Raw genomic sequence first — 111417 nt, forward strand, 5'->3', positions numbered from 1 at the left:
GACCCGGGTCGTCAGGATGTGCGGCTCGGTCTCCAGCCGCAGCCGCTCCTGCGGATACAGCGGGGTGAGCTTGTAGAACTCCGGCCGGCGCTTCGCCTCCTCCGGCTCCATCCCGTTGATGGTGTCCAGCCGGACCAGCGGGACGTGCCGGCTCCGACGGGGTACGGCGGCGACCGCGCCGGTGATGAGGTCGCCGCGGCGCAGGCCGTATCGGCGTACCTGGGCGGGCGTGACGTACGCGTCCGCGGCAGAGGGCAGGTAGCCGTCGACGCGGACCAGGGCGTGGTCGTCGACGGTGTCGACGACGCCGGTGAGCGGGACCGGCGCGATGGTGTCGGTGTTGTTCATCCGATGCCTTTCGGTGTCGCCGTCGCCGGTGGGGCGACGGGTGGTGGGAAACGGTGGAAGGACAGATCACGGCGCGCGGAGACGTCCGGGTCGCGCCGGGAGGGGCGCGTTGGTAGGGCCGCGCCGGGGCGTCCGGCCGGGCCGTGACGGCGCGAAGGCGGTGCTGACAAGACGGCCCGATCAGCCGCCGACGGTTCGGCGGCCGATCGGAATGTCGACCGGCGAGGAAGTCGAGGCGGCGGATCCGCACGACTGTCGGCGGTGATCAGTGACCGGGCGGACGATGCGCCGAGCGGTCGGGAGAGAGAAGACACCGGGTGGCGCCATGCGCCGGCATCCGGGTCCACTGGCAGGCTAACCCGAGAGCGTCGGGCGAGCAAGCACGCCGTGGCTGGGACTGCCTGCCGGTGCGCCGACGTTCACCGGGGTTGGCGGCTCGGCGGTACGGTTGGGCGGTGCCAAGATCGGATGCTCCGTTGTACGCGGCTGCGGATGTTCATGGCCACCGGTCCGAGCTGCGGGACGCGCTGCGTGAGGCGGGGCTGGTCGACCGCTCGGGGGGATGGTCCGGGGGCAACGCCCGGCTGTGGCTGCTCGGCGACTACGTCGATCGCGGCCCGGACGGCATTGGTGTCATCGATGATGTTCGGCAGCTTGCCGCTTCCGCCCCGGCCGCGGGCGGCACCGTGCGGGCCTTGCTGGGCAACCACGAGGTGCAGCTGCTCGCCGCGCACCGGTTCGGCGAGGCGCCGGTCGCCGGGTGGGACGAGCCAGGCGGCTTCCGAGGTGGTTGGGCGCGGTTCGGCGGGCGTGCGGACGATCTGCGCCGATTGACGCCGCAGCACGTCGCCTGGATCACGAGCCTGCCCGCGGTCGCGGTGGTCGACGGGTACCTGCTCGTCCACTCCGACACCGCGCGCTACCTGGAGTTGGGATCGAGTGTCGCCGCGATCAACGCGGCCGTGACGGCGGCCCTGACCTGCTCGGACAGCGCCAGGTGGCTGGCGTTCTGCGGGCGGATGAGCGATCGTGGTGCGTTTCGTGACGCCGACCCGGCGCGCCCGGACGACCCGGTGTCCACGATGCTGCGCACGCTCGGCGGCGAGCTGCTCGTACACGGGCACAGTACGCTCACCAAGCACTTCGGTGTGGCTCCGCCGGATGTCCGGGAGCCGCTCTGGTACGCCGGCGGCCGAGTGGTCGCCATCGATGGCGGGGTGTACGAGGGTGGCCGGATCCTGCTCACCCGGCTGTGCTGAACCGTTGCCGAGGTCGGCTCAGTGTCCCCGGGCTATCCACTCGTCGAGGTGGGGCGACTCGGCGCCGACAGTGGTGTCGTCGCCGTGTCCGGTGTGGACCACGGTCTCCGGCGGCAGGGTGAGCAGCCGGGTCCGGATCGACTCGATGATGGTGCCGAAGTCGCTGTAGGAGCGGCCGGTCGCGCCGGGCCCGCCGGCGAACAGGGTGTCGCCGGTGAAGACCGCGCGAAGGTCGGGGGCGTGCAGGCTGCACGCGCCCGGGCTGTGGCCGGGGGTGTGCAGCACCCGCAGCGTGGTCCCGCCGACCTGGACGGTCTGGCCGTCGGTCAGCTCCCCGTCCGGCGGGATGTCCGGGTGGACCAGATCCCAGAGCACCCGGTCGGCGGGATGCAGCAGCACCGGAGCGCCGGTGGCCCGGGCCAGCTCGGGTGCGACCCGTACGTGGTCGTCGTGGGCGTGGGTGGCCAGGATGGCGACCACCCGGCGATCGCCGACGACCCGACGGATCGCTGCCACGTCGTGCGGCGCGTCGACGACGACACACTCGGTGTCGTCGCCGATCACCCAGACGTTGTTGTCGACGTCGAAGGTCTGCCCGTCGAGGGAGAAGGTGCCGGAGGTGACGGTGTGGTCGACGCGGGCGGTCACGGGAAGACCACCACCGAGCGGAGCACGTCGCCGTGGTGCATCCGGGTGAACGCCTCTTCGACCTGGTCGAGGGCGATCTCCTCGGTGACGAACGCGTCCAGGTCGAGGCGGCCCTGCTTGTACAGCTCGGTGAGCATCGGGAAGTCGCGGCTGGGCAGGCAGTCGCCGTACCAGCTGGACTTGAGGGCGCCGCCGCGGCCGAAGACGTCCAGCAGCGGCAGCTCGACCTTCATCTCCGGGGTGGGTACGCCCACCAGCACCACCGTGCCGGCCAGGTCCCGCGCGTAGAAGGCCTGCTTCCAGGTCTCCGGGCGGCCCACCGCGTCGATCACCACGTCGGCGCCGAAGCCGCCCGTCGCGGCGCGGATCGCCTCGACCGGATCTTCCTCCGACGCGTTGACGGTGTGCGTGGCACCGAACCGGCGCGCCCAGTCGAGCTTGCGGGAGTCGGTGTCCACCGCGATGATCGTCGTCGCCCCGGCCAGGGCCGCACCGGCCACCGCGGCGTCGCCGACGCCGCCACAGCCGATCACCGCGACCGAATCGCCCCGGGTCACCTGGCCGGTGTTCATCGCCGCGCCGAGGCCAGCCATCACGCCGCAGCCGAGCAGGCCGACGGCGGCCGGCCGGGCCGCCGGGTCGACCTTGGTGCACTGACCGGCGTGGACCAGCGTCTTCTCCGCGAACGCGCCGATGCCCAGGGCGGGCGAGAGCACCGTGCCGTCGGTGAGGGTCATCTTCCGGGCGGCGTTGTGGGTGTTGAAGCAGTACCAGGGGCGGCCCCGCCGGCAGGCCCGACACGTGCCGCAGACGGCCCGCCAGTTGAGCACCACGAAGTCGCCGGGAGCCACGTCGGTGACCCCCTCCCCCACCTGCTCGACGACGCCGGCGGCCTCGTGGCCGAGCAGGAACGGGTAGTCGTCGGTGATGCCGCCCTCGCGGTAGTGCAGGTCGGTGTGGCACACCCCGCAGGACTGGACGCGGACCACCGCCTCGCCCGGCCCCGGGTCGGGCACCACGATGGTGGTGAGTTCCACCGGCGCACCCTTGCGCCGCGACACGACTCCCCGGACTTCCTGGCTCACGGTCCCTCCCGCCTGTGTCGGTCTCCGTTCCCTTCGCGAACCTACCGCCGATCACCACTGGTGGCCCACCGGTGCGCGGCGGGTTATCTCGCGCGTCGCGGGGTACGCGGGGTCCGATTCCGCATCCCGACGGGAGTGATCATGAAGCTGACGCATGCGCCGCTCCGGGTCAGCATCGGCGCGTTCATTCTGAATTCCGGGCTCAGCAAGCGCGGCTTGGAGGGCGAGGCCGCGCAGGCGGTGCACGGCATGGCGGTCGGCGCGGTCCCCCAGCTGGAACAGTTGGGGCCGGATCGGTTCGCCAAGGTGTTGTCCCGGGGCGAGATCGCGCTCGGCGCCGCGCTGCTCGTGCCGTTCGTGCCGTCGCTGCTGGTCGGTGCGGCGTTGACCGCGTTCGGTGCCGGGCTGGTGCAGCTCTACCTCAAGACGCCGGGGATGCGGGAGCCGAACAGCTTGAAGCCCACCCAGGCCGGCACCGGCCTCGCCAAGGACGTCTGGCTGGTCGGTGCCGGCATCACCCTGATGCTGGACGCGCTGACCCACCGTCGCCGGGCCCTCTGACCGCCACGGCGTGCGGCCGGATCACTCGCGGTGGTGGCCGGTCTGCCCGCGGTCAGGCGGCGGCCGGCGCGGGGACGGCGACGGCGGTCTGCTCGGCCGCGTGCCGGCGGCGGGCGGCGTTGCGGTAGCGCAGCACCTGGACCGCGCCGAGGGCCCAGAGCAGGTACTGCACGGCGAACGCCCAGCGGAACGCGTCCAGCGGCGGGGTGCTCCGCCCGGCCGGGGTGGCCAGGTCGAGGACCACGCCGACAGCCAGCACCAGCAGGATCGAGGCGACGAACCCGCCGACGTTGACGATGCCGGTGGCGCTGCCGATCCGGTGCACCGGGTTGAAGGTGCGCGCGTAGTCGAAGCCGATCATCGAGCCGGGGCCGTTGACGGCCAGCACGACGACGAGGGCCACCAGCAGCCCGTGCGGCGCGCGGCCCGGCCAGGCCAACACGACCGCCCAGACCGCGGCGGTGCCGGCGGTGATCGCGAAGACCAGCACCGAACGGCGGAACGGGTGCCGGGCGCACAGGTGCGCGATCACCGGGCCGCAGGCCAGGGTCACCACGGTCATCAGGGTGAGCAGGGCGGCTGCCGCGGTGGGCGAGAGCCCCTGCCCCTGCACCAGGAACGGGTAGCCCCAGAGCAGCGCGAACACCGAGCCGGAGAACTGGGTGACGAAATGGGCCCACAGGCCGAGCCGGGTGCCCGGCTGGGCCCAGGCCTCGGCGAGCTGCCGGCGCACGGCGCGCAGGTCGGGGGCGGCGGTGGTGTGCGCGGTGTGCGGGGTGTCGCGTACCGCGACGAGCACGAGCAGCAGCACGGTCGCGCCGAGCGCCGCCGCGGTGAGGAACGCGGGCGTCCAGCCGGCGTGGTGCAGCAGCGCCACCAGGGGTACCGCGGCGAGCACCGCCCCGAGCTGCCCGACGGTGCCGGTGAGCTGCACCAGCAGCGGGTTCCGCCGGCCGGGGAACCAGAACGCCACGATGCGCAGCACGCTGATGAAGGTCATCGCGTCGCCGAGGCCGACCAGCACGCGGGCGGCGACGGCGAGGCGGACGTCGGTGGCGACGGCGAAGCACAGCTGGCCGGCGACCATCAGCACGCCGCCGGCCAGCAGCAGCCGGCGGGAGCCGAACCGGTCGAGCAACACCCCGACGGGCACCTGCATGGCCGCGTACACGGCGAGCTGGGCGACGGAGAAGGTCGCGAGGGCGGCGGCGTTGATGTGGAAACGGTCCGCCGCGTCCACCCCGGTGACGCCGAGCGTGCTGCGGTGGAAGACGGCAGCCAGGTAGGCGGTCACCGCGACGACGTAGACCAGGGTGGCGGGGCGACGGGAGGCGACTGTACGGGCGGCGCCGCTCACCGCAGCGTCCGCAGCACGGTCGCGGCGTTGTCGACGTGCGCGCCGACCGCGTCGAGCCAGACCTGCGGGTCGTCGCCGTCGAGGGCGGCGAGCTGGCTGGCGTGCTCGGCGAGCACCACGTCGGCCCAGCCCGGCGAGAGGCGGAAGCTGGCCTCCCCCATCCGCAGCTGCCGGTCGCGCAGCCGGTGGTACAGCTCGGCGAGGATCTCGTTGCCGGCCGCCTCCACGACCGTCGCGTGGAAGGCCCGGTCGGCGGCCATCAGGGCGGTGACGTCGCCGACGGCGTGCGCCCGGCGCATCTCGTCGAGCCAGCGGGCCAGGTCGGCCTTGAGCTCGGCCCGGCGGGGCCAGATCCGCTCGGCGGCGTGCAGCTCGACCAGCCGCCGCGCCTCGATGACGTCGGTGATCTCCCGGGCGGACACCGGCCGGATCAGCGCGCCGCGCTTCGGGTAGAGGGCGACCAGGCCCTCCGCCTCCAGGCGCAGCAGCGCCTCCCGTACGGGGGTGCGGGAGACCCCGGCCGCCTCGGCGATCTCACCCTCGCTGATCAGCAGGCCGCCCGGGTAGACCTGCTCCAGGATGGCCCGCTTGAGGTGCTGGTACGCCCGCTCGGCGGCGGACGGCGCAGCGGCGCGCGCGGAGGCGGTGGGATGCGTCATGTATCTATGGTGCGTACCGGGTGCAGGAGAGGGTGCCGGTGGGCCCACGAAGGTGGCCCACGCCACGCGGCGACGCCGGGAGAGCGGGGGCGACGCTGCCACGGATCGCCTCAGTCGGGGCGCAGGGCGATCACCCCGTCGTCGCCGAGGCCGAACCGGGTCCGGTACGGCGCGCCGAGCCCGTCGAGCAGGTCCGCCAGCCAGCGAGCCTCCTGCGGGGCGGCCGGTTCCAGCCGCATCCGCCGCATCCGTACCGGCACCAGCCGCAGCCGGCCCAGCTCGCCGGTGGCCGCGTCGAGCGTCGCCAGGTGCAGCAACCGCAGCTCGGGCCGGTACGACTCCTGCCCGCCGATCCCCTCGTAGTCGTCGATCAGGTCGCCGCAGCCGTAGAGGACGAGCCGCCCCCGGTACCGCTCGACCGGGCGGGGGTGGTGGGACGAGTGACCGTGGACCACGTGCACCCCGGCGTCGACCAGCGCGTGGGCGAACTCGACGTGCTCGTCCGGAACCTCGTGGCCCCAGTTGGAGCCCCAGTGCACCGAAACCACCACCCGGTCCCCCGGCCCCGCCTCCCGCGCGATCCGGTCGGTGAGCGCCTCGGCCGACGCCGCCGAGACGTCCGGCAGGTACGCCACCCCCGGCCGCCCGGCCGCCGCGGCCCACGGCGGGTACACCCCGCTGGACGGGGCGCCCACCGACCAGACCAGCACCCGGCGGCCGTCGCCGAGCGGCACCACGGCCGGCCGCCACGCCTCGTCGGCGCCCCGGCCGGCGCCGGCCGTCCTGATGCCCGCCCCGTGCAGGGCGTCGAGGGTGTCGGCGAGCCCGGCGGGACCGAAGTCGAGGACGTGGTTGTTGGCCAGTGCGCACACGTCGAGGCGGGCGGCGGTCAGGCAGGCCAGGTTCGCCGGGTGCATCCGGTAGTGAATGCCCTTGGCGGGGGCGTACTCGCCCCGGCCGGTCACCGACGTCTCCAGGTTCACGATCCGGACGTCCGGACGCAGCGCGTCCAGCAGCCGCAGCGCCGCACCCCACGGCCACTCGGGCGGAGCCGGGCGCGGCACCGGCCCGTTGACCGACTCGGCCAGCTCGACGTAGCGGCGGGCGTCGGTGACCACCTGCTCGCGCAGCTCGGGCGGCCCCGGGTGGGGCAGGATCTGGTCCACGCCCCGGCCGGTCATCACGTCGCCGGCGAGGAAGAGGGTCACCTCGGCCATGGCGGCCGTCTTCCCGCCCCAGGCACTCCCGCACCTGCCGAACGACGGCAATCGGGCCGGCCCCCGTCCCAGGCGCCGCCGTTCTATCCTCGCCGCATGATGATCATGGACCGCGACGTGGCGATTGCCGCGGCGGGAGCCGGCGCCGCAGTCGTGCGCGCCCGGTACGGTGCACCACTGGCCCGCATCCAGAAGTCCGCGGGGGACTTCGCCACCGCTGCCGACATCGAGGCGGAGCAGGCGATCCTCGACGTTCTTCGGGCCGCCCGACCGGACGACGCGGTGCTCGGGGAGGAGAGTGGGCGCACCGGGGCCGACACCGCGGAACGCACCTGGCTGGTCGACCCGCTGTGCGGCACCCTGAACTACGCGGCGCGCATGCCCCTGGTCGCGGTCAACGTGGCGTTGCGGACCGGCTCCGGCACCGAGGTCGCCGCCGCGGCCGATCCCTTCGCCGGGGAGGTGTTCTGGACCGACGGCAATGCCGCCCACGTACGCCGCGACGGGGTGGACGAGCAGCTCACGCCGTCGGCCGAGTCACGCCTGGTCGACGTCAATCTCGACCCGCCGTTTCCGAACAGCCCCGCGTTCCGGGCCGTCCGGCTGCTCGCGAACCCGGAGTTCGTGGCGCGCTTCCGGCCGCGGGTGGTCTCCACGACCCTGGCGGTCACCTGGGTCGCCGCCGGTCGACGGGCGGCGTACGTGACCGACGGCCACCTGCGGGACAGCGTGCACTTCGCCGCCGGGATCGCCCTGTGCCGGGCCGCCGGATGCGTGGTGACCGGCATTCACGGGCAGCCGCTGCACACCGGCGCGGGCGGGCTGCTCGTCGCGGCGGACCACGACACGCACCGCGCCCTGCTGGCGCTCATCGCCGAGCAGCAGGAAGCGCCCAGAACTCGTTGACCAGCGTATAGAACTCCGCGGCCCGCTCGATCTGCGGCATGTGCCCGGTGTCGGCGAACAGGTGGGTGCGCGCCCTCGGCAGCCGGGCCCGGACGGCCGCCAGATGGTGCGCGGGCAGGATCAGGTCCCGGTCGCCCCAGACCACCAGGATGGGCAGGTCCAGCGCGGCCACCGCGGCGAGCAGCTCCTCGCGCCACTGCGGCCGTACGCCCCGCCAGGTGCCCAGGCTGCGGACCAGCTCCAGCATCACCCGCGCGGCGTGCGGCTGCCGGGCCGCGGCGAGAGCCGTGCCGATCCGCTCCTCGGTGACGTAGGCCGGGTCGTGGAAGATGGCCCGCTCGGCGCGGCGGGCGATCGCCGGGTGCGGGCGTAGCAGCAGCCGGCCCAGCGGACGCAGCGCGAGCAGCCGCAGCGCGACGGTGACCTCCCGGCCGAAGCCGGCGCTGTTGACCAGCACCAGGCTCGCCACCCGGGCCGGGTCGTCGGCGGCGAGCCGCATCGCCACCGCCCCACCGAGGGAGTTGCCGACCAGGTGCGCGGGGCCGGTGATCCCGGCGGTGGACAGGGCCTCGGCGACGGCCGCGGCCAGGGCCGGAAGGGTGTGCGGGGCGTCCAGCGGCGCGCTGCCGCCGTGGCCGGGAAGATCGAGACTGATCACGCGGTGGTCGGGTGCCAGCAGCTCGTGCTGGGCGGCGAAGTCGTCGAGGGTGCGCCCGATGCCGTGCAGCAGCACCACCGGCGGCCCGTCGCCGGTGATCCGGCGGCGAACCCGTCGGCCCACCACGGTCAGCCAGTCGGCGGGCGGCAGGGCGATCGTCACGCCGCCCGCTCCGGCTCGGACCCGGCGGGCTCCGGAGCCGGCCCGGGCGCCCGCACCCCGGCGACGCTCGCCCCCAGCGCCAGGATCCTGCCGTACGAGGCGGGGGCGAGCCGGGCCAGCAGGTCGGGCAGCTTCGCCGACCAGCCGATCAGCACCCGGCCCCGGCGGCGCTCGACGCCGCGCAGGATCACCTGGGCGGCCTTCGCCGGGTCGATGGAGAGCAGCTTCTCGAACCGCTGGCGGGCGACCTCGTACTCCTCGCGGGAGACGCCGGTGCCCACCCGGGCACTCTGCGCGATCCGGGTCCGGATGCCACCGGGGTGCACCGAGGTGACCCCGACGCCGTCGTCGACCAGCTCGTGCCGCAACACCTCGGTGAAGCCGCGAACGGCGAATTTGCTCGCCGAGTACGCCGCCTGCCCGGCCGGCCCGATCAGCCCGAACAGGCTGGAGATGTTCACGAGGTGGGCGCCCGGCTCGGCCTTGAGCGCGGGCAGCAACCCGTGGGTCAGCCGGACCACGGCCCGGAAGTTGATCTCAATGACCCAGAAGAACTCCTCCAGGCTGACCTGGTCGAACCGGCCGCCCAGCGCCACGCCGGCGTTGTTGACCAGCAGCCGGATCCGGGGATGCGCACGGTGGATCTCGGCGGCCGCCCGGTCGGTGGCGTCGGCGTCGGCGAGGTCGACGAGGTGGGCGTCGACGCGCCGGTCGGGGTGCGCGGCGCGGATCGCGGCGACCACCGCGTCGAGCCGCTCGGCGTCCCGGTCGAGCAGGACCAGGTCGGCGCCGCGCCGGGCCAGCCCATGGGCGAGGGCCTCGCCGATGCCGCTGGCCGCGCCGGTGACGACCGCGGTGCCGCCGGGAAAGACGAAGTCACGCATCGGTGCGCTCCTCTCAGGTCAGGCGACGGGCGCGGTGCGCTGGGCGGCGCCGTCGGGGGCGGGCGCGCCGGCCCGGGAGAAGCGGACGCCCTCGTCGGTGAGCCGGCCGCGCCGCATGAGCAGCACGTCCCGGGGATAATTCTGATGCAGCCGCCAGGGCGCCGCCGGGCCCTGTTTGGGCAGTTGGTCCACGGCGCGCAGCACGTACCCGGACTTCAGGTCGATGAGCGGCACCAGCTCGCCAGTGGCAGGGGCGAGCGGGGTGACGATCTGCTGGCCGGTGGCGTCGAGGTGACGCAGCAGCCGGCAGACGTACGTGGCGACCAGGTCTGCCTTGAGGGTCCAGGAGGCGTTGGTGTAGCCGATGGTCATGGCGAAGTTCGGCACGCCGGAGAGCATCATGCCCTTGTAGGCGACGGTCTGCGCCAGGTCGACCTCGGTGCCGTCCACGGCGAGGGTCATGCCGCCCAGGGCGAGCAGGTTGAGGCCGGTGGCGGTGACCACGACGTCGGCGGGCAGTTCCTCGCCGGAGCCGAGCCGGATGCCCTGCTCGGTGAAGGTGTCGATGGTGTCGGTGACCACCGACGCCCGCCCGGCGCTGACGGCGGCGAAGAGGTCGCCGTCGGGCACCACGCACAGCCGCTGGTCCCAGGGGTCGTAGCGGGGCGAGAAGTGGCGGTCGACGTCGTACCCGACCGGCAGGCTGCCCCTGGCGGCCCGGCGCAGGTACTTCTTCACCAGGCCGGGAGCGCGCCGGCTCAGCTGGTAGCTGGCCGTTCCGAGCAGCACGTTCTTCCAGCGCACCACGGAATACGCGGCCTTCGCGGGAAGCCAGCGCCGCAGCGCGTCGGCGAGCCGGTCGCGCGAGGGCAGCGCGATGACGTACGTGGGCGAGCGCTGAAGCATGGTGACGTGGCCGGCCCGCTCGGCCAGCGCCGGAACCAGCGTGACCGCAGTGGCGCCGCTGCCGATCACCACCACCCGCTTGCCGGTGTGGTCGAGGTCCTCGGGCCAGTGCTGCGGGTGCACGAGCCGGCCGGCGTACCGGTCGGCACCGGGAAACTCCGGGGTGTAACCGGAGTCGTAGCGGTAGTAGCCGGAGCAGGTGAACAGGAAAGAGCAGGTGAGCACGACCTCCTCGCCGGTGTCGTCGCGCCGGGCGCGCACGGTCCAGCGGGCCGCGGCGCTGTCCCACTCGGCGCGCACCACCCGGTGGTGGAAGCGGATGTGCTCCTGCACGCCGTGCTCCCGGGCGGTCTCGCGGACGTACTCGCGGATAAAGTCGCCGTCGGCGATCGCCTTCGGGTCGGTCCACGGCTTGAACGAGTAGCCGAGGGTGTACATGTCGGAGTCGGAGCGGATCCCCGGGTAGCGGAACAGGTCCCAGGTGCCGCCGACGGCGCCGCGGCCCTCGAGCACCGCGTAGGACTTGCCCGGACAGTTGCGTTGCAGGTGAACGGCGGCACCGACGCCGGAGAGCCCGGCACCGACGATGAGGACGTCGACGTGGTCGGGGGCCATCACATCTCCCGTTCGGGGCGGCATTGGTCGGGACACTATCCGCCACCGCTCGACACCATGTCGAGGGGGATCGACACGGTGTCGAGCGGAGCGGCGGCCGATCCGCCGCCGGCCTGATCGGTCATCCGGTGCGGATGAACTCCATGATCCAGTTCGTCTCCCAGGTCCGCTCCCCGTCGGTGGAGAACGCCTGTTCCCACCGGCACGAGGTGGGCGTAATCCCGGACCAGATGAACCGGCAGCGGACCGGCCGCCCCTCGTCGGTGTCGTCGGCGTAGAAGGTGCCGATGCCGTCGACGAACCGGCCCACCACCGGCGGCAGCTCGAGGACTCCCCGCCGACTGTTCATCCAGTAGATCGACCAGAGCCCGGTCGACGGGTCGAGGATCCGCACCGTCGACCCGGAGAAGCCACGGGCCGGGAAGCGGATCTCGTCGAAGCTGCCGGCGCCGTCGAAGAACGAGTGCGCGACCGTCGTTCCGGGGAACTCGTCCCAGTCGTCGCTGCCGACGTGTCGCTGTTTCAGCCGCCGGTTGGTCACGTTCCAGCTGCCGACGAAGAAGTCGAAGTCGCCCATCAGCGGCCCACCGGCCCTTCGGCGCGGGTGTCGGCCAGGTAGCCGGCCAGGTCGGGCCGGTCGGAGGCGAGCACATGGCGGATCCAGGCGGCGCGCTCGTGCTCCAGCACGCCCAGCTCCCACACGCAGCCCACCCCGGGGCGGTCCAGCGGGACGAAGTGTGCGGGGTTGTCGTCGGGGCAGTCCAGCGCGGGCTGGCCGGCGATAGCGATCCGGCACTCCACCACGTTGTCGAAGAACCAGCTGTACGCCAGCAGGTACGCCCCGGTGTCCGCGCCCCGGTGCAGCACCACCCAGCTCGCCGGCGGGGTGCCGCCGTCCGCCCCGGACAGCAGCTTCGGCAGGTACGCGTACGCGGCCTCGACCACGTGGGGTTCGAGGCGGCGGTCGGGCTGGTCGATGTGGTAGCGCTTGACGTGCCGGCCGGCGACCTCGACGGTTCCGGGCACGGTCAGTTCCTTGTCGTGGAAAGCCATGCCGGGACGGTATGACCGCTCCCCTGACAGGTACTGTCAGGGGAATGCGGGCCAGTCGTCTCCTGTCGATCCTGCTGCTGCTCCAGGCCCACGGCCGGCTGACCGCCGCCGAGCTGGCGCGCCGCCTGGAGGTCTCGGTCCGGACCGTCTACCGGGACGTCGAGTCGCTGCACGCCGCCGGCATCCCGCTGTACGGGGAGGCCGGCCACGCCGGCGGCTACCAGCTCGTCGACGGGTGGCGGACCCGGCTGACCGGGCTCACCGCCGAGGAGGCCGACCGGCTGCTCTTCGCCGGGCTGCCCGGACCGGCCGCCGAGCTCGGTTACCAGTCGGTCGTGGCCACCCTGCAACTCAAGCTACGGGCCGCGCTGCCGCCCCCGCTCGCCGACCGGGCCGCCCGACTCCAGGAACGTTTCCACCTGGACACCCCCGGCTGGTACTCCGACGGCGACCCGTCGCCGCATCTGGCGCCGGCCGCCGAGGCGGTGTGGGGCCAGCACCGGATCCGGGTCCGCTACCGCAGCTGGACCGGCGAGGTGACCCGGGTGCTGGAGCCGTACGGCCTGGTGCTCAAGGGCGGCCGCTGGTACTTGGTCGCGGCCCGGCCGGACCGGGCCGAGCCGGCCACCTACCGGGTCAACCAGATCCTCGACCTCACCCCGCTGGACGAGCCGTTCGACCGGCCCGAGTTCGACCTGCCCGCCTGGTGGCGGGAGCACGTGGTGGACTTTCGGGCCCGGCTGCACCGGGACGAGGCGACGATCCGGCTCTCCGCGCGCGGCCGGGAGCGACTGCGGGAGGTCGCCAGCGACGCGGTGGTCGCCGCGCTGGACGCCAGCGCCGGCCCGCCGGACGCGGCCGGCTGGATCCAGGCCGTCATCCCGATCGAGTCGCTCACCCACGCCCACGGCGACCTGCTCCGGCTCGGCGCCGAGGTGGAGGTCCTCTCCCCCGCGGCGCTGCGCGACCGCCTCGCCGACACGGCCGCCGCGCTCGCCGCGCTGTACCAGCGGCCACCGTCGCCGCCCGCTCGCTGACCGGGTCGCCGAAGCGCGCCGGGCGGCCACAGGCGAGTCCCGCCGGCTCCGAGTGGGAGTTGGCCGCGGCCGGGTCGTTGCCCGGGCAGCCGAAAGTGTGCCGGCCCGGCGGTCAGCGCAGCTCGCGCAGGATCGTACCCACGGTGGCAACGCCGCGCTCGATGTCGCCGGCGGTGTTCGCGGCGTAGCCGAGCACCAGGCCGGGCGGCTGCGGTCGCTGCCCGTGCCAGGACAGCGGCTGCACCTTGACGCCTCGGCGCAGCGTCGCGGCGGCCAACGCGACGTCGTCGACGTCACCGGGCAGGGTGACCAGCAGGTGCAGGCCGGCGGCGGCGCCGTGCACGACCGCCCCGGGCAGGTGGTCGCGGATCGCCCGGATCATCTCGTCCCGGCGGCGGACGTGCCGGCGGCGCAGCAGCCGCAGGTGCCGCTCCAGCGCCCCCGAGTCCATCAGCTCGGCCAGCACGAGCTGGGGCAGGGCCGCGTTGCCGAGGTCGGCCATCCGCTTGGCGGCCACCAGGGCGGCGTGATACCGGGTCGGCACCAGCACCCAGCCGATGCGCAGGGCCGGGGCGAGCAGCTTGGAGACGCTGCCGGTGTAGCAGACCCGCTCGGGCAGCATGCCCCGCAGCGCCGGCACCGGCGGCCGGTCGTAGCGGTGCTCGGCGTCGTAGTCGTCCTCGATGACCAGGCCGCCGCGCTGCGCCCACCGCAGCAGCCGGCGGCGCCGGTCGCCGTCGAGCACCACTCCGGTCGGGAACTGGTGCGCCGGGGTGAGCATCACCGCCGGGGCGCCGCTGGCCTCCAGCCGGTCGACGCGCAGCCCGTGCGCGTCGACCGGCACCGGCGGGGTGTCCAGCCGCCAGTTGCGCAGGTGCTGGCGTACGCCGAGGGAGCCGGGGTCCTCCACGGCGACGGTGTGCACGCCGTCGCCGTGCAGCACCTGGGCGAGCAGGCCGAGCGCCTGGGACACCCCGGCGACGATCACCACCTCGGCCGGGTCGACCCGGATGCCCCGGTTGCGGGCCAGCCAGGTGGCGACCGCGAGCCGCAGGGCGGGGGTGCCGGTCGGGTCGCCGTACCCGAAGTCGGCGGGCGCGAGGCGGTGCAGCACCGCGCGTTCCGCGCGCAGCCAGGCCGCGCGGGGGAACGCCGCCAGATCCGGTACGCCGGGCGTGAGGTCGAGCTCCGCCGGGGCGGTCCGCAGCGCGTCGAAGACGTCGGTGCCCGGCGGCGCGGCGAACACCTCGGCCGGGGCGGGTGGCTCCGGCGCGCGGGTGACCACCGCGGCGGGTGTGGCCACCACGACGGTGCCGGCGCGGCCGCGCCCCACCACGTGACCGTCCTCGGTGAGCCGCTGGTACGCCTCGGTCACCACGCCGCGGGAGACGCCCAGCTCGGCGGCGAGGACCCGGCTGGCCGGCAGACGGGTTCCCACCGGCATCCGGCCGTCGGCGATGGCGGCCCGCAGTCGGGCGGCCAGCCAGTCGGCACGCCCGCCGGGCGGGGCCTCGTCCACGTCGAGCTGGAGGAAGTCGGCGCCGGCCGTTATGGACCCCTCGGGTGCCGATGGTTTGGCCCTGTCCATCAGGCCATTATGGCCGCAGGGTGGACGGTGTGAGCATCGCCTTCCTGCTGACCACGCTGGTCGTGGTGGCCACCCCCGGGGCCGGGGTGGTGCTGCGGCGTGGTTTCGCCGGCAGCAGCTTCCTCGCCCTGGGCTGCGGCGGGCGCGGTCGCCAGGGCCTGGCGTACGGCCTGGTCGCGCTGGCCGGCGCGGTGATCGCCGTACCAGCCCGCGAGGGCCACGGCCGCCGCCAGGACGATCGCGACGACGAGCACGGGCACGGGTCGGATCCGCGCCGGGCGTCGACGCAGGACGGTCAGGACGCGCATCGGGTCTCCTCCCCGGTCAGCCGACGAACTGGAGCTTCGACACCAGCCAGTCGCCCGAGTCGCGGTCCCGGACCAGGTCGAGCTGGATCCGGTAGTGCGACGGGCGCCCGTCGGTTGCCTTCACGTTCTTCACTGTGGCGTCGACCGCCACCAGCACCACCGCGTGCCGGCGGTCCCCGGAGACCAGTCCGGCGCGCAGCACCGTGCCCTGCGACTGGACCTTGTTCTCCACGACGGCCGTACGGACCTGCGCCTGGCCGCGGGTGAACTCGTCCCTGAAGTCGCCGGTCGCCCCGGCCGTGATGCGTTGCAGGTCCCGGTCGACGCTGGCGGCGCTGACCGAGACGAAGTTGACGGCGGCCTGCCGGGCGGCGGCGACTGCCTCCCGCCGGGCCTGGTCGGTGGCCCGGTCGACGTACCAGCGGTGGCCGTAGACGCCGGCGCCGGCCAGGGCGGCGGAGAGCAGCACGACGAGCAGCGCGGTCACCGCCCGGCCTCGGCCGGGCGGCCCGGGCTCGGCCGGGGCGGACCGTCCCTTCTGCCCCGCGTCGGTGTCGGAGCCGGCGGCCGTGCCGACGGCCGCCGGGTCGGGCGAGTCCTCGGCCTCGGCGGGGCCGCCGACGGCAGTCAGGTCGCCGGCCTCCGCGAGGTTCTCCACCGGCTCCTGGTCGAGGCGTTCCAGCACCTCCTCGATCGGCTCGGCCGGTCGGGGCACGGCACGGGTGACCAGGCGGCGTCGCGGCGGGGGCGGGTCGCCGGCCTTGGCCCCCTTGATGACTTTCAGCGTGGTGTTCCTGCGGCTGGACACCGCCACCTCCTCCGGTACGCCGGTCACGGGGTGACCCCGGCGAGCAACAGCTGTTTCCAGGACTGGTCTCCGGCCGTGCGGTACTGGCCGCCGGACCCGCCGAACTGCAGCGGGCGGCCGTCGGAGCCCAGCACCAGGCCGGTCGCCGGGTCGTAGCCGGCGTTCGCACCCTCGTCGGACGGGGGCGGCGCGGGTTCCCGGCCGGACGGTCGGGGCGCGTTCTGCGCCCCGCGTACGCTCGCGCCCGCGGCGCGTTCGGTGCCGCCGCACCGGGTGCCGCCGCCCTGGTAGACGCAGGCCGGCGGGTCTCCGGCGTTGACCACGAGGCCGAGGTGGGCGGTGCCGTCGCCCGGGGTGACCGTGAACCCACCGGCCACCGCGATCGGGTAGACCACCAGGATCTGCTCGATGCCGGGCAGTCGTCGCGCGGCGATCCCGTTGACGGTGACCAGGTTGCCGAGCAAAGTCCCGATGTCCGGTTCCAGGCCGCGCAGCAGCGCCCGCAGCTCGACGCCGGCCGGCGGCCCGGTGGCCAGCAGCCGCCGCAGGTCCGGGTCGGCGGCGCGGACGGTGGCGGCGAGCTGCGCCAGGCCGGCCGACCAGCGCCGCAGCGCCTCGGCGGACTCCGCCTGGGTGGTGAGCACGGTCCGCGCGTCGCGGATCAGCGTGAGCGTCTCGGGCAGCCGGGCGTCCGCCTCGGTGAGCAGGGCGTCGCCGGCGTCGAGGATCCGGGCGAGGGCCTGCTCGTTGCCCTCGAAGGCGGTGCCCAGCTCGGTGATCAGCACGGTCAGGTTGTCCGGGTCGACCGAGCGGACCAGGGCGTCGAGGTTGGTCAGCAGGGCCTCCGGGGCGAGCGGGAGCCCGGTCCGGTCGGCCGGGATGACGGCGCCGTCGGCGAGGTAGGGCCCGCCGTCACGGTCGGGGCGCAAGTCGAGGTACTGCTCCCCGACGGCCGACCGTTGGGTGACCACGGCGCGCAGCGCGTCGGGCACCCGTATGCCCCGGTCGATGCGCAGGTCGGCGCGGACCCCGTCGCCGTGCAGGCAGACGGCGGTGACCCGGCCGACGGGCACGCCGCGGTAGGTGACCGGGGCGTTGGCGAACAGGCCGCCGGCGCGGGCGAGATCGACGTGGACCACATAGCCGGCGTTGAGGAGCCGGTCGCCAAGGCCGACGTAGCGGATCCCGACGTAGCCGATGCCGAGAACGCTCACCAGCACGAAGGCGATGACCTGGAGTTTCGCGGTACGCCCGATCATTTGATCAGCCCTCCACCCAGCACGTCGGTCAGGCCGCCCAGCTGGCCGACGACAGCCCCGGTCACCGGGAGCACGCAGTCGGCGGTGAGCACGGTGCCGGCGGGCAGTTCGGTGCCGGCGGGGAACGCCGTGCCGGGCGGCACGAGGCCCTTGGGCAGCAGCAACCCGCCGAGGGGCACGGCCGAGCCGGGCTTGAGCAGCCGACAGCCCTCCGGCAGCCCGCACTCCTCCGGCGGGGTCCAGGTGGCCGGGAAGTTCTTCAGGTCCGGCAGGCACTTGGTCAGCGGCAACTCGGGGAGGACGCCGCCACCGGGCTTACCGCCGGGCCGGGCCGGGCCGGTGGCGGGTGGCCGGGGCGTAGCCGGGGCCTTGGCCCGGGGGGCCTGCGATGCCGGGGCAGGCGCGGCGGCCACCAGGTTGGCCAGGATGCTGGCGGCGTCCAGGTCGGCGGTGACGGAGAGGTTGACGAAGTCGCCCACGATCGCGCCGGTGACGTTCGGCGGGAACGGATACGACAGCATGAAGTCCAGTGACTTCGGCAGGTCGTCGCCGGCCCGGGCGAGCTGTTCCAGGATCGGTTGCAGCGCCCGTACGGCGGCCACGGTGTCTGCCCGGCTGCGCTCGACCACCCGGGTGCCGACTGCGCCGAGCTGCCCGAGTGCGGTCAGCGCCTTGGTGAGCTGGGCGCGTTGCCGCGCCAGGACGGTCACGCCGGGCGCGAGGGAGTCGAGCGCATCGCCGAGGACCTGCCGTTGCCGGGCCAGGCGATCGGTGAGCCGGTCGAGGGCGTCGATGGCGCGGACGATGTCCGCCTTCTGCCGGTCGAGGCCGCCGATGAACGTGTCGAGCTGGGTCAGGGTGTCCCGGAGGGCGGATTCGCGGCCGGCGAGGGCCGTGCCGAGTTCGGCGTTGATGGTCCTGATCTGGGCCAGGCCACCGCCGTTGAGCAGCAGGCCGAGGGCGGCGAGGACCTCCTCGACCTCGGCGCCCCGGGTGGTGCGGGACAGCGGGATGAGGTCGCCGTCGGCGAGCCGGCCGCGGGCCGGCTCGGCAGGTGGCGGGGCCACCGCCACGTACTTCTCGCCGAGCAGGCTGCTCTGGCGTACGGCGGCGGTGGCGTTCGCGGGCAGCCGCACCGCGCGGTCGATACGCAGCCGGACCCGGGCGTGCCAACCGGACAGGGAGATCTTCTCCACGCTGCCGACGGTGACGTCGTCGACCTTGACGGCCGCCTGTGGCACCAGGTCGAGCACGTCGGCGAACTCGGCGGTGACGGTGTAGCCGGTGCCGGTCGGCCTGCCGCCGGGCAGCGGCAGGTCCGCGACCTCGGGCAGGCCGCAGCCGGCGGGCAGCAGGGCCACCACCAGTGCGCCAGCAACCAGGCGGAGCAGGCGGGCGGTCACGCCGGCCGCCGCAGGATGCCGCCGAGGGTGGGGTCACTCGTGGTGGTGGGGGGGCCGCCCGGCGCCTCGGCGGGGATCGGCGCACCGGGGGAGCTGATGGAGCCCGGTGGGGACCCGCCGGCCGCCGGGGCGCCGGGCGGCAGCTTGAGCAGCTTGCGTAGCTGGTCGGTCAGGGGTAGACCGCGCCCGCGCAGGGTCTGCGCGAGCGCGGTGCACTTCGCCGGCACCTCGGCGACCGGAAGCTGGTCCACCATCAGCGAGCAGACGAAGGTGGCCGGGTCGTACGGGCCGAGCGGGTTGTCACGGGTGTCCAGGGTGCCCGAGCGCGGGTTGTAAGCGAGGTTGAGGTTGCCCAGGGCCAGCGGGGCCACGTCGAGGATCTGGATGACGGCCTGCTGCTGGCGGACCAGGACCCGGGTGATGTCGGCCAGCGCGGTGACGTTGGAGGTGAGCGCGGTCCGGTTCTGCCGGACGAAGGCGGTGACGTCGGCCAGTGCCGCGGCCAGGTTGCGCAGGGCGGCGGCCAGTTCCTCCTTCTCCCCCGCGAGCTGCTCGGCGACGTCGGCCAGCTGCTGGTTGAAGCGGTGTACCTGCTGGTCGCTGGCGGCCAGGGTGGTGGTGAAGCGTTGCAGGTTGGTCACCGTCCCGAACAGGTCGCCGCGCCCGTCGGAGAGGGTGGTCAGCGCGCGGGAGAGCGCGTCGAGGGTGTCGTGCAGGTTGGCGCCGTTGCCTTCCAGGTTGGCCCGGCCGGTCGCGACCAGATCGGACAGGGCGCCGTCGGCGTTGGCGCCCTGCGGGCCGAGGGTCCGGTTGAACTCGTCGAGCGCCTGGTAGATGTCGTCGATCTCCATCGGGGCGGCGGTCCGCCCGACGGGGATCTCGGCGCCGTCGGCGAGCGCGGTCCCGCCGGTGAACGCCGGGGTGAGCTGCACGTACCGGTCGCTGACCACGCTGGGCGGGACGATCAGCGCCTGGGCGTCGGCGGGGACCCGTAACGTCGGGTCGTAGCGCATCTCGACGCGGACGGTGCGCCCCTGCGGGATGACCTTCTCGACCTGGCCGACGCGCACCCCGAGCACCCGCACGTCGGAGCCGGCGTAGACCCCGACCGCCCGGGTGAAGTACGCGACGACCCGCCGTTGCGGTGTCTCGTGCCGCCACACCACCGTCCCGGCGGCGACGGCGGTGAGCAGGACGGTGGCCGCGGCGAGGGGACGCCGCCAACGCTGGATGAGCCCGGGCATCAGCGCCCTCCCGGGGTGGGCAGGTACGGCTGGAGCAGGCCGTCGACGTACGAGTCGAACCAGCGGCCGTTGCCGACCACGTTGGCGAAGGCGGTGACGAACGGTCCCATCCGCCGGATGGTCTGCTCCAGGTCGTCGCGGTTGCGTTGTAGGACGGCGACCACGTCGCGCAGCTTGCGCAGCGCCGGTTCGAGCTGGGTGCGGTTGTCGGCGACCAGACCGGACAGCTGGGTGGCGAGCTGGTCGGTGCCGACGAGGAGTTGGTGGATGGCGTCCCGGCGGCGGCTGACCTCGGTGAGCAGCTTCTCCCCGTCGGTGACCAGCTTGCGGAACTCCTCGTCGCGTTGGGCGAGCACGCCGGTGACGTCCCGGGCCCGGGCGAGCAGGCTACGCAGCTCGGCGTCGCGGCTGGCGACGGTACGGGACAGCCGGGACAGCCCGGTCAGCGAGGTGGTGACGCTGGCGGGGGTGTCGGCGAAGGTCTCGGACAGGGTGGTGAACGCCTGCGCGAGCTGGTCGGTGTCGACCTTGTCGAGGGTGTCGGCGAGCCCGGTGACCGCCTGCACCACGTCGAACGGGGCGGCGGTGCGGTCGAGCGGGATCTGCCCGTGCTCGGGCAGCTTGCCCGGGCCGGCCGGGGACAGGGCGAGGTATTTCTGGCCGAGCACGGTCTTGATGCGGATGGTGGCGCCGGTGTCGCCGCCGAGGCGTACGCCGTCGTCGTCGACCCGGAAGCGGACCCGCACGTACGGCTGGGGGTCGTGGGCGAGTTCCACCGCGGTGACCACGCCGACCCGGACCCCGGCCACCCGGACCTCGTTGCCGGTGGCGAGGCCGCTGGCGTCGTGGAACGCCGCCTGGTAGGCGCGGCCGGTGAGCGCGGCCAGCCGGTCGAGCTGGAAGGCGCCGAGCAGGGCGGCGATGATGACGGCCAGCCCGACCGCGCCGACGACGACGGGGTTGCGTTCGCGGAAGGGTTTCACTGGCTGCCTCCGGTGGCGCAGCGGGCGGCGGTGGCGCTGACGCCGGGCGTGGTCAGCGGCGGCTGGCCGGCGACGGCCACCCGGCCGTCGAAGTCGCAGAGGTAGAAGTTGAACCAGGAGCCGTACGACGCGACCCGGGTCAGCGACTCGTAGCGCTGCGGCAGCCGGCCCAGCGTGGCGTCGATGACGGCGGAGTTGCGGTCGAGGGTGCCGGCCAGGTCGTCGAGGGCGCGGACGTCGGCGGCCAGCGGCGGCCGGGTCTGGCGCAGCAGCCCGGCGGTGGTGTCGGTGAGGTCGGCGAGGTTGACCAGCGCCTCGCCGATGGCGGCGCGGTCGGCGGACAGCCCGGAGACGAACTGCTGGAGCTGGGTGACGCTCTGATCCAGCTCGCGGTCGCGGGTGGCCACCGTGGCCAGGACGTTGTTGAGGTTGGTGACGACCCGGCCGATCACGGCGTCCCGGTCGGCGAGGGTGGTGGTCAGCGAGGCGGTCCGGCGCAGCAGGCTGGCCACCGTGCCGCCCTCGCCCTGCAGCACCTGGATGATCTCGTACGCGAGCTTGTTGACGTCGTCCGGGTTGAGCGCGGTGAACAGCGGCCGGAAGCCGTTGAACAGCACGGTCAGGTCCAGCGCCGGCTTCGTCTTGGTGAGCGGGATCAGCCCGTCGGCCGGCAGCGGCCGGCCGTCCCCGGGTCCCTCGGCCAGCGCCAGGTAGCGCTGCCCGACCAGGTTGCGGTAGCGGATCGCGGCGCGGGCGCTGGTGGCCACCGGCACGTCCCGGTCGACGGTGAAGGCGACCTCGGCGACGGTGTCGTCGACCACGGCGATGTCGCTGACCTTGCCGACGCGCACCCCGGCGATGCGCACGTCGTCGCCGGGGAGCAGCCCGGTGACGTCGGTGAACCGGGCCCGGTAGGTGACCCCGTCGGGCGGGAACGCGCCGAGGGTCTGGGCGAGCAGCCCGGTGGCCAGCAGCGTCACCGCGGCGAAGACCAGCAGCTTGACCAGCGCGGACGTCGTCTTCCCGGTCATCGGGCGTTCACCACCGCACCGCGCAGCAAGGGTCCCCACAGCAGCACCGCGATGTCGGGCACCTCGGCCGGGGGTGTGCCGGTGAGCCCACCCACGAGGGGTTTGACCAGGGCCTGTTCCTCGGTGGTGCCGGCTCGGCCCATCGTCGGCGACGATCCGGTGGGCGCGCCCGCCGGCCCGGTCGGCAGGCCGACCGGCAGGAGTGGGCGGGTGCGGGTACCGCCGTGGTCGTAGCCGTCGGCGACGGGCACCTCCGAAGCGGGCACCGGGGGGTCCGGCAGGTGCCGGCAGTTCGGACCGTCGTGGGCGGCGTAGGCCGGCTCGTCGCGGCCCCGCTCATACGGGCCGCCGTCGCGGGTGACCTCCAGGGTGATGTGCATCCGGCCGCCGGCGAAGACCTCCTCGACGCGGGGTTGCAGGGCGACCAGCCCGCGGACCAGGCACGGGTACTCGGGGGCGTAGGTGGCGAGCAGTTCCAGCACCGGACGGCTGACCTGGCCGAGCTGGATGAGCTGGTCGCCGTGCCGGTCGAGGAAGCCGCGGGTGGTGTCGGCAGTGTCGGTGGTGTCGGCGAGGAACGCGGCGAGCTGGCCGCGCTGGTCGCTGATCGTGCCGGCGGTGACGGTGACGTCGCGCAGCAGCGCCAGCAGGTCGGGCAGCGCGGCGTGGTAGCTGTCCAGCACGAGGACGAGCTGGCGGACGTCCTCGGCGACGGCCGGCAGCTGCGGGTTGAGCTGGCGCAGATACGCGTCGAGTCGGGTGAGGTTCGCCCCGAGCTGGTCGCCGCGTCCCTCCAGGACGGTGGAGATTGCGCCGAGGGTGGCGGCCAGCTGGTCGGGTCGGATGGCCTGCAGCAATGGCAGGGCCTGGTCGAGCACCCGTTCCAGCTCGATGGCGGTACGGCTGCGGTCCTGGCTGATGACCGCGCCGTCGCGGATCGGTCCGGCGGTGCTGGTGGGCGGCGGGAGCAGCTCCACGTACCGCTCCCCGAAGAGGGTCTTGGGCAGCAGCCGCGCGGTCACGTCGGCGGGAATCCGGTCGGTGGTGGCCGGATCGAGTGCGAGGCGGATGACGGCTCCGCCACCGTCGCTACGGACCGACCGGACGTCGCCGACCACGACGCCGCGGACCTTGACGTCGGCGCCTTCGAGGAGTTGCAGGCCGGCCCGGTCGGCGTGCAGGGTGACCCGGTCGACCGGGGTGAACGCCTTGCGGTAGTGCAGGACGGAGGCGGTCAGCGCCGCGGCCAGCAGGGCGATGAAGACGATGCCGAGCAGCCGGTGTCTCATGGTCACCCCGCGATCCGGACGGTGGTGGTGGCGCCCCAGATGGCCAGGGACAGGAAGAAGTCGACGACGTTGACCGCGACGATGGCGGTACGCACGGCCCGCCCGACGGCGACGCCGACGGCGGCCGGTCCACCCTGGGCGGTGTAGCCGTACCAGCAGTGCACCAGCACCACGATGACGCTGAACACCAGCACCTTGCCGAAGGACCAGAGCACGTCCCCGGGCGGCAGGAACAGGTGGAAGTAGTAGTCGTAGGTGCCGGCGGACTGCCCGAAGTAGCCGACGGCGATGGTGCGGGTGGCCAGGTAGCTGGCGAGCAGGCCGATCACGTACAGCGGGACGACCGCGATGAACCCGGCGATCATCCGGGTGGTGACCAGGAACGGCAGTGACGGCACGCCCATCACCTCGAGCGCGTCGACCTCCTCGGAGATCCGCATGGCGCCGAGCTGGGCGGTGAACCCGCAACCGACGGTGGCCGACAGGGCCAGCGCGGCCACCAGCGGCGAGATCTCCCGGGTGTTGAAGTACGCCGAGACGAAGCCGGTGAAGGCGCTGCTGCCGATCTGGTCGAGTGCCTGGTAGCCCTGCAGTCCGACCTCGGTGCCGGTGAAGAAGGTGAGGAAGCAGATCACGCCGACCGTGCCGCCGAACACGGCGAGTGCGCCGGTGCCGAAGCTGACCTCGGCCAGCAGGCGGATCACCTCGCGCTTGTAGCGGCGCAGGGTGCGCGGCGCCCAGGCGAGGGCACGCAGGTGGAAGGCGAGCTGGCCGCCGAGGTCGTCGAGGTGGCGCAGTGGGGCCATGTCAGCTTCCCTTCTGCGGGACGACCTGGAAGTACCCGGCCGTGACGACGAAGTTCAGCGCGAACAGCAGCATGAAGGTGATGACGACGCTCTGGTTGACGGCGTCGCCGACGCCTTTCGGTCCGCCCTTGGCGGTCATCCCCTTGTAGCAGGCGACCAGCGCGGCGGTGGCCCCGAACAGCAACGCCTTCACCTCGCCCACGAGCAGGTCGGGTAGCTGCCCGAGGGCTTGGAAGCTGGCCACGTATGCGCCGGGCGTGCCGCCCTGCAGGACGACGTTGAAGGCGTAGCCGCCGGTCACGCCGACGACGCTCACCAGACCGTTGAGCAGGACGGCGACCAGCATCGAGGCGAGCACCCGCGGCACGACCAGGCGGTGGATCGGGTCGATGCCGAGGACCTGCATCGCGTCCAGTTCCTCGCGGATCTTCCGGGCACCGAGGTCGGCGCAGATCGCCGAACCGCCGGCCCCGGCGATGATCAGGGCGGTGACGATCGGGCCGGCCTCGCGGACCACGGCGAGCACCGATGCGGCGCCGGTGAACGACTGCGCGCCGAGCTGGCGGACCAGCGAGCCGAGCTGGAGGGCGATGACCGCGCCGAACGGGATCGACACCAGGGCGGCGGGCAGGATGGACACCGAGCTGATGAACCAGGCCTGCTGCACGAACTCGCGGACCTGCACCGGCCGCCGGCCCAGGCCGCGCAGCGTGTCCAGGCAGAAGGCGAAGAACTCGCCGGAGCCGCGTATCGCGCTCACGGGGCCACTCATCCGGTCACCTCCCGATCGCGGTGGCGGCCGTCGGCGGAGAGGTGCGGTCCCAGGTCGACGGTGGGTCGTTCCTCGTCCCAGCGGCCTTCGAAGGATCCCGGGGGCGGGCTGACGCCGTGCTCGCGGCACCACTTTCCGGGAGGGCGCTCGGCCCGGCGGGGCAGTCCGTCGGACGGGGGCAGTTGCAGCGGGATGGGCGGCAGTGGCGGCAACTCCACCCCGGCCTGCGCCTCGGCTTCGAGTTCCTCGGCGTCCTTCTCCTCCGCCATGCCGATCGGGCCGATCCGCTGGGCGTTGAGGAACTGCCGGACCACCGGCTCGGTGCTGGACAGCAGCATCTCCCGCGGGCCGAACATGGCCAGGTGGCCGTGGTAGATCAGGCCGATGTTGTCGGGTACGGTCCGGGCGGTGTTGATGTCGTGGGTGACGATCAGGAAGGTCGCCTCGGTGCGCTGGTTGAGGTCGATGATGAGCTGGTTGAGGTAGGCGGTGCGCACCGGGTCCAAGCCGGAGTCCGGCTCGTCGAAGAGGATGATCTGCGGGTCGAGCACCAACGCCCGCGCCAGGCCGGCCCGCTTGCGCATGCCGCCGGAGATCTCGCCGGGCAGCTTCTTCTCGGCGCCGGCCAGGCCCACCATGTCGAGCTTCTCGTTGACCACGGCGCGGATCTGCGACTCGGTCTTGCGGGTGTGCTCGCGCAGTGGGAAGGCCACGTTGTCGTAGATGTTCATGGAGCCGAACAGGGCGCCGTCCTGGAACAGCACGCCGAACAGCTTGCGCACCTCGTACAGCGCCCGCTCCGACAGCCGGGGCAGGTTCTGTCCCTCGATCCAGATGTCGCCCCGGTCCGGGCGGAGCAGGCCGACCAGGGTCTTGAGGAACACCGACTTCCCCGTGCCGGAGGGTCCCAGCAGGACGGATATCTCCCCCGCCGGCAGGGTCAGGGTGACGTCCGACCAGACAGGCTGGCCACCGAAGGACTTCGTCAGTCCCTGAACGGCCACCTCGACGCCCATCGACCCCTCCCGTCGCCCCTTCTGAGAGAGACATCGCGGAAATGGCTCACGCCGCAACAGGTTTCGCGGTGAATTCGTTTCGCCGTCGCACCGCTACCCAAAGTGAGAGGTGCGGAAACCAGCCGGCTTCAGTACGGTGCGGTTAACCCGTCGGTAATGAAGGTGCCGCGCAACCCCATGATCCGAGCAGTTGATGCAGAGCTGGTCCGTCGGGCCGTCCACGGTGACCGGGCCGCGATGGCGGAGCTGCTCACCGATATACGCCCCGGCCTCGTCCGATACTGCCGAGGGCGGCTCGGCCGCGTCGGTGGCGCGTACACCACGGCCGACGACGTCGCCCAGGAGGTGTGCCTGGCGGTCCTGCGGGTGCTGCCCCGCTACCAGGAGCAGGGCGTCCCCTTCGCGGCGTTCGTGTACCGCATCGCCGCGCACAAGGTGGCGGACGCCCAGCGCGCCGCCGTCAGGGATTCCGCAGTCACCCCCACCGATTCGCCGCTGGAGGAACCGGACGCCGCTCCGGGTCCCGAAGCGCAGGCCGTCGCGACCGACCTCGCGCGCCGGCTGTCGGCGCTGCTGAATCAGCTGCCCGACGCACAGCGGGAGATCGTCCTGCTACGGGTCGCGGTGGGCCTGTCCGCCGAAGAAGTGGGGGCGATCGTCGGGATGTCCCCGGCGGCCGTGCGGATGGCCCAGTCCCGTGCCCTGGCCCGGCTCCGTAGCCTTGCCGGAGACGCATTGGACGAGGTGGCGGCATGAGCGAGCGCCAGCGAGCGAATCATCAGCACAGCGCCGGTGAGTCTCGTGGCGACGCCGAGCGAAGCGAGGCGGCGGCATGAGCGAGCGTACGCCGGGCAACGGCGAGGAGGCGATGGACCTGGAGGTCCTCGCCCGCGACGACATGCTGCTCGACGCGCTCGGCCGGGGCGACGCGGCGCCGGCCGACGACGAGCTGGCGACGATGCTCGCCGCCTGGCACGCCGACCTCGCCGACGACGCCTCCGGGCCGGCCCACCTCCGCCCTTCGGCCCCGGACGGGGACGCTCCGGATTCCGCACCGGCGGTGCCGCTGCGCCCGGCCACCCGCTCCCGCCGGCCCCGACCCTGGGCGCTGCGCCTCGCCGCGGCCGCTGTCGCACTGCTCGCGCTGGTCTCCGGCCTGAGCGTCGGGAGTCGTCACGCGGAGCCGGGCAGCCCACTGTGGTCGCTGACCAAACTGCTGCACCCGCAGCAGGCCGAGGTGCGGCTCGTCGAACGGGCCATCGCCGAGGCGCGGGCCGCGCTGGCCGCCGGTCGACTCGACGAGGCCCAGCGGCTGCTCGACCGGGCCCGTGGCCAACTGACCAAGGTCGTTGACCCGCCCACCGCCGACCGGCTGCGCGCCGAGCTCGACGCCCTGTCGGCGGAGCTCGCGGCGGCCCGGGCGGCGGTCACGCCGACGGCCGTTCCGGCCACCTCCGCGCCGACCACGCGCCCGACCGACCCCGCCCCCCGGCCGAGCACCGCTACCACGGCCCCCGGGACGAAGCCGGCACAGCCGGAGACGCCGCCCGACCCGAGCGGCTCCCCAGGTACGGAACGGAGCCCGCTGCTGCCGTTGCCGCAGCTTCCCCTGCCCGAGCCCATTCCGTCGCTGCTCTCCCCGTTGCCGAAGCTGCCCCTGCCCACCGGCGACCTGCTTCGCTGAACCCCCACCAGGAAGGCGGACGCCGGTGGCCCCGGCCAGGGCGCGGGACCACCGGCGACGGACTCATCCGGCGGGCTGCTCCCGGTCGGCGGTCCGGCCGAGGGCCACCATGCGCAGCGTCTCCTCCCGACGGCGGACCAGCACCACCCCGGCGAGGAAGGCCACCACGGGCGCGAGCACCAGCGCCGCCCACTGCCCCCACACCAGCGGGATCGGGTGCCCCATGTGGATGTTGGACACCGCCCAGCCGGCGAACGCGGTGTCGATCAGCAGGGCCAGCGCGGCGACCGGCGCCAGCATGACGACGATGCGCCGGCGTACCGCCGGGGAGAGCGTGGCCAGGCTGACCAGGACGGCCACGCTGACGGCGGCGAGCCCGGCGACGTAGAGCCAGAGCACCGCCTCGCTCTGCGCCTCCAGCCCGTAGAGCACCTGCACGGACACCGGGGCCGTCGTGAAGGGCGGGCGGGTCACCCGGTTGAGTTCCAGGAGGGCCACCGCCGCCAGCGGCGCGAGCACCACCACCGCCAGGCGGCGTACGCCGAGCACGGCGAGCGCCCGACGCCGCGGGGCGGGCACGGTGAGCGCGGCGGCCGCCACCAGGGCGAGCGCGAACTCGGGCACGGTGTGGATCACGTAGACGGGCTGGCCGGCGATGCCCGGCCCCACCAGCGCCAGCCAGCCCACCACGCCGGCCCAGGCGAGCCCGGCGCCGACCCACCGCAGTCCGGTCAGAGCGGCGAGGCCGACCGCGGCCCAACCGGCCGCCCTCAGCCAGTCGACCAGGTCGGGCCCGCCGTGACCCATCGGCGGCGGCAGCGACGGGTCCGCCACCACCTGGTCGATGAGGCTCTTGCCGGCGGCGGCGAACAGCAGCAACGCCACCAGAACACCGGTCACCGCGGCGGCGTCGGTCCAGGCGGGCTCAGTGAACCCCCGTGCGCCCACCCGCAGCCGAGCCCGCAGGCCACCGACGATCAGGTTGACCGCGTCTCCGACGCTCGGGCGGGTCTGGCCCGGCCGTGCGCCGTCGAGGAGAACGGCGAGCATCTCCTCCTCGTACGCCCGGCGGTGTTCCCATGGATAGACGGCGAGCAGCCGACGGAAGCGGCGTGCCAGCTGGTCGGTGCTCACGCCGCACCTCCCTCGGCGAGCAGACCGGCGCGGCGCAGTCGCCGCCCTGCGGCGTCGGCGTTGCGGCGCAGTCGGGCGACCTCGTCGGCGAGGCGGGCCGCGCCCAGCGCGGTGAGCCGGTAGTAGCGGCGCAACCTGGACTGCACCACCTCCTCGCGGTCGACCTCGATGAGGCCGTCGGCGCGCAGCCGGTCGAGGACGGCGTAGAGGGTGCCGGCGCGCAGCCGGACCCGGCCGTCGGAGATGCGCAGCACGTCCTCGATGACGGCGTATCCGTGCTGGGGTGTCTCGGCCAGCGCGGTGAGGACCAGGAACGTGGGCTCCCGAAGTGGACTGTCGGTCATGGCGACCAGTATATACCGATGATCGGTATATACTGGTCGCCGAATCTTGAGATCTCGTCAGCGCGGTCGTTCGCCCTGGCCGCGGTGGCCGTCGCCGCCCTCGGCGGCGGCCGCGACGCTCTCGGTGACCGGGCCGAGCACCGGCCCGACCGGCCTCGCCGGCTCCTGCGGGCCCCGTCCGTCCGGGGCCGCCCCCTCGCGGCGGGCGTACTCGGCGAAGAAGCTCAGCAGTTCGACCGGGAAGGGCATCACCAGGGTGCTGTTCTTCTCGGCCGCCACGTCCACCACCGTCTGCAGCAGCCGCAGCTGGTACGCCCCCGGCGTGTCCGCCATCGTCCGTGACGCGTCGGCGAGCCGGCGGGAGGCCTGGTACTCGGCGTCGGCGACGATGACCCGGGCCCGCCGTTCCCGCTCGGCCTCGGCCTGGCGGGACATCGAGCGCTTCATGCCCTCGGGCAGCGCCACGTCCTTGACCTCGACCCGCTCGATCAGCAGGCCCCACGGCTTCTCGGTAGGCGCGTCGATCACGGATTTCAGCTCGGCGTTGATCTGGTCCCGATTGCTCAACAGGGTGTCGAGGTCGGCCTTGCCGATCACCGAGCGCATCGCGGTCTGCGCCACCTGCAGCACCGCCGCCGGGTAGTCCCGCACGTTGACCAGTGCCTTCACAGGATCGACCACTCGGTAGTAGACGACCGCGTCGACGGTCAGCGTGACGTTGTCCCGGGTGATCGCGCCCTGTGCCGGCACCCCGATCACCGTGGTCTGCATGCTGACCCGGACCATCCGGTCGACGACCGGGATGATCAGGTGGAGACCGGGCTGGCGGATGCCCTCCAGCACCCGGCCGAAGCGGAACACGATGCCCCGCTGGTACTGCTGCACCAACCGGACGCTCAGTGACAGCACGAGCAGCACGAGCACGACGATGATCACCAGCGCGATGATTGCTGCGGCTGCCATGGTCCCCCCGATCCCGGAGGCACCCGCCTCCCGGCGCCGCGCCTACCCGTTTCGCCGCCCTCCATTCCCGCGCGGGCCACCACGGTCCGGCCGAGGTGAGGCACGCCCGGCATCGCCGGGGCCGATCGCCGGCGTCACCCGTCGCTCTGGGCGGCGCCTCGACCCACGGCGTCCGGCACGAGCCGCCCGGAGTGCAGATTCAGCACGATGTCGGCCACCTCGATCAACCGGGGGTCGTGGGTGGCCACCAGGACGGTCGTCCCCCGTCGGACAGACTCCCGCAGCGCCCCGACGACCTGCTCGACATGCCCGTCGTCCTGATGGGCGGTCGGTTCGTCGAGCACCGCGAGCGCGGGGGCGAGGACGAGCGCCCGGGCCAGGGCGGTCCGCTGCTGCTCGCCGAGCGACGTCTCCCGCGCCGGCCGCCGCGCGATGCGTTCGAGGCCCATCCGGGCCAGCAGGCCCGGATCGACCGGCGCTCGCCGCAACAGCGCCGGCAGGTGGACGTTCTCGGCGACGGTCAGCTCACCGACCAGGGCCAGCCGCTGGGGCGCCAGCGCGACACTGGCCCAGTCCCGCACGGCGGTCGCCGGCTCACCCTTGACGCACACGCGACCGGCGCTCGGGGCCATCACGCCGGCCACCAGGTGGCAGAGGGTGGACTTGCCCGATCCGGACCGGCCGGCGAGGGCCACCAGGACTCCCCCGCCGATCTCCACCGTGACCCCATGCAGCACGGTGACCGCCGCGGCGCCTCGGCCGTGGGTGTGGGTGACCGCCTGGACATCGACGAGAACCGGAGGCGAGCCGCTAGTCATCTGCCGTCCTCCCGTCCGACGCCGGACGATCCGGGGAAACCAGGCGCACATGATCGGTGTGCACCTCGACCAGCGCGCGACCGTCCGGAAACAGCGCCAGCGCCGGCTCCGGAAGCTGCACCCGCCCGAACCCGTCGATGGCCGCGGTCCGGGCCGCCGCACCGTGCTGCTCGGCCGACAGCACGCCGTGCCGCAGGTGCAGCACGGCGTCCGCCACGGCCACCGCCCGCGCGTCATGGGTGGCGAGCACGACGGCTGCGCCCTGCTCCGCGCACCAGCGGAGCCGGGCGAGAACGAGGTCCGCGGTGGCGTCGTCGAGCTCGGCGGTCGGCTCGTCGGCGATCACCAGATCCGGTGGCCCGAGGCACGCCGCGGCCACGGCGAGCCGCTGCTGTTCCCCTCCCGACAGCGCGGCGGGCAGCGCGTCCGCCCGGTCCGCGAGGTCCACCTCGCCCAGCACCACGGCCGGGTCGATCGGCACTCCGCGCAGCCACGCGGCCTGCTCGACCTGCCGGCGGGCGGACATCTGCGGGAAGAGACCGTGCGCCGGCCGCTGGGCGATGTACCCGACGTGGCGTCGGCGCAGCCGCTGCAGCTGCCGCCGGGTCAGCGCGGCGACCGGGGCGCCGCGATGGCGCAGCGTCCCACCGGCCGGCCGCTCCCGCAGGGCGAGGATCGCCAACAGGGTGGACTTCCCACTGCCGGACGGGCCCGTGATCGCGGTCAGTGTGCCGGTGCGGATGCGCACGTCGACGCCGCGCAACGCCTGGGTGGGGCCGGTGGGCGTCGGGTAGAGCTGGAGCAGTTCCGCGCCGTCGAGCAGCGGCCGGGTGACATGGTCAGGCATCGGTTCGGTACGCCTCCTCCTCGCCACGGCCGGAGCGCTGCCCGCTGACCGCCGTCGCCGCCCCGGCCGCGACCAACGCGGCCAGGGCCGCCGCCACGACCGCCGTCGGCGGGACGACCAGCCGGAACGCGGGAGCGTCGTCGGGTGCGACATCGAGCAGCCGGCCGGCCAGGGGCGTGAGCAGCAGCAGCCCCAGCAGGGCGCACAGCAGCGCCATGGCCGCGACGGCGGCCTGCTCGACCGCCCGGGACAGCAGGACCCGGGAACGCCCGAAGCCGAGCCGGGCGAGCATGAGGTCGGTGGGCCGGTCGGCGGCCGCGCGGCGCTGGGCGTGCACGCAGAGGGCCAGCACCGCGAGCAGCGCCAGGTAGGTGCCGACCGCCACCTGGTAGCCACCCGCCTGCTCGGCGGCGACGAAGATGTCCCGGCGACGCAGCTGCCCCGCGGTGTCGAGCTGCCGCGGCTGCACGCCGTGGGCGCTCAGCACCGCGTCCACGGCCCGGTCCGACGTCCCCCACAGCTCAGTACGAACGGCGAGACCGTTGCTCAGCCTGTCGCGTGGCTTGAGCCGGGGGTCCACCGGGCCGAACGTCGGGAACGCCGGTCCGGCGGGCACCACGTACATTGGCTCGCCGGCGTACCGCGGGAACACGTCGACGGCGGCCACGACCCGCAGGCGTTCCCGCCACGGTCCGCCCTCGACCTGGACGAGGTCACCCACGTCGACATCGGCCACGCCGACGGCGATCGCCGGCAGCCCGACGATCGGGTCGTAGTTTTCGGCGGCGAGTCGACTCAGCGCGCGGCGGGCCTGTGCGAGTTCCGGCCCGTGGCCCCAGGAGGCGGTGCCGTCGATGGTGGCCGGGTCGACGATGAGGAGGTGGTGCGTGCCGAAGGTCGCCGCGTTCGTGACGTCGATCCGCCAGACCAGCGTGGTACGGGCTGGCAGCGGCGGCGTGCGCACCCCGGGCACCGGCCCTTCGGGCGGCAACTCGTCGGCCTTCGGGCGCGGTGGCGCCAGCACCGGATCGTCGTCCAGCTGCCAGGCGCTCTCGATGGTGGCGACCGCCTCGGCCCCGGACCGCGCGGCGACCCGGTCCTCGATGCTCGTCCGGGTGGCGGCCACCCCCGAGAGGGCGAACAGCACCATGCCGAGGCCGGCGGTCACCGCGGCAGCGACCGGAGCACGCCCGGGCACGGCCGCCACGAGGCGACGACGGGCGAGCCACAGCGCGGTCGGACGCGGCGGACGGGACGGCTGCCTGGTGCTGCGCCAGCTGGCGCGTGTCAGCCACGGCAGCAGCCGCATGCCGAGGGCACCGGCCGCGATGAAGACGAGCAACGGCACGAACAGATCGATGCTCCGGGCATCGCCGCCGGACCGGTCCGCGGCCGCCAGACCCGCCGTCGCGGTGGCCGCCGCGGCGACCACGAGGACCAGCCACGGTACGGGACGACGGCTGGTGCTCGGGGCGGCCGGGCGGACCCGTCGGGCGGCGACGGCGCCGGCGAAGGCTCCCACCAGGAGGGCGCCCGCCACCGCCGCTGTCATCGCGAGCGTCAGCCCCGGCCCGACCGACAGGGCGGTCACGGCGCCGGTGGGACCGACCTGCCCGACGATCGCCCAGGCGCAGAGCCAGCCCAGGACGCCGCCCACCACGGCCGGCAGCAGGTGTTCGAGCGACCAGAGCAGGCCGACGAGGGCGGTGGGCGTGCCGGTGCCCACCGCGTGGCGCACCTCGATGTCCCGCCTGCGCAGCGCGGCGGCCACCACGGCGACCAGGGCGGTCAGCGCGACCAGCACGGCGGCCCACTCCAGGGGCGAGGTCCGTTGCCGCACGCCCTCCGCCACGTCGCCGGCCTGTTCGGTCAGGTCACCGATACCGCTGGCCACCCGGCGGGCGAGGACCTCACCGTCGCTCCGGCCCTGGACATACCGCTTGCGCAGCAGGCCGATCCGGTCCGCCACCACCCGCGCCTCGGCGATGGTCAGGCCGGGGGCGAGCGCGGCGTCCACCGACCAGAGCATCTGGTCACCGACCTCGTTCGCCAGTCGTTCGCCGGTCGCGATGTCGCCGATGACGAGATACGCCGGCAGGGTTTCGAAGCCGCTGTCGGGTGGCAGCTCACCTCTGCGCAGGGACCAGTCCCGGCGGCCCGGGCGGTCCAGCGGCCGGCGGCCGTCCTCGGCGACCTGGTAGGTCCCAGCGACGGTGGTGTCGACGCGCCGCTCGTCGCCCCGCCGGGTACGGGCGGAGAACGTCACCGGGTCGCCGGCCTTGACACCGAGTTCCCGAGCCAGCGGCACGGGCAGCCAGACCCCGGCCTGCGCCGCGGCGCCGTCCTCCGCCGGAACGAGGTGCTCGGCCGGGTCGGGGAGCGCGAAGAGACGGGCACGCTCGCTGCGGGCCCCGTGCGCCAGGAACGACTCCCACCGGGACGATCGGCCCAGCTCGACGCCCACCGACTTCCCGTTCAGGGTGGGCGCGGACAGCCCGGCGATGGCGCGGATCTCGTCGAGGACGGCGCGCTGGTCGGCGCTGGACGGCGACGCCGACGCGGTCAGCCGCACGACGTCGGCATCGCTCTGCCGGGCGCCGACGGGCACGCCGGCCCGGGCGCTCTCGAACGCCGCGTTCTCCGACGCCTCGGCGAACATCGGCGGCGCCGCGCTGGCCGTGGCGAGGACCGTGAACACGAGCAGCACCAGCAGGGACCACGGCCCCTGTCGGACGCCCCACCACGCGGCCGACCATGGCAACGGAAAACGGCGTCGACCTGCCCGACGCGGGTGGAACGTGCTGCTCCCCGCCGACGGGCGCGCTGCGTGGCCGTCTCGTCGAGCCGGTGCGGCATGGGATCCCCCGTCGTAAATGGACCATCCGATCCTGCCCGCCCACGCCCCCGGGAGGAAAGCCCCGACAGGTCAGAAGCGGCGGGCCGGGTTCGGCAGTTACGCCCTTCCGGATCGCCGAGACGCGGCAGAGTCAGCACGGAGCCCCGCCTGCCGAAGGAGAATCCGTGCCGAGCCGAGCTCGCCTGCTGGCACTGCTTGTGGTCGCCGCCGCGGTCCCGCTGGCCGAGTCTCTCGTCCTCGTGTCGTTCAGGTTTCGGCAGGCGGAGGGGTTGATCGGGCAGGCTTCGGCGGTCTGGCCGTACGACTCCTACCACGACCTGCGCTGGCTGCTGGTCTACCACAATTCCTGGTTGACGTTCGCGCTCGGCCTGGTGGGTGCGCTCGTGGTGCGCGGGATGCTGTCCGCGACCCTGGTCGGCTTGGCCTGGCCGGCGAGGGTGCCCCGGCCGTCGGCGCGTAGCCTGCTGCTGCGCAACCTGGGGGTGGCCGCTTTCTCGGCGGCGGTGGTGGCGCCCTTCGCGGCGCTCGCGGTGGCCGCGTCGGTGGTCTCGCTGTCGTGGGTCCTGTTCACCTCGCTGGTGCCCATGCTGATCCTCGCCCCGTTCCTGCAGCGAATGGCGGTGGGTGCCGGCTGGTGGCATGGATTGCCGTCAGCCGAGCTCGTTGCCTGGTCGCTGCTCGACTTCGTGGTCATCACGGTCGCCGGCGGCCTGGTCTGGACCGCGCCCGAGGGGTGGACGCCGGTCGTCGCTGCGGCCGTCGGGGCGATCAACGGCCTGCTGTGGAACCGGATGGTGCGGGTGGCTGTGCGGCCGTCCCACGTCCGGTTGCGGTGGATGCCGGTGGTACCGATCGTGGTGGTGCTGGCCCTGGCCCTCCCGCTCGCGGCGCAGGTGCTCTCGCACCCCGGCAACGAGAAGAACACCTTCACGCCACCGATCTTCAACAACCCGCTGGCCGCCGACGTCCCCTACGCGGTCGTTCTGCTGGCCGGGCACAATTCCGCGTACGACGGCCGGCCGGCGGCGGATCCCAGGGTGGAGCGATTCTCCTACGCCGGCCTCGACGCGCAGGGCCGCCCGCTTCCGTACCCCCCGACCCGCACCCATCAGTCGCTCGCGTCGAGCGCGGACCTGCTCGCCGTGCAGGTCCAGGCGCTGCACCGGCGGACCGGGCGGCCGATCGCCCTGGTCGGGGAGAGCGAGGGCGCCATGGTGGCCCGCACCTACTTCCGACATCGGTCCGACACCCCGGTGACGGCGCTGCTGATGTTCAGCCCACTGGTCCGCACCGGTCGGGCCTACTATCCCCCGCCGGACGCCAGCAGTGGTTGGGGGATAGCCACCGGCTGGCTGCTGCGGGGCATGTTCGACCTGGCGAACCTCGGCTCCTCCGCCGGTAGTCACCCGGATGAGCCATTCGTCCGCTCGCTGCTTGAAGACGCGCCGTTCTACCGCCTCGAGACGATGTGTCCCATTCCCGGCGTACGGGTGATCGCCTTCCTGCCGACCGTCACTGCGGCGGAGACGACGCCGGGTCCGTTCACCAAGATTCCGGTGGTCGAGGTGCCGTCCTTCCACGGAGGGTTCCTCAGCCGGAAGGTGGTCGAGAGCCAGGTGATCGACTTTCTCGCCGGCGAGAACATCAGCCAGGTCCGAAGAGAGTACGGCCTGCTCCAAGGCCTGGCGGCGGCCTGGCAGGCCCCCCTTCTGGCGGTGGACGCGAACCCGGTGTGGCGGCCCACGGCGCCACCCGGCCGGCCGTTCTCGTCCGCCAAAATCTGCGCACCGCTGAAGAACCCCTGACGGCTGGCGCCGTCACACGCGGTCGACGCTCCCACGGCGCGACGCACGCAGCTGCCCGGCGAGCAACCAGACGGCCATGGCGGCGAGCACCGCCGTGATCGCGGCCGGCAGCGGGTGGTACGGAAAGATCAGGATGCTGCCCAGGATGCTCACCGAGCCGATGACGATGGCCAGCACGGTGGTGCCCCGCCGATCGACGGCCAGCGCCACGCCGGAGAGGGTGGTCGCCACCCCGACGATCAGCCGGAACCAGCCCCAGCCGGTGATGTCGAGGTGGTGATAACGGTCGCTGCCGATGTCGACGTACGGGTCGATCGGGATGATCGCGGCGCCGGTCAGGATGCCGAGCAGCCCCGCCGCGACCAGCAGGAGTCCGGCAACGAGCCGCTGACTCTTCCGGGCGTCGCCCGGGTGTGCGTCCATCGGATCTGATGCGCCCCCCGTCATACCGCCGCCAGCGCCTCGTCACTCGGCGTTGCCAGGCTATCTGGTGAGGCGTGCCCCGCCGATGGAAAGCAGTGGACTCGGCAAGCGTCAGAAGCGGCGGGCCGCCGGAACGCCTCGTGGCGGGGCCTGCCGCAGCAGCCAGGTCGGGTTGCTGGCGCCGACGAGGTCACCGTCCCGCCCCCGGACCTGGGTGCGCACGTACGCGCCGACGCCGGGTGTGACCCGCAGGTCGTGCCAGCCCTGCCGGAGTTCGCGGGCGGGAACCCGCACCGTGTCGGTGGACGGCGTGGGGTCGGCGACGCCGGCCAGGTCGACAGTTCCGGTGACGACCTCCAGCGACGCGCCGGCCGGCAGGTCGGTGGCGTGCAGGCGTACGGCCAGCTCGGCCGCGTCGGTGAGCACGACCGCGCCCATCGCGGTGCGGCCGGCGATCTCGAGGTCGAGGGCGCCGCGGTAGTGAACCAGGTCGGTGAACCAGGCCTGCCCGGCGCGCAGGGCCGCCACGAGGTCGTCGCGGCCGGTGGAGGGCGCCCAGACGTACGTGAGGTGGCGCTCCTTTCCGGCCCGCCAGTCGGTGCCGTCATGGTCGTCGGTGACCCCGACGGCGGTGACGAGGACCGCGTTGCGGGCGGCGACGTCGTACGCCCAGAGGTGGTCGTCCAGCGGCGCGCGACCGATCTCGATCAGGTCGACGCCGAGGGCGTGCCGGTCCACCATGAGGCGGGCCAGTGAGTCCCGCTTCTCGACGTCGAGCGGGTGGTTCCAGCAGACCACGCCGCCGTGCGCGTGCAGGAACCCGACCATCCGCTCGGTCTTCGCGGCGTCGTTGTCCCGGTACGGCGGCGACGGGAACTCCGGCAGCGTCTGGTCACCGCCGAACCAGTTGAGGTGCCGGACCATGGACACCTCGTACGCCCGGTGGTGGGTGACACCCGAATAGGCTCCGTCGTACGCCCGCAGCACCTCGGCGCGCATCTCCTCGCCGGCCTGGCCGACGCGACGGGCGCGGTCGATGACCAGCCGGTCGACGACGAGGCTGCCGCGGGCGCCGGCGCGTACGCCGACGCCGAGGCGCAGACCGCGCAGGGAGTTGTCCCCGGCGACCAGGTCGGGCCAGAGACGTCGAACGTCCGCTAGCAGCGGCAGGGTGTGCCGCCGCCACTGTCCGGTAGGGGCGGGCAGGTCGACGGTGCCGCGCAGCCCCTCGGTGGTGTGGGCGGGCTGCGCTGCCGCGCCGAGGCGGTAGCGCAGGACGTACTGGCCGGCGGGCCGGCCGCCGCTGGCCGGGTGGTGGGAGAGGGCGATCTCGACGATCAGGGCGGCGTCCGGCCCGGCGGTCTCCGGGAGCACGTCGAGGTGCAGGAGGGTGTCGGAGATGTTGCCGGTGTGCGTCCAGTTCCAGGCGCTTCCCGCGTACCAGAAGATGCCGTCGCCGGTGGCGGTGAGGCGCAGCGCCCGGGGCGGGTCGTCGCCCGCGTGCGGGCGGTCGACGAAGTCGGCGGCGGACGCGGTGAGCCGGCCCTCGGTGGACGCCTGCCAGGTCCAGGCGAGCGGGCCCTCCAGTTCCTGCGGGCCGTCGAAGTGGACGGTGCGGCGATGGTCGTGGGCGGCGACACGGAAGTCGTGGTCGGTCCACCAGATGACGTCGACGTCGTTGCGGCGGGCCTGGTCAAGATGGGCGGCGTAGCTGGCGATGCCCTCGCTGAACGAGGCGTGGATGTGCATGGCCATGCTGATCGGACGCCGTCCCCGGGCCGGGCTGAGCGGTGCCGGCGCGGAGGTGGCGGCGAGGCCGACGGGAACGCCCAGCCCCGCGGCGGCGAGGCCACCCGCGACGAGGAGCACGCTCCGCCGGTCGAGCCGTGGCCGATCGCCCATTCCACTCCCCTGTCCGATGCCGATCGAGCCAGCCTACGGTCGCCCGTCCGGGGTCGGGATCCGGCGACCGGGTCCGGCCGCCGACGCGGCGTTACGGCAGGATCATGCGCATGATGACGGTGGCGACCACTCCCGCGCGGCGCGGCACCGTCGTCCCTCGCGGCGACCGGGGCGAACCGTGAACGACGACGCGCTCGCCGCCTCGCTCGCGGGGCACCTGGACGCACTCACCTTTGCGGACCGGTCGACCGACGAGGTCACCGCGCTACTCGTCGACGCGGTCGCTGCCTGGGGGGCCACCCAGGGCTTCCGGGTGTACCGGCGAGCCACGAGTGTCGTCCCGCTGCCCGCCCCGTACCAGACCCGGCACTCGATCGTGGACGTCGCCTGCGCCCGCCCGACCGGCCGGCCCATTGTGATCGAGGTGGACCGCACCGACCGCCGGCGTACCGTGGAGAAGCTGCTCGCCGAGGCCGAGGCCGGGCGGGTCGCGCTCTGGGTGCGCTGGGGGCCGGGACCGTTCGCCGCACCGCCCGCACCGATCCGCCTCGTCACCTGCGAGGTCGCCGTGCGCAACCACCGACACTCGCGACTGCCGGCCCGCCCCGCACCGCAGCACTCCGCGCCGGCCGGCGCGACGGCCGAACCGGTCGAGCTGCCGCTCACCGCAGACTGATTCGACCGCCCCCAGCCGGCATCGGGTGCACGCAGATCGATTCTTCTCGCCGTTACCCCTAGCGCTCCGCGCATGGTTGGCAATATCCTCCGTCCCACGCGCTGCTCTTGAAGTTCCTTTTCATGCCCTGGTCCGTGCCCGGCCACAGAGGAGATGACATGCACTTCGACCACCCCGAGCTGGACCGTCGTACCCTGCTGCGGGCCGGCCTCGGCGCCGCCACGGTCGCGGTCGTCGGGAGTGAACTCGCCTTCCCGGCCGCCGCGCAGGCCGCGCCGGGCGCGGACCTCGACTGGATCATCAGCTGCGACGAGTGGAGCGCCCGGCCGCCGGCGGACCCGCTGTCGATCAGCGCCATCCCCAGCAACAAGATCATGGTGCACCACATGGCGTTCCCGAACAGCACCGACTACTCGGAGGAGCACGCCAAGCAGCTGGCGCGCGACTGCCAGGACCTGCACATGGACGGCAACGGCTGGTCGGACACCGGCCAGCACTTCACGGTGAGCCGGGGCGGCCACGTCCTGGAGGGCCGGCACGGCAGCCTGGAGCGGCTCCAGGCCGGTGACCGGCAGATCATCTCGGCGCACTGCCCGGGCGAGAACGGTCGGGCCATCGGCATCGAGAACGAGGGCACCTACGTCACCGACACCCCGCCGCACGAGCTGCTCGACGCCCTGGTCAAGCTCTGCACCACCATCTGCCAGCAGTACGGGCTGCACGCGCACGACATCTTCGGCCACTGGGACTTCCGGGCCACGCTGTGCCCGGGGGCGATGTTCTACCGGGAGTTCCCCGCGCTGCGGCGGCGGGTCTTCGCCAAGCTCGGCACCGACCTCGCCGACGTGCCGGCCCGCCGCTGGCCGGACATCTGGCGGTTCGTGGGCGGCCCCGTCGTCAAGGTCGCGCAGTACCTGCTCACGTTCCGCGGCTACACCGTCCCGATCACCGGCGTCTTCGACACCGCCACCGTCGCGGCCGTGCAGGACTGGCAGGCCCGCAACGGCATCCCGGTCGACATCGACGCCACCCTCACCGCGCCGACCTGGGAGACCCTGGCGCCCGAGCTGGAGAAGGATGCGGCCGGCATCCCGGTCAGCGCGGTGCAGTTCATGCTCAACTCCAAGGGCTACGCCGACGTCGCGATCACCGGCGAGTACGACTACCCGACCAAGAAGGCTCTCAAGGACCTGCAGCACCTGCACGGCCTGGAGCCGAACGGAAAGGTCAGCACCACCACCTGGTGCGCCCTGGTGGGGGGCGTGGTGCGTCAGTCGTTCCAGAAGAACTGACCGACGTACCGGCGGGGAGAGCGGTGGAGGTGGCAACGGCGCCACCTCCACCGCACCGTCCGTCATCACTCCGTCGCGCCTCGTTGGTTCCGGCTCGTCACTCTGCGACGATGCGCGGGTCACAATCGAGGAGGCAACATGAGCATTCGACTCAATCCGTACCTCAGCTTCCGCGACACCGCGCGCGAGGCGATGGAGCACTACCACCGGGTGTTCGGCGGCACCCTGACGGTGAACACCTTCGGCGAGTTCGGCAACCCGGAGCCCACGCTCGCCAACCTGGTCATGCACTCGATGCTCGAGACCGATCGCGGCTTCACGCTGATGGCCTCGGACACCCCGCCGGAGATGGACCTCACCATCGGCAACAACGTCGCGGTGAGCCTGAGCGGCGACGAGCCGGACGAGATGCGGGGCTACTGGGACAGGCTCATCGAGGGCGGCACCGTGACCGTCCCGCTGGAGAAGCAGATGTGGGGCGACGAGTTCGGCATGTGCCTGGACCGGTTCGGCATCGGCTGGATGGTGAACATCAGCCCGCAGGCGGCCTGAGGCGGCCGAGCCCCGCCCACGGCCAGGCCGGCGGGCCACGCCCGCCGGCCTGGCCGCCCCAATACGATCATCCGGTGACCGGCGCTGACGACATCACCCCCGACGAGCGGCCGCACCGGCGCGCGGCGGGACGATGAGCGGCGCGGTACCGATCGGACCGGCGCTGGTCGTCGCCCTGCTCGGGCTGACCGTGGCGGCCGGCGTCGTGCTGCGGCTGACCGGGCTCGGCCGGGGCCGGGCCGTCCTGGGCGCAGCCGCCCGGGCCACGATCCAACTCGGCGTCGTGTCGCTGGTCATCGTCGCCGTGCTGCGCGCCTGGTGGAGCACCGGCGCGTTCATCCTGCTCATGTACGGCGTCGCCGCCCTCACCGCCCGCCGACGGATCGGGCCGCAATGCCCGGCCCGGGTCACCCCGCTGGCCATCGCCGCCGGGGTGGTGCCGAGTCTCGCCGTACTGCTGACCAGCCGGGCGCTGCCGGCGACGCCGCTGGTGGTGCTGCCGACGGCAGGCATCCTGATCGGCGGGGCGATGACCGCGGCGAGCCTCGCCGGCCGGCGTACCCTCGACGAGCTGCGGACCCGGCACGGCGAGTACGAGGCCGGCCTGGCCCTCGGGCTGCTCCCCCGCGACGCCGCACTGGAGATCTGCCGCCCGGCCGCCGGGCAGGCGCTCATCCCCGCGCTGGACCAGACCCGGACGGTCGGCCTGGTCACCCTGCCGGGCGCGTTCGTGGGTGTGCTGCTGGGCGGGGCGGGACCGCTGGAGGCCGGGGCGACCCAACTGCTGATCCTGCTCACCCTGCTGGCGGTCGAGGCGGCGGCGATCGCGCTGGTCGTCGAGCTGCTCGTCCGAGACCGGGCCCGGATCTCGCCGTGACCCGGGCGACGCGGTGACGCTCCCCGGCCGCGGCGGGTGTACCAGCGACGCCACGGGGTACTGGCCGCCCGATGACCAGGGTCCGCAACCTGCGTGTCCGGCCCGACCTGCTCTATGTCGCGAGCGGGTGGAGCACGCTGGTCACCGACGTGCGGGGTCGGATCAGCGGCACCGACCCGCAGGGCTTCTTCGCCCGCAACACCCGGGTGCTCGCCCGGGAACGGATCACGGTCGACGGCCGGGAGCCGGTCCCGTTCGCCACCGCGAACGTGCGGGGGCACGCCCAGCTCTCCTACGCCGAGCTGGGTGACGGGGAGACACTGCCGTCGCAGGCCGCGTACCTGCTGATCGAGCGGTTCGTCGGTCCGGGGCTGCGTACCCGGCTCACCGTGGTCAGCTACGCCCAGCAGCCGCTGCGGTTCCCGGTCCGGATCCGCGTCGAGGCGGACTTCGCCGACACCAGCGAGGCGGAGACGGGCCGCCGCTTACAGGTCGGCGACGTCGGCGACGCATGGGATCCGGCGGCGGAGGAACTGCGCCTGACCTACCTGCGCGACGACCTCGACCGCGCCGTGGCGGTCCAGGTCCGCGGCGACGCCCCCGTCGGATACACCGACGGCGTGGTCACCGTCGACCTCGCGGTGCCGCCGCGCGGCAGCGCCCGGATCGAGCTGCTGGTCGAGCCGGTCTTCGACGGGGTCCGGCTGCCCGCTCCCCCGGCGACGTTCACCGACCCCGACGACTCCGCCGCCCGGGCCCGCTCCCGGCTGATCGGCGAGCTGGCCGACTTGAGCAGCAGCAACTTCGACGTGACGGCGGCGTGGCGGTGCGCCACCCACGACCTGGCGGTGCTGCCCCTCGGCGAACCGGCCGGGCCGGCGGCACCGATCGCGGGGCTCCCCATCTACCAGGAGATCTTCGGCCGGGACACGATGACGGCGTCCTGGCAGGCGCTGCTGGCGGGGCCGACCATGCTGGCCGACAGCCTGCGGCTCAACGCTCAGCACCTCGGACGGCGGCTGGACGACTGGCGTGACGAGGAGCCGGGCAAGCCGCTGCACGAGGCCCGCCAGGGCCCGGTGTCCGCGCTCGGGCTGAACCCGTTCACCAGCTACTACGGAGACTGGTCGACCGCGCCGGACTTCCTGGTCTTCCTCGGGCAGTTCCTGGCCTGGACCGGCGACCTGGACACCGTACGGGAGCTGCTGCCCACGGCCCGGCGGGCGCTGCGCTGGATCGAGCGGTACGGCGACCCCGACGGCGACGGCTTCCTGGAATACCACTGCCGCTCCCGGGCGGGGCTGAAGAACCAGGGCTGGAAGGACTCCGACACCGCGATCGTCGACGAGGACGGGCAGGTGGTGCCCAACCCGATCGCCACCAGCGAGCTGCAGGGCTACTGGTACGCCGCGCTGCGGCACGCCGCCGTGGTGTTCACCCTGACCGGCCATCCGGCGCGGGGCGCCGCGCTGGCGGCCCGGGCCCGGCGGCTGCGCCGTCGCTTCCATCGCGCGTACTGGCTGCCCGAGCGGGGCTGCTACGCGATGGCGCTCGGGCCGGACCGGCAGCCGGTGCGCTCGACCAACTCCAACGACGGGCACCTGCTGGCCACCGGCATCGTGCCGGCCCGGGCCGCCGCGCTGGTGGCCGACCGGCTGTTCGCGCCGGACATGTTCAGCGGTTGGGGGGTGCGGACGCTGTCGGCCGACCACCCGGCCTACAACCCGTTCAGCTACCACCGGGGCAGTGTCTGGCCGGTGGAGGCGGGCACCATCGGCCTGGGATTGGCCCGGTACGGCCGCTGGACGCACCTGCACCGGCTGGCCGAGGGGATGTTCGCCGCGGCGGCGCTCTTCGAGGAGCATCGGCTGCCCGAAGTGCTCAGCGGGCTGCCCCGCGACCCGGCCCACCCGCACCCCGGCGTCTACCCGAACTCCTGCTCCCCGCAGGCCTGGTCGGCCAGCTCGATCGTCGCCCTGGTCCAGGCGCTGCTGGCGCTGCGGCCGGCCGCGCCGCTGCGCACGATCTTCGTGGATCCGCACCTGCCCGAGTGGCTGCCGGATCTGCGGCTGGAGGGCGTACGGGTCGGGAGCGCCACGGTCGACCTGACCGTGCGGCGCCGGCGCAGCGGGCGGACCTCGGTGACCGCGCGCGGCGACCGGCTGGCGGTGGTCCGCCGGGCCCCCCGCCAGGCGATTTCCGCCCGAAGGGGCGGGTGAGGGGTGCTGGGTGTAGTCGGAGCCCGGCGGGGAATCCGGTGCCGACCTGGGGCGTAGACGAAAGGAGTGGCATGGAGAGTCGCGCGAAGGCGATGGGCCACGGGATCCATCCCATCCTGATCGTGTTCCCGCTGGGGTTGCTGGCCACTGCGGTGATCTTCGACATCCTCTACCTGTTCACCTACCGGACGGGATTCCAGATCTCCTCCGCGTACACGATGGGCATCGGCATCATCGGTGGCCTGCTCGCCGGGGTCTTCGGTTTCATCGACTGGATGGGCATCCCGGCCCGTACGCGTGCCAAGCGGATCGGCGCCGTGCACGGCCTCGGCAACGTGGTGGTGCTGGCGCTGTTCGCGGCGAGCTGGTTCCAGCGGCTGGCTGCCACCAACTGGGACCCGAGCACCGGAGCCCTGATCTGCAGCTTCGTCGGCATCGTGCTCGCCGGGGTGACCGGCTGGCTCGGTGGCGAGCTGGTCGAGCGGCTCGGGATCGGCGTGAGCGACGAGGCGGGCGTGAACGCGCCGAGTTCGCTGCGCCGGTCCGCCGGCCGGCCCCGGACCCGGGGCGCCTGACCAGGCTGAGCCGGCGCACGGCGGCTGAGCCGCCCGTGCGCCGGCTCAGCCCAGGCCGATCTGCTTCATGAAGGTGGTCAGGTCGTAGAAGAGGTTCTCTTCGACGATCTTGCCGTCGACCCAGCGGGCGATCGTGCAGAAGTCCACGTCGAAGGACTTGCCGGTGGGCGGGATCTGGCTGCCGTCGGGGCCCGTCATCGGGCCGGTCATGGTGCCCGTGAAGCGGGCGATGGAGCAGGTCCACTCACCCGAGGCGAACAGCACCTTGTACGGCCGGTTGCCGAGCCGCTGGTCGGGGAACGCGGTGAAGAAGTCCCTCGCCTCGGCCTCGTGGTTGGCCTGGCCGTGGGTCTCGGGCCTACCGGGCCACCGGACCACCACGTCGTCGGTGTGGCGGCTGTTGAACGTCTCGAGGTCCTGGGCGTTCCAGGCATCGTCGAGTGTCTGCATGAGTTCCATGTTTCGCTGCTCGGCACCCATGCCGGTCCCCGCATCCGTCGACGTCATCCATGACGCCGTCACGTTATCGGGTTGTTCGGCCCGTTTCAGGAGGTTTGTCAAGATCCGATGGGCCTCCACCCACCCTCCTTCGAACAGGTGTGCGAACATGGGTGTGTGTCGAGCGACGCCACGATCCTGCATGCCGACCTGGACGCGTTCTACGCGTCGGTCGAGCAACGCGACGATCCCCGGCTACGCGGCCGGCCCGTGATCGTCGGCGGCGGGGTGGTGCTGGCGGCCAGCTACGAGGCGAAGGCGCGCGGGGTGCACAGCGCGATGGGCGGGCGGCAGGCCCGACGGCTCTGCCCGGAGGCGATCGTGGTGCCGCCGCGGATGGCCGCGTACACGGCGGCGAGCCGGGCCGTGTTCGAGATCTTCCGGCGGACCACTCCGCTGGTCGAGGGGCTCTCCATCGACGAGGCGTTCCTGGACGTGGGTGGGCTGCGCCGGCTGGTCGGCCCACCCGCCGACATCGCGGCGCAGCTGCGTCAGGAGGTACGCGAGCAGGTCGGCCTGCCGATCACCGTGGGAGTGGCCCGCACGAAGTTCCTGGCCAAGGTGGCCAGCGGGGTGGCCAAGCCGGACGGGCTGCTGGTCGTCGCGCCGGAGCGGGAGCTGGCGTTCCTGCACCCGCTGCCGGTGGAGCGGCTGTGGGGCGTCGGGCCGGTGACGGCGGGGAAGCTGCGCGACCGGGGCATCCGTACGGTGGGGCAGGTGGCCCGGCTCGACGAGGCGACCCTGGTGTCGCTGCTCGGCGCGGGCGCCGGCCGGCACCTGCACGCCCTCGCCCACAACCGCGACCCCCGCCCGGTGCAGGTCGGGCGGCGGCGGTCCTCGATGGGCGCCCAGCACGCGCTCGGCCGCGAGCCGCACTCCCCGTCCGAGCTCGACGCCGTGCTGGCCGGGCTGGTCGATCGGGTGACCGGGCGGATGCGCGCGGCGCGGCGCACCGGGCGCACGGTGACCCTGCGACTGCGCTTCGCCGACTACACCCGGGCGACCCGCTCACACACGCTCGACAAGGCGACGGCACAGACCGGGCCGCTGCGCGACGCGGCGCGGGCCCTGCTGCGCACGGCGCTGCCGGTGATCGAGACCCGGGGCATCACCCTGCTCGGGGTGTCCGTCGGCAACCTCGACGACGGGCACGTGCAGCTCACTCTTCCGTTCACCCGCGACCCGGGCGTCGAGCTCGACGCCGCGGTGGACGCGGTCCGGGACCGGTTCGGGTCGACCGCGCTGACCCGGGCGGTGCTGCTCGGCCGCGACCCCGGTCTGGAGATGCCCCGCCTGCCGGACTGACCGGCGCGATACGGTCCACCGATGCCGATGTTCCATGCGCCCCAGGTGATCCTGTTCAGCGAGGACGTCACCCGGGCAGCCGCCTTCTACGCCGGGCTCGGCTTCACCGAGGCCTTCCGGGTGCCCACCGAGGGCGAGCCGATCCACGTCGACCTCACCCTCGACGGCTACCGGATCGGCATCGCGTCGGTGGCGTCCACCCGCGACGACCACGGCCTCGACCCGGTGCCGTCGGGCCAGCGCGCGGCGGTCGTCCTCTGGACCGACGACACCGCCGCCGCGTACGCCAAGCTGACCACGGACGGGGCGCCGGCCCTCGCGGCCCCGCACGTCTGGCTCGACCGGCTGCTCATCGCCTGGACGGCCGACCCGGACGGCAACCCGATCCAGCTTGTCCAGCACCTGCCGGGTCGATAACCGTCCGGTACGCGGGATCGCCGGGCCCAGGAGGGACCGGCGATCACCGCTGGTGCGGCTACGCGATGCGACGGATCCTTCGGATGGCGAAATAGATCAGGAGCAGGGCGAGCACGACGAAGATGCCGGTCTCGATGCCCTGGAAGAGCCAGAACCGGCTCCCCGGTTGGTAGAGCTGCCAGTTGTAGGCGCCCGGCCCGAGGCCCAGCTCAGCACCGCAGGCCTCGCCGGTCGGCCCTTTACCGCCCGGCGGGCAGGCGATATGGGTGTCGGCCGCCACCATTCGGCCGTCGGCGTTGCGGACCCCGCTGGAGAGGATCCAATCGCCCCGGGACATGAGCGGTTGGTCCGTTCCTTCGATGGGAGAGGTGAGGGTGCGGGCGGGTTGGTAGTGCGGCCTGGCCAGGATGGCCACCGCTGCCCGTACGCCGACGAATCCGACGAGGGTGATGCCCATGGCGGGCAGCATCCGGCGCCAGACGGTGCCGGCGAAGATGCCGAGCGCCACGGCGAAGAGGGTGTAGCCGATCGGGGCGACGCCCTGCAGGTCAAAGACAATGACGCCCATCCGGCCCTCGTGTGCGGCCTGGGTGAGCGGGCTGACCCACCAGGACATGCCCAGCCCGTAGCAGACGGCGAGGGCGAGCACGGCCGCGCCGACGAGCCCGAACTTCGCCAGCGCCCAGCGGGTGCGGCCGACGCCCTGGGTCCAGACGAATCGGTGCGTGCCGTGTTCCACCTCCCGGGCGACCAGCGGGGCGCCCCAGAACAGGCCGACCAGGATCGGCAGGACGAGCAGCAGGACGGCCACCAGATTCAGGCTGCCGTACCGGGTCGTGAACTGGCGGAACGCCCCGTCACAGCTGCCTACGGTTTCCCTGGCCGCGTCGGGGTCGGCCAGCTGGCGCACGCAGTCGGGCAGGCCGAGGTCGGTGAACGTGTGCCGCATCGACAGGCCGATGGGGATCATCAGCGCGGCGAGCGCCGCGAACGCGATGAGGGTGAACAGGGCTTGCTTGCGGTGTTGCCGCCAGGTCAGCCAGATCATGCCGGCACCCCCCACTCGGTGTGACTCGCCGCCGTTTCGCCGTCGGCCAGGTAGGCCAGGATGATGTCCTCCAGGCCGACCTCGCGGGCGGTCCAGGCGGGATCGTTGATCGCACCGCTGGTGCGGACCAGCAGCGTGGACTGTCGGTCGGTGTGGCTGGCCCGGACCACCGCGGCGACCCCGTCGAGCGGGCTGCCGTCGTGCCGGGGGCCCACCAACTGCCGGTGCTCGGCGACGAGGTCGTCGACCGGGCCGGCGAGTTGCACCTGGGCGGATTGCAGCACGATCAGGTAGTCGCAGACCCGCTCCAGGTCCGCCAGCAGGTGCGACGAGAGCAGGACGGTGGTGCCGGCGTCGGCCACGCTGCCCATCAGCGACTGCAGGAACTCCCGCCGGGCCAGCGGATCCAGGCTGGCGACCGGCTCGTCGAGCAGCAGCAGCCGTGGTCGTTTGGCCAGCGCGAGCGCGAGCGCCACCTGGGCGCGCTGCCCGCCGGACAGCTTGCCGACCGGCCGGTTGGGTGGGATGCCGAGCTGGGCCAGCCGATGACGGGCCAGGGCGGCGTCCCACCGCCGGTTCAACTTCGCGCCGACGGTGACCAGTTCCGCGGCACTGAAGTCCCGGTAGAGCGGGGTGTCCTGGGCGACGAACCCGATGTCGGCCAGGGTGCTCGTGTTGTTGTAGGGCGACTCGCCGAACACCCGCACGGCCCCCGCGTCCGGGCGGAGCAGGCCGACGGCCAGGTGCAGCAGGGTGCTCTTGCCCGCGCCGTTCGGCCCGACCAGGGCGGCGACCTTCCCGGCCGGCAGGTGCAGCGAGCAGTCTCGCAGCGCCCAGGTGCTGCCGTAACGCTTGCCTAGCTGGTCGGCCTCCAGGACCACGTCCATCCTCTGTCCTCTCTTCCGCTCACGCGGGCTCCTTCTGCGGTGCTTCGTCGGCGAGTGCGGCCCGCATGGTGGTCTCCACGAGGGCGACGACATCCTCGGGGGTGAGCCCCGCGGCCCGCGCCCGGTGCAGCCAGGCCACCAGGTCTTCGCGCAGCTCGGCCTGATTGGGCAGGGACGCGCCCGCCAGGGTCCGCTCGACGAACGTGCCGACCCCGGGTCGGCCGCCGACCAGGCCCTCGATCTCCAATTCGCGGTACGCCTTGAGCACCGTGTTCGGGTTGATCGCCAACGACTGCGCGACGTCGCGAACCTTGGGCAACTGGTCACCCGGCGCCAACAGGCCGACCCTCAGCGCCTGTTTCACCTGCTGCACCAACTGCATGTAGGTGTTCACCTTCGACCGGCTGTCCAGCACAAACTCGATCACCCAGGACGATCCTCTCTATTGTCCTACGGCAGTAGGACTATGAGACAGCGTTGCCGCGAATCTCGTCGCTGTCAAGCACTGCAATGGCGCGTCACCCGGATGACACCCCTGGCGACCCGACGGCGGACCGTCGACATGCATGGCCACCAGCAGGTCGTACGCTGAGATCCGTGGTGGCTTCGATCGACCGCGTCCAGGTGCTCGGTTTCCGCGCGCGCGCCCAGCAGTTGGACCGTCCAGAAGGCACGTTGGCCGGCACCGCCGTTCTCGACATCGGCGTACAGGACACCGGGCCGGACGGCGGGCTGTGGGCGCTGCGCAACCGCGGACTGGACGGCCCAGCCCTCTCCGACCGTGGCCTGGCCACGCTGTGGACCGTGCGCGGCGCTCCACACCTCTACCGCCGCCGGGATCTGCCGCAGGTCGCCGCTGCCGTCGCACCGTTCTCCGACCCCGACGCCGGCAAGCGCATCTACGACGCGGCCAAGCCGTTGAAGGCCGCCGGCATCGGCAACCTCGCCGCGCTGGACGCCGTCGCCGCCGCGATGCGATCGGTGGTGACCGAGCCGCTGGTCAAAGGCGAGGTGTCCGCCCGGGTGGCCGCTTTGATGGATGCTCCCTACCTGCGGTTCTGCCGGCCGTGCAACGCCACCCACCTCTACGAGATGCCGTTCCGGCTCGCGGCATTGCGCGCCGGACTGGAACTGCGGGCCGGCACCTCCCCGCCGGTGCTGCAACCCATCGCCGGCTTCCGGCCCGCGGACCACGTCCCGGAACGGTTCGACCTGATCCGCGCCTACCTGCGGCTGCTCGGCCCGGCCACCCCCAAGCAGGTCGCCGACTACCTCGACGCGCCGGTCAAGGACGTCAAGGCCCGCTGGCCGGACGAGGCCGTCGAGGTGTCCGTCGCCGGCGAGACCCGGTGGGTGCTGCCCGCCGACGCCGACCGGTTCGACGCGCCACGAGTCCAGATCGTCCGGCTGCTCGGCCCGTTCGACCTGTTCCTGCAGGCCAAGGACCGCCCGACGCTGGTCGACGACCCGGCCCGAGCAAAGGTCCTCTGGCCGGTGCTCGGCCGGCCCGGCGCGGTGATCGCCGACGGCGAGGTCGCCGGCACCTGGCGCCCGCGCCAGTCCGGCAGGAAGCTGACCGTGCAGGTGCAGTTGTGGTCGAAGGCCTCCACCCGCACCCGGGCCGCCATCGCCGAGCAGGCCGAGCGGCTGGCCGCGCACCGGCAGGTCCAGCTGGCCAGGGCGGACTTCACCGAGTGACCCTCGCGCAGCGAGCGCGCCCGGACGCCGAAGGCGCCTACCGGGCCTGAGCACCCTCGGCATCCGCCTCGACCTCGGCTCGCTCCGCCACGCGGAATTCGCCTGCGTAGGAAATCTACCCCACCAGACATTGACTTCGGTGATTTTCAACACAACAATCGCCATCTATATCGACATCCATCGTTGTCGATCAATGACCTGGGAGGAGGTACCCATGGCAGCTCTAACAGGCGAGATGTCCTGGTTCTGCTGCGGCAGCGCCTGGGGTCCCTGCGGTACCGCGGGCGGCGGCGCCTGCGGCACCTGCAAATCCGGCAACTACCAGCACGCCTGGCCCAACGCCTCGGACGCATGCTTCTCCATCACCCGCCCGGACCGCTGCGGTGTCAGCATGAGCCGCCGCACCTGCGGCTTCCGGCAGTACACCACCAACCCCTGCAGCGGGAAGCGGGTCGGCACCACGATCGCCGACTGCGGCCCGCAGACCGACCTGTGGTGCGGCGAGCGCACCTGCTGCGGCGCATCCTGCGGCACCAACCGGATCATCGACCTGACGCCCGCGGCGTACAGCGCGATCGCCAGTCTCTCCACCGGGCTGCGGCCCTGCTCGGTCGACATCGTCTGAACGGGAGGGCATCACGATGAAGCAGATCCTGGACCGCCGCCGCCTGCTCGCCACCGCCGCGCTCGGTGGCCTGGTCGGCGCCACCGGCCTCGGCTCGCTCGCCCCCGAGGCGGCCTTCGCCGCCGAGGCCGTGACCGTCGAGCCCGGCGCTCCGGACCCGAACTTCGCCGAGGGCCGGATCAGCAAGATCTCCGGCAACACGCTGCTGGTCACCGGCTCGGACATGGTGCTGCACTCGATCCGGGTCACCGACGGCACCAGCATCTGGAAGCTGCACCCGACCACCTTCGACCAGGTGGCCGTCGGCGACGGCCTCTACGCCCGCGGTCTCCGCCTCCCCGACGGCACGCTCGCCGCGGACTCCGTCTGGGTCAACATCGTCAATTTGCACGCGCACATCGCGGCGGTCGGCCGCAACATGCTGCACCTCGACCACCAGGGACGCCGGATCGTCGCGCACGTCGTACCGGGACGTTCCGCCGCGGTCTACAACAGCACCCCGGCGGTCAGCGACATGTCGCTGCTTCGGGTCGGCCGGCACGTCCAGGTGCTCGGCGCCTGGCACCCGGACACCAACGAGATCAGTATCGCCACCGTCTACGCCGCCGCCTGATCGGCGGTACTCGGGCGGTGCGCGGCCGCGTGCCGCCCGGGGCACCCCCGGCTGGACAACCCGATGGGAGAACCCATGATCGAACTGATCGCGGCGCTGCAACCACTGGTGGTCGGTGCGGTGCTGGTCTGGTCCGCGCGCGTCAAGCTGTTCAGCCGGCACGCCGCCGCGGCCGCCAACCGGTCGGCACTCACCCGGCTGCTCGGCCAACGCCGGGCGCTGCCCGCGTACCGGCTGCTCGGTGGTGTCGAGCTGAGCCTCGGCGCGCTGCTCCTGCTGCCGCCCGCGCCGCGGCTGGAGGCGGTCGCCGCGACCGCGCTGGCCGTCGGCTTCCTCGCCTACCTGACGTACGCCCGTCGGGTCGCGCCCACGTCGTCGTGCGGCTGCCTGAGCGCCCGGCCGACGCCCGTCACCGGCCGCAGCCTGGGCCGGGCCGGGCTGCTGGTGGTGGCGGGCGGGCTGGCCGTGCTGTCCCCCGGCGGCTGGCCGACCGCGCTCGTCGGGCGCCCGCTGGCCGGCACCGCCGTGCTGCTCGCCGAGCTGGCGTCGGTGGTGGCGTTGTCGCCGGAACTGGACACGGCCTGGCTGCTGCCGCTGCGCCGGTTGCGGGCCCGGCTGACCCACCCCCTGCGCGGCGGCTCCGGCGTGCCGCTGCTCGCCACCGTGCACCAGCTCCAGCTCAGTGACGCCTACCGGCGGGTGTCGCCGCTGCTCCGCTCCGATGTGCGGGAACACTGGGACGACGGCGACTGGCGCTTCGTCGGGCACGCCGCGCACTACCAGGGCCGCCCGGTGACCGCGGTGTTCGCCGTGCCGCTGGCCGACCGGGAGCCGGACGCGGTACGCGTCGCCGTGGTGGATGACGCGACCGGGCACACCCTGCTGAGCCTGGCCGGCACGCCACCGCCCGCCGGCCCCCGGCTCGCCGTCGCCCCGGCGTAGCAACGACGGATGCCTCGACGCCGACGGGAAGTCCGGTCGCGTTCGGACCGGGCAGGACCACCAGGCTCCCGTGGTCCCGCCCGGTCCGGATCCACTCGACGCGCGAGGGCGCCGAGAGCCGGGTCTGCCACCACCCGCAGCGGTACGGTCCCGAAGTGACCACGGAGACCGCCCTACGGCACGCGAGCACCACCACGCTCGACTACTACCTCCTGCACGGCGCGGACGAGATCCAGGCGACCGGGCTGCTGATCGAGGAGTTCGTCCTGGCTGACGATCTTTCCGCGGCACGGCTGCGCAGCGCCGGCTGGACGCCGGCCGACGGCGGCTGGTGGAGCTCAGCCACCTTCGCCCGGGCGATCCGGTCGGACCGGCACGTCCGCGCCCGCCTGACGGCCGTCGACCGCCTCGACGCCGAGACGACCTACCGCGGGCTCGGCGGCGGTACGCTGCCCGACGAGGAAACGCTGCGTGGCCACTTCCACGACGACGCCGAGCTGGCATCCGGAGCGCCGCTGCGGCTGGGCACCGGCCCGGACGTCCACCGGGTGCTCTTCGCCGGCGAGCTGGACAGCCGACAGACCGCCCACCTGTGCGCGCTGCTACGGCTGGACGACGCCCCGGGTCCGGAAGGGACGCGGCCCGGCGTGGTCGGCAGTGGGCGGCTGCGGGTCGACGAGACGAACTTCCGCTGGGACCTGCGACGCGTCGGCGGCGACATCGCATGGTGCATCGACGTGACGTCCGAGCCGGCCGGGGGCGACGCGCTGCGCTGGCTGCTACGCCAGTTCGTCGGCGTCGCGCGTCGCCACGGTCTCGTCCCCGCCACGATCGATCGCCTCTCCTGATCAACGGGGGCAGCCGCGGCCTCACTCCTCGATCGCGCCACCCACCCTGCGCAGGTGCTCCCGGAAGGTCAACGACGGATCGTCCACCCGCCCGGCCAGATACGCCCCGAACCCGACCTGCGCCCGCAGCGACTCGCCGGCCCGGATCCGGTCGGCCTGCCGCCGCTCGACGTCCCGGATGGACTCGGCGAGGTCGAACAGGTCGCCTGTCCGGGCGGCCGGCACGAAGAGCACGCCGTCCTCGTCGGCCAGCGCGACGTCGTCGGGGCCGACCGTCCACTCCCCCACCCGCGCCGAGGTCAACGCGTCCACCGGCAGAGGGTCGAGCCGGCGGGGCCCGGTCGGCGTCGCGCCGAGACTGAACACCGGCAGGCCGACCGCCCGGATATCTGCGGTGTCGCGGTGCAGGCCCCAGACCACCACACCGGCCAGCCCGGCCGTCTGCGCCTCCAGCACCACCAGGTCACCGACGCACGCCTCGTCGACGCGCCCGGCGTTGTCCGCCACCAGCACGTCGCCGGGTGCCGCCCGCTCGATCGCCGCCAGGAAGATGTCGACGCTGCCGACGTGCCGGGCCGGCCGCACCCGCCCGGCCACCTGCCCACCGGGCACCACCGGCCCGATGCCGGCGGGGGCGCAGCGCACCGGGACGCCGGCCCGTAGGCACGCGTCGGCGACGTGGGCAGTGGTCAGCGCGGCGAACCGTTGGCGCAGCCTGTCCGGGTCCATGCTCATGGCCTGACGGTAGTCAGCGAGGACGGCCGCGGGAGAGTCCAGTTGCCGCTCGGTGGCCTGCCCGTCGTACACAGGCGTTTAGTCTCTCGGCGCGTCCCGCCGCGAGGATGTTGATTGCCGCGTTGACGTCCCGGTCGTGGGCAGCCCCGCACGGGCAGGCCCACGACCGGACGGACAGCGATTTGGGTCCGTCGATGCGTCCGCACGCCGAGCACGTCTGGGACGTGGGCGCGAATCGGTTGATCTTCGCGAAGGTGCGCCCGTGCCGGGCGGCCTTGTACTCCAGCATTGCGGTGAACGAAGCCCAACCGGCATCATGCACGGACTTGGCTAGCCGGGTCCGTCCGAGACCAGCCACGCACAGGTCCTCGACGTACACCGCTTGGTTGTCGCGGATGATCGCCGTGGAGAGCTTGTGCTGCCAGTCCCGCCGGGTGTCGGCCACCTTGGCGTGCGCTCGGGCCACCTTGACGACGGCCCTCTTGCGGTTGTTGCTACCCCGCTGCTTACGGGACAGGTCCTGCTGCAACCGCTTGAGCTTGCGAGCAGCGCGGCGCAGGAACTTCGGCCCGGCGATCTTCGTGCCGTCGGACAGGACCGCGAAGTGGGTCAGCCCCAGATCGATGCCCACCTCGGCATTCAAAGGCGGCAGGGGCTCGTCGGTGGTGATCACGACGAACGAGGCGAAGTACCTTCCGGAGGCGTCCTTGACGATCGTGACCGAGCTGGGCGTGACGGGCAGTGTCCGTGACCACCGCACCGCCAGGTCCCCGACCTTCGGCAACCGCAGCCGGCCGTTGTCCAGGACCTTGAATCGGGCGTTGGTGGTGAACCGGATGGCCTGCCGGTTGTCCTTGCGCGATCGGAACCGCGGCGCAGCCGCCTTGCGGCCCTTTCGCTTGCCTGACAGGGAGTTGAAGAAGTTGCGGTACGCGGTGTTCAAGTCCGCCAGGGCCTGCTGGAGTACCACGGCCGACACCTCGCCCAGCCACGCCCGGGACTCAGCCTTCTTCGCCTCCGTGATCACCCGCTTTGACAACTCCCGGTCGGACAGGCGCGGCAGTCCGTGCTCCCGGGCTGCCTGCCGTGCGCGCAGCCCGTCGTTGAACACCACCCGCGCGCACCCGAACGCCCGCGCCAGCGCCTCGCGCTGAACGGCGTCTGGGTAGACGCGAAAGTTGTAACGGAGCTGCACATCGGACAGTTTAGCGTTGGCCTATGACTGACGCCCTGGACGTTCGCACCGGCAGCCATTGCGTTGGCGTGGCTCCACGGCCGGTTTGCTGAGCGCTCGGGGCCTTCCCGGCAACGCGTCGCTGGGGCATGCTGGGTAGATGGGAGAGGTGCGGCCGATACCCAGCTTCGGTGACCTGTTCACCGACCTGCGCGGTGCGGACCGGACGATGCGGGTGAGCTACCACCCTGACCGCGGTGCGGTGGTGCTGTCCCTGTGGAGCGGCACGGTCTGCCGCGGCTCGTTCCGGATGCCCGGCGCCGACGTCCACCGATTGCTCGCCCTGCTCACCGAGATCCAGGAGTCGGTCGCCCCGCCGGAGCCGGCCGCTCCACCACCCGGCGAGGGCCCGGCCGTTGTTGCCGACGAGGCCGCGACCAGCGGCCCGTCTCTCGAGAAGACCGGCGAGATCTCGGGTACGACCCACCGGAGCGTACCGATCCTGCCGGCGCCACGGGTGGCCTGACCGGCTCGCCGCGGCTGTCCCGCGTCGGTTGGCGGTGACTCATCGAAATGTTTCAAACAGTTACCGAACCGGGGCAGCCGCCCTCGCTTCCGCGGGCTACCGTCGTGCTCAGGAATCCGGAAGGGAGGGACGATGCTTCCCGTCTCACCACACAACACCCACCTCCGCCGCTCCGCCACGCATGCAGCGCTCGGGACGGCTCTCCTCGTGGCCGGCCTGGCCGTCCCGGCCTCCCCGGCGTCGGCGGCCGGTCCGACCACCAGCGCCACCACCGTGACGGTCGCCGCCACCAGCAGCCGGCCGGTCCTGCGGCAGGGTTCCAAGGGAACCGCGGTGACCACCCTGCAACGCCGGCTCACCGCGTTGCACTACGACGTCGGCGGGGTCGACGGCATCTTCGGACCGTCGACGTACCACGCGGTCGTCGCCTTCCAGAAGGTGAACAAGCTGTCCCGGGACGGCATCGTCGGGCCGCTCACCTGGGCGGCACTCGACCGTCCGGTCGTCCCCAAGCCGAAGTACACCCACTCCGGCTACTCCGTGGAGGCCAACCTGACCACGCAGGTGGTGTATCTGGCGCGCGGCGGGTCGGTGGTGCGCATCCTGGACGCCTCCAGTGGCAAGGCCAGCACGCCGACCCCGACGGGCAACTACACGGTCCAGCGGCGCATCGACGGCTGGCGGCAGAGCGACCTCGGCCTGCTGTGGCGGCCGAACTACTTCTACCGCGGCTACGCGGTGCACGGGGCCAAGTCGGTGCCGACGTACCCGGCCAGTCACGGGTGCGTGCGGGTGCCCATCCCGGCCATGAACCGGCTCTGGTCGATCATCGGGGTCGGCACACCCGTGCACATCTATCGCTGACGGTCGTCCGGCCGGCGGCTCTCGGGGCATCCCGGGAGCCGCCGTCGCCCGTAGCATCACCATGATGTCGATCCGGCCGATCATGGTCCGCCTGCTCATGCTGGTGGCGGCGGGCCTGTTCCTCGCGGTGGCGTTGACCATCCGCGCCCTGTCCGACGGCCGCCTCGAGCAGTACTCCGGCACGGCCCTCTACGCGTCCATGGTGTACGCCGGGGTGCTGTTCCTGTGGCCGCGCCTGCGCCCGGTGCCGACCGGGGCAGCGGCCATTGCCTTCTGCTGGGCGATGGAGTGCTTCCAGCTCACCGGCGTGCCGGCGGTGTTGTCGGCGCGTAGCCTGCTGGCCCGGCTGGTCCTGGGTGTGCAGTTCGACCCGGTCGACCTGCTCTGGTATCCGGTCGGCGTGGTGCCGCTGGTCGCGCTGCACCACCTGCTGCGCCCACGCGCCGCGCCCGGCGTGCCGTTTGAGGTGGCGGTGGCGGGGAAACCGCGGGCATCCAGCGAGAGAAGGGCCCTGAAGGTGGACGACAACCAGTTCATCGGCCTGGTGGCGAAGCGTACGGGGACGTCGTCGGAGCAGGCGACGGCCCTGATCCGGGCCACACTGACCACCCTGGCGGAACGGATCGACGGCGGCGAGGCGCGTCATCTGGCCGGTCAGCTGCCGCCGGGTCTGCGGCCGTACGCTTTCGCCTCCGGTGAGACCGCCGAGCGGTTCGGGCTCGACGTCTTCGTGGAGCGGGTCAGCGGACGCGCCGACGTCGACGTGACGAAGGCCAAGGACGGGGTGACGGCGGTGCTAGACGTCCTCCGCGAGGCCATCTCGCCCGACGGGTACGAGGACGTCGTCTCGCAGCTCCCGGCGGAGTACGGCGAGGTCGCCGACCTGACCGCGCCCTTCGTCGAGCGAACGCGCTGAACGGGCTCGGGGAGATCGCGGTGACCGCAAACGGGGACGAGCAGGCTGATCCGCTGCGGCGGCCGCCGGACGCCGACGCGCAGGAGCAGCGGCAGGACGAGACCGTGGTCGGCCCGCCGGACACGGTCTCGGACGCCGTGCCGGAGGCGTCCGAGGCGGACCTGGCGGAGCAGGGTGTCCTACGCTCGCCAAGTGACCAGGCCGGTCTGGCCGCCGCTGTGCCGGGCGACGACACCAACCCCGCCGACGCACTGGAGCAGAACCAGGAGATTCCGGTGCCCGACGAGGATCGCCGAGGCTGAGCGCACCCGTCAGCGGTCGGGGCTGTCGGCGGGCGCCATGATGCGCAGCGCGTTCGGGTCCAGGCCGATGCGGATGGGGGTCTCGCCGTACAGCTCGCCGTCGACCTCGACGGGGGCGGGCCGGTCGGTCTCCAGCCAGAGTTGGCGCACGGCGAGGAACGGGGCGTCGCCGAGCGTGCGGCGGTGCCCGGTCGCGGCGTTGCGGGCCGTTTCCCGCAGCAGGCCGCGGCGCGCCGGGCCGCCGACGGGATACGCGACCAGCAGCCGGTCGTCGGCGTTGGCGTCCGCGGTGATGGGCCGGCCGGCGTGGAAGCCGCCGTTGGCCACGTACAGCTGGTGGCTGACGAACTCGTGCTCGCGCCCCTCGGCGCGGACGGTGGCGCGCAATGGCCGGTGCCGGGTGAGCAGCGCCAGGGCGGTCATCGGGTACGCGAGCCGCCCGGTGACCCGCTTGAGTCTCGGCGGCGTCCGGAGCATCACGTCGGCGGAGAGGCCGATCCCGACGTGGTTGGTGAATCGCATGGCGCCCACCAGGCCGAGGTCGACGTCGATCACCTTCCCGGTGGTGAGGACCCCGACGGCGGCGTCAAGGTCGAGCGGGATGGCGACGGTGCGGGCGAAGTTGTTGGTGGTGCCCAGCGGCAGCAGGCCGAGCGCGATGTCGCGGTGGGCGAGCAGCCGGGCGGCGGTGCCGATGGTGCCGTCACCGCCGCCGGCGACCAGGAGGTCCGGCCCGAGGTCGGCGGCCTCGGCGAGGCGCTGTTCGAGCTCGCCGGGCCGGTCGACCGGATACGCGCCGAGCAGCGTGTAGCCCGCCGCCACCAGCCGCGACCGGGCGCCCTCGTAGAGCTGGCGGCCCCGGCGGGAGTGGGCGTTGACGACCAGCGCCGCTTGCCGCTCCCCCCGGATCGCCGCCCCCAGCTGCTGCTTGGTCCGCATGACGCTCGACCCTATCCGTCGAGCGCCGGTCAGGTGGTGAACGGCGGGCCGGCCGGCTCCGGTCAGTGCACGGCCACCGCCACGGCGGCCAGCTCGAGCTCGGCCAGCCGCGCGGGTCGTACGACCGTGAGCAGGACGACCGTCGCTGCGACCATGCCGCCGGCCACCACCGCGGCCATCGCCACGCTGCCGGTGCCGAGCGCGCCGAGCACCGGCGCGGCCACCGCTCCGACGCCGAACTGCACCGCGCCGAGCAGTGCGGCCGCGGTGCCGGCCGCCTCCCCGTGGCGGGACAGTGCCAGGGCGGGTGCGTTCGGCAGGGCGAGCCCCGCCGCGGCGAGCACCACCCACAGCGCGGCCAGAATGCCGGCGAGGCCGCCGAAGCCGGTGGCGGCGACGACGAGCAGCACGACGCCGGCCGCGGTGCCGACGCCCAGCGCGGTGACGAGGATCCGCTGCGGCGTGTACCGGCGCAGCAGCCGCACGTTGAGTTGGGTGGCCGTGATCAGGCCGACGGCGCCGGCGCCGAAAGCGAGCCCGAACTGCTGCTCGTCGAGCCCGTACTGCTGCTGGAAGACGAACGACGACCCGGCCACGTACGCGAATAGGGCCGCCATGGCGAGTCCGGCGACCAGCACGAGGCCGACGAACGTCCGGTCGCGCAGCAGTGTGCCGTAGTCCCGCACGGTGGCGCTCACCCCGCCGTGGCGGCGCCGCTCGGGCGGCAGGGTCTCCTCGAGCCCGAAGGCCGCGACGGTGATCAGCAGTACGCCGAAGACGGCGAGGGCCACGAACACACCCCGCCAGTCCGACCAGCGCAGCAGCGCGCTGCCGAGGGTGGGGGCCAGGATCGGGGCCGCTCCCATCACCAGCATCAGGCGGGAGAAGAGCTTGGCGAAGGCGGCGCCGCTGAACAGGTCGCGGACGACCGCCATCGCCACCACGGAACTGGCGGCCACGCCCAGCCCCTGCAGTACGCGCAGCGTGCCGACCATCCCGATGTTCGGTGCGATCGCGCACAGCAGCGACGCCACGATGTGCAGCCCGATGCCGGCGAGCAGCGGCGCCCGCCGCCCCACCGCGTCGGACAGCGGGCCGATCAGCAACTGGCCGAGGGCGAGGCCCGCGAGGGTGCCGGTCAGGGTCAGTTGGACGGCCGCCGACGTCGTGTGCAGGTCGGTGGTGATGGCCGGGAGGGCGGGCAGGTACATGTCGATGGTCAGCGGCCCGATGGCGATCAGCGAGCCGAGGACGAGGACGAGCCGCAGCCGTTGCCGGGTGCTCATCAGGTCACCGGCCAGCTGGGGCGTGGATGTCTCGATCATTTCGACGGTCGCGGTCATGAGACCAGGCCCGTCCGGACCCGGGCGGAGATCAGTGCAGCGGTCACACCTGCCACCAAATCGCTGACGGGTGATCTCATTCCCGGTTGGCCGGAAGGTGCCTCAGCTCACACCGCCCGGCGAACGCTTGGCCGCCTCGTTCGTTGAACCGGTACCCGCCCCGAGACAGTCGCAGAACTGGAGGACACGGTGCCGGACTATCCGAAGGCGATCACGCCGGTCGACCGCATCGAACCGGTGCCGCGCCGGATCCGCGCTTTCCTGGCCGGCGAGCCGGTGCTGGACACCACGCGGGCGCGATATGTGTGGGAAATGCCGTTCTACCCGCAGTACTACGTCCCGGCGGCCGACGTGAACCGCGCTCTCCTGATCGACGAGCAGCGGACCGAGGATTCGCGGCGCGGTGCCGCGCGGGTGTTCGGGCTGCTCGCGGCCGGGACCTCCCGTGACTCGTGCGCACGATGGTTCGGCGACGACGCGCTGCCCGGGCTGGCGGACACGATCCGGTTCGACTGGGCGGCCATGGACGGCTGGTTCGAGGAGGACGAGGAGGTCTTCGTCCATCCCCGCAACCCGTACGCCCGGGTGGACGCGCTGCGGTCCACCCGCAGCGTACGGGTGGAACTGGACGGGGCGGTGCTGGCCGAGTCGACGTCGCCGGTGCTGGTCTTCGAGACCGGCCTGCCGACCCGCTACTACCTCAACCGCACCGACGTGAACTTCGGCCATCTCGTACCGTCGGAGACCAGGACGTCCTGCCCGTACAAGGGCCGGACCAGCGACTACTGGTCGGTACGCGTCGACGGCACGGTGCACCCGGACCTGGCCTGGTCCTACGCCTTCCCCACCGGAGCGCTGCTGCCGATCGCCGGCCTGGTCGCGTTCTACAACGAGAAGGTCGACCTGATCGTGGACGGGGAGCGGCTGAGCCGACCGAAGACGCACTTCTCCTGAGCGACACCGCCGGCGGCATCTTCGGGACGACTGGCAATATCCTTCATCTCTCACCTATGTGATGGAAACCGTTGACAGCGGTCGGTGCCCCCTTGATACTCGCGGCTGGCCTGAGGAGGCCCCACTGCGGGAAGCACAGGAGGCGAGCGCGTGAAGGTCCTGGGCATGATCTCCGGTACGTCCCACGACGGCATCGACGTGGCGGCGGTCGACTTCACGCTGCACGACGGAGTCCTGCACGGCACCATCGGGTACGCCGGCAGCTCGCCCTATCCGGAGGAGCTGCGGGTCCGGCTGATGCGGGCCCTGCCCCCGTCGGCGTTGACCTTCGCCGAGGCGTGTGAGCTGGACACGCTGATCGGTCAGGCGTTCGCCGAGGTGGCGGCCGACGCGGCCCGACGGGCCGGTGGGGTCGAGCTGATCTGCTCGCACGGCCAGACCGTCTACCACTGGGTGCAGGGGCGCCAGGTGCTGGGCACCCTGCAGATCGGGCAGCCGGCCTGGATCGCCGAGCGCACCGGCGTCCCGGTCGTCGCCGACGTACGGGTGCGCGACGTGGTCGCCGGAGGCCAGGGCGCGCCGCTGGTGTCGATGACGGACGTCCTGCTGCTCTCCGGCGTGCCAGGCCGGCCGGCCGCCCTCAACCTGGGCGGCATCGCCAACATGACCGTGCTGCGGCCGGTCGACGGCGGCGACCCGGTGGCCTACGACACCGGGCCGGCGAACGCGCTGATCGACGCCGCGGTCGTGCGGGCCAGCCGCGGCCGACTGCGCTACGACGAGGACGGCCGCCTCGCCGCCGGCGGCCGGGTGGACGAGGCCCTGCTCACCGAACTGCTCGACGAGCCGTACTACCGGCTCGACCCGCCGAAGACCACCGGCAAGGAACTGTTCCACGCCGAATACCTGGCGGCGGCGCTGCGGGTGCACCCTGACCTGCCGGACGCGGACGTCGCCGCCACGCTGACCGCGCTCACCGCGCAGACAGTGGCCGACCAGGTACGCCGGCACCGGATCGACACCCTCGTCGCCTCAGGCGGGGGCTGCGCCAATCCGACGCTGATGGCGATGCTGCGAAAGCGGCTGACCGGGGTACGGGTCACCACCACCGACGAGTTCGGCGCGCCGACCGACACCAAGGAGGCGATCGCCTTCGCGCTGATCGGCTGGCACACCGCGCACGGTCTGCCCGCCACCGTGGCGTCGTGTACCGGTGCCACCGGGGCCAGGGTGCTCGGCGCCATCGTGCCCGGCGCCCTCCCGCTGCGCCTGCCCCCGCCCCTGGCCACCTCCCCCACCGGGTTGCGCCTGGCCGGAGCCGTCCGATGAGCGCCCTTCTCGACCTCGCGAGCCTCCGCGTGTCGGCCGGTCCGGCGGCATCGACCGGGAGATCGTGCACGGGGTCGACCTGACCGTCGAGGCCGGGGAGACCGTGGCCGTCGTGGGCGGGAGCGACGCGTCCACGCGTCCTCGTCCTGCGTCTCTCAGATGGTGCCCGGATCGCTGGGCGCGATCTGCGCAAGATGCGTGGCGACGACGGCCCTGCCGGCCTCGCCCGACATCCGGCCGGGCCGCAGGACGGCGTGCAGGATCACCCCGTCGACGAGCGCGTACAACCGCTCAGCCTCGACCTGCTGATCCAGCTCGGGTCGTAGCGCGTCGGTGTCCGCCAGCCGTCCGATCATCATCTGGAACGCCTCGGCCAGGCGCGTGTCGATCTCCTCACGGAGGCTGGCGAGGGCCGGTTCCACGACCGCGCGAGCGGTGAACGCCAACCACACCTCGCACTCGCCGCGCCGCTGCCGGTCCAGCGGCAGCATTTCGTCGATCATCGCGAGCACCACGCGTCGCTGGTCGCCCAGGGTGTCCACGGCCCGCATCCGTGCCTCGATCCGCTCCCCCACGAGGCGCAGCGCGAAGCCGAGCAGCTCGGACTGGGTGGCGAAGTAGTGCCGTAGCGAGCCCATGGAGAGGCCGGCCTCGCGCGCCACGTTACGCACCGACGCCTCTTCCAGCCCGTCGCGCATGACGACCCGCCACACCGCTTCCGCGAGTTCGGTACGACGGGCCTCCGCATCCACCAGCTTCGGCATCTCGCCTTTATAGCACAGTCGTGCTACGTTCCGGTTCTAACACAGCTGTGCCAGAAAGTGGAGGGAACAGATGCCGCCTCGAGAACGAGTTTGGCTGGCCGCCGCGGTCATCGGCTGGGTCGCAGTCAACGCAGCCGTCCTCCTCCTCGCGCCCGGCCACGCGCCCTTCGACTGGCCGGCGCAGCATGACCCGCCCTCCGGGCCCGGCCAGGTGATCGCCGCGCAGCTCGCCCTCGGCGAACTGCTGTTGCTGGCCGTCGTGGCGTACGTACTGACCCGCCGGCGGCCGAATCCGGCGATCGCCGAACGTGTTCCCCCGCGCCCCACCGCCCACCGCGAACTCTGGCTGCTCGTGGCGTACGGCGTCCTCGCCCAACTCGGCGGTCTGTTCCTCGGCCGGGCACTCGGCTGGCATCCGATCGGCTTCCACCTTGCCGGCACGCTGGTCGGCACAGCCGATCCGGTCCGTCCGGCCGAGGCGATCGGCTGGGCCGGGTACAACGGCCTCTGCTACGCGCTGCTGCCGTACCTGTGGTTCCGCCGGCGGTACACCGCACGCCAGCTCTGCCTCCGCTCGGCGGATCGCCGTGGCGACACGGTGCTCATCCTGGTCGTGCTGGCGCTCGAATCGCTCGCCCAGTGGGCGGCGCTCGGCCACGCGTTCGCCGGGCTGACGGCCGGGCAGATCGCGCTCGGCGCGCCGGTGACGTTCGTCCTCTACCTGGCCGGCACGGTCCTGCCCACCGTCATATTCGTGCAGGGCCTGCTCGTGCCCCGGTACGCGCGGCTCACCGGCTCCACGACCGGGACGCTGGTCCTCGGCGGTCTGACCTACGCGGCACTGCACGTGTTCGAGGGTTGGGGACGACTCGGATCACCACGCGAGTTCGTGCTCACGATCCTGTTCGTGCTGCTCATCTACGTCCTGCCCGGCGCGTTCAAGACGTGGCTGACGGTACGGACCGGCAACGCGTGGGTGCACGCCTGGGCGTACCACGCCGTCGCGCCGCACACCATGCACGACACCGGGCTGGTGGTTCGGATCTTCCGCCTGTGACGCGGCGGCACACTCCGCAGATGTGGATGACCCCGAACCCGCCCTCGTCGTCATGGACCTGCACGTGGTGGTGAATTGTGCGCGGTGCACGGTCACCTGTCCTCGGTGCTGGGCTGCATTGTCATCCGGGGAGTCGAACCCCCGCGCTGCCCATCGCGCGCCGGAGAAAGGGTGCCGGGTTCCAGCCGGCTCTGTCTGTGCACGCTTCCACGACGACTACCTGCTCCACATAGCCTTGCCGCAGCTACTCCAGGAGATCGGCCTCCCAGTTCGTACGCTGGACCAACACATCCAGCTCACGAAGCTCCTGAGCGATGGCGTCGGCCTGGTTGCGCAGATCCCCGACGGGAAGCGCCGCGAGCATCTTCAGCTCCGAGCGGAGCTGCCGGACCATGTGGCCGCGTCCGCTGCCCGCCGCCGCATCCGCCGCTGCGGTGAGCGCCGCATGGCGCAGCCGGAGTACGTCCCGGCGGGCGAGCGCATCGGTCAGGGTGCCGATGTGGCCCACCGCCACGGCCGCGTTCGTGCGGTTGATCCGCCGGATCAGCGTCTCGAGGTGGTCGAGTGCGCCCTGCAACTCGGCCAGCAGCTGCTGGGCGTCCTCAGCGGGCAGCTCGCCCTCCTGATACCGCGCACTGCCGATGATGCGTGTCCGTAGTTGTTCCACGCGACGGGTCGTCTCCGCACGGTCTGCCAACGCCTCGCCAAGCTTCACCGCATGAACCTCCCGATGAGATGAGTGCCAGGAGAATAGATCATCTCGGTCCGCCCGGCCGACTCGTTTTCGGCGCGGCGAGCCCATGCGCGTCGGCAATTTCGACAAGATCTGTTGGTGATAAACTTTCGGCATGGCGACAGCCCCCTGGCAGGCGGTGACCGCCCTCGTCGACCAGGTACGACGGGCGCTTTACGACTATGTCCGCGGCCAGGACCACCCGGTGACCCGGGACGAGGCCGCCGAGGCGCAGCGGATCTCGCGCAACCTGGCGGCGTTCCACCTCGACAAGCTGGTCGGCGCCGGGCTGCTGCAGGCCCGGTACCAGGCTCCGACGGACCAGCCGCGCGGACGTGGCCGCACGCCGAAGGTCTACGAGGCGACTCCGGGCTGCATCGCGCTGACCATTCCGGAGCGTCGCTACGACCTGGTCGGCGAGATCCTGGCCCAGGCCGTCGCGGAAAATCCCACGGATGCCCGGTCGGCTGCTCTCCGCCTGGCAGCGCAGCGGGGCGAGGCCATCGGCCGTCAGATCGGCGGTGGCCGGCCGGTCGCGGCCGTCCTCGCCGAGCTCGGTTTCGAACCGGCCGGCGATGAGGAGCTGATCCGGCTGCGGAACTGCCCGTTCCACGAGCTCGCCGCGCAGCAGACCGAGCTGGTGTGCGGCCTGAACGAGGCATTCATCGCCGGTCTGCTCAGCGGGCTCGGCCGGGCGGACCTGGACGCGCGGCTGGCCCCCGGTCCCGGCGCCTGCTGCGTGCAGATCCGGCCGGCCTGACCTTCCGCCTCACCCTGGAGCGCGCGCGCACTCAGGACAGCAGGTCGGACAGGGGCACCTGCGGGTCGGCCAGTTTGTCCAGGTCGACCACCCTGCCACGGTGCCCCGCACGGACCAACGCCTGGATCTGGTCGGTGACGTCCCAGACGTTGGCGTTCATCCCGGCCAGCACCCGGCCGTCCCTGACCCAGAACGCCAGGAACTCCGGTGCCCTGCCATCGACCACGGTCGGATCGCCGCGGAACACCACCCGGTCGTAGCCGTGCGGGGCCACCCAACCCGAGTACTCCATGCCCAGGTCGTACTGGTCCGAGAAGAAGTACGGCAACCGTGCGTACTCGACCTGCTGGCCAAGCATGGACCGCGCCGCGGCCGGGCCGCCGTTGAGCGCGTTGGCCCAGTGCTCCACCCGGATGTGCCGGTCGAGCAGCGGGTGGTGGACGTTGGCCACATCGCCCGCGGCGTAGATGTGCGGGTCGGAGCTACGCAGGCGAGCGTCGGTGACGATCCCGTCGTCCACCTTCAGGCCTGCCGCCTCGGCCAGCGCCGCGTCGGGTCGGACGCCCACACCGACGACGACGGTGCCGGCGGCCAGCTCGGTGCCGTCGGTCAGCAGCACCGAGGAGACCCGCCCGGCGCCGCGCAGCTGCCGGACCCCGACGCCGAAGTGGAAGGTGACGTCGTGGCCGCGGTGCAGATCGGCGAAGACCCGGGCGACCTCGTTGCCGAGGACCCGCTGCAACGGCAGGTCGGCGGTCTCCACGACGGTGACGGCCGCACCGAGCTGGCGGGCGGCGGCGGCGATCTCCAGGCCGATCCAGCCGGCCCCGATCACGACGACGTGGGCGCCGGCGGTGAGGGCCTCGGCGATCCGGTCGGCGTCCGCCACCGTACGTAGGTACCGCACGCCGTCGAGGTCGGTGCCGGGAACGTCCAGGTGGCGGGGCGTGGAGCCGGTGGCCAGCAGCAGCTTGTCGTATCCGAGCCGCTCGCCGTCGTGCAGGATGACCTGGCGGAGGTCGCGGTCGATGCCGGTGACCCGGGTCGCGATCCGCAGTTCGACGCCGTTCGCGGCGTACCAGCCGGCGTCGTGCACGTACACCTCGGGTCGCGGGGTGGTCCCGAGGAGCAGGCCCTTGGACAGTGGTGGCCGCTCGTAGGGCCGTTCGGGCTCGGCACCGAGCAGGATCACGCGGCCGTCGAAGCCTTCTTCGCGGAGCGTCTGGGCGGCCTTGGCACCGGCGAGGCCGGCGCCGACGATGACGAAGGTGGGGCTGCTTTCCATGCCGCTCTCCAGGTCGGGTCAGTGGGCTCCCGTGAGGGAGAAGAACTCGGCTCTGGAGCGGGGGTCGTCCCGCAGGGCGCCGAGCATGGTGGACGTCACGGTGGTGGCGCCGTCGGCCCGCACGCCCCGCAACGTCATGCAGAGATGCTCGGCCTCGATGACGACGCCCACGCCCTTGGGGGCCAGTTCGAGGGCCAGCCAGTCGGCGACCTGCTTGGTCAACCGCTCCTGCACCTGGGGACGGTGGGCGAAGAGTTCCACCACGCGGGCGAGTTTGGACAGTCCGAGGATCCGCTCGCCGGGCAGGTAGCCGACATGGGCGACCCCGACAAAGGGCAACAGGTGGTGTTCGCACACCGACCGGATCGGGATGGCGCGGGCCAGCACCAGTTCGTCGTAGCCCTCGTCGTTAGGGAAGGTGGTCAGGTCGAACGGGCGGGCGGTCAGCAGTTCGGCGTACGCCTTGGCCATCCGGCGTGGTGTGTCGCGCAGGCTCTCCGAGTCCAGATCGATGTCGAGTGCGGTCAGGAACTGGGCTGCAGCCTGTTCGGCGGCGACCAGGTCGAGCACTGGTCGCTGATCGACGCGACGTTGGGTCGGTGCGATGCTCACGTCAGCCACCTTCGAACGCGGTCTACAGGTGTCACGCCACAACCTCTGTGGTCACCAGTGGTTGCGGGCTCAATCGCCATCCTGGACCGCCGGAGCCGGATTTTCAATAGCGTCCGCTAGTGAAATCCCGCCGCCAGGACCGATCCGCCCATCTCCCGGCACGCTGGGAATGACCTGAACATTCGGCATTTGATCGCTCAAACTGGTATCGGCTATCCCAAATGCAAGGTGCACATCGGGCGTTGCCCATTACATCGAAGTCCATTACTATACCAACCGCGCCTTGATCGAGATGAGGCGCGACAAGGAGCCCGAAGAGAGCCGTCACAAGCACCCGGAGAGACAGGTCTGCAGCTCAGGAGACCGATCCAGCGTTTATCACGGTCGCGTTTCCCGTTGTTGTCCACAATCAACTACTGATTTGCCAACGCTGCAGCTGCTTTTCACCGAATCGCCCGCCATCAGGGTAAGAACGACCGATTGATCGGCGTTCAGGGGGAAACGCCCCAGAGCGAGTGGGCACCGGAAGGGGTGGGGGGATGAGGGGGATCCCGACCGCGTCCATGGTCATCGGCATCGCGTCCTCGCCTGCCGAACGCAGGCAACTGGCGCAACTGCTCGGCGGGACCGAGGCATTCCTGATCGTCTCGACCGCCGAGCAGGCGCGGAAGTTTCTCGACGCGGCCGGGACATCCCGCGCTGCGGGGACGGCACCGTCCGCCCAGGCCGCCACCGGCGACGCCGCGGAGGACAGTGGTACGCCGCCACCCGGCCTGGCCGTCGACTCCGATCGGCGAATGCTGCGGTGGCGGGACCGCGAGGTGGAACTCACGCGGCTGGAGCACGACTTCCTGCTGTGCCTGGTCGGCACGCCCGGACAGGTGTGGACCTACGAGCGGCTGCACCTGGAGGTCTGGGGCAACGAGCACCTGGGCCGCGGTTCCGACATGCACTCGGTGGTACGGCGGGTACGGCACAAGCTCGCCCGCCTGGACGCACGGGCGGCGATCCACGCCGTTCGCGGGGTCGGCTTCCGCCTCGCCCTGGCCTGACCGCCACGCTCCCCCGGCGCCCCTGCCGGCTGGCAACTCTGAAAACTGATCCGGCCCGCCTGGTCGCAACCAGGCGGGCCGGATCAGTCACTGTTCAGTTGTCAGCAACGGGTCGGGGACAGAGCGAAGTCCTCCACCCTCGGGGTGCTGCTGATCGTCGTCTGACGGTTCTGGGGCTTCCAGCCGTCCTTGGCAACGATGATCTTCAACGGGTTGTGCTTGCGGTCCAGCCAGTAGGCGTACTTGCCCTGGGCATCGGTGGTGAGTGTCCAGGAGATCCCCTTCGAGTCGACCTGGACGGTCGCACCCTTGAGCGGTGAGCTGACGCCCTGGCAGTTCGTCCCGGTGACCGTGCCCATCAGCTTGCCCCAGGTGTTCGGAGGAGTCACGTTCATCGTCACCGGCACCGGCTGCACCGTGTACGGCGTGTTCTCCTTGATCCCGACCGAAGCGGAGTAGGTACCCGGCTGGTCGACGTTCGCCGTCATCCCGACGGTGACCGTGACCTTCTCGCCCGGCGCCAGCGTGGCCGATGTCTTGTCGATCGTCATCCAGCTGACGTCCGCCGCGGCCGCGGCACACTCCTCGAACCCGGGCAGCGCCTCGCTCTCCGGCATGGCGGTGAAGCTGCCCGAGGAGCCGCCGATCTTGTAGAAGCCGCACGCCGCGCCACCGCGGTAGCGGGCCGTGTTGGCGTTCGGCAGGTTGGACCAGGCGTTGGTGCCCGGGTCGAAGGCGAAGCCGGCGTTGGTGATGGCTCCGCCCTGCACGCCGCCGACGACCATGAGCTTGCCGTTGGCGACGGCGAAGGAGCTGGCCCAGGTGTCGGTCGGCGCGTCGGCGATGGCGGTCCAGGTGTTGGCACCCGGGTCGAAGGCGTAGCCGGCCTTCTGAGCGACGGACCCGTCGTTACCACCGGTGCAGTAGACGACGCCGTCGATGCCGCCGCAGGAGGCGAACGCCACCGACTTCGGGTAGTTGGCCATGGTCTCCCAGGTGTCGCTGCTCGGGTCGTACCGGACGACCGAGTTGGACATCGGGGTGCAGGACGAGGTGGTGCAGCCGCCGATGGCGTACAGCTTGCCGTCGGCAACCGCCTGCCCGGCCGCAGCGCGCGGCGCCGGGTTGTTGGCCACCTTCGTCCAGGTGTTGGCCGCCGGGTCGTAAGACCAGGTGGTGCCGTCGGGGCCGGCCGCCGCCCAGCCGCCCGTCACGATGATCTTCCCGTCCACGACGCCCACCGTCACGGCGTTACGCGCACCGGGAAGGTCGGCGATCGGTGCCCAGTTCTGCCCGATCGGGTCGTAGACGTAGTTCTTCGCGGTGGACGCCGTCCCGTCGCCGCCGGCGATCGAGTACACCTTGCCGTCGAGGTTCACCACCCGGTTGTCCATCACGTTGGCCGGGTAGCCCGCGATGTCCGTCCACGGCGCGGCCTGCGGGCCGTCCGCGGCGGTGGTCGCCTTGGTGTCCTTGCCGGACGCCGCCCGCGCGGCGAACGACGTCGGGACGTCGAGCCGCTGCAGGGGTGCACCGCTGGAGGCGAGCATCTCCTGCTTGCTCACCCGGGACCCGTCGGCCCGGAGGAGCTCGAAGCCGCCGTCCCGCTCACTGAACTGGACGTCGACCGGCGCGGCGCCGGTGTTGGTCACGGTGAAGGTCTTGTTGACCTTACCGCTGGGCATCTGCACCGTCCCGCTCACGTCGGTCGGCTGGATGGACAGCCGGCCGGCGCCGAGTTGGAAGGTCGCGGCCGTCGCCCCGTTCTTCTGGACGTCGACATCCTTGCTCTGGCTGACATAGCTGCCGGCCTTCGCGGTGAACTTGTGCGACCCGGTCAACGACGAGAACATCCAGAAGAAGCCGTCCGGCAGCTTGGTGTCGTCCGGAGTCGCGGCGGTGGTGGCCTTCTCGGCCGTCCGGTCGTCGCTGGTGACGGTGGCGCCGTTGATGTAGCTGTCGTCGTTCTTGTCCTGCACGTGGCCGAGCACCAGGCCACCGTCGATCGGCTGGCAGAGGACCTGGCTGCCGATCAGCACGTTGTCGACCTGCCACCACCAGGCCCACGAGGCGTCGTAGTAGCGGAACCGGACCCGGGTCTGCGCGTTGCCGGCCGCCTGCGGGATCTTGACCTCGGTGGCCAGCGGTCCCCGGGCGCTGGTCGACTGCCGGAGCACGTTGGTCCAGGTGGTGCCGCCGTCGAGGCTGAGGTCGACATCCGCCTTGTTGGAGCCCAGCTGCCGGAAGTCCTGGTTGAACCGGATCACCGGCGCCGAGACGTTGGTCAGGTCGACGACCGGGCTGACGAGCGAGCTGTCCTGCCGATTGCCGCTGCCGTACTTGTCGCTGTCGACGATCGCGGAGTTGCCGGTGCCGCCGGTCAGGTTGCCCCGGTTGCCCGGGTCGTTGAACTGCCAGACCTGCCCGTTACCGAGACCGTCCACCACCGACCAGCCGGACGGCACGGTGGTGCCGTCGAAGGTCTCGTACACGCCGTCGGAGCCGTTGCGGTATCCGGGCGCCGTGGTGCAGGCCTTCGAGTCCACCGGCACAGCGACGTCATGGGTGACGTTGCTCGAGCCGACCACGACCTCCTTGGTCACCGTCTGATAGCCCGGGTACTGCGGCTCGACCTTCACGCTGTAGGTCGCCCCGCTCGGGAGCTTGAAGCTGTAATGACCGTCGGCGGGCGTGGTGTAGTCCGAGACACCCGACGGGCCCTCGACGCTCACCTTGGCGTAGAGCGGCCAGCCTTGTCCGGAGCCGTCCTTGACCGTCCCGCTGACGGTGACGCTCGGTACCGCCGCCAGCGCGATGTTGGTCGTCGTGGTCGTGTCCTTGGTGATCGTCGCCGTCACCGTCTTGCTCTCGTAGCCGAACGCCGACACGACGGCCTGGTACTCGCCGGCCGGAAGGAGCGACGAGTACTTGCCGTCGCTCCCGGTGGTCAGCTGGCGAGACGCCGGGCCGGTCAGGGCCACCACGGCACCGCCGATCGCCTTACCGGTGCTCGCGTCCGTGATCGTGCCGGCCAGGGTGCCGGTGTCGCCGATCGGGGCGGCGTTGAGCAGCGCGAGGGCGTCCAGGCGGCCCTCGCCGTAGACGTTGTTGTTCGCCGCGGTGCCGCCGCACTGGCTGTCGGCCTTGTCGACCGCCGTGGTGTTCAGCAGCGCACGGGTGGCATTGATGTCACCGACCAGCGCCGGCGCCGCCGACCACAACAGCGCGACCGCGCCCGCGAGGTGCGGAGAGGCCATCGAGGTGCCGTTCATGCTGGCGTAGCCGCTGCCCGGAACGCTCGACCGGACGTTCACGCCGGGGGCCGAGATGTTCGGCTTGATCGACCCGTCCTGCCCGGCGCCGCGGGAGGAGAAGCTGGCGATGTTGTTGTTGATGTCGTAGGCACCGGTGGAGTAGTTGTTGATCCGGCTGCCCGGCGAGCCGCTGGTCTGGCAGCCCGGACCGTTGTTGCCGTTGGACCACGCCCCGAAGATGCCCGACGCGGCCCACGCGTCGGTCACGTCCTCCATGAACGGGTCGTTGGAGGGCAGCTGGGTTCCCCAGGAGTTGTTGATGATGTTCGGCCGCTTGCTGGCGTCCGGGTTCTGACCGTTGAGGTCCCGGGGCTGGAGCATCCACTGGCCGGAGGAGATCAGCGCGGCGTCGCTGGGGCAGCAGCCGTTCGCCGCGATCCACTTGACCGCGGGTGCGACACCGATCTGGTTCGCGCCGTCGGCGCCGGCCATGGTGCCCATGGTGTGCGTACCGTGGCCGTTGTTGTCGCAGGGGGCGGCGGCGCAGGTCCCGGCGGCGTTGAACCAGTTGTAGTTGTGGTCGAAGGTGCCGTCGCCGTTGTTGCCGCGGTAGGAGTTCACCAGCGCCGGGTGGTCGAACTGGACCCCGGTGTCGATGTTCGCGACCGTGATGCCGGCACCCTTGACGCCGTACTGGGACCAGACGTCGTCGGCGTTGATGTTGGCGATGCCCCACTCGAGGGCGTTGACCGTCTTCTCGTCGTTGCCCTTGGTGACCTCGGGAACCTTGTACTCGATCGGGGCGTACAGGCCGTCGACCTCGGCGTGGGCGGCGAAGTTCTGCGCCATCTCCGACGAGCCGGCGCTGACCTTGATGGCGTTGGTCGCCCAGAAGGTCTGGTACTTCACGCCTGAGCTGTCGAGCTCAGCCCGGATCTTGGACTGGCTGTCGGCGGCGGTCTTCTGCAACGCCTCCGCGACGGCGGTGCCCCGCTTGTTCCAGTCCTTGATCGCACTGGCCTTGCTCAGGTCCGCCTTGTCCTTGAAGTGGACCCAGAAGTCGCCCCCGCTCTTCGCCTGCAGCTGCTTCGCGAGCTCCGGACGGATCTTGTCCGAGGGGGATGCTCCTGCCGCAGCCTGTGCGCCTGAGCCGATGGTGGCCAGTGCTGTCGCGGCGAGGACCAGAGCCCCGCCGGCGCTCACCAGAGATCTGGCAATGCGCCTCGATTGTGGACGTCTCAGCATCGGTGCTGCCTCCTCCAGAACGACCCGCGGTTGATCGAGCCATGGCGAAGGGTGCGGGAGGTCATCTCCCGTTTGGTCACATCGGAACGACCGAACCCCGTACCCGTGGGAGCCGAGCGGGCCACGTCGGCTGCCCGTTTGGACACTAGGATCAAGGAGAACGGACGATCAAGAACGCTACGTGAGCAACTTGTCACTAGCGGTTGCCTGGTTACTGGCGGGCCTGACAATTATTGTCACGACCATGACGAAGTTGGGCAGAAAATGCCCGCCGGTTCGGAATGGGGGGCTGTGGCCGACGACGACGAGACCACTGTGCCGGGCGGATCCGATCCGGCCGAAAACCTGTTTCCACTGTTGATCGCGGTGACCCCGTCGCCGGCGGAACGGATCCGGCTCGCCGAACTCCTCGACGGCGTCGCACCACTGCTGCTGGTGGCCGACCTCGACGAGCTGCGCAAGCTGATCGCGGCCCCACAGCACCTTCCGGAGGCGTCGCCCGCGCCGGCACCCGTCACCGCGCCCCCGGGACCCGACGACACCCTGCTGATCGACTCGGCCCGGTCCACCGCCCGCTGCCGGGACCGCGAGGTCACGCTCACCCGACTCGAGCACGACCTGCTGGCCTGCCTGACCACCGAGCCGGTCCGAGTCTGGAGCTACGCCGAGCTGCATCGGTCGGTCTGGCGCGACGAGCGGCTGCGGCGCAACGCGGACGTGCAGTCCCTGGTGAAGCGACTGCGGCGCAAGCTCGCCGAGCTCGGCACCCCCGTCACCATCGACGCCGTACGGGGTGTCGGATTCCGGCTGACCGACCACCAGCGACCCCGGGTCAGTGGCACCTGACACGAACCGAACGCGGGCAACCTGCGTCCCGACGAAGGATCGAGCGAACGGCACGACACGCGTGCGGACGAGGGCGGACACCCGAGGCCGTACGTCGTAACTTGCAGGGTGGGCCGTCTCAGGCGACAGCGACAGCGGCACCGGCCAGCAGCGAGGACGAGAGGGGCATCACCATGACCGCCACCGATTGGACAACCGACGCCAAGGGCACCGGCCAGTACGCCGAAGTCAACGGCATCAACCTGTACTTCGAGACGCACGGGACCGGAGAGCCGCTGATCCTGCTGCACGGCGGACTCGGATCGGGTGAGATGTTCGGTCCGGTCCTGCCCGCGCTGGCCGCACGCCACCAGGTCATCGCCGTCGACCTGCAAGGGCACGGCCGCACCGCCGACAATCACCGACCGATCGACCTGCGGTTCATGGCCGATGACATCGCGGCCCTCATCGACCACCTCGACCTCGCCAAGCCGGACCTCGTGGGCTACTCGCTCGGCGGCGGGGTGGCACTGCGCACGGCAGTCAGGCACCCGGCCAAGATCGGCCGGCTCGTCGCAGCGTCGGCCCACGTCCGCTCCGACGCGATCTACCCGGAGATGCGCGCGCAGCAGGGCCAGGTGAGCGGGGCCGCCGCGGAGTTCATGAAGGACACCCCGATGTACGAGCTCTACCAGCGGGTGGCGCCGCGCCCCGAGGACTTTCCCCGACTGCTGGACAAGATCGGCGCGCTCATGGCGGAGGACTTCGACCTCACCGAGGAGGTCCGGGGCCTCAAGGTGCCGACGCTGATCGTCGCCGCCGACGCCGACATGGCGCCGCCCAGCCACTACGTCGAGGTCTTCAACCTGCTCGACGGCGGTCTGCGCGACGGCGGTTGGATGAGCGAGGGTCGGCCGAAGGGTGGTCACGCACTCGCGATCCTGCCCGGGCTGACCCACTACAACATCTTCAGCTCGCCCCTGTTCACCGCCGCCACCCTCGCCTTCCTCGACGAACAGGCGAACTGAAGCCCGCCACAGCTGTGGCTGGTCATGCCCAGTTGAGGCGTTGACGCAGCAGGGATCGTTCTGCCGGGTTGGTGGTCAGGGCGAGGGCTCGCTCGTCGGCTGCTCTCGCGTGGCCGTTGTCGCCGAGGCCGCGGAGCAGCTCTGCGCGGGTGGCGTGGAAGAGGTGGTAGTCGGCCAGAACACCGCCGAGGGCGTCGACTTCGGCGAGCGCGGCTGCTGGCCCGGTGACGTACCGCAGGGCGACCGCCCGGTGCAGCCGGGTGACCGGCGAGGGGGCCAGGTGCAGGAGCATGTCGTACAGCACCAGGATCTGGGCCCAGTCGGTGTCCTTCCAGTGCGGGGCTTCGGCATGGCAGGCGACGATCGCGGCTTGGAGTTGGTACGGTCCCGGGCGCTTGTGCACGGCGGCACGGGCAATCAGCCGGCTGGCGTGGGCGATGGCTTTCCGGTCCCACAGCGAGCGGTCCTGGGACTCGAGCTGGATGATGTCGTCGTTGTCGTCGAAGCGGGCGGCGGCTCTGGCCCGGTGAAGCCGGATCAGCGCGAGAAGGCCGGCCACTTCCGGTTCGGTCGGCATGAGCTGGTGCAGCAGCGCGGCGAGGAACTCGGCGTCGTCGGCGAGGTCTCGCGACTGGGCGTGAGGTCCGTGGCTGCACAGGTAGCCCTCGTTGAACAGCAGGTAGATCACGGCGAGGACTTCGGCGAGGCGGTCGCCGAGTTCGTCGGCGGAGGGGATTCGGTACGGGATGCCGGCGTCGTTGATCTTCCGCTTGGCCCTGGTGATGCGTTGCCCCACCGTGCTTTCCGGGACAAGGAATGCTCTGGCAATCTGCGCGGTGGTCAGCCCGCACACCACCCGAAGGGTGAGCGCGACCTGGGCGGCGCGGGGCAGGGCGGGGTGGCAGCAGGTGAAGACCAGCCGAAGCCGATCGTCAGGTTGCGGCTCGGCCGGCCACGGCACCAGGGCGAGTTTCTGTCGGTAGCGGTGCTCCCGGCGGAGCTGGTCGAGACCGCGGCGGCGAGCCACGGTGTACAGCCACGCGTCTGGCCGGTCGGGGATGCCCTCGACCGGCCAGTGGGCCAGGGCGGCCTCGATGGCGTCCTGCACGAGGTCTTCGGCGGCGGTGAAGTCGCCGACCAGATGGACGAGGGACGCGGCGAGGGCGCCCGCGTGGTCACGGACCACGCGGGCGAGCTCGTCGTGTGTCGGCGGGATCATGCGGCGATGGGCCGGATCTCCACCACCGGGCAGGCCGGCCAGGACTTCGCGAGGCGTAGCGCCTCGTCGAGATCAGCCACCTCGATCTCGGCGTAGCCGCTGACGATCTCCTTGCCTTCCACGAACGGCCCGTCGGAGATCAGCGGTTCACCACCGTCCAGCCGCACCGTGGTGGCGGTGCCCGGCGGCATGAGGTGGGCGCTGTGGGTGATCTTGTCATGGTGGTCGGCGAACCACTGTCGCACGCGGGCGTAGGCGCGCTCCCGTTCGGGTTCGTCCATGGCGGCCAGGTCGGCGGCGAACTGCTCAGTGTCGGCGAACATCAGCACGTACTTCATCGGTTCCTCCGCTACGGTTCTATGCGAACAGGGCGGCCATCCGCCGGGTCATCTCGTCGGGGGTGACGTCCTCCACGTGGGTGGCGATGGTCCAACCGTGCCCGAACGGGTCGATGATGAAGGCATCCCGGTCGCCGTAGAACTGGTTCTCGGGGGCACGCCGCATCGTCGCACCGAGTTCGACGGCCCGCGCCACCACGGTGTCGACGTCCTCGACGTAGATGAACTGGAACACCGGGGTACCGGGCAGCCCACCGGCTGGCGGCGCCTGCGTTCCACGCTGCGGATCGGCGTCTTCGACAATGACCACCGCGTCCCCGATCTGGATCTCCGCGTGGGCGACGGTCCCGTCCGGGCCGGGGAACCGCATCCGCTCGGTCGCCCCGAACACCTCGGCGTAGAAGTCCAGGGCTTTCGTGGCGCCCTGCACGACCAGGCACGGTGTGACCCGGCGGTAGGTTCCGGGAATCGGGTTGGGTTTGACGGCGCCTGTCATGGCTGTGCTCCTCTGTCGTGGTAGTGCCTCTACTTGCCAGACGACCGGCGGGTGGTCGGATCCGACAACGAGCCGAAGCTTTTGTCAACGTCCACGTCACTGTGCGCGCCGGGGACATTGACCGGCCCCGCACCGGTCCTGCTGCAGCGCCATGGGCCGGCGGTGGATACCAGCCGGACCGCGCCCGGTGGCATGCGCCGAATTCAACGCCTGGCCGACGCAACGCTGTGGCCGAAACTCTTCGCAACCCGAGATGAGCCCGAGCGGCACGGATCAGGTGCCCGTGACCGGCTGGCATCGCCGGGTTCCTCGTGGCCTGGGATGACGCCGCCCGGCTGTGGTTCCCGCAACTCTTGGGCAGCGCTTGATCCGGTCCTGGCACCCGGTATACGCACGCGCGCCAAGGCGCTACCGTGTGTGCATCGTGGTCGTCCCTGATGCTCGGCTGTCTCCTGACGAACCTGCTGGTGGAGCCGCCCGCCACCGGCCTGGACCGGAGGATCCGCTATGAGTGACCCGAGTGCCGCGTCGTTGGTCAGCACCCCGCGCCCTGAACAGCTGAGCGGGATGGGGGCGCCGACCGCCGGCCTGCCGGAGTCGACGCGACAGCAGCAGAAGCCGCGCGGCCTGCTCGGCGACGCGTGGCTCGACCTGCGCCGAAAGCCGCTGTTCTGGATCTCCGCGGTCTTCATCGCACTGTTCGTGGTGATGGCCGCCTTCCCATGGCTGTTCACCTCCGGCGACCCGGTCAACGGCACCCTGTCCAACAGCCGGGTCGAGCCGTCGTCGTCCGCCTGGTTCGGCTACGACGTGCAGGGCCGGGATGTCTTCGCCCGCACCATCTACGGCGCCCGCGCCTCGATCGTGGTGGCCCTGCTGTCCACCATCGGCACGCTGCTGATCGGCGGCGCCATGGGCATGATCGCCGGCTACCGCGGCGGCTGGGTCGACGGCCTGCTCTCCCGCATCGCGGACATCTTCTTCGGCCTGCCCTTCATCCTCGGCGCGATCGTCATCCTGACCACCTTCAACGGCGCGGGCACCGACAACGGCGAATGGACGATCATGGGCCTGGTCATCCTCTCGCTCGTCACCCTGATGTGGCCGGTCGTGATGCGGCTGATGCGCTCCTCGGTGCTGGCGACCAAGGAGGCCGACTACATCCTCGCCGCGCGGGCGCTGGGTGCCGGCAGCGGCCGGATCGTCCTCAAGCACCTGCTGCCCAACTGCCTCGCACCGCTGCTGGTCTACGGCACGATCATGGTGGGCTCGTTCATCGGCGCCGAGGCCACGCTGTCGTTCCTGGGCATCGGTCTGAAGACGCCGGTGGTGTCCTGGGGCATCATGATCAGTGAGGCGCAGAGCTACATCCGGGTCTCGCCGTACCTGCTGTTCTTCCCCGCCGCGTTCCTCGTCACCGCCGTGCTGAGCTTCGTCATGCTCGGCGAGGCGGTTCGCGAAGCCCTCGACCCGAAACTGCGCTGACCTCGATCTACGATCCGCGCAGGCCACGGCCGGGGATCCGGAGCTGGTCGAGGCACGGACGAATCATGCCGCCGCCCGGTTCGAGCGCGGCGGCGTGGCCGCCGCCTTACGTACAGTCGGGCGATGGGCAGGCAACGAGTGGTGATCGTCATTGGCTATCCCGAGGCCGAGCTGCTCGATATCGCCTGCCTTACCACCGCCTTCGACTACGCGAACCGGGCCGGCGCGTCGCCGGCGTACGAACGCGGGTCGTGTCGCCCGGCGGCCGGCCGATCGCGTGCCAGTCCGGGCTGACGCTGAACGCCCAGGGCGCGTGCTCGACGCTGATCTCGGCATCGCCGCGCTCGCTGCCCGCGCCGCAGTGAGCGAGCGTCATCTCACCCGACTCTTCACCGCCCACCTCGGGCAGACTCCGGCCCGCTACGTGCGCGCGGTACGGACTGAGGCGGCTGCGCAACTGCTCGTTTCGAGCAGGCTGCCGCTGCCGCGCATCGCCGCCCGATGCGGATTCACCTCGGCCGAGGCACTTCGGCGGGCCTTCCTCGACCGCTACGGCATCACGCCATCGCACTACCGGGCCACCAACGCGACCACGACGGTCAGCCGATGACGGCGAGGACGACGAGCCCGACACCCAGTGGGGCGTCCAGCAGCATGCAGAACTCCGCCAGCGAACGGGGCACCACCTGATCCCGCCGGTAGTGGATGACCTCCCACACGGCGTGGCATGCCAGGACGGCACCATACCTATGCGCGGCGCGAGGAACAGCGCGGCCACGGCGAGCCCGCCGTACCCGACCAGGGCAGCGGCCTGGGCGGTGAGTGGGCGGCGCGGCACCCGCCCGAGCACCGCCGCGAGAGCCAGGCCGGCTCCGGCGATGCCGACGCCTGCCCACCAGGCCAGACCGGCCAGCTCGCTGGCGGTCACCACCAGGCTGCCGCCGATGATCCCGACCCACGCGGCCCACGGGCGGTTCGACCGTACCGGTGGTCCGAATTCCCGGGATGCCTGTCCGTTGACGCAGTTCAAGCCCGCCGGAATCGGGATCAGTCGCGGTTGCTGTACACCCACTCCCGACCTGCCGTGAACGCCGCGACGGGATCGCCGCAGTAAGTCCACGGCCAGTTGCTGACCTGGTCGCCGATCAGGTCGAAGACCCTCGCGGCGGCCTCGAACTCGCCGGCTTTCTCCAGGCCCATCGCGAAGGTGTTCGCCCGCGGGATCCAGCCAAAGCTGGGCGTGAAGGCCGGGTGGAACAGCGACTTCTCCACGGCGGTCAGCATGTCCGCGCGGACTTCCGGCGAGCTGATGTATTCGTCGTCCTCGCCGCGCGGCAGCGACAGCCACTTCTCGATGTGCGCGACGGCCAGCAGTTCCGGCAGCAGGCTGCCGTCCGGTGCGGCCGCGGTGGCCGCTCGGGCGAACGCGAACATCTGCTCGTCGCTGCCGAACCACTTGGCGCACAGGTACTGCAGTTGCTGCTCGTGCGCGACGACGTGAGTCGGGTGCCGCTTGACCACCTCGTCGAAGCGGGCGCGGGCCTCGTCGCCGCCGACCTGGCGGCCCCGAGCCGCCGTGACCAGCCAGGTCCGGGCGGTCACGTCGTCCGGGTCGCGGGCGACGATCTCGTCGAGCATGTTCTCGGCGATCCGGAGTCGGCGGCGGAACTCGCGGAACTGGTCCTGGCTGGTGTATTCGGCGCGCTTCGCGCCCCGGGCCTCCCAGGCCCAGTACACCGCGTGGCAGCCTTGGACGAGCAGCGGAAGCGTCGAATGCGGTTCGGCGTCAACCCATTCACCGATCCAGTCCTGTACGCCGTTGACGCCCGCCGCGACCTCCATCAGAAAGGCACGCGCATCCGGATCGGTCGTGGCGGTGAGGATGTCCCGGACCGTACGCCAGTCCTGCGTACCCAGCGCCTCGATGAGGGCCCGCGCCTGCGGGTCACCCTGCGCTGGGTCGATGACGAGGCCGGCCGGCTGCCGACGCTTCTTGAACGGCCACATGTGGATCTCCCTCCCCGCACTGGCGGGAGATTCTAGAGGATCGCCCGGTGCAGGGACGGGCCTTCCGGTCTACTCGGGGATCTGTGTTGACGAGCAGAACGGGTGCCATATGCCGGGTCCCACCCTCACCGAGTGCGTACCGTCGGAGGGTGGACGTGCTGCTACGCGGCGGGCCGGGTGACGGCCAGGTGGTGCCCGGCGGCGGGGAGACCGTCGTGTGGCACGCCTGCCTCTACGAGATGACGCCCGAGTTCGGCCACCGGCGCGGGCGCGACCTACGGGTGTACCGACACCGCCCCGACTGCTGCGAACCCTACGGTCGAGGTGCCGAGGACCGCTGCGAATGACCCGACAGCCCAGCGTGCTGCTGAACGCGAATATCCGGCCACAGATGGGTATGTCCGGCGGACTAGCGCGATCAGGCAGCGGCGGGGCATCGCCATGAGGGGTGGAGGCGGAATGACCGGCGTTCCGGCACGTACACGTCGCGTCGGGCAGCCTCCGGCGATGATTGAAGGCCGTTCGCGGCGCGATCGTCGCCGCCGGATCCCGGCGGAGTCCGCCTGGCGCCGGCCCTGGACGCGGCTGACCGTGGCCAGCCTGTTGGGGCACGTGGCCTTCGAGCTCGGGGCTGGCGTCGGGATGCCACTCGCCTCGGTGGTCGGGCCGTACGCCGCCGCGGGTTTCTGGACGCTCCTCGGCGGCGGCGTCTGGGTCGCGAGCGCTCACGACGCCTCCGCCGACAAGGTGTTGGCCGCGGCGAACGGCTTCGGGCTCGCTGCGGTATCGGCTCATCTGCTCGGTTGGCCCACTCGTCGCACGAGGACAGGCCTGCCGTGGTTGGAGGATTGCGAAGGGCTGGGCCACGAGTTGATGCCCTACTACAACTCGATCCTCTATTTCTCGGGCGCGACGGGCCTGCTCGCCGTCGTCCGGGAGAACCGCACCGCCCGCGTGTACCTGCCGATGGCCATGCTCGGCCTCGTGCCGGTACTGATCGCCTACCAGCATTGGGAACACCGGCGGCTGCGGAGGCAGGCCCACACCCGTCCCAGGTGGTGGAACCGTCGCCTGCGGCGTCTGGCCCCCGCACCGTGAAGCGCCGCGCCTCGCCGGTGTGGTTCAGACGGGGACTTCCGCGCTGAGCACGATGGTCTGTTCCTCGGGTAGGTGAAGGAACTCAGCTTGACTGGCGGCGTTGTGGGCCAGGCCGATGAACAGCCGTTTACGCCAGGTCGCCATCCCGGGACTTCGGGTGCAGCGCAATGTGATCTTCGAGACGAAGTAGGAGACCTGGTCGAGCGTGACCCCTTTGGCGACGGGGTGGGCGGCGGCGCGGCGCAGGACCTCGGGGAAGTCGGGAGGGTCCTGGAAGCCGAAGACGGCGGTGATGTGGATGATGCCGTCGTCCGGGTCACCCAGATCGTCGATGGTCAGTCGCTGATCCCAGGGGATGTGCGGGATGTTCGCGGTCCGACCGGTGATGAGCACGATTCGGTCGTGCCGAACGTGGTTGTGCGCGACGTTCGCGCGTAGTGCCAGCGGCGTGGTCTCCTTGTTCGGATGGGGGAACACCGCGGTGCCCGGCACCCACGGGAGGTCCACGTCATGCAGGGTCTCGATGAAGTCCGGTAGTGGGCCTTCCCGTTCGGTGCGCCGGGCGGTGACCAGCTCGGCACCGCGCTGCCACGTCATCAGGATCGTGAACACGACGATCGCGATGAGCAGCGTCAGCCAGCCTCCGTGGCTGACCTTGGCCAGGTTCGCGGTGAAGAAGATCAGCTCGATGCTGCCGAACACCACCCCGAACAGCGCCACCCGCCGTGCGGACCAGCGCCAACGCCGCGACGCGACGACCAGGAACAGGGTCGTGGTGATCAGGAATGTGCCGGTGACCGCCACCCCGTAGGCGGCGGCCAGTCTCGTCGACGAGCCGAACGCGAACACCACCACCATGACCGCGGCGAACAGGCTCCAGTTCACCCCGGGCGCGTAGATCTGCCCGTACTCGCGGTGGGAGGTCTGCCGGATGCGCAGGTGCGGCAGGAAACCCAGTCGCATCGCCTCCCGGGACACCGAGAACGCCCCGGAGATCACCGCCTGGGACGCGATCACGGTGGCCACGGTGGCCAGGACGACCATCGGCAGCCGCGCCCAGTTCGGCACCAGCAGGAAGAACGGATCGGCCCGGCTGTCCGGCGCTCGGAGGATCAACGCGCCCTGACCCAGGTAGTTGAGCGTCAACGCGGGAAACACGATCGCGAACCAGGCCCGCCGAATCGGGGCGCGGCCGAAATGGCCCATGTCGGCGTAGAGCGCCTCCGCGCCGGTGATCGCCAGCACCACCGCGCCCATCGCCACGAACGCGGTGACCGGGTGGTCGACCACGAACAGGACCGCATACGCCGGTGACAGCCCGGCCAGGATGCCCGGGTCACGCACCACCTCGGCGGCACCGGCCACGCCCAGGCAGGCGAACCAGAACAGCATGATCGGCCCGAACACGGCTCCCACCCGACCGGTGCCCCAGCGCTGTCCGACGAACAGCAGGGTGAGGATCACCGCCGCCAGCGGCAGCACGACCACGGCCAACCCCGGGGAGGTGACCTCCAGCCCCTCCACCGCCGACAACACCGAGATCGCCGGGGTGATCACGCTGTCGCCGTAGAACAGGGCGGCGCCGAGCGCCCCGAGCGCCATCACCCCGGCGGCGCGCCTTCCGCTGCCGGCACGCAGCGCCCGGCGGGCGAGGGCAGCCAGGGCCATCACCCCACCCTCGCCGTCGTTGTCGGTCCGCAGGATGAAGATGACGTATTTGATCGACACGACCAGGGTGATCGACCAGAAGACCAGCGAGATCACGCCGAACACGTCGCGGTTGTTCGGCACCAGGCCGCGATCAAGGGTGAAGACCGTCTTCAGCGCGTACAGCGGGCTGGTGCCGATGTCGCCGAACACCACACCCAACGCGCCCAGGAGCAACACCGCCCCGGCCGCCTTCCCGGCCGTCCGGTGACCCGCCGGCGATGCCTGGGGCACCGCTCCGCCGTCCGCGATCGGCCCGTTGCCACCGACCGCAGGCTGCTCGTTGTTCGATTGCTCCGACACCCCACAGGCATACCAACCCCACGCCGGTCGCTGCCCGAGAAGGCGGATGCTCAGCCGCGCTCCGGTGAGCCGGTCACCCGATGGGAGGCCGCGTGCATCACCTCGGTCAGCAACCGGCGAACGTGCCCGTCCCTGGCTCGGTAGAGCGCGCGCCGGCCCTCCCGGCGCACGCTCACCAACCCGGCCAGCCGGAGCTTGCCGAGGTGCTGGGACACCGCCGGGCGTGCCATGCCCACCGCCGACACCAACGCGGTCACGTCGTGCTCGCCGTCGCCGAGTAGGCACATCAGCCGCAGCCGGGTGGCGTCGGACAGCATCTGCAGCATCTCCGTCGCCGCCTCCACCTGGTCGCCGCCAGGAAGGCGCTGTTGCAGGTCACTGGCATCTGCAACGTTGTCGCGTGCGTACATGAGCACATATTATCGCCGGCGGCCCGGGTACGGACTGTCCGTGTGGCCGCGAGCCAGGAGGTGCCAGTGAACGACCACGATCACGAACACGGCCACGGCCACTCGCACCACGAACCTGGCCACCGGCACGGCGGCCTGGTAGCCGCATGGTGGCACCGACTGACGCACACCGTCGTCCCGCACTCCCATGACTCCCGGGCGAAGATCGACCCAACCCTGGAGACCTCCCGCGACGGGCTACGAGCCCTGTGGATCTCCTTGGTCGGGCTCGGGATCACGGCCGCCGCCCAGGCGGTCATCGTCGCGCTCTCCGGCTCGGTCGCCCTGCTCGGCGACACCCTGCACAACGTCGCCGACGCCCTGACCGCCGTACCGCTGGGGATCGCATTCGTGCTCGGCCGGCGGGCCGCCACGCGCGCCTACACCTACGGCTACGGCCGTGCGGAGGACCTGGCCGGCATCGTCATCGTCGCCGCCATCGCCGGTTCCGCCGTCGCCGCCGCCTGGACGGCGGCCAGCCGCCTGCTGCACCCCGCCGAGGTGACCCACCTGCCCTGGGTGGCCGCCGCCGGTCTCGTCGGGTTCCTCGGCAACGAGGCCGTCGCCCGGTACCGCATCCGCGTCGGTCGCCGTATCGGCTCGGCCGCCCTCATCGCCGACGGCCTGCACGCCCGCACCGACGGCTACACCTCCCTCGCCGTCCTCGCCGCGGCCGGGGGCGTCGCACTCGGATGGCGGTGGGCCGACCCGGTCGTCGGCCTGGTCATCGCCGCCGCCATCACCTTCGTCCTCAAGGACGCCGCCCGTGAGGTCTACCGACGCCTCATGGACGCCGTCGACCCCGCCATCGTCGACCGGGCCGAGACCACCCTGCGCGCCGTCGACGGCGTGCAGGACGTGGCATCGGTCCGGCTCCGCTGGATCGGCCACCGGCTACACGCCGAAGCCGAACTCGTCGTCGACGCGCACCTGAGCCTCGTCGCCGCGCACGAGATCGCCGCCGACGCCGAGCACCAACTCACCCATGCCGTGCCCAGACTGACCAGTGCCACCGTGCACACCGACCCGGACAGCCACCCCGGCGGGCACCACCACACCGACCTGTCCCACCAGCGCCGCCAATCGCCTCGCTCGTAAGTCCTTCAGGCGACGCAGACACCTCGGCCGCGCAGGAGGTGACCGTGGAGACGATCACCGCGGGCGCTAGCACCCACTCCGGCGGGGCGGATCACCGCCCCGCCGGAATGGGTTCAGTGGCCCCGCGTGGCCCGGCGGATCTCCACCGGCAGGGCCGGCGCGCCGTCGACCGGAGCCGGGTCCTCCGGCGTGGCGGCGATCCCGCCGGCCGCGATCCGGTCCAGCGTGGCCAGCCCCGCCTCGTCGACCGTACCGAAAACGGTGTAATTGGGGCGCAGCGCCGAATCGGACTGGACCAGGAAGAACTGGCTGCCGTTCGTGTCCGGCCCGGCGTTGGCCATCGCCAGCGTTCCCCGAGCGTAGAGCCGGCGAACCCCGGTCGGGTCGGTCGGCGCCGGCGGCAGGTCGGTGGGGAGCTCGTCGGCGTACCGGTAGCCGGGCCCACCCTCGCCGGTGCCGGACGGGTCGCCGCACTGCAACACCTTCAACGTCGGGTACGCGGTGAGCCGGTGGCAGGACGTCCGGTCATAGAACTTGTGCCGGGCCAGATGCAGGAAGCTCTGCACGGTGCACGGGGCCTGTCCTCGGTCAAGGGTCAGCCCGATCGGCCCCTGGCTGGTCAGCAAGGTGACCCGGACCGTGCCGCGGTCGGGCATCCGCCGCGGGTCCGGCGGCAACGACACCGGCCGGGCCGCGGGCTCGTCCGGCGTCGGCGTGTACGCACACGGCCCCTTCGTGGGCGCCGGCACGGCGGCCGGCGTCGCGACGGCGGCAGCGCCCCCGGAAGCGACCAGCGCGGCGGAGACCGCGGCCACGCCCGCGAGGCGGGACAGCAGCGGCGGGGCGGTGTGCGGTCGGGTTTCGCTCGACACGTGGATCCTCCCTGGACTCGCGGTATCAGAAAGACCGAAGTCTATGGATATGGTGACCCGATGTCGATCGCGACCCCGGCCGGCATCAGCCCTCACAGGGAGCGCGACAGCCGCGATACAGGGCACCGACGGTCCCGCCTACCAGCGGTACGCAGGCTCGCCCGATGCAGCGGTCGTCGGCTCCAACCCACCGCCGCCGGGTTTCAGCCGCCCGTTCGGCAGGCACAGGTCAACCGGCTCGGTGGTCTCCCGCTCCTGCGTCAGGGAGGCAGGCTAACGGCTCATCCCAGCACGGTCCCTTCGGCGGCCTTCAGCTGAGCTGTTCGGCCAGTCCGACGATGATGCCCTCGGGGCCGCGGACGTAGCAGAGCCGATAGCTGTCCTCGTACCGCGCCAGCTCGCCGACAAGTTCGGCGCCATGGGTGCGCAGGCGGGCAACGACGTCCTCGATGTCGTCGACGGCGAACATGATGCGACGAATGCCCAGCGTGTTCGCCGGTGCATCCTGCGGCCCGGCGCTGATCGCCTTCGGAGTGTGGAACATCGCCAGCTCGATTCGGCCGTGGCCGTCCGGGGTCCGCAGCATTGCGATGTCCTGTCGGACGTCGTCGATCCCGATGACGCGCTCCACCCAACGCCCCTCGACTGGCCCCTTGCCCTCCAGCTCCATGCCAAGTTCGACGAAGAACGAAATAACGGCGTCAAGGTCGTCGACAACGATGAGGACGTTGTCCATGCGCTGGATCGTCATGCTGGGTCTCCTTGGCGTCGCACGGCCACGGTGGCCGCACCCCCACTCCTGAGACGGAGCCGCCAGGCCGTTCACGACATCGTTGCAACATCTTCTGTGGGAACTAGGGAGAGACAGCACCCAGCATGTCAGCCAAGCCCCCGGTTCCGATGATTTGGACGCCAAGCCGGTTTGCCGGACATTCACCTTAGACTTTACGGCGAGGATCATCGCCGAGTACGACGCCACCCCGAACGCCACGGCTCGTGGAGCGACCCTGCGCCGGGAACGGTGTGCCGGTGGTCGGGTCCCAGATCCGAGTCGTGTGATCGTTGCTCGTGGTGGCGGTGCGAGCGCCGTCGGGTGACATGGCAGCGGCACCGCCTGACCCGCCCCTTCGCACCGCGCGGCGTACGGAAATCCTCGAAGTAATCTCAGCGGAGCGTGTCGGATCGAGGCAGGGGCGTTCGTAGCAGGGGTGAAAGGCGGCCCGGGGGGGCGGCCACACGACGACAGGAGATGACCTCGATGGCGCAGTACCTGCTTTCCGTGCTCACCGAAACAACCGATCTCGCCACCGCGGAGGAGATGGCCGCGATAGACACCTTCAACGAGCATCTCCAGGCCGACGGCCACTGGGTCTTCGCCGGCGGCCTCGCGTCGCCCAGCACGGCCACCGTCATCGACGGGAGAGACGGGGAGCCGGTGTTCACCGACGGGCCCTACCTGGAGTCGAAGGAGCACATCGTCGGCTTCTGGATCATCGAGGCGCCCCACCTCGACGTGGCGCTGCGGCTCGCCGCCCAGGGTTCGAAGAGCTGTAACCGGCGGATCGAGCTCCGGCCGTTCCTGGGCGAATGACCGACGTCGGCGAGGTGATCACCCGGGTTCACCGCGAGGAGTGGGCCCGGGTGGTTGCGACCCTGGCCAGGCGCCTCGGGGACCTTGACGTCGCCGAGGAGATGGCCGCCGAAGCGTTCGCGATCGCCGTCGAACGCTGGCCGGTCGACGGCGTACCGCCGAATCCCGGCGCATGGCTCACCACCACCGCCCACCGCAAGGCCATCGACCGGATCCGGCGCGAGGCCAGGCGCGAGGAAAAGCACAAGGAGGCGCTGATGCTGTTCGACACCCCCGAGCCGCTCGGCGCCATCGACGACGACCGGCTCCGGCTCATCTTCACCTGCTGCCACCCCGCTCTCGCCATGGAGGCGCGGATCGCGCTGACCCTCCGGCTGGTCGGCGGGCTCACCATGCCCGAGATCGCCCGCGCGTTCCTGGTCGAGGAGACCGCCATGGGTCGGCGGATCAGCCGCGCGAAGGCGAAGATCAAGGCGGCGAGGATTCCCTATGGCGTGCCGTTCCGTGAGGACCTCCGGGCCCGGGTAGCCGGGGTGCTCGCCGTCCTCTATCTGATCTTCAACGAGGGCTACCTGGCCTCGAACCCCGAGAAGGAGGCGGTCCGCAGCGACCTGACCGCCGAGGCGATCCGGCTGACCCGGCTGGTTCGTGCCCTGATGCCGGCGGACGGCGAGGTCGCGGGACTCCTGGCACTGATGCTCCTGACGGAGGCCCGCCGGGCCGCGCGGGTGTCGGCGAGCGGTGAGCTCGTCACCCTCGCCGAGCAGGACCGCGGCGCCTGGGATCGCGAACTGATCACCGAGGGCCACGCCCTGGTCCGCGCACGCCTTGCCTCCGGCCAGGCGCCGGGGCGTTACCAGATTCTCGCCGCGATCAACGCCGTCCACACCGACGCCCGCGATGTCCGTGACACCGACTGGTCGCAGGTCGTCGCGCTCTACGACCAGCTGGTCCGCCTCGACCCCTCGCCGATCGTGCGGCTCAACCGGGCGGTCGCGGTCGCCGAGCTCGACGGCCCGGAGGTCGCGCTGGCGGAGGTTGACCGTCTGCCGCTGGAGGGCTACCACGCCTTCCACGCGACCCGCGCCGACCTGCTGCGCCGGCTGGGCCGGAGCGAGGAATCGCGGGCGGCGTACGACCGGGCCATCGGACTGGCCGGCAACACCGCCGAGACGGCGTACCTCATCCGCCGCCGCGACCAGTTGGCCGGCCCGTGAACCGCACCGCCCCGGTCACCGCCTCAGCCGCATACTCCAGCAGCCGGCAGCCGGCAGCCGGCAGGCGGTCGCCAACGGAGCCGCCCGATCCCTCGGCCGAGCCGGAACTTCGCGCAACGCATCGGGTTGTGGACGCGATGCGGCACAACCCGAACCGCATTCATGCTGTTCAGCAGCTGTTGCCGCCGACTCCAGGAGGATGCGTTGATCTTGCTGGCGTGTTCGCGGATCGGTTTCGAGGCTCGGCGGTTGCCTCTGCGGCGGTCCATGACGCTAGAAGATCCAGGGCGTGGGCGGTGGGTGAGGCGGGTTCGGCGACGTAGAGGGTGAGGGTGAGTCCGGGTTCGGAGACCATTTCCACGCTTTCGTAGGCGAGTTCGAGATTGCCGACGTCACGGTGGTGGAAGTGTTTGGTTCCGGCGCCGTGGGCTCTGACGTTGTGGGCGCTCCAGCGCCGGCGGAAGGCGTCGCTGCGGGTGGACAGTTCGCCGACGAGGTCGTGCAGGTCTTTGTCGTGGGGATCGCGGCCTGCCTCGGTATGCAGGATGGCGACGCACGTGTCGGCGGCCAGGTCCCAGTCGGGGTAGAAGTCCCGGGCGGCGTCCAGGTGCAGGAACGTGAACCGGGCGAAGTTCGGGCAGTCCTCGGGTGCGGTGTCGTAGACGGTGGCGTGCATGGCGCGGCCGAGGTGGTTGGCGGCGAGCAGGTCCATGCGGCCGTTGCGAACGATGGCCGGAGCGGTGAACCGGTCGAGGACCCATTGCAGGCTGGGCCGGGGTGTCCATCGTTTCGTCGGGCGGCGGCGGGGTCGCATGCCCGCGCTGGTGCCGTCGGCGGCATGGGCGAGGTGGAACAGGTGGGCTCGTTCGGCGTCGTCGAGTTGCAGGGCTCGGGCGAGAGCGTCGAGGACGGAGGCGGAGACGCCGGCGATCGCTCCGCGTTCGAGTTTGGAGTAGTACTCGATGCTCACCCCGGCGAGGGTGGCGACCTCGCCGCGACGCAGTCCGGGCACGCGCCGTCGACCGATGTCGGGTATTCCGGCCTGCTGCGGGGTGATCTTGGATCGTCGGGAGACGAGGAAATCGCGGACCTCGGCGCGGTTGTCCATGTCATCGACGGTACGACGCGTCAGCTGGGTGCCGGGGTGCTCTGTCAGTACACGTTTCACTGGTGACTCCCTGGCGCCGGCCGGATGGGGTTTGCTTGGTTGGTGGCCGCCCCACGAACTGCACAGCCGCCCGTTTTGTGACGGTACGAAGCGCGAGGTGGTTGGCGAGCCATCAAGATCTGAAAGGTTGTCTCTCGATGAATCCGACGTACGATTTCTCCGGGAAAGTCGCCTTCGTCACCGGTGCCAGTTCCGGCATGGGCTTGTCGACCGCCCGCGCGTTCGCGCAGGCCGGTGCCGCCGTCGCGCTGGTGGACATCAACGAGGCCGCCGTCAACGCCGCTGCCGAGGAGCTGCGCGCTCTGGGCTCCCCGGTGCTCGGCATGCGTTGTGACGTGGCCGACGAGGCCAGCGTCGCCGCCGCGGTCGCGGCGACGGTCAAGCAGTTCGGCCGACTGGACATGGCTTTCAACAACGCCGGCATCCAGGTTCCGCCCAGCGATGCCGCCGACGAACGGGCCGAGATCTTCGACCGGGTCAACGCGATCAACCTGCGCGGGGTGTGGGCCAGCATGAAGCACGAACTGGTCCAGATGCGCAGCCAGGCCAGCGGTGCCATCGTCAACTGCTCCTCGCTCGGCGGCTTGGTCGGCCTGCCCGGCCGGGCCGCGTACCACGCGTCCAAGCACGGTGTGCTCGGTCTGACCAGCAGCGCCGCGCTGGAGTACGCACCGCGTGGCATCCGGATCAACGCGGTATGCCCCGGCACGATCGCGACCCCGATGGTCACCGACATGATCGACAAGGGTGAGCTTGACCTGGCTGAGGCGGTGGCCAACCAGCCCATCAACCGGCTCGGCGAACCGGAGGAGATCGCAGCCACAGTGCTGTGGCTATGCAGTCCCGGCGCGAGTTTCGTCGTCGGGGTGGCCTTGCCCGTCGACGGTGGCTACACCGCCCGCTGAGCGGCGGTACCAGCACCTCAGAGACGGGCCGCCAAGCCTACTGGCCAGCGGGTCTTTCGGAGGCAGAGACGCCGAACAGCCATCGAGTCGCCCGACAGTTCGGAGACGATCACTATGAATAGACGCGTCGTCGCGGCCCTGGCCATGGTTCTGCTGACGTCGGTGTCTGGGTGTGACACCCAGACCGAGGAGCCCGCTGCCGTGCCGTCCACGGCAGCGCCCCAGCCCGAGACATCCACGGGAGCATCGATGAGCACGGCACGGATACGGTTCACCACCGGCGACATCAGCATCGTGGTGCGTCTTGCGGACAACCCGACGAGCCGCGACCTCGTCTCACGGCTTCCGCTGGCCTTGACCTTCGAGGAATTCGCCGGCCGGGAGAAGATCAGCTACCTGCCGCACAGGCTGGACACCGACGGCTCGCCGGGCAGCACCCCGAGCAACGGCACCCTCATCTACTACAAGCCCTGGGGCAACCTCGGCTTCTACTACAACGCCACCGGCGGACACGACGACAACCTCATCCCACTCGGCACCGTGGAGACCGGCATGGATCAGCTGGACCGGCTCGAACAGGGCCAGATCACCGTCGAACCAATCAGGTGACCATCACCGCAGGCCTCCATCGCGGCGTGACCGCAACCTGATCACCGTCGCCGCCCTGCTCACCGGTGGCAACACCGAACAGCTCACCTTTTACCTCGTGAAGGATTCTCGATCATGCGTGGCACTGTCTTGTACGCCCCGGGCGACGTGCGGGTGGAAACCCGTGACGACCCGCGCATCGAACAACCCTCCGACGCGATCATCCGCATCGCCGCAGCCTGCGTGTGCGGGTCGGATCTGTGGTCCTACCGCGGCATCGAGCCCGTCAACGGTCCGACACCGATGGGCCACGAGTACGTCGGCATCGTCGAAGAAGTCGGCAGCCAGGTCACCACGATCCGGCCGGGCCAGTTCGTCGTCGGCTCGTTCGCCGCATCGGACAACACCTGCGAGATCTGCCAGGCCGGATACCAGACCTCGTGCGTGCACCGCGAATGGATCGGCGCGCTCGGCGCCCAGGCCGAGTACCTACGAGTGCCGCTCGCCGATGGCACCCTCGTGGCCGCACCCGACCGCCCGTCCGACGATGTGATCGCGGGCCTGCTGGCCGCCTCCGACGTGCTGGGCACCGGCTGGTTCGGCGCGGTCGCAGCCGAGGTGCAGCCGGGCAAGACCGTCGCCGTCGTCGGTGACGGGGCCGTCGGCCTGCTCGCCGTGCTCGCCGCCAAGCACCTGGGCGCCGAGCGGATCATTGCGATGAGCCGGCACACCGACCGGCAGAACCTCGCCCTCGAATATGGGGCGACCGACATCGTCACCGAACGCGGCGACGAGGGAGTCGCACAGATCAAAGACCTCACCGGCGGGCTCGGCGCCCACTCGGTCATCGAGGCCGTCGGCACCCAGGAATCGATGATGCAAGCCATCCGCGCCACCCGGCCCGGCGGCCACGTCGGCTACGTCGGCGTCGCCCACGGCATCCAACTGCCCGGCGAGGAACTTTTCTACTCCCACGTCCACCTGCACGGCGGACCCGCGCCGGTACGCCGGTTCCTGCCCGAACTCGTCGACCTGATCACCAGCGGCACGATCGACCCGGGCAAGGTCTTCGACCTCACCCTGCCCCTCGACCAGGCCGCCGAGGGCTACCGGGCGATGGACGAACGCCGCGCCATCAAAGCCCTGCTGCGTCCCTGAGCCGAACACGGAGCACACCATGGAACTCAAGCCCGTCGCCGCCACCGTCAAGACACCCGCACAGAACTTCACGGGCGACGTCTACATGACACCGATCTACAGCGGAACCGGCCCGTCCCGGATGACCGTCGCGCTCGTACGGTTCACCCCAGGCGCATACACCAACTGGCACTCCCACGCCGTCGGCCAAACCCTGCACGTCACCGACGGCATCGGCCTCGTCGGCACCCGCGACGGCCGCGTCCTGCGCGTACGCGCCGGAGACACCGTGATCTGCCCGCCCGGCGAGGAACACTGGCACGGCGCAACGGCCGACACCTTCATGAGCCACCTGGCCATGCTCGAAGCCAACCCCGACGGCAGCGACCCCACCACCTGGCTCGAACCCGTGGTTGACGACCACTACCAGCACGCCAACCGGGCCTAAGAAGCGCTACGGCCGACCCGAACACAGGGTCGATGTAGCAACGAACCCGCATCGCCACAGGTCAGCGGCGATGCGGGTTCATCCAGATGTCCACGGTGGATCAACCGGCAGTCGAACCCGGAAAGCCTCCGCGCTGCCAGTTGCGCCAGGACGGAACCGCTGCTCAGCACCGGCCGCCATCACGATGCCTTGTTGGACCTGCTGGCGCCGGTCCTGTAGCGGTGCGGCACGCCGTCGACAACGCGCCCAGCACACCTGCCGGATCATGCACGATGCTGTGTCCGTCACTGATCACCCGGCGGGTGCCGGGGTCGACCGGGTCCGTGTCCGCCCAGCTCACCGGCACGACGCCGATCTCGACATCAAGGCCTGACGAACGTCGTACGCGGACTTCTCTGAGCGGCCCCCAGTCGTCCAGTCGGACGACCTCACCACCGAGCAGGCCTGTCCAGACGTCCGGCTCCGCATGACGCGGGTTGTCCGTCAGGATCACGATGTCGACGTCGGAGTCCATCCGCGCAGCTCCGCGTGCCCAGGAGCCCACGACCACCACCCCGCGGGCGTCCTCGCGCTCAGCCGCCCATCCGGTCACCATGGCGACCACCGATCGAACTTCCTGGGCTCGCTCCCCCGTCACCATGCGGCCGAGTGTGCCACGCAACCGGGGACATCGAGGACCATGGCGCTGCCTCAGCCGGGCAGGTCACGCCTTGTCGGCGGCGTGAAGCCGTCCGCCTCCTCCGCGGACGCCGACCAACTCGCGAGCAAGCGGAGGGCGTCCTGGCTGCCGTACCGGGTTCGGCGTGGTAGGCGGTCAGGGTGAGCCCCGGGTCGGCCGGGAGTGGCATCGCTTCGAAGCCCAGGCTGAGGTCCCCGACGCCGGGGTGTGCCCGCTCATCAGGCATCTTGACAGCGAAAGCTAATAGCATTAGCTTTTTGGCTACAGCGAATAGCTAACGGCGCCTGGGGCTTCGCGGCGTTCCTCGCCGCCCCAGCCCCGCGCCTCACCCCCAACCAGCCAAGGAGCCCCCCGATCAGCCGGATCCGAGTCGGCGCCGCCGCCCTCGCCGCCGCAGCCGTCATGTTCATCCTCTACCCCGCCCTCCGCCCCTGGCACGACGAGTCCACCGCAGCCGGCGCCCTCGCCGCGCTGTCCGCCAGCACCTGGGTGCCTTCGCACACCTTCGCCATGATCGGTTTCATCCTGGTGCCGCTCGGCCTCCTCGCCCTCGCCCAGGCCGTCGCCGCCACCCGGGCCGGCCGCACCGCCGTCACCGCCTTCGTCACCAGCGCGATCGGCGCCGGTCTGGTCCTGCCCTACTACGGCGCCGAGGCGTTCGGCCTGCACGCGATCGCGACCCAGGCCGCCGCCAACCCGCAGATCGACCTGATCGCCGTGGCCAACCAGGTACGGTTCGACCCGGTGGCGGTCTCCACCTTCGGGGTGGGCCTGCTGGCGCTTGCTCTCGGCACTGCCCTCGCTGCGGTGGCGGTCTGGCGCAGCGGCCTGATGTCCAAGCTCAGCGCGGTGCCGTTCGCCCTCGGATTTCTGCTCTTCCTGCCGCAGTTCTTCGCTCCGCCGGCCGTCCGAATCGGGCACGGGGTGCTGGTGGGCGTCGGGCTGCTCTGGCTCGCCACGACGCTGTGGCGGACGAGCCCCGAGCGGTGACCGTCCGCCCGGGACGGGCGCGGGGCCGTCTTTGACCGGACGGTCTCGGCCCGCGGGCACCGCCGACACGCGGGGTGGAAACCGCCTGACGCGTCCGCTCCGCGGCACCGGCATCTGGTTGTGGTCGGTCGTCGCGGCTGCTCAATGGCTCGTCGGCTTATCCGGCGTCGGCAGGTGACGGGCGAGGAGCTGGGCCAGGTGCTCCCCGGGCCGGTCGGCGAGCGCGTCGAGCTGGGTACGGCAGCTGAACCCGTCGGCGAGCACGACGGCGTCGGTTGCCGCATCGCGTACCGCGGGAAGCAGATCGTGCTCCGCGACGGCGACGGAGACGTCGTGGTGGCCCCGCTCGACGCCGAAGTTGCCGGCCAGGCCGCAGCAGCCACCGAGTCGCCGGACTGCGGCACCGGCCCGCTTCAGCAGCGCCGCGTCGGTGTCCCAGCCCAGCACGGCGTGATGGTGGCAGTGCGGCTGGGCGACGGCGCTGGCCCCGGTGAGGTCGGGCGGGGTCCAGTCGGGAGTGGCGCTCAGCAGCTCGGCCAGCGTGCGGGTGGCCGCTGCGACCTCCGCGGCGGCGTCCGCCTCCGCACCGTCCAGCAGCTCGAGCGCGTCGGAACGCAGCACTGCGGTGCAGGACGGTTCCAGGCCGACCACCGTCGCGCCAGCCCGTACGTGCGGGGCCAGCGCGGCGACGGTGGCGCGGACCTGGCGGCGGGCGCCGTCGAGCTGGCCGGTGGAGATCCAGGTCAGCCCGCAGCAGACCGGCTTCTCGGTCACGCGTACCCGGTACCCGGCCTGCTCCAGCACCGCCACGGCCGCCCGCCCGACCTCGGGTGAGAAGGCGTCGGTGAAGGTGTCAACGAACAGGACCACGTCTCCGTGCCGCCCCTGGGACGACGGCAGGTCGCGCCGGGCGAACCAGCGCCGGAATGTCGTGGTGGCGAAGCCTGGCAGCGTACGCCGGGCGTCGACCCCGGCGGACCAGGTGATGAGCGGGTGCAGCACGGCCGACCGCATCATCACGTTGACCACCCGGGTCACGGCCGGCACGCGACCCACCAGCCGAGCCCAGCGAGGCAGCCGGCCGAGGAGGTAGTGCGACCGGGGGCGGATCCGCCGGCGGTAGCGCTGGTGCAGCGCCTCGGCCTTGTAGGCGGCCATGTCCACCCCGGTCGGACAGTCCGCGGAGCAGCCCTTGCAGGCCAGGCAGAGGTCCAGCGCGTCGTGCAGCGCGGCGGAGCGCCAGCCGTCCGGCCCGAGCCGTCCGGAGACCACGTCCTGGAGTACGCGGGCGCGTCCCCGGGTGGAGTCCTTTTCGTCCCGGGTGGCCAGGAACGACGGGCACATCACGCCGCCGGACCCGGTGGTGTCGGCGCGGCACTTACCGACGCCGGTGCAGCGGTGCACGGCCATCGACAGGTCACCCCGGTCGTGCCGGTAGGCGAGCGCGAGGGTGGGTAGCTCGGTGCGGCGTAGCGGCGGCGCGGCGGCGACCCGCACGTCGGCGTCCAGGGGCGCCGGTCGGACGATGACGCCCGGGTTGAGCACGTCGTGCGGGTCGAAGACCGCCTTGACCCGCTCGAACAGGGCGATCGCGTCGGGCGAGTACATCAGCGGCAGCAGTTCGCCGCGGGCACGCCCATCCCCGTGCTCGCCGGACATCGACCCGCCGTGCCGGGCGGCCAGCCCTCCGGCGGCGTACAGGAAGTCCTTGAAGACCTGGGTGCCGTTGGCGGCGGTCAGCGGGAAGTCGATGCGGATGTGCACGCAGCCGTCGCCGAAGTGCCCGTACGGCACCCCGGTCAGCCGGTGCTCGGCCAGCAGCGCCTCGAACTCGCGCAGGTACGCGCCGAGCTTCTCGGGTGGTACGGCGGCGTCCTCCCACCCGGCGTGGGCGGGCGCGCCGGCGGGCGTACGGGCGGACAGCCCGGCACCGTCCTCCCGGATGCGCCACAGGGCCGCGGCGTGGGCCGGGTCGGTGACCACCATCGCCTCGAGCGCGCCCGCGCCGGCGGCCAGGCGCTGCGCGGTGTCCAGCACCACGGGCCGCTCGTCGCCCGCCAACTCCACCAGCAGCCAGCCGTCGCCCCGGGGCAGGTCGGGCACCGCGGCGTCACCCCGGCGGGCGCGGACGACATCCACGATCCGCCCGTCCAGACCCTCGCAGGCGATCGGGGCGTACGGCAGGATGGCCCGCACCGCGTCCGCGGCCTCCACCATGGACGGGTAGCCGAGCGCCACCAGGACGCGTACGGGGGCGTCGCGAACCAGGCGGACGCGGGCCGCGAGGGTGAGGGCCAGGGTGCCCTCGGAGCCGACCAGCGCGCGGGCCACGTCGAAGCCCTGCTCGGGCAGCAGATGCTCGAGTGAGTATCCGGATACCTGGCGGCCGAACCGGCCGAGCTCGGTCCTGATCGTGGCCAGGTTTCCCCGGACCAACTGCCGGAGGTCCGTCAGCAGCGGCGAGGCCTCGGTCGCGCCGTCGATCGCACCGAGGCGCAGGCGCTCGCCGGTGCCGGCCACCACGTCGAGACCGAGGACATTGTCGCTGGTGCGCCCGTATCCCAGGGCCCGCGACCCGCAGGCGTTGTTGCCGATCATGCCGCCCAGGGTGGCGCGGTTGTGGGTCGACGGGTCGGGGCCGAACCGCAGGCCGTACGGTGCCGCCGCGCGTTGCAGGCTCGCCTGCACGACGCCCGGTTCGACCAGCGCGGTGCGCGTCTCCGGGTCGATCTCCAGCACCCGGTCGAGGTGCCGGCTGGTGTCCACGACGATGCCGGGCCCGACCGCGTTGCCGGCGATCGAGGTGCCGCCGCCGCGCATCGTCACCGCGACCTCATGCTCCGTCGCGACGGCCAGCACGGCGAGCACCTCGTCGACATGTCGGGGCAGGACGACCACCCGCGGCGGAACCCGGTACAGCGACGCGTCGGAGGAGTAGAGGGAACGGCGCAGCGGGGAGTCGTCGACCTCGGCGACGCCGGCGCGGCGCAGCGCGCCGACGAGGTCGCGGGCAGTCGCCGTTTCCGGCGTCCGCCCTGGACCTCGCCGCGCTGCGATCGAACCCGCACCCATGACTATCCCTGTTCGGTTGCCGCGGACAACGCCCGCTCCACCACGTGCTCGGCGATGGCCAGTGAGGACGTCGCCGCGGGCGACGGGGCGTTGCGGACCGCGACGACCCGCCCCACGATCTCGATTCGGAAGTCGTCGACGAGGTCTCCCCGGCGGTCGACGGCCTGGGCGCGGACACCGGCCGGGGCGCGGACCAGGTCGGCGGAGGCCAGCTCGGGGACGTAGTGCCGTGCGGCGGCGACGAACCGTCCCTTGAGCAGCGACCCGAGAATCTCCTGCACGCCGGTGCGCCAATGCCGCCTGGCGAGCCGGGGGAATCCCGCGTAGCCCAGCGTCGCGAGCAGGTCGCCGAGGCGGACGTCGCGGCGGCGGTAGCCCTCGCGGGCGAGGGCGAGCACGGCATTGGGGCCGACGTCGACGGTCCCGTCGATCCGGCGGGTGAGGTGGACGCCGAGGAACGGGTATCGCGGGTCGGGTACCGGGTAGATCAGGCCCCGTACCAGCGACGACCGCGCCGGCCGCAGGTGGTAGTACTCGCCGCGGAACGGCAGGATCCGCGGCGAGGCGTCCCCGCCGGCCAGCCTGGCGAGCCGGTCGACGTGCAGCCCGGCGCAGAGGATGACCTGCTCGGCCACGACGTCCTGTCCGGTCGTGGCGAGCAGCACCGAGTCGCCGCGCCGGGTGATCCCGGTTACGGCGGTGGCCAGGCGGACCTCGCCGCCGAGGCGGGCCACGTCTGCGGCGAGGGACCGCGCGACCTGGCCGAAGTCGACGACGGCGGTGTGCGGCGAGAGAAGGGCGGCCCTTCCCCGTACGTGGGGTTCCCGGTCCCGCAGGCCGTCCGGCCCCAGCATCTGCACGTCGGGCACGCCGTTGGCCCGCGCCCGCTCGAACAGGTCGGCCAGCCGGGTCTCCTCCGTCGCGTCGCGCGCGACGATGACCTTGCCCAGCTCCTGATAGGCGATGTCGTGCTCGGCGGTGTAGTCGCGCAGCAGCCCGACCCCACGCCGGCACAGAGTCGCCTTCAACGATCCCGGTGGGTAGTAGACGCCGGCGTGCACGACACCGCTGTTGTGGCCGGTCTGGTGCCGGCCGACCTGGTTCTCCTTCTCGAGCACGATGACGGAGCTGCCGGGGCGACGGATCAGCAGCTCCCGGGCGACCGCCAGCCCGACGATTCCCGCGCCGACCACGACGTAGCTCATGACACCGCCTCCTGGTCGGCGATCGGCCCGCTGATACGAACTTCCGCCACTGAGTGATAGCGCACCAGGAGAACGTACGGCCCGAAGCGGGAACGCGGCATGCCGCGCGGCAGGAAACGGACCTTACGGCTGGCTCAGCGCCTCCTTGGCGACAATGTCCCAGCGCACCAGGGTGCCGCTCTCAGGCGGGTCGTTGGGCGTGACGATGCCTCGAACGTCGCCCAGGAGCTGCCAGGAAGGCATGTCGTAACCGCAGCTGAGCCCGTCGCGCCCCTGGATCAACGGCGCCGGTGCGACCGACCACCTTACGGCGTCGGCGCTGCGCGCGATGCCGACGACCGTCCTGGTGTCCGTGCGACCGCACTCGCCGCTGGCGCCCGAGAAGGCCTCGAAGATGATGTACCAGTAGCCGTCGGGCGCGCGAGTCATGTCCGCCTTGCCTACGCCGAAGTTGGCCCAGTCCGGGGTCGGCGACAGCTTGATCTTCCGGCGGGCGCCGGTGTACTCACCGGCGAGCTTGTCGAACCGGACCACCGCGCGGGTCTGATTCATCCGCCCGGTCGCGTCGTGCCCGTGGAACGTCAGGATGTAGCCGGACCCGTCCTTTTCGATATCGGGCGTCCCGATCTCGTCGTCCCAGGCACCGACCGCTCCGGGTCGAAGCAGAAGCGTGCTGTTCGACCAGTTGCGCCCGTCGGTGCTGGTGACATATCGAATGGAGTGCAGGCTGCGCCCCTGCCCTGGGCCGCCGTAGTTCGGGTCGTGGTCGCGCTGCTCGAACACCATGACGAGGCGGTCTCCGTCGGCGATGACGTCCGGCGCGTACACCCAGGTGCTGTTGACGCTGTCGTCAAAGCTGCAACTCTGGCCGTCCTGGACCGTCTGCAGGGCGGACAACGGACGTCCTCCGTCCACCGGTGTCCAGGTGGCTCCGCTGTCGCTCGAGGTCGCCATCGCCACGCCCTGCGGGATGGAGCAGTTGGCCCCCGTCGGGCTGATGAAGGTCCGGTAGTACATGAGGTACTGCCCGTTCCAGATGATCGAGGTGCTCTCGGCGTGACGGGCGATGGTGTCGGGAAACGGCGAGGAAGTCGGCTGGGCCAGCGTTGCCGTCCCCTTGTACAGCTCAGCCGCCGCGGCGGTGGGCGCGTCGCTGTTCGTCAGATCCGGGTCGGGCACAGCTCCAAGTTTGGGCCACCCTGCCGCGAAGTGGGATTCGAACGGGCTCGCGCCGGTGGTTCGGCCAATGATCGTCGCCGCAGAAAGGACAACGAGCAGGATAGCGACCAAACCTCGCATGTTCTTGGTCATGTATCTCCACGCCGCTTCGGGGTATGGGGAGTTCACGGACTGCCTGTCAAGGCCGGCGCTTCCAGCCGTTTTCTCGAGCCGGCTTCCGGCGTTCCAGGCCGCATGAAAGCGTAATGTTCATAAGCCGGAACGACGACTTCGCTATTCCTCGCAGTTCCGCGTCCAGGCGGCAATTCATCTTGTGCGAAATCGCCGGTCGGGAGCAGACGTTCAGGCCTTGTCCGTAACCAGGGCAAAGTGACCAGCTGTTGCCACAGGTTGTTTTTCGGCCACGGCGGCGAGGAACACGGCGACGGCTCACGCGGATCTGAGCCGTCGCCGCGGTCCCCAACCGTCAGTGGCGCGCCCAGCGGCCGACCACGGCCGCCGCGCGGCCGCCGCGGCGTACCGGCTCGGCGGCGGCGAGCAGCCGGCCGTCGGCCAGGAACTCGATACCGGTCGCCGCGCCGATCTCCTCAGTCGCCGAGAAGGCGTGCCCCGGGGGAAGGCTGGCGGCGTACCCGGTGATGAACTCCGGCTCCGCCTGGGTGCTGGCACCGTTGCGCTGCGATGCCCGCGGCGCCGCCAGCGCCTCCGGCAGGGTCATTCCCAGGTCGATCCGATTGACCAACATCTGCAGGACCGTGGTGATGATCGTCGCTCCCCCGGGCGTGCCGACGGCCAGGAACGGCCGCCCGTCGGCCAGCACGATGGTGGGCGACATGGAACTACGCGGGCGCTTGCCCGGCGCCGGCAGGTTCGGGTCGGGCGCGGTGCCCTGGGTCGGGGCGAAGTTGAAGTCGGTCAACTCGTTGTTGAGCAGGAATCCCCGACCCGGCACGACCATCCCGTTGCCGCCGGTCGCCTCGATGGTCAGCGTGTACTCCACCACGTTGCCCCACCGGTCGGCCACCGTCAGGTTGGTGGTGCTCTTGCGGTCGTCGCGGGTGTCCGCGGCCGCCGCCGCCGAGCAGCCGCCGTAGGCGCCGTCGGGGACGCCGGGTGCGACCGGCTTGGGTAGCGCCGCCGCAGCATCGATCAGGCACGCGCGTTCCCTGGCGTACGCGTCGCTGAGCAGTTCGCGGAGCACGTCGCGCGGGGTGTGGTCGCCGACGTACCGGTTGCGGTCGGCGAACGCCAGCGCGCTGGCCTCCAGGTAGTGGTGCATCGCCTGGGTCGCGGTCATCGACCGCAGGTTGAACTGCTCGAGGATGTTGAGCGCCTCGCCGACCGCGGTGCCGCCGCTGGACGGCAGGGACATGCCGTACACCTCGAGGCCGCGGTAGTCCGACCGGGTCGGCTCGGGGAAGCGGGTGCGGTAACCGGCGAGGTCGGCGGCGGTCATCCCGGCCGGGCGGATCGGGTACGGCCACGTACCGACCGGTTGCGCCGCCGCCGGCGGGTGCTGCACGGTGGCAACCACGTCCCGGCCGACCTCGCCCCGGTAGAACACGTCGGTGCCCCGCTTGGCGATCAGCCGGTACGTCGCGGCGAGGTCCGGGTTGCGGAAGGTGCCGCCGACCGCCGGTGGCTGGCCGCCGGGCAGGTACAGCGCGCTGGTCGAGCTGAACTGACCGAACGCCGTTTGATTCCCGGCGATCTGGCTGGCGAAGGTCTCGTCGACGGTGAAACCGTCCTCGGCGACCCGCTCGGCGGGCTTGAGCATCTGCGCCAGCGAACGGGTGCCCCAGCGGTCCAGCGCGTCGCGCCAGGTGAGCAGGGTGCCGGGAACACCGGCCGACAATCCGCTGATCCGTGCCTCGTCGAACTGGTACGGCCGCCCGGTGGACGGGTTGACGAAGCTCGTCTCCGTCATCGACGCCGGTGCCGCCTCGCGGCCGTCGATGGTGTGCACCCGCCGGGTCTTCGCGTCGTAGTAGACGAAGAAGCCACCGCCGCCGATGCCGGCCGAGAACGGTTCGGTGACGCCGAGCGTCGCCGCCGCCGCGACCGCCGCGTCGACGGCGTTGCCACCGCGGCGCAGCACATCCAGCCCAACCGCCGTGGCGGTGGCATCCACCGTGGATACGGCACCTCCGTAGCCGACGGCCGTCGCCTCCTTCGGCGGCTCGGCCGGCTTCGCCTGAGCGGGAACGGCGGCGCCGACCACGAGCGTTGCCGCGGCGATGGCCGCGGTGATGAGGCGAGGTCTCATATGGTCTCCCCTGATCGACATACGTGGACCTACTGCCTACTCCCCTGGTCGGCAGGAGGCAACCCGGAGCCGGTGGGACCAGGTCACGCCCGCGACTGGTGTTTCCCGGGTAGGGCAGAATCGGCGGGCGATGGAGACGGCGAGAATCCTCACCGCGCTCGCCGACCTGGCCCCGGCCGGTGCCGAGCACGCCTTCGACGTGTCCGGCGCCGGCCGCCCGCTGGTCTGGCTGCCCGAGGCCGACCGGGGGCCGCGCAACGTCCGGCTGGACCGTCTCGCCGCCCTGGACGCGCTGCACCGCGACGAGCGGATCCTGCGCCGCGGCCTGGCCTTCGTCCTGGGTACGACCGACCTGGACGGCGGTCGGCGGATCCGCCTGCCGTTGCTGGCCCAGCCGGTACGCCTGGAGCGCACCCGCCGCGGCTACCGGGTCGTCCAGGCAGGGGATTTGGAGCTGACCTCGCTGATCGAGGACCGGGGTCTCGCCGCCCGGCTGGAGGCGGCGCCGGGGCTCGCCGGCCCGGGCTGGCTGGGCGCGCCCGGCACCAGGGCGTGGATCACCGCGGCCGCCGAAGCGGCCGGGCTCAAGCTGGACGCGGTGGTCACGGCCCCGCCTCGCGCCATCGACGACACCGCCCTCACCGGCGTCGCCGCCGCGGCGCTCTTCGTGACCCGTGACGTGCTCGCCGGCCGGCTGCGCGACACGCTGCTCAGCTGGGCGAGCCGGCCCGGGCTGGCGGACACCGCGCTGGCCCGGCTCTACTCCACCGGTGAGGCCCACCAGCCGGAGGCCGACCTCGGCGGCCCGCTTCCCGCGACCCGGCCGGGTGATCTCGCGGCGCCGCGAGCTCACGGCAGCGACCGGCCCACCCACGAGAGCACGCAACCCCCGGATAACAGTATCGACGTGTTGTCGCCCCTGCCGCTGAACGCGGCGCAGCGGGACGTGGTCCGGCGGGTCCGGGCCGAACCGGTCGTGGTGGTCTCCGGCGCACCGGGCAACGGCAAGAGCCACACCCTGGTCGCCGCAGCACTGGACACCGTGGACCGGGGCGGATCGGTGCTGGTGGCCACCCAGTCGGTGCACGCGGCTGACGTGCTCGGCGAGTTGCTGCGTCGCCACCCCGGGCCGACGCCGGTGCTGTTCGGTGACGCCGAACGCCGCGACGCGATCGCCGCCGACCTGGCCGGCGGCACAGCCGCGGGTGCGGACGACGCGATGCTGCGGGCCGACGCCGACGGCGTGGCCGCCGCACGGGATCAGGTGACGGCCGTACTGGCGGGGATCGTCGCCGCCCTCGACGAGGAACGGCTCGCCGCCACGCTGCCCGGCTGGCAGCCACTGCTGCCGGCCCTGACCCACGACGCTCCGGGCGCGTTCGCCCCGGCCACCGACCTGGCCGCCGTCCGGGCCGCGCTGGCCGCCGCGACCCGGCCCGGCGACGGCCGGTGGCGGCGCTGGCGACGGGCGTACGCGGACCGGCGGCTGCGGCGACGGACGGGCGCCGGCCCGGACGTACCGGTGGAGCGGTTGCGGGCCGCGGTGGCGGCGGCGAGCGCGCTGCGCGCGGCGGCGCGGCTGGCGGCCACCGGTGGCACCGACCTGGCACCGGCCTGGCGCAGCCTGGCCGAGGCGGACGCCGCGCTGGCCACCGCCGTCGGTACGGCGATGCTGCACCGCTCGACCAGCGCCCGCCGATGGACCGGCGCCGCCCGGCGCGCCGCGAGCGGCCTCGGCACGGCGCTGCGCGCCGGCCGCAACCGCCGCCGCGAACTGCTCGCCGACCTGGACGCCGAGGCCCTGGTACGCGCCCTGCCGCTGTGGGTGGGCACGGTGGCCGACGTGGAGGATCTGCTCCCCGCGGTGGCCGGCATGTTCGACCTGGTGGTGCTCGACGAGGCGGCGCACATCGACCAGCTCCGGGCCGCCCCGGTGCTGGCCCGAGCGCGGCGCGCGCTGGTGGCCGGTGATCCGCGGCAGCTGCGGTTCGTGTCGTTCGTGGCCGACGTGGACGTCGCCGCCGCGCTGCGCCGGCACGGCCTGGACCGCTTCGGCGACCGGCTCGACGTACGCCGATCGAGCGCCTTCGACGTGGCGGCCGGCGCCGCGCCGGTCACCTGGCTCGGCGAGCACTACCGCTCGGCCCCGCACCTGATCCAGTTCTCCGCCCGCCGCTTCTACGGCGACCGGCTGGAACTGGTCACCCGGCACCCCCGCAACGAGTGCGCCGACGTGATCGACGTGCTGAGCGTGCCCGACGCGGGCGTGGTCGACGGCGTCAACCAGGCCGAGGTGGACGCCGCGCTCGACCTGGTCCGCCGGCTCGCCGCCGACCCGCCGGGCGGCGGAATCGCGGTGGTCAGTCCGTTCCGGGCGCAGGCGGACGCCCTGGAGGCCGCGCTGCTGGCCACCTTCGATGTCGACGAGATCGAGCGCCTCGGCCTGCGATCGGGCACCGTGCACGCGTTCCAGGGCAGCGAGGCGGACGTGCTGGTCGCCTCGCTGGGGCTGGTGGACGCCGATCCGCCGTCCCGGCAGCGGTTCGTCGCCGAGCCGAACCTGTTCAACGTCCTGGTCACCCGGGCCCGGAAACGCCTGACCGTGGTGACCTCCCTGCGGTCCCCCGAGGGCCTGATCGGCGACTACCTGTCGTACGCCGGGAAACCACCACCCGCCGCCCCGGACGCCGAGCCGGCGGACGGCTGGCCGGCCGCACTCGCCGAGCAACTGCGCCGGATCGGGCTGCCGGTCCGGCCGGGCTACCCGGTCGGCCGGTGGCGGATCGATCTCTGCGTGGGCGACGCGGAGCACGCGGTCGGGGTGATCTGCGGGGTGCACCCGGACGGGGTCGCAGCGCACGTGGAACGGCAGCGGACCCTGCTGCGGGCCGGGTGGCAGCTGCACGACATGTTCGCCAGCCGCTGGTCGGACGACCCGATCCGGGCGGCCCTCGACCTGTCCTCCCGGATCGCCCACCCCTGACCGGTCAGCGGCTCATCACGTAGGCCACCACGATCGCGGCGATCAGCGCCAGCGCGGCCAGCACCGCGGCCGTGATCTTGGCGGCGCTGTACGGACGCTCGCCGATGACCTCGCCGGTCCGGGCATTGACCAGGACGCGGTACGACCGGCCGGCGTGCAGGTACGCGGCGATCCACACCGGCAGCAGGAGCAGCTTGTACGTCACGCCCGAGTAGGTGGTGTGCACGGAGGTGACCCGCTGCTCGTCGCCGCCGATGTCCGACCGGCAGTCCCGCTCGATGACCGGCGCCATCCGGTCCTTCGCCTCGGCCAGCCCCGCCTCGGGCTCCGTGTCGTACCGAAGCGCGTGATAGCCGGCCAGATAGTCCCCGTCGTACGCGACCGCCTCGGCCAGCGGCCACGGGGTCAGCTGGTCCAGCTGCTTCTCCGGCACGTACGTCGTGGCGGGCACCAGCACGTCGTCGAAGTCCCGACGGACGGTCCCCCACGCCGGGTACCACCGCGTGTGCCGCACCTGCCGGGTGCGCGTCTCCTGCCTGCCGTTCACCGTCACCGTGTACGTCTCGGTGACGTAGTAGTACTCGCCGCGCTGGCCGCGGTAGTCCGAGACGGTCCGCGCGTCGAACGTCCAGTGCGGCAGGTAGGTGCCCTTGAGCGTCTCCGCCTCGCTGACCTTCTTCAGGCTGTTCGGCGCGAACCAGCGGCTGCGGCACCACTGGCCCAGGGCGGTGCGCACGCCCGCCTGGTCGACCGCGAACGGCAGCACCGCCTCCGGCGCGATCAGCTCGCCCGCCGCGGCGTCCGCCACCAGCGGGGCGGCGCAGAACTGGCAGCGCTGGGCGAGCGCGTTGCTCTCGGTCCGGGCACCGCAGCCCGGGCAGACGAAGGTGTACGCGCCGACGCTGGCGGCCGGCTTGCGCGGCAGCGTGGCCAGCTCGGCGTACGCGTGCTCGCGCACCTCCCGGCCGGCACCGGCGATCTGCTGCTGGTGCCCGCAGTACGGGCAGCGCAGCACCGCCGTGCCCGGCGCGAACTCCACCCGGGCACCGCAGCCCTCGCACTGGTACGACGGCGGGGAGACAGCCGTGTCACTCATCGCGGCCCGCTCCCTCTCCCCCGCCGCCGCGGCCCACGCCCGTCCTGCCGGCTCATTGCGGCGGCAGCGGCGGTGGGACGCTGGCCAGCACCGCCGCGAGCTCCGGCACCTGCCCGGCCGGCTGCCACTGCGCCATGCCGGCGCGCCACACGAGCGTGTCCGGGCCCAGCGTGCCCGCGCCCACCTGCTCGGCCAGCCCACCGAGGTCGAACGGACCCTGCCGCTGCCCGGCGACGCCGACGTACCACTGCGTCTGGTTCGGCAGCGGCGGCGGCTCGGCGCCGCCCGGCTGCGCGGGGGCCGGCGCTGGCTGCGTCCCCGCGCCGCCCGACATGGACCTGGCCATCTGCTGACCCACAGCCATGCCCATGCCCATTCCGATGCCGGCGCCCGCGCCGCCGCCCGGGTTCTTCGCGGCCTCCTCGAGTGCGGTGGCCGCCTGGTACCGGGTGAACCGGTCCAGGTCCCCGACCGCGCCCATACCGGTCCGCTTGTCCAGCGCCCGCTCCACCTCCGGCGGCACCGAGACGTTCTCGATGACGAACTTGGGGATCGCGATGCCGACCTCGGCCAGTTCCTCGGTCAGCACGGCGGCCAGCCGCCGGCCGATCGCGTCCTGGTGCGCCGCCAGGTCCAGCAGCGGCACCCCCGCCGTGGCCAGCGCGCCGCCGAGCCGTCCCACCATGAGCTGGCGCAGGTACTCCTGCACCTCCTCGGTGCGGAACTGCGGATCCGTGCCGACCAGCTCCCGCAGCAGCTTCTCCGCGTCCACCACCCGCGCCGCGTAGGCGCCGAACGCCCGCAGCCGAACCACGCCGAACTCGGCGTCACGCAGGATCACCGGGTTCTGGGTGCCCCACTTCAGGTCGGTGAACTGCCGGGTGTTGACGAAGTACACCTCGGCCTTGAACGGCGAGTTGAAGCCGTACTTCCAGCCCTTGAGCGTGGACAGGATGGGCAGGTTCCGGGTCTCCAGCGTGTACGTGCCGGGCGGGAACACGTCGGCGATCTGCCCCTCGTTGACGAACACCGCCGTCTGGGACTCGCGGACGACCAACTGGGCGCCCATCTTGATCTCGTTCTGGTAACGCGGGAAGCGCCAGACGATCGTGTCCCGGCTGTCGTCCAGCCATTCCACGATGTCGACGAACTCGCCCCGGAGTTTGTCCATCAGCCCCACGACGTCCCCTCCTCGCTGCCGAGATCACCGCCGTCGCGGCGACGATAGCAAGTGCCCGCCAGCCGAAGTCGCCGCGCCGGTGCCGGCCGGGTGCAGTGCGGTTGCCCGGCCATCACCGCAGGTCGCGCGGCACTCAACCGGGAATCACGTCACGTTGTCGACCGTCGGCGTTGACGCCAGCCGACCCCGCAGGCGGGCCAGTTCGTCGACAGATCCGATCGCGGCGCGGTCTTCGGGGTGTTCGACGTAGTGCCGGACGGCACCAGCGAGGAATGCCGGGTCGACGTGCAGCCAGCCGATCGGGAGATCCTCGCTTGGTGGGTACCGACCGACGACCGGGGGCGCGTTGAGATAGAGCCTCAACCAGCGCTGCCGGCGCTTGGCCGGGGGCGGTGGGCCTCCTGGCAGGAGGTGCTCCCACGTAACCCGCGTCGTTCGCCTCAGGCGGCGAACGGTCAGGCCATCCGGATCAAGATGAAGCTGCGGACGTGTGACGAGCAGGAACGCGAGGGCGACTGAGCAGAAGACCGCCACCCCGATGATCGACGCAGGCAAGGCAAACTCAGCGATGCGCATCGAATCGCCATCGGGCACCCGCTCGGCCGCGACAAGCCCCCCGCCGAGGAACATCGACATGATCGCCTGCGTTCCGGCGTAGACCGGCGAGGGCGGCACGGTGAAGCGGCCGTCACGGATGGTGAACTGCGTCGGGCGCCCGCCACGGCCAAGCAGAGCGAACAGTCCGGCCGGAACACCGACGGCGACCGCCAGCCCGCCGAGCAGCGCAAGCAGGCCGCTCACCCCACTCATCCGCCAGGTCAGCGGCTGCAGCCAGAACGTGATCGCCAGCCGGCCCACGAAGGCCGACAAGCCGATCGGTAGCGCGGACCAACGCAGCAGATTGGGCGACACGGCCCGCAGGCTAGCTGACCGACGCCATACCTGACATGCATCGGATGCGGTCTCATCGGACAGTCGGACCGCCGCATCGAAGGCGGACGGCGGTGCCGGTGGTCGGCGTGGCCGCCATCCGACCCCTGCTGTCCTGACCCAACGGCCACGAAGCGGCAGCCCGTACGACTATTCCTCTTTGGAGGCACCGCTGATGGAATGCCGGCTATTGATCGTTGAACCACAGCCATAGAAGGACGTGCGGTATCCGCGAAGCCGCCGAACCGCCTCAAACAGCGCAGAAGGACGGGCCGACATGCTGACAGACATGGCGACAGGTCATCCGGCGTCGAGAGGGACCGGCATCCGCCGGCACCTTGCGAAGTTCGCCGTCCCGGTGCTCGTCGGCGTGCTGGTGGCCCACCTGGGCCCCAGCACCGCACGGGCTTCCGGCAATGACGACCAGGGTAAGCACACCGGGCAGGTGGCGAGGGTGATGACCCGCAACCTGTTCCTGGGCGCCGACCTGGCCCCGGCGCTCTCCGCGACCAGCCTCAACGCGTTCGTCGACGCCAACGGCGCGGTCCTGAGGCAGACGACGGCCACGAACTTCCCGACCCGGGCCAAGGGCCTCGCGGCGGAGATCCTGGAAAAGGAGCCGGATCTGGTCGGCCTGCAGGAAGTGGCGCTGTGGCGCACCGGGCCGGCGTCGGTCAATCCGCTGTTCGGCGGCCCCAAGACGGCCACCACCGTACGGTACGACTTCCTTCAGATCCTGCTGAGCCACCTGAACGCGGGCAAGGAGCGCTATCGGCCGGTCGCCATCCAGGAGGAGTTCGACTTCGAGGCGCCGGCGAACGAGAACGGCGTACGCGGCGACGGACCCGCGGCCACGCCGGACGCCGAACTGAACGGCCGGCTCACCATGCGGGATGTCATCCTCGCCCGCGTCGACGGGGGCGTGCACACATATTCGCCGTCAGGCGGCACCTTCCAGCATCTGCTGACACTGCCCATCCTCGGCGTGCCGGTCACGGTGACACGCGGCTGGACACAGGTCGACGCCAAGGTGCGCGGCGGCGACCGGTTCCGCTTCGTCAACACCCACCTGGAGGCGTTCGACCCGCGCACCCTTCACCCGAGCATCCGCGCGCTGCAGGCAGGTGAGCTCGTCGCGCCCGGGGGGCCGGCGACCGGCGACCTGCCGGTCGTGCTGCTCGGCGACTTCAACTCCGACGACGACACCGTCGTTCCCGACGACCAGCAGGCCTACCGCGTGCTGCTGGGCGCCGGGTTCGTCGAACGCAGCACCGCCGACCCGCTCAGCTGCTGCCTCCACTCCTACGATTTGACGACCGGCACGGCCGCCGAATTCGACCACCAGGTCGACCACGTCATGACCGACTCGCCGCGCACCGTGCGACTCGTGGAATCCTCCGTCACCGGCAGGACCAAGCAGAACGGCTATTGGGACTCCGACCACGCTGGAGTGTTCAGCGCGCTGCGTATCGGCTGAGGCAGCGGGCAGCGCCCGGACTGCGTACGGATGGATCCGCCACGGCCCTGTTCTCCCTCTGCGGATGGAGAACAGGGCCGTGTTCGGCGGGCAGGAGCCGTAGCCGCGGAGGCTGTTCGTTAGAGGCGGCAGGCGTCGTCTGCGAGCCCTCGGTCACCGACGACCTCAGGGCACGCTCACCGGTGCTCGCCCGGCGGCGGGCAGGCCGGCGAAGGATCGCACGGATTCGCTCCGCACGGCGCGGTGGGCGGCTATGCCGACCAGCACGGCCAGCACCGCGATGCACAGCCACGCGAACAGGTCACCCACCGACCCGTAGATCGTGCGTACCCCCTTGGTCGGCACGTACGCGACCATCGTCTGCTGGTCGCTGATGAAGTAGTTCGCACCAGGCCGGGGAAATCGGCGTCGAAGGCGTTGACGGGCCCGAACAGCGGGCGGAGCTGCGCTGGATCGGCCTGGGCCACCTGCGGCAAGGTTCGGCGGAGGGCGGAAAGAACGTGAGCCGGACGGCCCCGCCGACGACGACCACGAGGGCCATCCGGCGCCGAGGCTTCAGGTGACGCCGGCGCCGGTGGTGGCGATCGCGGCGGCGCCGGCGGTCGCGACGATCAGGGCGCTCGCCGCCGCCCCGTCACGGCCGTGCGCAGCAGGAGACCCGAAAGGTTCGCAGCGGGGTGACGTCGGCCACCCGAAGCCCGCCCGGTCGCAGGGTGTTCATCGCAACGTCACCGTACGGTCACTGTCCCGGTCTTCGATGCCGGGACAGTGACCGTCGCACGCCAGGCCCCCTGCCTGTGAACACCGGCGTCGCCCCACCGTCCCG

108 protein-coding genes and 1 pseudogene are annotated in these 111417 nt (G+C 72.0%); 46 read left to right on the forward strand and 63 right to left on the reverse strand.

Annotated features, from left to right (window positions below):
* Positions 1–399 (reverse strand): annotated as a pseudogene (locus tag ACNAVT_RS21595) (transcription termination factor Rho); the annotation flags it as partial.
* Between the two features lie 404 nt (positions 400–803).
* Between ACNAVT_RS21595 and ACNAVT_RS21600 the strand changes: the two are divergent.
* Complete coding sequence (locus ACNAVT_RS21600; protein ID WP_416298909.1) at positions 804–1607, forward strand: metallophosphoesterase; 804 nt, start codon at positions 804–806, stop codon at positions 1605–1607.
* 18 nt (positions 1608–1625) lie between these two features.
* On the opposite strand, the gene ACNAVT_RS21605 is transcribed toward ACNAVT_RS21600, so the two are convergent.
* Together ACNAVT_RS21605 and ACNAVT_RS21610 are read right to left on the reverse strand one after the other, a co-directional pair.
* Positions 1626–2255, reverse strand: a complete 630-nt coding sequence (locus tag ACNAVT_RS21605) for an MBL fold metallo-hydrolase (RefSeq protein WP_416298910.1) — start codon at positions 2253–2255, stop codon at positions 1626–1628.
* Entirely contained in the window at positions 2252–3340 is a 1089-nt protein-coding gene (locus tag ACNAVT_RS21610; RefSeq protein ID WP_416298912.1) for an S-(hydroxymethyl)mycothiol dehydrogenase, read from the reverse strand. The genes ACNAVT_RS21605 and ACNAVT_RS21610 overlap by 4 nt, the downstream gene beginning before the upstream one ends.
* Before the next feature lie 141 nt (positions 3341–3481).
* On the opposite strand from ACNAVT_RS21610, the gene ACNAVT_RS21615 reads away from it, so the two are divergent.
* Positions 3482–3901: a hypothetical protein gene (locus tag ACNAVT_RS21615; RefSeq protein ID WP_416298914.1), complete on the forward strand. Its 420-nt coding sequence runs from the start codon at positions 3482–3484 to the stop codon at positions 3899–3901.
* A gap of 52 nt (positions 3902–3953) precedes the next feature.
* Here ACNAVT_RS21615 and ACNAVT_RS21620 read toward each other — a convergent pair whose 3' ends face one another.
* From ACNAVT_RS21620 to ACNAVT_RS21630, 3 genes are all read right to left on the reverse strand, one after another.
* Complete coding sequence (locus ACNAVT_RS21620; protein WP_416298916.1) at positions 3954–5258, reverse strand: MFS transporter; 1305 nt, start codon at positions 5256–5258, stop codon at positions 3954–3956.
* Positions 5255–5917 (reverse strand): GntR family transcriptional regulator, encoded by a 663-nt coding sequence (locus ACNAVT_RS21625; protein ID WP_416298917.1) that lies wholly within the window; start codon positions 5915–5917, stop codon positions 5255–5257. The genes ACNAVT_RS21620 and ACNAVT_RS21625 overlap by 4 nt, the downstream gene beginning before the upstream one ends.
* A 110-nt stretch (positions 5918–6027) precedes the next feature.
* Positions 6028–7134 carry a CapA family protein gene (locus ACNAVT_RS21630; RefSeq protein WP_416298919.1) on the reverse strand — a complete coding sequence of 369 codons (1107 nt, stop codon included), beginning with the start codon at positions 7132–7134 and terminating at the stop codon, positions 6028–6030.
* 96 nt (positions 7135–7230) lie between these two features.
* Between ACNAVT_RS21630 and ACNAVT_RS21635 the strand changes: the two genes are divergently transcribed.
* Entirely contained in the window at positions 7231–8040 is an 810-nt protein-coding gene (locus ACNAVT_RS21635; RefSeq protein WP_416298921.1) for an inositol monophosphatase family protein, read from the forward strand.
* On the opposite strand, the gene ACNAVT_RS21640 is transcribed toward ACNAVT_RS21635, so the two are convergent.
* The 5 genes from ACNAVT_RS21640 to ACNAVT_RS21660 form a co-directional block, all read right to left on the reverse strand.
* Entirely contained in the window at positions 8003–8860 is an 858-nt protein-coding gene (locus ACNAVT_RS21640) for an alpha/beta fold hydrolase (protein WP_416298922.1), read from the reverse strand. The two genes, ACNAVT_RS21635 and ACNAVT_RS21640, sit on opposite strands and share 38 nt — an antisense overlap.
* Positions 8857–9744: an SDR family NAD(P)-dependent oxidoreductase gene (locus ACNAVT_RS21645; RefSeq protein ID WP_416298923.1), complete on the reverse strand. Its 888-nt coding sequence runs from the start codon at positions 9742–9744 to the stop codon at positions 8857–8859. The genes ACNAVT_RS21640 and ACNAVT_RS21645 overlap by 4 nt, the downstream gene beginning before the upstream one ends.
* Positions 9745–9762: 18 nt before the next feature.
* The gene (locus ACNAVT_RS21650; protein WP_416298925.1) at positions 9763–11265 is read right to left on the reverse strand and encodes a flavin-containing monooxygenase; all 1503 of its coding nucleotides are present in this window, start codon (positions 11263–11265) and stop codon (positions 9763–9765) included.
* A 121-nt stretch (positions 11266–11386) separates the two neighbouring features.
* The gene (locus ACNAVT_RS21655; protein ID WP_416298927.1) at positions 11387–11842 is read right to left on the reverse strand and encodes a hypothetical protein; all 456 of its coding nucleotides are present in this window, start codon (positions 11840–11842) and stop codon (positions 11387–11389) included.
* A complete protein-coding gene (locus ACNAVT_RS21660) occupies positions 11842–12318 on the reverse strand; it encodes a hypothetical protein (RefSeq protein WP_416298929.1) in 477 nt (158 codons plus the stop codon). The genes ACNAVT_RS21655 and ACNAVT_RS21660 overlap by 1 nt, the downstream gene beginning before the upstream one ends.
* A gap of 44 nt (positions 12319–12362) precedes the next feature.
* On the opposite strand from ACNAVT_RS21660, the gene ACNAVT_RS21665 reads away from it, so the two are divergent.
* Entirely contained in the window at positions 12363–13355 is a 993-nt protein-coding gene (locus tag ACNAVT_RS21665) for a helix-turn-helix transcriptional regulator (protein WP_416298931.1), read from the forward strand.
* A gap of 112 nt (positions 13356–13467) precedes the next feature.
* Here ACNAVT_RS21665 and ACNAVT_RS21670 read toward each other — a convergent pair whose 3' ends face one another.
* Genes ACNAVT_RS21670 through ACNAVT_RS21725 form a run of 12 tightly spaced genes read right to left on the reverse strand, consistent with a single transcriptional unit; the run spans position 13468 to position 25862 of the window.
* Complete coding sequence (locus ACNAVT_RS21670; RefSeq protein WP_416298932.1) at positions 13468–14943, reverse strand: PLP-dependent aminotransferase family protein; 1476 nt, start codon at positions 14941–14943, stop codon at positions 13468–13470.
* Entirely contained in the window at positions 14943–15251 is a 309-nt protein-coding gene (locus ACNAVT_RS21675; RefSeq protein ID WP_416298933.1) for a hypothetical protein, read from the reverse strand. Before ACNAVT_RS21675 ends, ACNAVT_RS21670 begins: the two co-directional genes overlap by 1 nt.
* A gap of 16 nt (positions 15252–15267) precedes the next feature.
* A complete protein-coding gene (locus tag ACNAVT_RS21680) occupies positions 15268–16059 on the reverse strand; it encodes a hypothetical protein (protein WP_416298934.1) in 792 nt (263 codons plus the stop codon).
* 23 nt (positions 16060–16082) lie between these two features.
* The gene (locus ACNAVT_RS21685; protein ID WP_416298936.1) at positions 16083–17318 is read right to left on the reverse strand and encodes an MCE family protein; all 1236 of its coding nucleotides are present in this window, start codon (positions 17316–17318) and stop codon (positions 16083–16085) included.
* Positions 17315–18721 (reverse strand): MCE family protein, encoded by a 1407-nt coding sequence (locus ACNAVT_RS21690; protein WP_416298937.1) that lies wholly within the window; start codon positions 18719–18721, stop codon positions 17315–17317. Before ACNAVT_RS21690 ends, ACNAVT_RS21685 begins: the two co-directional genes overlap by 4 nt.
* Complete coding sequence (locus ACNAVT_RS21695; protein ID WP_416298939.1) at positions 18718–19965, reverse strand: MCE family protein; 1248 nt, start codon at positions 19963–19965, stop codon at positions 18718–18720. Before ACNAVT_RS21695 ends, ACNAVT_RS21690 begins: the two co-directional genes overlap by 4 nt.
* The gene (locus ACNAVT_RS21700; protein WP_416298941.1) at positions 19965–20948 is read right to left on the reverse strand and encodes an MCE family protein; all 984 of its coding nucleotides are present in this window, start codon (positions 20946–20948) and stop codon (positions 19965–19967) included. The genes ACNAVT_RS21695 and ACNAVT_RS21700 overlap by 1 nt, the downstream gene beginning before the upstream one ends.
* On the reverse strand, positions 20945–21979 hold the full coding sequence (locus tag ACNAVT_RS21705) for an MCE family protein (protein WP_416298943.1): 1035 nt from the start codon (positions 21977–21979) through the stop codon (positions 20945–20947). Before ACNAVT_RS21705 ends, ACNAVT_RS21700 begins: the two co-directional genes overlap by 4 nt.
* Positions 21976–23268 (reverse strand): MCE family protein, encoded by a 1293-nt coding sequence (locus tag ACNAVT_RS21710; protein WP_416299054.1) that lies wholly within the window; start codon positions 23266–23268, stop codon positions 21976–21978. Before ACNAVT_RS21710 ends, ACNAVT_RS21705 begins: the two co-directional genes overlap by 4 nt.
* A gap of 2 nt (positions 23269–23270) precedes the next feature.
* The gene (locus ACNAVT_RS21715) at positions 23271–24074 is read right to left on the reverse strand and encodes an MlaE family ABC transporter permease (protein WP_416298945.1); all 804 of its coding nucleotides are present in this window, start codon (positions 24072–24074) and stop codon (positions 23271–23273) included.
* 1 nt (position 24075) lies between these two features.
* On the reverse strand, positions 24076–24846 hold the full coding sequence (locus ACNAVT_RS21720) for an MlaE family ABC transporter permease (RefSeq protein ID WP_416298946.1): 771 nt from the start codon (positions 24844–24846) through the stop codon (positions 24076–24078).
* A complete protein-coding gene (locus ACNAVT_RS21725; RefSeq protein WP_416298948.1) occupies positions 24843–25862 on the reverse strand; it encodes an ABC transporter ATP-binding protein in 1020 nt (339 codons plus the stop codon). Before ACNAVT_RS21725 ends, ACNAVT_RS21720 begins: the two co-directional genes overlap by 4 nt.
* A gap of 177 nt (positions 25863–26039) precedes the next feature.
* Here ACNAVT_RS21725 and shbA point away from each other — a divergent pair, with 177 nt between their 5' ends.
* Positions 26040–26618, forward strand: a complete 579-nt coding sequence (gene shbA, locus ACNAVT_RS21730; RefSeq protein ID WP_416298950.1) for an RNA polymerase sigma factor ShbA — start codon at positions 26040–26042, stop codon at positions 26616–26618.
* Between the two features lie 76 nt (positions 26619–26694).
* Positions 26695–27546, forward strand: coding sequence for a hypothetical protein (locus ACNAVT_RS21735; RefSeq protein ID WP_416298952.1), 852 nt, complete (start codon positions 26695–26697; stop codon positions 27544–27546).
* Between the two features lie 63 nt (positions 27547–27609).
* Here the strand turns inward: ACNAVT_RS21735 and ACNAVT_RS21740 are convergent, their stop codons facing one another.
* From ACNAVT_RS21740 to ACNAVT_RS21765, 6 genes are all read right to left on the reverse strand, one after another.
* Entirely contained in the window at positions 27610–28680 is a 1071-nt protein-coding gene (locus ACNAVT_RS21740; protein WP_416298954.1) for a hypothetical protein, read from the reverse strand.
* Positions 28677–29024, reverse strand: coding sequence for a PadR family transcriptional regulator (locus ACNAVT_RS21745; RefSeq protein ID WP_416298956.1), 348 nt, complete (start codon positions 29022–29024; stop codon positions 28677–28679). Before ACNAVT_RS21745 ends, ACNAVT_RS21740 begins: the two co-directional genes overlap by 4 nt.
* A 57-nt stretch (positions 29025–29081) precedes the next feature.
* A complete protein-coding gene (locus ACNAVT_RS21750; RefSeq protein ID WP_416298958.1) occupies positions 29082–29987 on the reverse strand; it encodes a slipin family protein in 906 nt (301 codons plus the stop codon).
* Between the two features lie 134 nt (positions 29988–30121).
* On the reverse strand, positions 30122–30805 hold the full coding sequence (locus tag ACNAVT_RS21755) for an ABC transporter ATP-binding protein (RefSeq protein ID WP_416298960.1): 684 nt from the start codon (positions 30803–30805) through the stop codon (positions 30122–30124).
* Positions 30798–31652: an ABC transporter ATP-binding protein gene (locus ACNAVT_RS21760; protein ID WP_416298961.1), complete on the reverse strand. Its 855-nt coding sequence runs from the start codon at positions 31650–31652 to the stop codon at positions 30798–30800. Before ACNAVT_RS21760 ends, ACNAVT_RS21755 begins: the two co-directional genes overlap by 8 nt.
* Complete coding sequence (locus ACNAVT_RS21765) at positions 31645–34359, reverse strand: hypothetical protein (protein WP_416298963.1); 2715 nt, start codon at positions 34357–34359, stop codon at positions 31645–31647. Before ACNAVT_RS21765 ends, ACNAVT_RS21760 begins: the two co-directional genes overlap by 8 nt.
* Before the next feature lie 314 nt (positions 34360–34673).
* On the opposite strand from ACNAVT_RS21765, the gene ACNAVT_RS21770 reads away from it, so the two are divergent.
* Positions 34674–36314 carry a hypothetical protein gene (locus tag ACNAVT_RS21770; RefSeq protein WP_416298965.1) on the forward strand — a complete coding sequence of 547 codons (1641 nt, stop codon included), beginning with the start codon at positions 34674–34676 and terminating at the stop codon, positions 36312–36314.
* Between the two features lie 12 nt (positions 36315–36326).
* On the opposite strand, the gene ACNAVT_RS21775 is transcribed toward ACNAVT_RS21770, so the two are convergent.
* Positions 36327–36737 (reverse strand): hypothetical protein, encoded by a 411-nt coding sequence (locus ACNAVT_RS21775; protein ID WP_416298967.1) that lies wholly within the window; start codon positions 36735–36737, stop codon positions 36327–36329.
* A gap of 111 nt (positions 36738–36848) precedes the next feature.
* Positions 36849–38639, reverse strand: a complete 1791-nt coding sequence (locus ACNAVT_RS21780; RefSeq protein WP_416298969.1) for a hypothetical protein — start codon at positions 38637–38639, stop codon at positions 36849–36851.
* 178 nt (positions 38640–38817) lie between these two features.
* Between ACNAVT_RS21780 and ACNAVT_RS21785 the strand changes: the two genes are divergently transcribed.
* The 6 genes from ACNAVT_RS21785 to ACNAVT_RS21810 all read left to right on the forward strand — a co-directional run bounded on the left by ACNAVT_RS21785 (position 38818) and on the right by ACNAVT_RS21810 (position 44830).
* Positions 38818–39315: a hypothetical protein gene (locus ACNAVT_RS21785; protein WP_416298970.1), complete on the forward strand. Its 498-nt coding sequence runs from the start codon at positions 38818–38820 to the stop codon at positions 39313–39315.
* A 158-nt stretch (positions 39316–39473) separates the two neighbouring features.
* On the forward strand, positions 39474–40607 hold the full coding sequence (locus ACNAVT_RS21790) for an N-acetylmuramoyl-L-alanine amidase (protein WP_416298972.1): 1134 nt from the start codon (positions 39474–39476) through the stop codon (positions 40605–40607).
* Positions 40608–40745: 138 nt separating this feature from the next.
* The gene (locus tag ACNAVT_RS21795) at positions 40746–41159 is read left to right on the forward strand and encodes a VOC family protein (RefSeq protein ID WP_416298974.1); all 414 of its coding nucleotides are present in this window, start codon (positions 40746–40748) and stop codon (positions 41157–41159) included.
* A gap of 133 nt (positions 41160–41292) precedes the next feature.
* Positions 41293–42036, forward strand: coding sequence for an ABC transporter permease (locus tag ACNAVT_RS21800; RefSeq protein ID WP_416298975.1), 744 nt, complete (start codon positions 41293–41295; stop codon positions 42034–42036).
* Positions 42037–42107: 71 nt separating this feature from the next.
* A complete protein-coding gene (locus tag ACNAVT_RS21805) occupies positions 42108–44255 on the forward strand; it encodes a glycogen debranching N-terminal domain-containing protein (protein WP_416298977.1) in 2148 nt (715 codons plus the stop codon).
* Between the two features lie 71 nt (positions 44256–44326).
* Positions 44327–44830 carry a DUF2231 domain-containing protein gene (locus tag ACNAVT_RS21810; protein WP_416298978.1) on the forward strand — a complete coding sequence of 168 codons (504 nt, stop codon included), beginning with the start codon at positions 44327–44329 and terminating at the stop codon, positions 44828–44830.
* A gap of 45 nt (positions 44831–44875) precedes the next feature.
* Here ACNAVT_RS21810 and ACNAVT_RS21815 read toward each other — a convergent pair whose 3' ends face one another.
* Positions 44876–45289 carry an ester cyclase gene (locus ACNAVT_RS21815; RefSeq protein WP_416298979.1) on the reverse strand — a complete coding sequence of 138 codons (414 nt, stop codon included), beginning with the start codon at positions 45287–45289 and terminating at the stop codon, positions 44876–44878.
* A 156-nt stretch (positions 45290–45445) separates the two neighbouring features.
* Here ACNAVT_RS21815 and dinB point away from each other — a divergent pair, with 156 nt between their 5' ends.
* Both dinB and ACNAVT_RS21825 read left to right on the forward strand, forming a co-directional pair.
* Positions 45446–46633 (forward strand): DNA polymerase IV, encoded by a 1188-nt coding sequence (dinB, locus tag ACNAVT_RS21820; protein ID WP_416298981.1) that lies wholly within the window; start codon positions 45446–45448, stop codon positions 46631–46633.
* Positions 46634–46654: 21 nt separating this feature from the next.
* Positions 46655–47050 carry a VOC family protein gene (locus ACNAVT_RS21825; RefSeq protein ID WP_416298983.1) on the forward strand — a complete coding sequence of 132 codons (396 nt, stop codon included), beginning with the start codon at positions 46655–46657 and terminating at the stop codon, positions 47048–47050.
* Between the two features lie 58 nt (positions 47051–47108).
* On the opposite strand, the gene ACNAVT_RS21830 is transcribed toward ACNAVT_RS21825, so the two are convergent.
* From ACNAVT_RS21830 to ACNAVT_RS21840, 3 genes are read right to left on the reverse strand one after another with little or no spacing between them, the layout of a single operon-like run.
* Positions 47109–48098 (reverse strand): ABC transporter permease, encoded by a 990-nt coding sequence (locus ACNAVT_RS21830; protein WP_416298985.1) that lies wholly within the window; start codon positions 48096–48098, stop codon positions 47109–47111.
* On the reverse strand, positions 48095–48985 hold the full coding sequence (locus ACNAVT_RS21835) for an ABC transporter ATP-binding protein (RefSeq protein WP_416298987.1): 891 nt from the start codon (positions 48983–48985) through the stop codon (positions 48095–48097). The genes ACNAVT_RS21830 and ACNAVT_RS21835 overlap by 4 nt, the downstream gene beginning before the upstream one ends.
* Before the next feature lie 19 nt (positions 48986–49004).
* On the reverse strand, positions 49005–49412 hold the full coding sequence (locus ACNAVT_RS21840) for a GntR family transcriptional regulator (RefSeq protein WP_416298989.1): 408 nt from the start codon (positions 49410–49412) through the stop codon (positions 49005–49007).
* Between the two features lie 170 nt (positions 49413–49582).
* Between ACNAVT_RS21840 and ACNAVT_RS21845 the strand changes: the two genes are divergently transcribed.
* The 5 genes from ACNAVT_RS21845 to ACNAVT_RS21865 all read left to right on the forward strand — a co-directional run bounded on the left by ACNAVT_RS21845 (position 49583) and on the right by ACNAVT_RS21865 (position 53711).
* Complete coding sequence (locus ACNAVT_RS21845; RefSeq protein ID WP_416298990.1) at positions 49583–50683, forward strand: winged helix DNA-binding domain-containing protein; 1101 nt, start codon at positions 49583–49585, stop codon at positions 50681–50683.
* 214 nt (positions 50684–50897) lie between these two features.
* The gene (locus tag ACNAVT_RS21850; protein WP_416298992.1) at positions 50898–51308 is read left to right on the forward strand and encodes a hypothetical protein; all 411 of its coding nucleotides are present in this window, start codon (positions 50898–50900) and stop codon (positions 51306–51308) included.
* A gap of 16 nt (positions 51309–51324) precedes the next feature.
* Positions 51325–51921 (forward strand): cell wall protein, encoded by a 597-nt coding sequence (locus ACNAVT_RS21855; protein WP_416298993.1) that lies wholly within the window; start codon positions 51325–51327, stop codon positions 51919–51921.
* Positions 51922–51996: 75 nt separating this feature from the next.
* Positions 51997–52863 (forward strand): MauE/DoxX family redox-associated membrane protein, encoded by an 867-nt coding sequence (locus tag ACNAVT_RS21860; RefSeq protein ID WP_416298995.1) that lies wholly within the window; start codon positions 51997–51999, stop codon positions 52861–52863.
* Positions 52864–53018: 155 nt separating this feature from the next.
* The gene (locus ACNAVT_RS21865) at positions 53019–53711 is read left to right on the forward strand and encodes a hypothetical protein (RefSeq protein ID WP_416298996.1); all 693 of its coding nucleotides are present in this window, start codon (positions 53019–53021) and stop codon (positions 53709–53711) included.
* A gap of 21 nt (positions 53712–53732) precedes the next feature.
* On the opposite strand, the gene ACNAVT_RS21870 is transcribed toward ACNAVT_RS21865, so the two are convergent.
* Together ACNAVT_RS21870 and ACNAVT_RS21875 are read right to left on the reverse strand one after the other, a co-directional pair.
* A complete protein-coding gene (locus ACNAVT_RS21870; protein WP_416298997.1) occupies positions 53733–54446 on the reverse strand; it encodes an RraA family protein in 714 nt (237 codons plus the stop codon).
* Positions 54447–54459: 13 nt separating this feature from the next.
* Positions 54460–55641 (reverse strand): RNA-guided endonuclease InsQ/TnpB family protein, encoded by a 1182-nt coding sequence (locus tag ACNAVT_RS21875; RefSeq protein WP_416298998.1) that lies wholly within the window; start codon positions 55639–55641, stop codon positions 54460–54462.
* Between the two features lie 139 nt (positions 55642–55780).
* Here ACNAVT_RS21875 and ACNAVT_RS21880 point away from each other — a divergent pair, with 139 nt between their 5' ends.
* From ACNAVT_RS21880 to ACNAVT_RS21895, 4 genes are all read left to right on the forward strand, one after another.
* Positions 55781–56146: a hypothetical protein gene (locus ACNAVT_RS21880; RefSeq protein ID WP_416298999.1), complete on the forward strand. Its 366-nt coding sequence runs from the start codon at positions 55781–55783 to the stop codon at positions 56144–56146.
* 132 nt (positions 56147–56278) lie between these two features.
* The gene (locus tag ACNAVT_RS21885) at positions 56279–57010 is read left to right on the forward strand and encodes a L,D-transpeptidase family protein (protein WP_416299000.1); all 732 of its coding nucleotides are present in this window, start codon (positions 56279–56281) and stop codon (positions 57008–57010) included.
* Positions 57011–57074: 64 nt separating this feature from the next.
* Positions 57075–57926 carry a DUF2809 domain-containing protein gene (locus tag ACNAVT_RS21890; protein ID WP_416299001.1) on the forward strand — a complete coding sequence of 284 codons (852 nt, stop codon included), beginning with the start codon at positions 57075–57077 and terminating at the stop codon, positions 57924–57926.
* Between the two features lie 20 nt (positions 57927–57946).
* Entirely contained in the window at positions 57947–58228 is a 282-nt protein-coding gene (locus ACNAVT_RS21895) for a hypothetical protein (RefSeq protein ID WP_416299002.1), read from the forward strand.
* A 9-nt stretch (positions 58229–58237) separates the two neighbouring features.
* Here ACNAVT_RS21895 and ACNAVT_RS21900 read toward each other — a convergent pair whose 3' ends face one another.
* Both ACNAVT_RS21900 and ACNAVT_RS21905 read right to left on the reverse strand, forming a co-directional pair.
* Positions 58238–59167 carry a diacylglycerol/lipid kinase family protein gene (locus ACNAVT_RS21900; protein WP_416299003.1) on the reverse strand — a complete coding sequence of 310 codons (930 nt, stop codon included), beginning with the start codon at positions 59165–59167 and terminating at the stop codon, positions 58238–58240.
* A gap of 62 nt (positions 59168–59229) precedes the next feature.
* The gene (locus ACNAVT_RS21905; RefSeq protein ID WP_416299055.1) at positions 59230–60453 is read right to left on the reverse strand and encodes a multidrug effflux MFS transporter; all 1224 of its coding nucleotides are present in this window, start codon (positions 60451–60453) and stop codon (positions 59230–59232) included.
* Between the two features lie 246 nt (positions 60454–60699).
* Here ACNAVT_RS21905 and ACNAVT_RS21910 point away from each other — a divergent pair, with 246 nt between their 5' ends.
* Positions 60700–61464, forward strand: a complete 765-nt coding sequence (locus ACNAVT_RS21910; protein ID WP_416299004.1) for a DUF427 domain-containing protein — start codon at positions 60700–60702, stop codon at positions 61462–61464.
* A gap of 165 nt (positions 61465–61629) precedes the next feature.
* Positions 61630–62793 carry an anhydro-N-acetylmuramic acid kinase gene (locus ACNAVT_RS21915; RefSeq protein WP_416299005.1) on the forward strand — a complete coding sequence of 388 codons (1164 nt, stop codon included), beginning with the start codon at positions 61630–61632 and terminating at the stop codon, positions 62791–62793.
* A 155-nt stretch (positions 62794–62948) separates the two neighbouring features.
* Here the strand turns inward: ACNAVT_RS21915 and ACNAVT_RS21920 are convergent, their stop codons facing one another.
* Positions 62949–63557 (reverse strand): TetR/AcrR family transcriptional regulator, encoded by a 609-nt coding sequence (locus ACNAVT_RS21920; RefSeq protein WP_416299006.1) that lies wholly within the window; start codon positions 63555–63557, stop codon positions 62949–62951.
* 70 nt (positions 63558–63627) lie between these two features.
* Here ACNAVT_RS21920 and ACNAVT_RS21925 point away from each other — a divergent pair, with 70 nt between their 5' ends.
* The gene (locus ACNAVT_RS21925) at positions 63628–64614 is read left to right on the forward strand and encodes a hypothetical protein (RefSeq protein ID WP_416299007.1); all 987 of its coding nucleotides are present in this window, start codon (positions 63628–63630) and stop codon (positions 64612–64614) included.
* A gap of 244 nt (positions 64615–64858) precedes the next feature.
* Here ACNAVT_RS21925 and ACNAVT_RS21930 read toward each other — a convergent pair whose 3' ends face one another.
* The gene (locus ACNAVT_RS21930) at positions 64859–65329 is read right to left on the reverse strand and encodes a DIP1984 family protein (protein WP_416299008.1); all 471 of its coding nucleotides are present in this window, start codon (positions 65327–65329) and stop codon (positions 64859–64861) included.
* 133 nt (positions 65330–65462) lie between these two features.
* On the opposite strand from ACNAVT_RS21930, the gene ACNAVT_RS21935 reads away from it, so the two are divergent.
* Positions 65463–66107 (forward strand): helix-turn-helix transcriptional regulator, encoded by a 645-nt coding sequence (locus tag ACNAVT_RS21935; protein WP_416299009.1) that lies wholly within the window; start codon positions 65463–65465, stop codon positions 66105–66107.
* A 31-nt stretch (positions 66108–66138) separates the two neighbouring features.
* Here ACNAVT_RS21935 and ACNAVT_RS21940 read toward each other — a convergent pair whose 3' ends face one another.
* Positions 66139–67392, reverse strand: a complete 1254-nt coding sequence (locus tag ACNAVT_RS21940) for an NAD(P)/FAD-dependent oxidoreductase (RefSeq protein WP_416299010.1) — start codon at positions 67390–67392, stop codon at positions 66139–66141.
* An 18-nt stretch (positions 67393–67410) separates the two neighbouring features.
* Positions 67411–68004, reverse strand: coding sequence for a GTP cyclohydrolase I FolE (folE, locus tag ACNAVT_RS21945; RefSeq protein ID WP_416299011.1), 594 nt, complete (start codon positions 68002–68004; stop codon positions 67411–67413).
* A 539-nt stretch (positions 68005–68543) separates the two neighbouring features.
* On the opposite strand from folE, the gene ACNAVT_RS21950 reads away from it, so the two are divergent.
* Complete coding sequence (locus ACNAVT_RS21950; protein ID WP_416299012.1) at positions 68544–69056, forward strand: winged helix-turn-helix domain-containing protein; 513 nt, start codon at positions 68544–68546, stop codon at positions 69054–69056.
* Between the two features lie 101 nt (positions 69057–69157).
* Here ACNAVT_RS21950 and ACNAVT_RS21955 read toward each other — a convergent pair whose 3' ends face one another.
* The gene (locus tag ACNAVT_RS21955) at positions 69158–73513 is read right to left on the reverse strand and encodes a S8 family serine peptidase (protein ID WP_416299013.1); all 4356 of its coding nucleotides are present in this window, start codon (positions 73511–73513) and stop codon (positions 69158–69160) included.
* A gap of 333 nt (positions 73514–73846) precedes the next feature.
* Between ACNAVT_RS21955 and ACNAVT_RS21960 the strand changes: the two genes are divergently transcribed.
* Entirely contained in the window at positions 73847–74401 is a 555-nt protein-coding gene (locus ACNAVT_RS21960) for a winged helix-turn-helix domain-containing protein (protein WP_416299014.1), read from the forward strand.
* Between the two features lie 173 nt (positions 74402–74574).
* Positions 74575–75408: an alpha/beta fold hydrolase gene (locus tag ACNAVT_RS21965; RefSeq protein ID WP_416299015.1), complete on the forward strand. Its 834-nt coding sequence runs from the start codon at positions 74575–74577 to the stop codon at positions 75406–75408.
* A 22-nt stretch (positions 75409–75430) separates the two neighbouring features.
* Here the strand turns inward: ACNAVT_RS21965 and ACNAVT_RS21970 are convergent, their stop codons facing one another.
* Genes ACNAVT_RS21970 through ACNAVT_RS21980 form a run of 3 tightly spaced genes read right to left on the reverse strand, consistent with a single transcriptional unit; the run spans position 75431 to position 77461 of the window.
* The gene (locus ACNAVT_RS21970; RefSeq protein ID WP_416299016.1) at positions 75431–76627 is read right to left on the reverse strand and encodes an RNA polymerase sigma factor; all 1197 of its coding nucleotides are present in this window, start codon (positions 76625–76627) and stop codon (positions 75431–75433) included.
* Complete coding sequence (locus ACNAVT_RS21975; RefSeq protein ID WP_416299017.1) at positions 76624–76965, reverse strand: YciI family protein; 342 nt, start codon at positions 76963–76965, stop codon at positions 76624–76626. The genes ACNAVT_RS21970 and ACNAVT_RS21975 overlap by 4 nt, the downstream gene beginning before the upstream one ends.
* A gap of 19 nt (positions 76966–76984) precedes the next feature.
* The gene (locus tag ACNAVT_RS21980; protein WP_416299018.1) at positions 76985–77461 is read right to left on the reverse strand and encodes a VOC family protein; all 477 of its coding nucleotides are present in this window, start codon (positions 77459–77461) and stop codon (positions 76985–76987) included.
* 507 nt (positions 77462–77968) lie between these two features.
* On the opposite strand from ACNAVT_RS21980, the gene ACNAVT_RS21985 reads away from it, so the two are divergent.
* The 3 genes from ACNAVT_RS21985 to ACNAVT_RS21995 all read left to right on the forward strand — a co-directional run bounded on the left by ACNAVT_RS21985 (position 77969) and on the right by ACNAVT_RS21995 (position 79556).
* Complete coding sequence (locus tag ACNAVT_RS21985; RefSeq protein ID WP_416299019.1) at positions 77969–78946, forward strand: ABC transporter permease; 978 nt, start codon at positions 77969–77971, stop codon at positions 78944–78946.
* Positions 78947–79069: 123 nt separating this feature from the next.
* Entirely contained in the window at positions 79070–79240 is a 171-nt protein-coding gene (locus tag ACNAVT_RS21990) for a hypothetical protein (protein WP_416299020.1), read from the forward strand.
* Between the two features lie 19 nt (positions 79241–79259).
* Positions 79260–79556: a helix-turn-helix domain-containing protein gene (locus ACNAVT_RS21995; RefSeq protein WP_416299021.1), complete on the forward strand. Its 297-nt coding sequence runs from the start codon at positions 79260–79262 to the stop codon at positions 79554–79556.
* A 437-nt stretch (positions 79557–79993) separates the two neighbouring features.
* Here the strand turns inward: ACNAVT_RS21995 and ACNAVT_RS22000 are convergent, their stop codons facing one another.
* Entirely contained in the window at positions 79994–80953 is a 960-nt protein-coding gene (locus ACNAVT_RS22000; protein ID WP_416299022.1) for a DUF4034 domain-containing protein, read from the reverse strand.
* Between the two features lie 149 nt (positions 80954–81102).
* On the opposite strand from ACNAVT_RS22000, the gene ACNAVT_RS22005 reads away from it, so the two are divergent.
* Positions 81103–81300 carry a hypothetical protein gene (locus ACNAVT_RS22005; protein ID WP_416299023.1) on the forward strand — a complete coding sequence of 66 codons (198 nt, stop codon included), beginning with the start codon at positions 81103–81105 and terminating at the stop codon, positions 81298–81300.
* 160 nt (positions 81301–81460) lie between these two features.
* Positions 81461–82051, forward strand: a complete 591-nt coding sequence (locus ACNAVT_RS22010; protein WP_416299024.1) for a hypothetical protein — start codon at positions 81461–81463, stop codon at positions 82049–82051.
* Between the two features lie 24 nt (positions 82052–82075).
* Here ACNAVT_RS22010 and ACNAVT_RS22015 read toward each other — a convergent pair whose 3' ends face one another.
* Both ACNAVT_RS22015 and ACNAVT_RS22020 read right to left on the reverse strand, forming a co-directional pair.
* Positions 82076–84061: a potassium transporter Kup gene (locus ACNAVT_RS22015; protein WP_416299025.1), complete on the reverse strand. Its 1986-nt coding sequence runs from the start codon at positions 84059–84061 to the stop codon at positions 82076–82078.
* Positions 84062–84111: 50 nt separating this feature from the next.
* On the reverse strand, positions 84112–84471 hold the full coding sequence (locus ACNAVT_RS22020; protein WP_416299026.1) for an ArsR/SmtB family transcription factor: 360 nt from the start codon (positions 84469–84471) through the stop codon (positions 84112–84114).
* A 66-nt stretch (positions 84472–84537) separates the two neighbouring features.
* On the opposite strand from ACNAVT_RS22020, the gene ACNAVT_RS22025 reads away from it, so the two are divergent.
* Positions 84538–85608: a cation diffusion facilitator family transporter gene (locus ACNAVT_RS22025; RefSeq protein ID WP_416299027.1), complete on the forward strand. Its 1071-nt coding sequence runs from the start codon at positions 84538–84540 to the stop codon at positions 85606–85608.
* Between the two features lie 113 nt (positions 85609–85721).
* Here the strand turns inward: ACNAVT_RS22025 and ACNAVT_RS22030 are convergent, their stop codons facing one another.
* Complete coding sequence (locus ACNAVT_RS22030) at positions 85722–86480, reverse strand: peptidylprolyl isomerase (protein WP_416299028.1); 759 nt, start codon at positions 86478–86480, stop codon at positions 85722–85724.
* Positions 86481–86790: 310 nt separating this feature from the next.
* Positions 86791–87231, reverse strand: a complete 441-nt coding sequence (locus ACNAVT_RS22035) for a VOC family protein (protein ID WP_416299029.1) — start codon at positions 87229–87231, stop codon at positions 86791–86793.
* Between the two features lie 507 nt (positions 87232–87738).
* On the opposite strand from ACNAVT_RS22035, the gene ACNAVT_RS22040 reads away from it, so the two are divergent.
* Together ACNAVT_RS22040 and ACNAVT_RS22045 are read left to right on the forward strand one after the other, a co-directional pair.
* Positions 87739–88071 carry a YciI family protein gene (locus tag ACNAVT_RS22040; protein WP_416299030.1) on the forward strand — a complete coding sequence of 111 codons (333 nt, stop codon included), beginning with the start codon at positions 87739–87741 and terminating at the stop codon, positions 88069–88071.
* On the forward strand, positions 88068–89288 hold the full coding sequence (locus tag ACNAVT_RS22045; protein WP_416299031.1) for an RNA polymerase sigma factor: 1221 nt from the start codon (positions 88068–88070) through the stop codon (positions 89286–89288). Before ACNAVT_RS22040 ends, ACNAVT_RS22045 begins: the two co-directional genes overlap by 4 nt.
* Before the next feature lie 169 nt (positions 89289–89457).
* On the opposite strand, the gene ACNAVT_RS22050 is transcribed toward ACNAVT_RS22045, so the two are convergent.
* Complete coding sequence (locus ACNAVT_RS22050; protein ID WP_416299032.1) at positions 89458–90396, reverse strand: helix-turn-helix transcriptional regulator; 939 nt, start codon at positions 90394–90396, stop codon at positions 89458–89460.
* Positions 90397–90593: 197 nt separating this feature from the next.
* Between ACNAVT_RS22050 and ACNAVT_RS22055 the strand changes: the two genes are divergently transcribed.
* The 4 genes from ACNAVT_RS22055 (at position 90594) to ACNAVT_RS22070 (ending at position 93534) form a co-directional block, all read left to right on the forward strand.
* Positions 90594–91361, forward strand: a complete 768-nt coding sequence (locus ACNAVT_RS22055) for a glucose 1-dehydrogenase (protein ID WP_416299033.1) — start codon at positions 90594–90596, stop codon at positions 91359–91361.
* Between the two features lie 249 nt (positions 91362–91610).
* Complete coding sequence (locus tag ACNAVT_RS22060; protein ID WP_416299034.1) at positions 91611–91970, forward strand: cyclophilin-like fold protein; 360 nt, start codon at positions 91611–91613, stop codon at positions 91968–91970.
* 114 nt (positions 91971–92084) lie between these two features.
* Positions 92085–93107 carry a zinc-dependent alcohol dehydrogenase family protein gene (locus tag ACNAVT_RS22065; protein WP_416299035.1) on the forward strand — a complete coding sequence of 341 codons (1023 nt, stop codon included), beginning with the start codon at positions 92085–92087 and terminating at the stop codon, positions 93105–93107.
* Between the two features lie 19 nt (positions 93108–93126).
* On the forward strand, positions 93127–93534 hold the full coding sequence (locus ACNAVT_RS22070; RefSeq protein ID WP_416299036.1) for a cupin domain-containing protein: 408 nt from the start codon (positions 93127–93129) through the stop codon (positions 93532–93534).
* Between the two features lie 163 nt (positions 93535–93697).
* Here ACNAVT_RS22070 and ACNAVT_RS22075 read toward each other — a convergent pair whose 3' ends face one another.
* Both ACNAVT_RS22075 and ACNAVT_RS22080 read right to left on the reverse strand, forming a co-directional pair.
* Positions 93698–94174 carry a nucleotidyltransferase domain-containing protein gene (locus ACNAVT_RS22075; RefSeq protein WP_416299037.1) on the reverse strand — a complete coding sequence of 159 codons (477 nt, stop codon included), beginning with the start codon at positions 94172–94174 and terminating at the stop codon, positions 93698–93700.
* A complete protein-coding gene (locus ACNAVT_RS22080; protein WP_416299038.1) occupies positions 94107–94463 on the reverse strand; it encodes a hypothetical protein in 357 nt (118 codons plus the stop codon). The genes ACNAVT_RS22075 and ACNAVT_RS22080 overlap by 68 nt, the downstream gene beginning before the upstream one ends.
* A 152-nt stretch (positions 94464–94615) precedes the next feature.
* Between ACNAVT_RS22080 and ACNAVT_RS22085 the strand changes: the two genes are divergently transcribed.
* Positions 94616–95203, forward strand: coding sequence for a hypothetical protein (locus tag ACNAVT_RS22085; protein ID WP_416299039.1), 588 nt, complete (start codon positions 94616–94618; stop codon positions 95201–95203).
* Positions 95204–95344: 141 nt separating this feature from the next.
* Here the strand turns inward: ACNAVT_RS22085 and ACNAVT_RS22090 are convergent, their stop codons facing one another.
* The 4 genes from ACNAVT_RS22090 to ggt all read right to left on the reverse strand — a co-directional run bounded on the left by ACNAVT_RS22090 (position 95345) and on the right by ggt (position 102925).
* Positions 95345–98275, reverse strand: coding sequence for an FAD-binding and (Fe-S)-binding domain-containing protein (locus ACNAVT_RS22090; RefSeq protein WP_416299040.1), 2931 nt, complete (start codon positions 98273–98275; stop codon positions 95345–95347).
* Positions 98276–98277: 2 nt separating this feature from the next.
* Positions 98278–99480 carry an L-2-hydroxyglutarate oxidase gene (gene lhgO, locus ACNAVT_RS22095; RefSeq protein WP_416299041.1) on the reverse strand — a complete coding sequence of 401 codons (1203 nt, stop codon included), beginning with the start codon at positions 99478–99480 and terminating at the stop codon, positions 98278–98280.
* Between the two features lie 123 nt (positions 99481–99603).
* Positions 99604–100791, reverse strand: a complete 1188-nt coding sequence (locus ACNAVT_RS22100; RefSeq protein WP_416299042.1) for a hypothetical protein — start codon at positions 100789–100791, stop codon at positions 99604–99606.
* A gap of 334 nt (positions 100792–101125) precedes the next feature.
* Positions 101126–102925, reverse strand: a complete 1800-nt coding sequence (gene ggt / locus ACNAVT_RS22105; RefSeq protein WP_416299043.1) for a gamma-glutamyltransferase — start codon at positions 102923–102925, stop codon at positions 101126–101128.
* A gap of 130 nt (positions 102926–103055) precedes the next feature.
* On the opposite strand from ggt, the gene ACNAVT_RS22110 reads away from it, so the two are divergent.
* A complete protein-coding gene (locus ACNAVT_RS22110) occupies positions 103056–105908 on the forward strand; it encodes an AAA domain-containing protein (RefSeq protein WP_416299044.1) in 2853 nt (950 codons plus the stop codon).
* A gap of 4 nt (positions 105909–105912) precedes the next feature.
* On the opposite strand, the gene ACNAVT_RS22115 is transcribed toward ACNAVT_RS22110, so the two are convergent.
* The 3 genes from ACNAVT_RS22115 to ACNAVT_RS22125 all read right to left on the reverse strand — a co-directional run bounded on the left by ACNAVT_RS22115 (position 105913) and on the right by ACNAVT_RS22125 (position 109096).
* Positions 105913–107004 carry a hypothetical protein gene (locus tag ACNAVT_RS22115; protein ID WP_416299045.1) on the reverse strand — a complete coding sequence of 364 codons (1092 nt, stop codon included), beginning with the start codon at positions 107002–107004 and terminating at the stop codon, positions 105913–105915.
* A 52-nt stretch (positions 107005–107056) separates the two neighbouring features.
* On the reverse strand, positions 107057–108184 hold the full coding sequence (locus ACNAVT_RS22120) for an SPFH domain-containing protein (protein WP_416299046.1): 1128 nt from the start codon (positions 108182–108184) through the stop codon (positions 107057–107059).
* Between the two features lie 144 nt (positions 108185–108328).
* Positions 108329–109096 (reverse strand): hypothetical protein, encoded by a 768-nt coding sequence (locus ACNAVT_RS22125; protein ID WP_416299047.1) that lies wholly within the window; start codon positions 109094–109096, stop codon positions 108329–108331.
* A 307-nt stretch (positions 109097–109403) separates the two neighbouring features.
* On the opposite strand from ACNAVT_RS22125, the gene ACNAVT_RS22130 reads away from it, so the two are divergent.
* Positions 109404–110591, forward strand: coding sequence for an endonuclease/exonuclease/phosphatase family protein (locus tag ACNAVT_RS22130; protein ID WP_416299048.1), 1188 nt, complete (start codon positions 109404–109406; stop codon positions 110589–110591).
* Between the two features lie 165 nt (positions 110592–110756).
* Here ACNAVT_RS22130 and ACNAVT_RS22135 read toward each other — a convergent pair whose 3' ends face one another.
* Complete coding sequence (locus tag ACNAVT_RS22135; RefSeq protein WP_416299049.1) at positions 110757–110948, reverse strand: hypothetical protein; 192 nt, start codon at positions 110946–110948, stop codon at positions 110757–110759.
* Positions 110949–111417: the final 469 nt, after the last annotated feature.

Origin of the sequence: Micromonospora sp. SL4-19, assembly GCF_047921475.1 — a bacterium.
Classification (GTDB): Bacteria; Actinomycetota; Actinomycetes; order Mycobacteriales; family Micromonosporaceae; genus Micromonospora.

Bases quoted from the DNA above. Each gene is read 5' to 3' on its own strand.
- ACNAVT_RS21695 (WP_416298939.1), bottom strand. From the start codon at position 19,965: ATGCCCGGGCTCATCCAGCGTTGGCGGCGTCCCCTCGCCGCGGCCACC.
- ACNAVT_RS21920 (WP_416299006.1), bottom strand. From the start codon at position 63,557: ATGCCGAAGCTGGTGGATGCGGAGGCCCGTCGTACCGAACTCGCGGAA.
- shbA (WP_416298950.1), top strand. From the start codon at position 26,040: ATGATCCGAGCAGTTGATGCAGAGCTGGTCCGTCGGGCCGTCCACGGT.
- ACNAVT_RS21985 (WP_416299019.1), top strand. From the start codon at position 77,969: ATGAGTGACCCGAGTGCCGCGTCGTTGGTCAGCACCCCGCGCCCTGAA.
- ACNAVT_RS21750 (WP_416298958.1), bottom strand. From the start codon at position 29,987: ATGGCAGCCGCAGCAATCATCGCGCTGGTGATCATCGTCGTGCTCGTG.
- ggt (WP_416299043.1), bottom strand. From the start codon at position 102,925: ATGAGACCTCGCCTCATCACCGCGGCCATCGCCGCGGCAACGCTCGTG.
- ACNAVT_RS21645 (WP_416298923.1), bottom strand. From the start codon at position 9,744: ATGCGTGACTTCGTCTTTCCCGGCGGCACCGCGGTCGTCACCGGCGCG.
- ACNAVT_RS22060 (WP_416299034.1), top strand. From the start codon at position 91,611: ATGAGCACGGCACGGATACGGTTCACCACCGGCGACATCAGCATCGTG.
- ACNAVT_RS22085 (WP_416299039.1), top strand. From the start codon at position 94,616: ATGTTCATCCTCTACCCCGCCCTCCGCCCCTGGCACGACGAGTCCACC.
- ACNAVT_RS22035 (WP_416299029.1), bottom strand. From the start codon at position 87,231: ATGACGATCCAGCGCATGGACAACGTCCTCATCGTTGTCGACGACCTT.
- ACNAVT_RS21625 (WP_416298917.1), bottom strand. From the start codon at position 5,917: ATGACGCATCCCACCGCCTCCGCGCGCGCCGCTGCGCCGTCCGCCGCC.
- ACNAVT_RS21950 (WP_416299012.1), top strand. From the start codon at position 68,544: ATGAGGGGGATCCCGACCGCGTCCATGGTCATCGGCATCGCGTCCTCG.
- ACNAVT_RS22045 (WP_416299031.1), top strand. From the start codon at position 88,068: ATGACCGACGTCGGCGAGGTGATCACCCGGGTTCACCGCGAGGAGTGG.
- ACNAVT_RS21975 (WP_416299017.1), bottom strand. From the start codon at position 76,965: ATGAAGTACGTGCTGATGTTCGCCGACACTGAGCAGTTCGCCGCCGAC.
- ACNAVT_RS21790 (WP_416298972.1), top strand. From the start codon at position 39,474: ATGCACTTCGACCACCCCGAGCTGGACCGTCGTACCCTGCTGCGGGCC.
- ACNAVT_RS21805 (WP_416298977.1), top strand. From the start codon at position 42,108: ATGACCAGGGTCCGCAACCTGCGTGTCCGGCCCGACCTGCTCTATGTC.
- ACNAVT_RS22130 (WP_416299048.1), top strand. From the start codon at position 109,404: ATGGCGACAGGTCATCCGGCGTCGAGAGGGACCGGCATCCGCCGGCAC.
- ACNAVT_RS21900 (WP_416299003.1), bottom strand. From the start codon at position 59,167: ATGCGGACCAAGCAGCAGCTGGGGGCGGCGATCCGGGGGGAGCGGCAA.
- ACNAVT_RS22100 (WP_416299042.1), bottom strand. From the start codon at position 100,791: ATGACCAAGAACATGCGAGGTTTGGTCGCTATCCTGCTCGTTGTCCTT.
- ACNAVT_RS21830 (WP_416298985.1), bottom strand. From the start codon at position 48,098: ATGATCTGGCTGACCTGGCGGCAACACCGCAAGCAAGCCCTGTTCACC.
- ACNAVT_RS21990 (WP_416299020.1), top strand. From the start codon at position 79,070: ATGGGCAGGCAACGAGTGGTGATCGTCATTGGCTATCCCGAGGCCGAG.
- lhgO (WP_416299041.1), bottom strand. From the start codon at position 99,480: ATGAGCTACGTCGTGGTCGGCGCGGGAATCGTCGGGCTGGCGGTCGCC.
- ACNAVT_RS22090 (WP_416299040.1), bottom strand. From the start codon at position 98,275: ATGGGTGCGGGTTCGATCGCAGCGCGGCGAGGTCCAGGGCGGACGCCG.
- ACNAVT_RS21745 (WP_416298956.1), bottom strand. From the start codon at position 29,024: ATGACCGACAGTCCACTTCGGGAGCCCACGTTCCTGGTCCTCACCGCG.
- ACNAVT_RS21855 (WP_416298993.1), top strand. From the start codon at position 51,325: ATGAAGCAGATCCTGGACCGCCGCCGCCTGCTCGCCACCGCCGCGCTC.
- ACNAVT_RS21940 (WP_416299010.1), bottom strand. From the start codon at position 67,392: ATGGAAAGCAGCCCCACCTTCGTCATCGTCGGCGCCGGCCTCGCCGGT.
- ACNAVT_RS21980 (WP_416299018.1), bottom strand. From the start codon at position 77,461: ATGACAGGCGCCGTCAAACCCAACCCGATTCCCGGAACCTACCGCCGG.
- ACNAVT_RS21665 (WP_416298931.1), top strand. From the start codon at position 12,363: ATGCGGGCCAGTCGTCTCCTGTCGATCCTGCTGCTGCTCCAGGCCCAC.
- ACNAVT_RS21860 (WP_416298995.1), top strand. From the start codon at position 51,997: ATGATCGAACTGATCGCGGCGCTGCAACCACTGGTGGTCGGTGCGGTG.
- ACNAVT_RS21650 (WP_416298925.1), bottom strand. From the start codon at position 11,265: ATGGCCCCCGACCACGTCGACGTCCTCATCGTCGGTGCCGGGCTCTCC.
- ACNAVT_RS22010 (WP_416299024.1), top strand. From the start codon at position 81,461: ATGATTGAAGGCCGTTCGCGGCGCGATCGTCGCCGCCGGATCCCGGCG.
- ACNAVT_RS22050 (WP_416299032.1), bottom strand. From the start codon at position 90,396: ATGGACAACCGCGCCGAGGTCCGCGATTTCCTCGTCTCCCGACGATCC.
- ACNAVT_RS21885 (WP_416299000.1), top strand. From the start codon at position 56,279: ATGCTTCCCGTCTCACCACACAACACCCACCTCCGCCGCTCCGCCACG.
- ACNAVT_RS21670 (WP_416298932.1), bottom strand. From the start codon at position 14,943: ATGGACAGGGCCAAACCATCGGCACCCGAGGGGTCCATAACGGCCGGC.
- ACNAVT_RS22135 (WP_416299049.1), bottom strand. From the start codon at position 110,948: ATGGTCGCGTACGTGCCGACCAAGGGGGTACGCACGATCTACGGGTCG.
- ACNAVT_RS21720 (WP_416298946.1), bottom strand. From the start codon at position 24,846: ATGAGTGGCCCCGTGAGCGCGATACGCGGCTCCGGCGAGTTCTTCGCC.
- ACNAVT_RS21615 (WP_416298914.1), top strand. From the start codon at position 3,482: ATGAAGCTGACGCATGCGCCGCTCCGGGTCAGCATCGGCGCGTTCATT.
- ACNAVT_RS21825 (WP_416298983.1), top strand. From the start codon at position 46,655: ATGCCGATGTTCCATGCGCCCCAGGTGATCCTGTTCAGCGAGGACGTC.
- ACNAVT_RS22080 (WP_416299038.1), bottom strand. From the start codon at position 94,463: ATGCTATTAGCTTTCGCTGTCAAGATGCCTGATGAGCGGGCACACCCC.
- ACNAVT_RS21890 (WP_416299001.1), top strand. From the start codon at position 57,075: ATGTCGATCCGGCCGATCATGGTCCGCCTGCTCATGCTGGTGGCGGCG.
- ACNAVT_RS21735 (WP_416298952.1), top strand. From the start codon at position 26,695: ATGAGCGAGCGTACGCCGGGCAACGGCGAGGAGGCGATGGACCTGGAG.
- ACNAVT_RS21965 (WP_416299015.1), top strand. From the start codon at position 74,575: ATGACCGCCACCGATTGGACAACCGACGCCAAGGGCACCGGCCAGTAC.
- ACNAVT_RS21715 (WP_416298945.1), bottom strand. From the start codon at position 24,074: ATGGCCCCACTGCGCCACCTCGACGACCTCGGCGGCCAGCTCGCCTTC.
- ACNAVT_RS21915 (WP_416299005.1), top strand. From the start codon at position 61,630: ATGATCTCCGGTACGTCCCACGACGGCATCGACGTGGCGGCGGTCGAC.
- ACNAVT_RS21660 (WP_416298929.1), bottom strand. From the start codon at position 12,318: ATGGCTTTCCACGACAAGGAACTGACCGTGCCCGGAACCGTCGAGGTC.
- ACNAVT_RS21760 (WP_416298961.1), bottom strand. From the start codon at position 31,652: ATGCCTGACCATGTCACCCGGCCGCTGCTCGACGGCGCGGAACTGCTC.
- ACNAVT_RS21655 (WP_416298927.1), bottom strand. From the start codon at position 11,842: ATGGGCGACTTCGACTTCTTCGTCGGCAGCTGGAACGTGACCAACCGG.
- ACNAVT_RS21800 (WP_416298975.1), top strand. From the start codon at position 41,293: ATGAGCGGCGCGGTACCGATCGGACCGGCGCTGGTCGTCGCCCTGCTC.
- ACNAVT_RS21870 (WP_416298997.1), bottom strand. From the start codon at position 54,446: ATGAGCATGGACCCGGACAGGCTGCGCCAACGGTTCGCCGCGCTGACC.
- ACNAVT_RS22020 (WP_416299026.1), bottom strand. From the start codon at position 84,471: ATGTACGCACGCGACAACGTTGCAGATGCCAGTGACCTGCAACAGCGC.
- ACNAVT_RS22115 (WP_416299045.1), bottom strand. From the start codon at position 107,004: ATGAGTGACACGGCTGTCTCCCCGCCGTCGTACCAGTGCGAGGGCTGC.
- ACNAVT_RS21850 (WP_416298992.1), top strand. From the start codon at position 50,898: ATGGCAGCTCTAACAGGCGAGATGTCCTGGTTCTGCTGCGGCAGCGCC.
- ACNAVT_RS21810 (WP_416298978.1), top strand. From the start codon at position 44,327: ATGGAGAGTCGCGCGAAGGCGATGGGCCACGGGATCCATCCCATCCTG.
- ACNAVT_RS21835 (WP_416298987.1), bottom strand. From the start codon at position 48,985: ATGGACGTGGTCCTGGAGGCCGACCAGCTAGGCAAGCGTTACGGCAGC.
- ACNAVT_RS21705 (WP_416298943.1), bottom strand. From the start codon at position 21,979: ATGACCGGGAAGACGACGTCCGCGCTGGTCAAGCTGCTGGTCTTCGCC.
- ACNAVT_RS22065 (WP_416299035.1), top strand. From the start codon at position 92,085: ATGCGTGGCACTGTCTTGTACGCCCCGGGCGACGTGCGGGTGGAAACC.
- ACNAVT_RS21935 (WP_416299009.1), top strand. From the start codon at position 65,463: ATGGCGACAGCCCCCTGGCAGGCGGTGACCGCCCTCGTCGACCAGGTA.
- ACNAVT_RS22110 (WP_416299044.1), top strand. From the start codon at position 103,056: ATGGAGACGGCGAGAATCCTCACCGCGCTCGCCGACCTGGCCCCGGCC.
- ACNAVT_RS22000 (WP_416299022.1), bottom strand. From the start codon at position 80,953: ATGTGGCCGTTCAAGAAGCGTCGGCAGCCGGCCGGCCTCGTCATCGAC.
- ACNAVT_RS21795 (WP_416298974.1), top strand. From the start codon at position 40,746: ATGAGCATTCGACTCAATCCGTACCTCAGCTTCCGCGACACCGCGCGC.
- ACNAVT_RS21675 (WP_416298933.1), bottom strand. From the start codon at position 15,251: ATGCGCGTCCTGACCGTCCTGCGTCGACGCCCGGCGCGGATCCGACCC.
- ACNAVT_RS22055 (WP_416299033.1), top strand. From the start codon at position 90,594: ATGAATCCGACGTACGATTTCTCCGGGAAAGTCGCCTTCGTCACCGGT.
- ACNAVT_RS21905 (WP_416299055.1), bottom strand. From the start codon at position 60,453: ATGAGCACCCGGCAACGGCTGCGGCTCGTCCTCGTCCTCGGCTCGCTG.
- ACNAVT_RS21755 (WP_416298960.1), bottom strand. From the start codon at position 30,805: ATGACTAGCGGCTCGCCTCCGGTTCTCGTCGATGTCCAGGCGGTCACC.
- ACNAVT_RS22040 (WP_416299030.1), top strand. From the start codon at position 87,739: ATGGCGCAGTACCTGCTTTCCGTGCTCACCGAAACAACCGATCTCGCC.
- ACNAVT_RS21880 (WP_416298999.1), top strand. From the start codon at position 55,781: ATGGGAGAGGTGCGGCCGATACCCAGCTTCGGTGACCTGTTCACCGAC.
- ACNAVT_RS21630 (WP_416298919.1), bottom strand. From the start codon at position 7,134: ATGGCCGAGGTGACCCTCTTCCTCGCCGGCGACGTGATGACCGGCCGG.
- ACNAVT_RS22075 (WP_416299037.1), bottom strand. From the start codon at position 94,174: ATGGTGACGGGGGAGCGAGCCCAGGAAGTTCGATCGGTGGTCGCCATG.
- ACNAVT_RS21970 (WP_416299016.1), bottom strand. From the start codon at position 76,627: ATGATCCCGCCGACACACGACGAGCTCGCCCGCGTGGTCCGTGACCAC.
- ACNAVT_RS21780 (WP_416298969.1), bottom strand. From the start codon at position 38,639: ATGGGCGATCGGCCACGGCTCGACCGGCGGAGCGTGCTCCTCGTCGCG.
- ACNAVT_RS21635 (WP_416298921.1), top strand. From the start codon at position 7,231: ATGATGATCATGGACCGCGACGTGGCGATTGCCGCGGCGGGAGCCGGC.
- ACNAVT_RS21725 (WP_416298948.1), bottom strand. From the start codon at position 25,862: ATGGGCGTCGAGGTGGCCGTTCAGGGACTGACGAAGTCCTTCGGTGGC.
- ACNAVT_RS21775 (WP_416298967.1), bottom strand. From the start codon at position 36,737: ATGGACGCACACCCGGGCGACGCCCGGAAGAGTCAGCGGCTCGTTGCC.
- ACNAVT_RS21815 (WP_416298979.1), bottom strand. From the start codon at position 45,289: ATGGAACTCATGCAGACACTCGACGATGCCTGGAACGCCCAGGACCTC.
- ACNAVT_RS21925 (WP_416299007.1), top strand. From the start codon at position 63,628: ATGCCGCCTCGAGAACGAGTTTGGCTGGCCGCCGCGGTCATCGGCTGG.
- ACNAVT_RS22070 (WP_416299036.1), top strand. From the start codon at position 93,127: ATGGAACTCAAGCCCGTCGCCGCCACCGTCAAGACACCCGCACAGAAC.
- ACNAVT_RS21710 (WP_416299054.1), bottom strand. From the start codon at position 23,268: ATGAGACACCGGCTGCTCGGCATCGTCTTCATCGCCCTGCTGGCCGCG.
- ACNAVT_RS21685 (WP_416298936.1), bottom strand. From the start codon at position 17,318: ATGATCGGGCGTACCGCGAAACTCCAGGTCATCGCCTTCGTGCTGGTG.